The organism is Legionella birminghamensis (assembly GCF_900452515.1).
Lineage (GTDB): Bacteria > Pseudomonadota > Gammaproteobacteria > Legionellales > Legionellaceae > Legionella_C > Legionella_C birminghamensis.
The window spans coordinates 692,056-807,398 of the sequence record NZ_UGNW01000001.1 but is presented as its reverse complement, the minus strand read 5'-3'; the positions used below and the strand labels follow the sequence as shown (position 1 = coordinate 807,398).

Genomic DNA, 115,343 nt, shown 5'->3' with positions numbered 1-115,343 from the left:
TTAAAACATATAAAATACAGGCTTTACGTATTGATCACATTGATGGCCTGAGACAGCCTTTGGCTTATTTAAAGACATTAAAAGCTAAAATCGCCAGGGATTTTTATATAGTCGTTGAAAAAATTCTTGGCTTCGATGAAAACCTGCCGCTATCATGGCCCATAGCTGGAACCACCGGATATGATTGGCTTAATCAATTGAATCAAATTTATGTAGATCCCCAAGGATTGAAAAAATTAAAAACAGTTTACGGCAAAATTACCGGCCAATCTCAGTCAATGAAGTCAATCAGAATTCAATCCCTCTCCCTGGTAATAGAAAAACTGTTTTCAAAAGAATTTGACTATCTCCATTCAGAGCTGATTCCGCTGTTTTCTATGTTTAATCCGCAGCAACTAAGGGCTTTCCTGATTGAATTTTCATCACGGATGCCGGTTTACCGGCTTTATCATCAGGAAGACTCTCGCTGCTACTCAAAAAAAATCCTGGAAACTATTTTGACAGAACTGCCGGCAAAACAGCAGGAAATAGGTATTTTATTTAAAAATTTACTTATTGGTAATTACCCCGAATGGTTTGATGCCGCAAAAAAAACAAAATGGGAGCAATGGCGTAATCACTGGGAAGTATTTACCGGGCCACTGATGGCAAAAGGCTTTGAGGATACCGCTGGATATAATTATAGCCCCCTGCTTTCATTAAATGAAGTAGGCAGTTCCCCTGAATGGTTTGAGCATAGCGGCGATTTGGATGCTTTTCATGAATTTATTGCTGTAAGGCAAGCCCATTGGCCTTATAGCTTAAATGCCAGTTCAACCCATGATACCAAACGCAGCGAGGATGTTCGCGCACGTTTGAATGTCTTAAGCGAGCTGGCTGAAGAATGGAATTTATTATTAAAGCAATGGCATAGCCATAATCAGTCTAAAAAAATAAAGTCCGCCCCTGATGCAACCGATGAAATGACCATTTACCAATCTTTATTGGGAATCTGGCCTCTTCAATTTGACAATACTGATCTGGAAGACCGGTTTCAGCAATTTCTGATCAAAGCCATGCGTGAGCGAAAGCTGCAAAGCAGCTGGTATGAGCCTAATGAACACTATGAGCAAGCCTGTTTGAATTTTTTTAAGCAACTCTTGAACGATGATGTTTTTCTGGAGAGCTTTTCTTCTTTTGAACGAAAAACAGCTTTTTACGGAATGCATAACTCCCTGTCACAGATCCTGATCAAATTCACCACCCCTGGTATTCCGGATCTTTACCAGGGAAATGAAAGCTGGCGATTTGATTTGGTCGATCCGGATAATCGTCGTCCTGTTGATTATCAAAAATTAAGTGGCTTAGTCAGCAATGAAAGTTTGTCAAAATTACTGGGGCATTGGCAGGACGGGCGAATCAAATATAATTTAACCCGCCAGCTACTGGCTTTACGGGAGCAATATAAACCGTTAGTAGAAGGCAATTATAAGTCCTTAATGATTAAAGGACAGTTCAGCGATAATGTAATCGCATTTCAGCGAGCGCATGAGGACGCCACCCTGATTATTCTCGCCAACCGTTGGTTAAGCCGATTGATTAACCCTGGCGAGATCTGGAATAGCGAGCGATTAACCGAGAATAATTTGCATGGGATAGCGCAAGGGCAGTATATTTCTTTGTTGTCGCATGATACATGGGATTCAGTGGATAATCAGTTGGATTTAGGCAAGGTTCTCAGACACTTGCCTTTTGAAATTTTACTGAAGCGCTAGGGCGGCGTATAAGGCCAGGGCATCGTTAGACTCCACCGTGGCCGTAAAGCGTCCTGCTTTATCCACGGAAAAGCTGTTTCCATGAATCACATCCGTATAAACACCCTCAGGCAACGAGGTTTTAAAGGTTTCCGTGATAGTGTAATCTTCGTGATTGATCACTACGAAGCCTTTATTGCCGCGGCCAAAGGCAATGGCATTATTCTCATTCGACCACCAATCACTTAAAGGCTCGCCCTGCACCGCATTATAAAATTTAACCATATTGGCAATTGCCGGTATGCGGTGCTGACATACCCAATCCCTTGAACAGACTTTGGTCACGGGCGGTCCTGCATCAAAATGATTAAAGCGATAACCGGAATAGACATTCGGTGAGCCATAAGGATGGGCTAGCATAAAAATATTCGCCAGCAGATAATTATCACCATCCTTATAAGTCAGGCTGGAGCTGTTACGCTCTGTATCCCAGTTATCAATAAAACTTCGTGCAATATCACTTGGCAAATAGCCCCAGGATTCACCAAAGGATTTCAAATATGCCAGTTTTTCCCGCTCAAATATACGCTTGAGATCCCGCCCATAGCGGAACTCATCCAGATCTCCCAGATGACGGTATTCCTCCGGATGAACTGCTTCTCCTTCACTGTAAATAACCTCTTGCACCCAAAAAATATTTTTGCTCAGACGTGCACGGATAGCTCCCAAATCTTCAGCAGAAACGTGCTTTGCAGCATCAATACGAAATCCATCCACATTCAGTGCGATCAAATGATTCAAAAATTCTGCAATTTTACCGCGCACATAATCGCTTCCAGTATCCAGATCAGCCAGGGAATCCAATTCACAACTCTGCACATTATCCCGATTGGAGTAATCATTAATATTGCTTCGGCACCAATGAAAATCCTGTACCTGGTAGGTGCCGGGATAATCATATTTACTATAGCGCGTGCCGTTAGTACCCACACCATAACCCCGCGTCATGTGATTAACCACTACATCGGCAATCACTTTGACACCGGCCGCATGGCATTGGGCAACCATGTTCCTGAACGCTTCCTCGTCTCCTAAACGTCCTGCTATCTGGTAACTTACCGGTTGATAGGAGGTCCACCACTGCGGGCCCCGTATGTGCTCCTGAACCGGTGAGATTTCAACATAGCCATAACCTGCTTTGCCAAGTCGTGCGCACTCTTTTGCAACATCTGCCAGAGGCCATTGAAATAAAGTCACGGTTACTTTTTTATTACCGGGTGCTGATGCCCAGTTATAGTTTGAAGCCCCTAGAAAACTGCAGAAAATAATAAAACAATACATCCATTTATACATTTATCAGTCCTTTTATTACCGTTATGGTACCTCAGTAATATTCTCTATTAAGTGTATAAAGGAAATACGTGTATTCCTGATGAATATTAGTGTAAATCCTTATTGTGTATGCAAAATATCTAGGAAGCCAATCTCCGAATCCACGCGGTCAAGCCGCGGGAAGTCGAGTTGGTCAAAGCCGCGGCGATGCCGGGTTGGCCAAAGCCGCGCGAAGGCGGGTTGAGAATTCGCATAATCCAAACCTTCCAAAATCCGAATCCCCGCGGCACCGACCGCGGGGCCCATGCCTGGCTCCTGCTGGATCCCGCGAGAAGTCGCGGATTCTCCACCTCATTTTCCAGAAGCCTTTTTACGGGATCCCCCCTCCTTGTCCTTAGCCTTCTTACCCATACTCTTTTTCAAGAGGCTAATAAAATCGACCACATCTTCTTTTTGCTGCTTTCTTGCACCGGCTTTCCTGGGGCTTTTGGATAGTTCTTCTGTTTTGGAATCAATCCATTTTTGCAGTGCCTCATGATAATCATCGTGGTATTTTTCCGGCTCCCATTTACTGGTCATATCTTCAATTAAAGAAACAGCCATTTTTATCTCACGGTCGGTAATTTTATAATTTTTTAAACTATCCGCTGGAAAACCCAAATCCTCCTCGTCGCGAATTTCTTCCTTAAAATGAATTAAATTAAGAACCAGGGCATTATCGTGAGGAATAATCAAGCTGAGGTATTCCTTAGTGCGAATAATAACGCGTGCAACCCCCGCTTTATTCGTCTTTTTTAAGGCTTCACGCAGTAAAACATAGGCCTTTTTATTCTTACTTTCCGGGACAATATAATAAGCCTTGTCAAAATACAAAATATCTATTTCCTTAGCATCAATAAACTCTTCAATATCAATCGATTTAAACACATCCGGCCCTGCTTTTTCGAAAGCCTGTTCATCGACTACAAGGTATTGATCCTTTTCATATTCATAACCTTTAACCACATTATTCCAATCCACCACTTCACCGGTATTGCTATTAACACGCTGATAGCGAATTCGCGCATGATCCTTGGCATCAATTAAATGAAAACTTAAACTCTTCCTTTCTTCAACCGACACAATGCCGACAGGAATAGAAACCAGACCGAATGAAATGTCGCCTTTCCATATCGCTCTTGCCATGGTTTTTCTCCTGATTTTAATGTTTATTTTTTAATTATAGAAAACCCTGCTTTTTTTTAAAAAATTATGTAAACTGATTGTTAACTTTCATCTCAAAACTGCACATCATTTGACTACAAAAAACAAAATAAATACAATACACAAGCCACAGACTAACAGGGTTTGCAGAATATGGGTGATTTACTGATTGAAGCGGCACATGCGCTGGGATATCTTTTTTATAGTCTATTCAGCGGGTTAAAACGAATTGGCGAAATTTGCTTCTATTTCCTGCGCGATACATTTAGAGCCCACTTTAACCTCATCGCCCAGAAAACTGCTCCAATCGAGCAGGAAATATTCAAAAAAACACCCCCAAAACCCTCGGATTTAAATATTTTTGGACAAATTGCCCTGACTGTCTTTCCACTGACTATCTTTAGCTGGCTTTTGGCATTAACCCTTGCGCCTCTTATTTACAACTCGACATTGCTTCTAATCAGTTTCTACATTCGGGCAACCAATCTGGCCCTACTTGATATACCCAGCAAAAAACTGCGTTCCCCGGAAGGAAGCATGGCCTGGTACCGGATTATCTATGGATTGCCTGGACTGTTATTGGGAACTTCATTAGGATTAGTCTCAGCCGCCTTCATTGGCTTTATCCGTGTAATCACAAATAGCCTTAAAACAATTCCCTATGCTTTTGTCTCCACGATCAATCTTGCGCTTGATGAAGAAGATGAATTTAAAGAATGGGAATTCAAGCAGGATAAACGGCCTGTCGTACAAAAATATATCCTCGGTATTTTCGGCCTTATCCTTGGAGGAATTGCCGGGGCACTGGGATTTTGGATTATCGGAATTGGACGCATCATTTCCAACTCCTATAAAACTACAGCCTATCTGTTTGCAGTTGAAACCAATCTTGTTTTAGACGCAGAAGATCAAATTGATTCTAATGACAGGCGTCCATGGGCACAGAAATATCTGCTTGGTGTATTCGGTATCCTCCCTGGAATCCTTTTGGGGGCTTTGGGATTTACCGCTGCGGGCTTTGGCCGAATCCTAAGTAATTCATGGAAAACTGGCAAAGAGCTTACTATTTCCGGGGCCAATTTAACCCGGAGTGACTATGAGCCATTAGCAGGCGGATTAGCAAACGATCGCCGCCCCTTTCTGCAAAAATACATCTTGGGCTTTCCCGGCTTAGTCCTTGGAATGTTTACAGCCTTATTGGCAATTGGTCTTGGCAGTATCAGACGCATATTTATTGAGAGCGTCAAAACTACGAGAACGGTGTTTATTACTATCAGCAATCAAGCGCTGGCAGAGGAAGATCAGATTACCTACCCGTTGCAATTGCCGCGAAGCTTTGTCGATCGCTATGTTTTAGGCGTATTCGGTTTGGCGGCAGGTATCATTTCCGGAAGCCTGAGTTTCATGGCAATTATTGCCGCGCGAGTAGTCAGTAACTCGGTAAAAACCATCATCGGAATGAATAATGCGGCCTATAACCTGGCAGTTCATAAAGAAGATGCCCTTAAATATGATATCGTAAATGATTCAAGATCCCCTCTTGGGAAATTTCTTCTTGGGTTTCCTGGTCTGATTGTCGGCCTCTTTACTGGGGCTTTGGCTTTCACCCTGGGATGTCTAGGGCGCGTTATCTCTGAAAGCTTTATGTCCCTGCAGGAAGGGTTCGTCGCCATTACCAACCAGGCTTTACCTGAAAATGAAACCATGGAGTTGGAAAATAGAAATCGCAGTCCGCTTGATCGCTTCGTCTTCGGCATTCCGGGGTTAATCGGTGGAGTCATTGCCGGCTTCGCGGGTTTTCTACTTGTCGGAGCAGCACGTATTGTTATCAATTCGATTGAGAGCGCCGCCCACAGCTTTGCCTCGGTGACCAATCTGGCCCTGCATAAAGAAGACCGCTTTAAAAACCTGGGTCTCAATATCGATTCCCGACCGCCGCGCATCACTTATGGACTGGGTCTACCCGGCATTATTCTTGGCGGTATAGCCGGCGCTGTTGGTTTTATTGATGTGATTTTTGGACGAATTATTACCAATTCGTTTAAAACGGCAATCAGCCTCAGTGTTACGGGAATTAATGTTGCAGTCCATAAAGAGGAAGAACTCAAAGCAGGACTGCAGCATGAAAAAAGACCCCTGCTCCAGACCTATATACTCGGCTTCCCAGGACTCCTGCTTGGCATTATTCCCGCCGGCATCAGTTTCCTCATCGCTGTTTCCAGACGAATAATTATTGAAACAGCCAAAACCAGCAGGCAAGTGGCCATAATCCTTATCAATGAAGCCCTGCATGAAAACGATCAGATTAAAAAGTCTTCGGATAAACGCCGTTTTATTGATCAATATCTGTTTGGTGCGCCAGGGTTAATGGGCGGATTGGTCCTTGGAAGTATTGGTTTTCTGGCTGTTGGCGCGATGCGAATCTTCAGCAATTCACTCCTCAGTGCGGCTCATAGTTTTGCCGCCGTCACAAATCTTGTATTGGATAAGGAAGATAAGATTGAATTAAACGATGCACGCCGGCCAAGCCATCGATACGGTCTGGGCTTGCCTGGAATAATTATTGGAACACTGGCAGGAAGTCTGGGGCTGGCGACGGTGATTCTGGGGCGCAGTCTCGGTAACTCACTTAAAACCGCTTATAAGCTTACCGTCACTGCCATCAATGCCGTGAATTATGATGGGGAAACAATCCAGGGTGATCTGCAGCATGATCAACGCCCTAATATCCGTAAATACGGCTTTGGTTTTCCCGGCCTTTTATTAGGAAGTATCAGCGGGCTTGCAGCTATAGTATTCACTATTGGCAGACGCGCCCTGATTGAAAGCATCATCACTGGCACCACCTTGTTCAAAGGCATGGTTAATCAGGTACTGCCTGAAGATAGCCACCTGAAAACCGGAGGCAAAGCAAGGTCTTCACTTGATAAGATCCTCGGACTCCCGGGCATTTTATTGGGTTCAGTTGCCGGTGTATTAGGTTGTGTGGCGATTGGATTGGGCAGATCAATCAGTAACTCCTTTGCGACTGCAGCCAGTCTGAGCATTTCCGCTTATAATCTATTGCGTCATCAGAATGAACAGGCTGATGGCGGTCTGGATCAGGACTCACGTCCAGCCATCAAAAAATATGTATGGGGATTTCCCGGTCTGATTTTCGGAAGTATCACCGCAGGTTTTGCCCTCTTACTGGCTGCAGGACAGCGTATTGTCGTTGAAAGCTGGCAAACCAGCGTCGAGAGCTTCGTAACCATGGCAAACCTGACGGCTTCGCCAGAGGAAGAAATTCCCTTGTCGAAAAAACCTCGCTCATTTGCGGACCGTTTCCTCTTTGGTGCACCCGGCCTTCTGCTGGGAGGCATACCTGGAGCCTTTGCTCTGACTGTTTCCGGTATTGTGCAGGTACTTGTTAACAGCATTCAAAGCGGCCGATGGACTTTTATCGTACTCACGAACCTGGGTTTAAGTAAAGAAAATGAATTCGCCTATCCGGATCGCCAGGAGGAAGCCAAACGTTCTCTACTGGGTAAAAGTCTGCTCGGATTACCGGGAATCATTTTCGGCTCTATCCTGGGTGCGTTTGCCCTGTTTACAATTCTCAGTGCAAAATTCGTTTATCATAATGTTGTCAGCTGGCTGAGCCTTTCGGGTTCATTACTGAATGCTGCACTGGAATTACCGGTGTTTTCTGGTCTGGCAGGTGATAAACGCGATCAGCTGTCCAAAATTGCTGGACTTTGGGGTTACGGACTTGCCTTGGCAGTTACTCTACCGATTAGCGCCAGCATTTTATTTTTCAGAAAAGTAGTGCCCGTCCTGCTTGCCCTGGTACTTGGCTTCGTTTGCTCCCCCCTGATTGCAGCCCTCAAAGGCCTTGGTCAGGCAGTGAAAAAACCACGCTTTGAACCGGACGCGCCTGCTGCAGACATGAAGGAGCAAAAATTTAAAAATATCTACTCCTCACTCACAGCTTGGGGACAACTCCCGGAAAATGGGCAAATCTCAGAAGCGGGTAACGGACGTAAGGGCGCATTTTGCTTTACTCGCAAAGCCTTTACCTTTAACACCTCCACAATGACCGAATATTGCCTGGATCAGTTACTTGCCGCATACCGCGGTAGTACTGACAAAGAGAACTTTTTTGAAAAGGAATTTCCGGATGCAGTTGAAGCGATTAAAGAACATTACCGTGTATTTAGTTGCATTGAACTACAGCAGGAAACAGAAATGCGGGAAGAGCAAATTGATGATATTGCTCAATTTGTTAAGGATTATATTAAAAATGGTACATCGAAAGTGCCTGCAATCTATTCAAAACCTGAACATTCCTGGTCTTCGATTTTCTGGGGTAAGCCCGGGAAAGAGAAGGAGGAAGAGCCAGTGCCGCAACCTGGTCATTTTGCCTGATCGTCCAGATGCTGGGCTTTACAGCCCAGCCTACGATTTTCTATACTAAAAAATAAGAATAATGAGGGCAATTATGAATGATTTCTTTTTGGGAATGATGTATCTGCCTTTAGGCTTTCGTCATCTTTTTGCCAAAGGGCTGAAACGTTTCGTTGTATTGCCGATACTGTTTAATTTTTTATTGTTTTCTGGATTGTTCTATCTGATTTATCATTACCTTTTTCCCTATGCCTATGAATACCTGGATCGGCTTCCTTCCTGGCTCCACTTTCTGAATATTGTATTTTTAGTTTTTTTCTATATCAGTTTCTTTCTGCTTTTTTTATCCATGTTTACGGTTTTTTTCAATTTAATTGCAGCGCCCTTCAACGGCCTATTGGCAGAAAAAGCGCAGATGATGCTGTATAAAAGTACTATCCCTGGGCTGTCTTTCAAAGAAATCCTGTGGCGTACTATCAAACGCCAGGGGCAATTTCTGGTTTATTTCTTACCAAGGTTTGTGGGCATTTGCCTTTTATTTTTTATTCCGATTATTCATCCAATCTATCCAATTTTATGGTTCTGGTTTAATGCCTGGATGCTCAGTATTCAATATCAGGATTTTGCAATGGATAATAATCTGGTTGGTTTTAAAGAAATGCGGGAAATGATAAAAGAAAACCGCTTACTCAGCCTGGGTTTCGGTTTATCCATTAATTTCGCCAGTTTTATTCCCTTGCTAAATCTTTTTTCAATGCCTGCGGCAGTCATTGGCAGTGTTATGCTGTTTTGCGAAAGAAATAAACCGATTTTATCGGGAAATCAGCTGGGGACAACGAGATCTCAGGATTTACTTTCGTAACCCTAGCAACTTAGAATAGGCCCCGCGGTCGATGCCGCGGGGATTCGGTGATTGGAAACTCACGGTGCAGACCAGCGAATCCCCGCGGTGAAGAACAGCGAATCCCCGCGGCGAAGACCGCGGGGCCCATCTCCGAGTTTACTCTGCCCCCCCTAAGGGATTATTCCTAATCTCCTGCGCATCAGTGAGTTCAGGCTCTGTTTCAACTTCCTCTTTTTTCGCTGCTTTAAAAAAGGCCTGTCCCGCAGTCTGCCATGGCGCTCTTCCTTTCGCTAAAGCCATGATACCTAACACAGCCAGACCTGGCAGAATCCCTGTTGCAACCACGGCAAAGCCAACAGCTACTGCCTTGGCCACAAAATGATTCCAGTGCTCATCCCGATGCTTGCTTAAGGGCTCGTAGTGTTTATCCAGTAACTGATAGAACGCTGTTACCCGCTCACTATGCGCCGGGATAGAATGGTTATCACTTAATTTTTTCCACAGATGGACAGTTAATTCAAACTTGTCGCGCAATTTACCGTCAGCCGCGGCGAAATCTCGGGAGGAAAGAAATGCCTCGGCCTGCTTCCAATCCTGAGGCATTACTTCATTTGTTTTAGTTTGCTTCTGGATGTCTTTCCATAAATGCCTGAGATAAGTCTGAGTAATTGGAACCAGTTTATCCTCAATTAAAAGCAGGCTGCGAGCTTCTTCGACATCATTATATTGATTCAATAGCCGCTCATTAACTCCCTCCTCCTGCGCCAGGGCGGCTTCATGAACATCCAGTAACTGTTGCTGATTTTCAATAGTATGCCGTTGCCTTTCTATTTCTTCCTGTATCTGCCCTATATGCTGGTTTCTCTGGATGATCTGCTCTTCCTTATCCGCTATTATTTCATCTTTTTGAGCAAGCTGTGATAGCTGCTCAGTGATTATTTTTTCCAGAATCAGGACTTGTCCCTGATAATCTGTAACCAACTTCTGCACTTCCTTTTCTTTGGCCGCTAGCACAGGATCAACCGCCCCAAGGGCAATTGCCTGATGAGCAACACTATTATAGAAAACCTGATTGCTTTGTCCGCAAATACTTTCTACTCTTTCCAGAGGCAAGCCTTCTTTGAAAATGTATTCGGCTGTCGATTTTTCCAATAAAACCTGGCGCTCCATGAGCTCTTTTTTCATTCTCTCAATATCGAGAGTGAGATCAAATCCTTTAAAATCATCCAATCCGCGTATGTACTCGCTCAATGACCGATGGATTTCCAGGCTTTCATAAATCTTTGCCTCAACCGAGGTTCTTTCGGCCCTTTGATTTTCCAAAGTTTCCAGCATTAGCATGTTAATCTGGTTGACATAAGCCAAGGCCTCCTCAGGCAGGGCATTACTTGTCCGGAATGTTTCCAGTTTCAGATAATATTTTTCAGTCAGCAATGCCATTTTTTCTGCAGAAAATTGCTGCTCTTTTGCCAGAATAATGTCCTTCTGCATTTCCCGCAGAATAGCCTGAATCTCTTGTAAACCAGAGCCAGAATAATCAAGCACTGGTTCCAATTGCCTAAATAGCGCATCCACATGTTGAAATCGGTCAACCTTTCTAAATAAATTGGCAGTTTGCTCCACAAGCATTGTCTGTTTTGTTTCAAGCGTGTTTTGCAAACCCAACTGCAGCTCTTTTAAAATAGTCGCTGCAAGCGGGTAAGAAACAGCGGCTTCGCTAAAAGTCGCAAAAGCCTTACTGACCGCGTTAAATACCTGGCCTCTTTCCTCAGGACTTTGAAACTGGTTATTTAGATAGGCCTCACTGACCTGATGAATCAATAGCTTTAGGGCATCCGATAACATCTGCTGCCCCTGCTCTTCTTTCAAGATGGGTGCCAGATGATCTTCATGAAGTGATGCAGTAAGCGCTGATGGATCGGATAAGAGGTGAACATGCCTGGCAAGGGCGCTAAATTTAGAGGATGCATTGTCAATCATATCCGCCAGCGCAGTTCCCTGTCCCAACTCTAAAAGATTATTTAAAAAAAGACGGGCATGCTCGTGATTAAGAAAATTCTTACCTACAGTTGCAGACACAACAGTGTTCAGGAAAGTATCATTATGCGCCTGGTAATGAATCATCCGATCATTTTTCTTAAGCCCAAACAAAGCCCAGAAACCTTGCTCCTGGCCAAGCACAGCATAGCCGGTATTATCAAAATGCCGATAGGCCTCGCGATTCCTGAGAATTTCATCGTAAAGTCTTAAGTATTGCTCATCCAGCGCAATTTTGTATTTTTCTGGCTCTTCTTTTAAAGCAAGGAGAGGTAATACCAGTTCTTTTAACTCTGCACTGATTGAACTATCAGCAATTTCAGCAGCCGATTTGAATTCAGTGCCATTTCTTTTTAAAAAGTCCAGTAATTTAAAAGCGACCAGATCCTGCACATGCGTAGTGCTCCCTTTTTCTGCAGGCACTTCCCTGAATTGCTGATCCCTGGCATTACCGGAACCTGTTCCATGATGGCCAGGCAGTGAAGTCAGATTGAATACGGTAGCTGCTGAATCACAGGCAGGAACTATCGCTTTGAAGCAGCGGGTACGCTCATTCTGATATACATATTGCTCGTAATGGCTCACTATGGAGGGCACCCGATAGAACCGTTCATCGACCCAGGCCACCGGTGCGCCATGGTATCGGCCGCCTGGTACAGGGTCAATAGTGAACATCGCAACCTTCACATCAGCAATATGTTCACCTGTATTGTTCAAGCTAAGCTTATTCAGCCTTTCTGATAAGGCTGGCGTCTCCAGGGCAGCACGGGTATAAGGGCAAACGCTTTTTTTAATTTCGGCAACCATATCGGCTGGAGGAGGCGTTTGTTTAAACAGGTTTTGTATGCGTTCCAGTTCATGGGCGACCAGAATAGCCTCTACAGCACCCCGGCTGTGGGCACTGATATTAATCTGCTTTTCACCGCGGCTGATTGCATCAAGCGCTGCAATCATGGCCCGTGCAATGCGGTCTCCTACTTCTGTGCCCAGGGTGGTGGGCCCGTCAATAAGAATTTGACTTTTGCTGCTTAAATGCTCAACCTTGTCATCAAAAGGGGAGTCGAGCGCCTCCCCCTTGACCAGATTCGAAATAAAACTGAGCGTTTCCCCCCGTGGATAGTATTGATCTTTATCAGGGGTATGTTCTGTGTCGGTGCCCAGGAGGGTTATTGAATAGGCCATGATGTACCCGTATACTGCAGGTTGTACTTTTATTATAATAGATGAATTTGCGGAGAGTGTTTTAACCGCTTACTTACTGCCCCCTCTGCGCAGGTCATGGATATTTACACAAATGTTTTCCCGCGCCGCAGACTATTGAATCCCCCGCGGCGCAGCCTCTTCGAATCCCCGCGGCTTCGACCGCGGGGTCCAATAAATCTTATTCGGAGCCCCAGTTTACCAAGCAGTTCATTCAATCTTTATTCTGGATTGTAGTTGTTTTAGGCTATTGTTTAAGCCCAGACATGGGCCCCGCGGTCTAAGCCGCGGGGATTCGAATGGTCTAAGCCGCGGGGATTCGAATGGTCTAAGCCGCGGGGATTCGGATGGTCGATGCCGGGAGGATTCGGAGCGGGAAAAACATTTGTTGATGTAGAAGTCAAAATATTTATTTATACTGTTCAAGCCAGGCCAGAAAAAGCCTGTCTTTATCAACCTCACTGTCTTCGATATTTTCCCTCACCCAGCGCTCTAACTTCCCTTCACTCCAGCAATTAATAATATCCGGATGAATGTAATTTTTCTGACAAATTGTGGGGGTATGGCCTAATAATTCAGCGACCTCTTTAATGATTGATTTAACTGTGGTGGTTAATTCTACTTCTGCAAAGGGGGCTGAGAGGAAACGGTAAAAGGTTTCGCGGCTGGCTATCCAGGTGCGGAAATCCTTTGCGGTTAAGGGGAAATGAGTGAGTGACTGCAGATAATAGTTTATATCTTGAGAGCTAATGCAATTAATCGTGTTATTTTCATCATAGTATTTGAATATCTCATATCCGGGTATTTCCTCGCATTTTTTTAAAATCCTGATTACTTTTTTATTATCCAGAACAATCTCCCAGGGTTTGGAGTTTTTACCGGTAAAACTGAATACGGCCTTATTCCCATTAATTGAAAGATGCTTTTTCCTAAGCGTGGTAATCCCATATGTTTTATTCTCTTTTGCATATATTTTATTTCCAATCCTGACACCTGACTGGTCTAGCAAGAAAATAATGGCACAAATAATTTGTTTTTTATTTAAAGTAGGCGGTTTTGCCAACTCCTCAGCAATATGGGCCCGGATAGAAGCAATAGACCGTCCGAAATCAATCATGGCGGTGAACTTCTGTCTATCCCTCACTTCTCGCCATAAGGGATGGTAGTGATACTGCTTGCGGTTTCTCGTATCCCGCGCGGTGGCTTGAATATGACCATTGGCGAAGGGACATATCCATACCGAATGATAGGCCGGAGGAATCCTCATCGCCTTAATTCGCTGGAGCTCCTTTGCGTCTGTTACTTTGCTGCCATCGGGATAATAATAGGCAAACCCCTTCCCGTATTTGCGCCGCTTTATACCGGGGATGGAATCATTGACATAGCGAAGAGCGGCCAATCTGGCAATTTTTTCGCACTCTTCCATGGTGTAAATAGAGATATCGCTAATGGTACTCTCCTTCCAGTTCCATTTTAATTTTAGGCAATCAAATCTTTGGAGACAAATGAAAGGATTGCCTTGGAAGGAGCTTTTAAAACATTGCTAGCTTGAAGCTTCAGGAACCCAGCTAACCTTGCAATTGCTATAAACCGCTTCTGGTGCGGCAGGTGAATGATCCTTAATCGTTATATCCGCATCAATCACCAGCTTGCCATTCCCTTCTGGTGATCGGGTCGTCATATGGAACATAGAATAGCAACTGTCCAGATAAGTGGGGTGATAGTAATAGCTGTCACTGATTAAAAACCAGTTTTTAGGCCCATGTTTGTAGGAGTTACCCGCTTGTTTCTTATTTAATGTGGCGCAATGGGCCAGATCGAAAAAATCAGTGGTCGAAAAACAGGCACGCAAATAAGGGGGTCTGATAATCTCCGAAGTAGGATGAATGTTAAATTCAATGGTTTGTTTAAAATTGCCAGCAAATCCTGCTGTCGCAGCCATAAGTAAAACGAATGAGCTAAATTTCTTCATAATCCTTGAATACTGCCAGTGGTAGGGATTAAAAATATAACAGCTAAACGAATTGTTTAGCAAGTAGATTCAGTGCTGTGCTTAAAGTTCTATATCAGCCTGTCGAATTTTAGTATTATAATGAAAATGAATTATTTTTTCGCAAGGATAAGCAATGGAATATCAAAGACTTAATCCCCTGGCTCTGGCACTGACCACCTGCATACTCGCGGGAATGGCTGCTTTTTTTGCAGGCTTACTGGCATTCTGGCTCTATACGGGAAAGCCCTTTGTAACAATGTTCGGCAGCATGTATTTTACCGTTATACCCACACTAACCAATGTCTGCATTGGAACCGGTCTGGTTATTGTAGCGGGCTTTCTAGCCGCGTATATTTTTTCCTGTGTCTACAACCTGGTACTCGATTTCTTATAAAAAGTGTAGGTTGGGCTGTAAAGCCCAACACTCCTTTATCTAACCAATCTGCGGATCATGTCAACAGGATCAATAGCCGGGGTAATCGCCATAGCTACTGGCTGCCCCTGGCGGTTAGTGTATTCACAAAACCAGAGATCACTATCCTGCTGTGGGCCGCCATTCGATTTTAACGACTTGAGCATGCGGTTCCCTCTCTTGATCGCGATTTCTTTATCCTTCACATCACCCACGAAAATTCCAAAAGTCCATTGCTCCTGGGTATCGTAATAATTATTCCAGTTAAGGGCTACCCAGCCCAGATCGATATCTCTGGCATCATTTACACCGATAGCTTGGAGCGACTCAACGCCGGGGCATTGTGTTGGCGCATCACCGAAAGCAAATGCTGAAGAGGAAACAAGTAACGCAAGAGAACAGGATTGCAACAAACGTTTCATAAACCACTCCTTGTTAAAAAAACAAAAGTCACGGCCATCATACCTATCATTCCCTCCCGGTTCAACACTATTACAAAAAGGGATCTTCTTATTTTTTGCTGCGCAGAGAATAAATAACAGTGACCACAAAGGGCAAATATTATACAATAAAGTTTTATCCAGGATTCGTGTGCATGAAAATCAGAGTAATCATTAATGAGAAAGGCGTATTTAATTCCAAACATGTTTTACTCACTGCCTGGGCAGATTCCACAGCAGATTGCCCTCTTGATGATAAAAAAAGGGCAATCGCCAAAATAGAGTTAAACTTTTTCGTATATATCACCGAACATTCAGAAGGCGATCCCTGGCGCCTCAAAGCAGTTAGTTATCTCAAGAATAATAAATTTCACAATGTAGAGGAAAAAAGCGATAAGAATTCAGTCGTTTTACACAGTGAGGTGTCGTTTAAACAGTTTTATGAGGATTTGAAAAACTCTGAATATATCGATGGCAGAAATTTTGACATGAATAAAAATAACTGTGTTTCGGCCGTTTTATTTGCCCTGGACAAGGCTAATATCTCAGTCACAGAGCAAGCGGCAAGCTGCAGGTATTTACTCGCTTGCTTCTGGGGATACACCAATCGGATGACCCCGAGGATTTTAATTAAAGTTTTGAAAGAGCATGAGGCAGTTGTATCCGATAATCGCCCGAAACCAGCTGTTCCCCGGTTCTTTACCGAATCTAGGGCGGTTGAAGCCCAGCCCAACCCGCCGGGTCTTATGCCATAAGAAGAAAAATCTCTTTATTTTCATAGCAGTTTGTATAATTATTTCCATTATTTGGATTTATATGAGAAAATACACGCGGTTTATTGACAGGAAGGATATCGAACAATTTACCAATGTGTTGAGTAAAGGATCAATATTGAATTCATTTATGGTAGAAACAGGTGCAGACAATTGTAGATAATTTGACAATTTTTTCCAAATTTATTACTGCCTCCTGCGATCTTGAAGACGTAGAAAAGCATTTGAAAGCCTATGACAATAATTTTCTGGCCTTCGAACGTGATTTCTATGTAACGCCAATTGATTCAAATGATGAATGCATTGATGCCGCTATCAAATTATTACAGAATCTGAATATCAGCTTTAAACTATGGTCCAGTTATTTTGCCCAGAATCTTACTGTATATGAATTTTTAAAAAAAATAGTCCGCGATCATGAGTTATCCATTCAGCTTAATACACTGATTGATACGATTGAAAAGCGCAAACGTTATAACAATATTCTGTTCGCTTTAAAATTCCTGGTCCCTTTCTGTGTTTTACTTCTTATCCTGGCCGGTATTTTTTATGCCCAACTCGAAGAGATCGTTCGCTTTTTAATTTTTACTGCCGGCCTGCTGCCTGTTTTCGGTATTATTGTTTCAATCTTTACGATTATTTTTCAGGTCATTTTCACTCATTTGCTCAATGATCGCCGTCCCATTGAAAAAATTTATCGCGATGATGCGTTTATAGTGTTAACCAACTCCTTAAATATTGCCGCCAAAGCCGTTTTAATGGCCGCCAAATATACGTTTGTACCTTTGGCCGCTTTTTTCTTTATTGCTTCCGCAGTGATTGAGGTTTTGAAAGAACTGTTTTATTTGCTCGAACTTCATCAAACCCAGACACCAGAGCTTCTCCCTGAAGACAAACATAATTTTGCTTCCCTAACACTCTATCACCAGCAGCTTGCACGCTTAAATTATGATTTTATAAAACAGCGCAATGCCTTCATTATTAATATTGCTGCCGCCCTGACTTTGGCCGCCTCGGTTACCGCCTGTGCTTTTTTGCCGCCTGGTTTCATCCTGACCCTTGCTACCTGTTCGGTAGTGGCCATTGTATTTTGCATAAAAAAACTTGCCTTATATATCAATGACATTATGGTGGCAAGAAAGTTACAGCAGGAACTAAAATCCCTGGCTGAAGAATTTAGCAGCGAGGAGGTGGAATCGCCGGCTGAAATTGATAAATTAAAAGAGAGTATTCACGATATTAATAATCCGGATATTGTGGATAAAATGCGCCAGCTTGATGATGAGCATCCCGTTATCCATGTAAAGGCCAAGCCCCCCCGCCCTACAATTTTTACGCTTTTCAGACACCCGTCCCAGCAACAAATGCTTCATTCACACACGGCCCCCCCTGCAGCAGATGATTCAAATAAACCGCTGTCCGACCAGAAACGCCGCAGCTACTTCTTCCAGCCGAAAAAAGAAAGCACTTCGAGCGCCAGCGATTCCGATACGTCCTATACAGCTATCCCCCTTTTTGACAAGGCTAGTAAGTGATTTTAAATAATCTGCTTGCCTGAAAAAGCGCCGTATATTCTCTCGCTAAAATCTCGTTCTTTTAGAAAAAAATAAATACCCTTTTATGAGCAAAAATGATACAATGAGGCAATTTTAATACTAAAGAATACAACTTATGCCCTATTATGTAGCTACTGTATCCGCGAAATGGTTGAAAGAAAATACTGTCATTTATTCTTTTGCTCCTGTAGAGGATAAACCATTTTCTGACCAGGAAATGACCCATGCGAGCGTGTTAGACAAAAATGGCGAAAATGGGAACACTGGTTCTCCGCTTAAACAAGTCCAGGGCTTTTTTGATTTGTTTTGTATGTATAGCGCACCTATTTCCTTTCCTATTGCTTATCGTACTTTTAAAAAAGAGAATGCTTATTTAGAATTGAGTTTTGATCATCCTTTTTCAATGCGGCTAGGTGCTTATGGAGATGAAAATCAGCAATTTAAGGAACCCCTTCAATTAACACTTCGTGAAAATGACCATGTTGAACAGGTCGGTATTGAAGGTCAGGAAACAGTAACCTTACATTTACTTACGATTCGCGATCTTGGCGGCGATGGCATACTGAATTTAAGACGAGGCGCATTTTTTAATAACCAGCGTCAAGTGGATAGTTTTAACAATCAATTCGGAAATTTAAGGGCTTATTTTGGCTCGGAAATATTCAGAAACTACAAAATTCATATTTGCATAAGTGAAATCGGACAAGAAGAGTATTTCAAATTTGATAAAAATATGCTTGAACGCCTGGTAAAACGTTATAATGCCGAAGACCAGCACATAGAGAAGGTGTTTCAAGAAGTTGCAAGAATAACCCCAGCTGAGCAAAGACAAATGCTATTGGATTTGTCAGATCGGCTTCGCATTCCAGCAGACGAGCAGAATGTCTCACGGGAAAACCAGACAATCAACCAAATCCGTAATAGAATTGTTAATTACCGTACAAATCATGTTGGGAATATAGTTGGTAATTACCACCAGGATATTTTATCCGACACAGTAAGCTATGTATTTACAGGCCTTTCTGGTACCCATTCCCTGGCTCCAGATAACTCCCCCTGGCAGCTCATTGTATTTCCACCAGGCATAGGTATGTCATTAATTGAAAGGCATTTTAGACAAACATTAAATTATAGCCACCAGCTGATTGAACTAGCTGAGCAAGAGAGGATTATCCCTCTTGTATTACACATCCCTACACCAGTTTTTGAAAAAACCTTTATGGCAGAAATCCAAACCACGACTGATTTTAAAAACGTAAGATATGCAGAGAAAGGTGACACTTACAGAGTCCAATTCGCTGAGGGTATCCTTGCCAGCGCTATTGATAGAAATCTGCCAAAAACAATAGAGGCGATTAAGAACTACAAACCTAATCAGCCGCCATCACGATGGGGTGCTTTCTTTAAAGCTATGGTTGGCTGGAAAGATAATGAAGCAAGTCCTGAAAGAACCCCTTCGCTGAATAATAATAGATAATTTTGAAGGTTCATAGTGAACTGCATTAGGGACACATAGCTCCTTAAACCCGTTCAGCCTGGGGAGCTAAAGCGGCTCCTCAGGCCGAACGGCGATACGATTTTGGTATAGACGCTATGAAAGAAAAAATAAAACCAACCTGGACGGCTCTCAGCCTTCTTATTATTGAATTTTACGAGTGTATTAATTGATAAAAGATCCACTTAAGTCAAAGCAATTAATCAATTAAAAGTGGAAAGGGCAATAACACTGAAATCGCTTATGAATAAAACTGTTTATCCTTTATTAAGCGATTATGAGGAGTTTAGGCAATACATTGAAGAGTCCTCTACCTTAGTCGCTAAAGCAAGTGCTGCAGAAGTTAAAAAAATGCCCGCCTACTCGCTCAGGGAAAAAGAGACATAAGCAGCGGTTTTTTTTCAACACTTCCCGCTGAATTGCTAATAAAAATTGCATCTGCTACAAGAGCTGCTGATTTTCATGAGGAAGAAGCGGCAACCCAGATTGCTACGGAATATCTGGATAGGCCATAATTGTAATTTAACTGGTTCGAATAGAGATTTGATTGATTCCGTTGAGCCTTCTGAATTAAAATCCTGCCCGTAGATAATATTTTATTTTACTAATGCTTTTATTAATTATTTAATACAGAATAAAGATGTCCAGAGAAAGAAAAGATACAAGCAACTATTCTTTTTTCAGTCTACCAAGACATGATTCTCCTCAGCGAAAATTTATTGATTCCTTACCACGAAACGCTTGCCTGGCATTAGCTACAGTGCCAGCAGAAGGACTGACTCTTCGACGTATTTTTTTCTGTTTGGACAATCCAGGCAGAAAACCGCCCTCTTACTGGGAACTATAAATAATATAGGGTTTAGAGGACTTTTTGCAGGCCCTGGTTCCAGAATGTCATATTGCCTATTTGGTAATTTTACTACACTCCTAGGTGTTGACTTTTTTGGTTCTGATTATAAAGGCTTGTTCCTGACAACAGTGGCAAAAAATGCAATCTTGCCTCTTTTTCTAGTCAGTAATGCTCGGCAGATAAATCTTAATTGGGCACAAACCCATCAATTTGTAGTTAAAAGTATAAAAGATCCCGTAGTCCATTCATCCTTCTTTTTCAGAAATTTTATTGCCAATTCCTGCTTGTTACCAGGCTTTATGACGAGGGATTTTTTGTACCAAATAATGGGGGAATCAAACACATACGCCCCCGCCTTGGGAGGGTTACTTGTTTCTCTTACCGCGTCAACATTAATGAATTCTTTTTTAAAACCCATGTTTACGGGGAAATATACATTAGGAGTCAGATTAACAGTAGCTTTTCAATTACCCGCGAAACTCTCTCTTTCTGTCCGGGAATTAGCGTCTTTGGGATTGATATTTGGTAATACTTCTGCAAAAAAGAACTTAGCCAATGAACTGGAGGTTACAAAGGCTTCTGAAGTCAGTCCAAGTCCTGGATTTAAGTAACGGATTTTGCAGCTCTGAAGTCGGCTATTTGATTCCCGAGAGTAATAAAATAATAACTCATGCTGCCGGCCGTTGGGCTTTGGGATTTCCTTCATAGAAGTTATTTAAATAGGATTCTTTATCCTCAAGAAAATGAAGGTGTTCTGTTAATACATCCTCATATTGCAATTGACTTATATCAGACTCTATTTTTTTCGCAGGCTGTTGAAAAAAATCCTCCATTGCCTCCAAAGCTCTAACTCTAACTTCTGGATCCCCTTCATTTTTAATAAATTGATGGCCTCCAGATGAAAAATATAAGCCATGGGCTATGCAGCCGTTTTGCTGCATTTTTTGTTGCAGCGATAGTGAACCCTGGAAAAATACGTTTTGGTCATCGGTTGCGTGTAAAAATAATATTGGTGGAAAGCAAGTTGTATTTCCGTATAAAACGGAGAGCTGACCATTCATGTGTTGGTCCACACTAGGATTGCTATTCCTGTCAATTCTTGGGCCATCTTGATTTTCATTAGCACAAGATTTTACAAAACGGATGCTTTCTATTTCCAATCTGAGTTCAAATATTGATCTCGGTGTATTTTTCAAAGTATTGATGAATCGGTTAGCACCGATGTCCACAGTGCCAGCCACATTACAAATGCCGTTTATCTTTTGGCTTAAATCGGGATAGTGTTGCAAGCTGCGTAATAAGTGATGGCCTCCCAGGCTATGAGTTATGACATCAATCTTTTTATCAGGATGTCTTCTGGATATTTCATCAAGCACATCTTTAATATCATCCGCATAATTCCTGGTGAACTCATTTAAACCAGTCCCGCCAAGTTGTTGTAATTCGAGTAATTTTAAGCCTGGAGGAATTAATCCTGGCTCAAAACCTGTCGGAAGCATGCCAGCGCGGGCATACATGGCACTTCCTTCAATTTCGGGAATATAAAAAGTGTGGCCACGTTGCGTAAAATAAGACTGCATGATGCTGAATTGCTCCTGGTTAACAATTTCAGGACCACCATGAAAAAATACGACAGGATTTTGGTCTGAGCCATTCGATTCATAGCTTTTTATGTAAAGGGCATTCCTAAGCGCTTTGCTTTGATTAGAATTTTCGTATCGATGTTCGACTGAGGCAGGAATTATGATATGACTGACCACTGTCTGATTGTGAGTTCTGTGTTGAGATTGGAAAAATCCAAATTGTTCTCGTGTATCCAGCATTCTAATCTTACTTTCAAAATAGTACGAAGAGCGTGTATTATATTACAAATTATGCTCAATTAAAATGCCATTTGAATTAAATTTAAACAATAATCCTCTAACATCATCTAATAACGAAAATTTACCATTGGGTATATATATGGTTCAATTCCAAAGGCTTGGTATAAACTTAGCCAATCGCCGTAATCTCGATTCAGCTATTTTGCTGTAAGTTGCATGAAATAGCGCTTCCACATTGATGTAGTCAAACCAGGCATTTTGCATTCCGCTTAGCATTCGATAACCGAATTCCAGATTTTCTGCCAGCATCCTGTCGATAACTTTTGTAAAATTGGCATCTTGCGCCGCTTTTTCCGAGTCAAAGCCTAAATAATCAAGTAAAAGATTATCTGCGGCATTTTTGAAGTCAGAATATTTGCTCAGGCGTTTTCCATAAAGTTCAACGTCCTCTCCAAATACTCTTCTCATTTCCCTGAACACCGCCAATTTATTTTTATTAAGCAAATGGACCGTTATCTTGTCCCTGCCCAGAAGGCTCTCCTGCGCCGCCAGATCATTTGCAATTTTATCAATTCGTGTTTTATAGGCTTTGGCTTCCTTTGATTCTCTATCCAATAACGGATTAGCAATCTGTTCCTTCATCTGTTTTAAGGCCCGCCTGAAACCATCATCCAGAAGCTCAGGGATAGGCAGCAGGCCGTCAACGATTCGATTATCAACGCTAATCGACACGGGTAAAATATCTCTGGCTTCAAAGGATTTACTGGCATCATTCCAGACTGGTCGGCGCTCTACAGCTAATAACATCACATGCAGGCCGGTTTGTTTAAGTAAAGGCGACACCGCCTGGGTATAACCATAGGCGCCCAGATTACAGACATAGGCACCACAGCTTCCGGGAGCGGGACAGGGGTAAATATCGTGGGCATAACCGTATAATTCTGAATCCAGCTGCGTTTTTAATTCTGGATACTCTGCTTCAACCTGCTCACGCTTGGCAAAACAGTAAGTCATCAATTGCCGGGAGCGGTTGATTCTTTCCTGCAGTTCAAAAACCGTCATGTCATGACAGTCTTTAAAAAAGACAATCCCAAGCTGATCCTGGCGCTCAGCCTGTTTATCAAGAATTGCTACATAAGCACTTCGGCTTTGATGGAGTTTTTTGAAACTTAAAAAACTGCGCAACGATTCGCTCGACTCCAGCATAAAGCTGACAGCCTGCATCATCAAAACAGTCAGGCGCTCCTGTGGCTGATTATTTTCAAAAAAGCCAAACTCGCTGATATCGATATTAAACTGAAGTGTAAGTGTGGGATCGCCAGGATAATTGTACTGTGCCATTAATGCTTTCTGCACAGAACTCATCTCAATTTCTTTTATTTCCTGATGCATTTCATGATGCAGTTCTTCAGAATAAGGCTGAATCTGGGCATAGGCATCGGGACCAATCTCAAAAAGCAATTCGAACCGTTCACTCGGAACCATATTTACTTTTTTCAGCTGCCGCTTGTGTTTATCATGCAAATCCAGCATAAAAGAAGCTGTTCCCTCAGGGCCAAGCAAGGTGGTCAGTGAGGTGTTGTATTTCGGAAGACGGGTGAATACCGAGATAAGGAGATCTTCCATATTTTTTATAGTTTCAGCCAAAATTTCAGGCTCCGGTAAGCCTATTTCTCCATACAAATCCGCCTCGCAGACATGGCGGTGTTCATCGGCTAATATAATTCCAAATACTTCCGGGGCAACACCGTTATGATAAAAGCTGGAAAAAACCTCCTCGACTAATCCCTCGCAGATTAAATTCATTACCACCATGCCCACCTTAAGGCAATCAATGGATCGAATAAAATTACAGACTTTCTCCAGCTCTTCATTATAGGCAGGAGGCCGTCCATAAGGGGCAGCCAGCATGAAGACAATGCGTGTGAACACAATCGCGTGAAAGATTTCATCGACCAGCTGGGCGCGCATACGGGTTTTAAACTCAGGCTTACACATTTTATCTTCAAAACGCATCGGCAGCTGGATCCCGAGAACCTCCAGTTGCGCCATCAGGGAAAATATATATACGTATAATATTTTGTCGTGTTTTAATTCAAAGGGCAGGCCATTTTTGAAAAGCGCATCTACTCTGGCTTCAATACTCTTTCTTTCATCCTCGGTTATTTTATTCCAGCCCTCAAGGATCCATTTTTCCGAGCCCCACTCCGGGGTTAAGAGTTTATCAAGCTCTTTCATATTCTAAGCCTTAGTAATTGCGGTGTATCACATATTGCGCTAAATCCATCAACCCATTTTTATAAATTGAATCGGGCAGCACCTGCAATGCAGTGATAGCCTGATCCATTTCTTTTGCTGCCAGGCTGCGCGTGTATTCAATCGATTGGGTTTCTTTAAGCGTTTCAAGAATTTCTGGTAAATGATGGCGCGAACCTTCTTCAAGGCTTCGTCTGATAATCAATTGCTGTTCAGAATTACAGTATTTCAGCGCATGCAGTAAAGGCAGCGTTGCCTTGCCGCTTGCCAAATCATCACCAATATTTTTACCGAGAGTCTGCGCGTCTGAACAATAGTCCAGTGCATCATCAATCAATTGAAATGCATTTCCTAAATGCAAGCCGTAGGCATACATTGCTTTTTTTATCGACTCGCCGGTCTTGCTGATCATTGCCCCCATGGTGGAGGATGCAGCAAACAGCAGGGAGGTTTTCGCACGGATATGATCAAAATAATCCGTCACCGACATCTCTGTATTGCCAAGATTGTCAAACTGCTGAATTTCACCGCAACCCATTTGCGGGGCTATACCGATTAACAACTGAATAATTTCGATGTCCCCTACTTCCACCATCAGCTGCAGGTATTTTGTAAACAGGTAATCCCCTACCAGCACACTGGCCTTATTACCCCAGATTTGATTAGCAGTTTCCCTTCCGCGGCGCAGGGTTGATTCATCAACCACATCATCGTGAAGAAGTGTTGCAGTATGGAAAAATTCAACCATCGTCGCTAACATCACATGATCTTTACCCTGATATTGACAGGCACGGCTTGCTAGCAGCACGAGCAAAGGACGAAGGCGCTTGCCGCCGCTATGTATGACATGATTGCTTATTTCATTAATCAGCCGTGAAGGGGATTTCATGGTCTCGAGGATCAAAGCATTAACAGCCTCCAAATCGTCCTTCACTAATTCGCGTAAATGCTCAATATCCATCGTGTTTCCAGGCTAAAATCATTGCATGCTAAGTTGAGGTGTTGAGAATGTCAATACTGGATTGACTTTTACAGAGCACAGGCAGCAAGACTGCTGCCTAAGTCACTTTCAAAGAGGCACATTCTTCTTCAAACGCTTTGAAGAAGCGGCTGGACGCAGCATTAATCATTCCTTCCTTGCTGCGGGTCAGGGTTCTTAGCTGCTGCGATAAAGCGATCATTTGCTGGGCAAACTCCTCTGTAATCCTGTCTTTTAATGAGCCGGGAATTTCTGTAGGGATGCCAGTCTTGTACTCCTCGCCACTCTCTAAAATGCGCTGAACCAGGCCGGTAATATAATTCTGGCTAAATACCCCTGGCACCGGCCCTCTCTCATTTCTGATTGTTATTTTTATCTCATTATTCGGAATTTTTGCCAGAAGCCCGCCAATGTCATCAGCGTCCTGCACATTTAGCTGGCTTTCTTTTAACTCAGCAAATGAAATTTCATTCAGCATATAGTGGATGATGCTTGCGCCGCTAGCCACAACCTGGGTTCGGGAATAACTGGCGTTGTGGTAGAATAAATCAAAATCAATAGCGCTCCAATCGACGACCAGACAAGGCTCCATGAAGGGATCGATGGTCAGGGGGTGGTAATCTATTTTTAATTTTTCAAGGTTTGGGCTTGCGGGATTCGTTTGTAATTCAGCAATTTTTTGTTTTAACCTTGTATCGTATTTAAAATAAAATGTCAGTTTACTAAATGTCCTTTTTGTATTCCCCCTGCTTATATCAGCGGTATCTTTTAAATCGACTGCAATATGAATAACATCCTGCATTATCAATCTCCAGGCATTACTTACTATTCTCGGATTTAATTTTATAAATTACAGAATTGACCCTGAAACGAATATCTTTACTGAGACTGTTCGCCAGGCTAATAAAATTCTGCTTATCCCATTTAAAAAAATGAGCAGAAACAGCACCGAATCCAGGCAATCTCTCAATTAATTGCAGTTTCCCTTTTTTCCACTCATATAGCAGGGAGTCAAGATTAGTAACAGGTCTTTCCTGGCTGCCGGTGATGAAGCGCACCAGCAACAGGAAATGGCGGCCGTCTACAGTAAACCAGCTAAAACTTCTTCCGCCTGACTCGGCAAGATATTGATAGTCAGCGAATTGTTTACCGTTCCACTGCAGTAATTTTGATGGTTTATTGATGTTGGCAAACGCGAGATAATGCCTGTTCTCCATTCTGAAATGTTTGAGCGACCGCGCGCCGTGCCCTTCAATATGCTGCATTGCTTTGAATTGCTTGCCATTCCATTTAAAAATAGTCAGGCCATCCAAATGATCTGCAAAACCAAGATAATCGTGATTGTCCATTTTAAATGCAGTGAACGAATATCCCCAACGGCTGGGAATATCCTGGAACAATACAAATTCTTTGCCATTCCATTCATAGATTTTGGAATGATTGTCTGCAAGTTTTTTCCCTGGGGTTTCAACGCCGGTCGCCAGGGCCAGAAAATGCCGCTCGCCAATCGAAAAATAAGACCATTGCTTGGCTGCCCGGGCATAAAATTGCTGGAATGGAATGAAATACTTACCGTCCCAGCGGTATACCATGGAATAGGTATTCAGGTTATAAGGCGCCTTGGAACCTGAACGAACGCTGGGGATAGCAAGGTATGCCTGATTGTTCAGCCGGAAAAAAGTAGCACCCTCGTTACCATGCCCCGGAATTGTCTGATAAATTCGAAATTTCTCACCCCGCAGCTGATAAATCAGTACATCAACATCTGAATCCCCCCCATTCATATTGGCAGGTGTATTAGCAATATCTTTAGCCAGCTGGGCTGCGGCCAGATATTGATGACCATCCAGTTTAAACGGGGTAATTGCCCGTGCCCCCGAGGTTTCAAGTGTCTGAAACGCAGTGAGCGTGCCTGCCTGTATATTCAAACTGATTATACAAATGAAAATACACGCTGCAGACCAGCTTTTCATGAAGCACTGCCTATTTCCGGATTTTTCTCGGGATAAGCAGTGATGCCTTCAGGAAAACCGGTGGTGAAGCCAGGAATCTGGATCTTCTTCAAATCCCAGGATTTGGATTGCAATTCGCCAGCCATCCAGTATCCGACCGTATTGGAAAGCATTTCGCGGGGGTCTTGCAGGGAATGTTTGAGACGCACCATAAAATCGATAATATTATTGGCCGATGAATAATGGAAATCGCCAGGGATAGCAGCCCTTTCCGGTAAGTAAATGGTTTCCAGGTCAGTAAAGACCGCTTTAGCCATATCCCTGCGGTTATAAACGCTACCCCAAACCGCCTTTGTGTAATAGTTATAGGCTGATTCGGGTAGAAGGGTTTGCCCTACTTCGGGAATGACCTTGGCGTAAGGTGCTATAAACAGGCGGTCACGGGGTAGTGTGTTCTCGGAAAGCGCATTGATAAAAGCAACCATCCAGTTGCTGCCTTCTGTTAAACCCGAGGTCACATTATTGCCTGCCACATTGCGCACAATAACCATTGCATTGGGCCAGTCGAGCTTCAGTTTGGCAATTTCATCATGGACCACAGACATGCTTTCCAAAGCGGTCAACATGAAGGTTCCGACCATCACAGTATTGTAGGAAATGGGATAGTCCTTATTACCATTTAAAAAATTGGCCTGAACAGTTTGCAGGTCAAAAGGCGCGCCTTTCTGCACGGAAACAATATAATTACCCGCCATTGACAGGGCATAGTCAATCATGGCCCTGATTTGCGGGGTGTAGTCCTGCCAGGGTTTGATATTCGCCCGCTCAAGCCAATTATTCTTTGTACTGGCATTTAAAGCACGCACCTTTTTGATATGGGTCAATAATGCATTCATTGCCGGCTGCCACGAAGGATCGCCGTTTTCCTTAATTTTTGCCAGATAAGCGAGTGCCGGTCCAATATGGGATATAGCGGTCAGCTCATAAAAACCGCTGGAGCGATTGGTCCGCAGCAGTTTTTTAAAAAGGAGTTTCCGATTCTGATCGTAAATGTATATAGAGGAGTCCAGTACTAAAATCAATGGACCTGCAAAAGGGTTTGCCTTGTTTTTTGCTGTTTCTGACTGTAATAAATATTGGGAGATGGTCTTATGCTTTTTTGGAAAATCAGTTTCATTCGTGCCGGTAAAATCAAAATAAAGATCCATGAATGCTTTGGGTACTGTATAAGCACTGGCTAATCCGACATAAAACAAGGCTAACAATAAAATCGACGCACCCTTCTTAACAGAGATTGTATTCATCACTCAGATAGTCCTTGTTCCATGCAGGCGAAATGTGGAGCCATTATAACAGTACCCCCATCCGAAATGTAGCCTGCTCGCCTGGGCTAAAGCGAAAAAGAGAGCGCACCCGTGGGGGGGTGCAGACCGATGGCATTTAAACGTTCGCTCTCGCTTAACTCATCCAGGCAAAACAGGGGACACAGGCTCTCTTTTCCGGGAATAATAGTATTTAATATGATATGTATATTGGCCATTCCAATGGACTTGCCAAGTAATATCTGAGCAATATCGCGCATGAATTCTGTGGGGCCGCAGATAAAAACCTGGGTATCCTCAGTGACAGGCATTTCCAATAAATGCTCATTTAAACGGCCAGAATTGAAACCCTCCAGGTCGGTTTTTTCACGGGTCAGGGTTATGTAGTTTTTTTCTTGAGCTGCAAGCAACTTTACTTTTTTTGGCCACAGCACATCTGCGAATGTTTTAGCGCTATAGAGAATTCTGGTCTGTTCATCTTCTAGCAGACGAGGAAAAATTGAACGTACAGAGGCAAGCCCGGAACCGGCCATTATCAACAGCAAGGGACGGTCTTTAATTTTTTCCAGGGGATAGGCGCGGCCAAAAGGACCTTTTATTGGCATGTTTGCTTCTTCCTGGGCTTGAAAAAACAACCATTCTTTGGTTGAAACTCTATGCTGTGGCTTGCCCGCATTCACTTTAAAAAAACCGGTTTTTTTCCTGGTAAGTGTTGCTGCCAGATAAAGAGGTTTTTTCAGTTCAGGATCATCGTTTCTGTATACCTCAATATATTGACCCGGTTTTAGATCAAAGTGCTCTGAAGGGGATTGAAAGGTTATTTTTATACCATTTCCTTTATCTTGAACTCTGGCAATTCGCGCATAGAACGGACCGGGCATTGCGTACTCCAAATAGAATTGCTTAAATGTTATTTTTCAAGCATGAAGAGCAATTATAATCCAGTCAGGTAAATATTATCAATCAGCCTTGTTTCCAATTGGTTTGCGGCTGATTTTTGCTGGTATAAGGTTATTGGTGATACGGGAGACAATTCTATCGACACGCCGTTGCAGCATAATTTCAACCATTATGGTTTCATTCGGGTGAAGGATCTTGTTAATGTCGGCAAGCGAGGAATGAAAATCGAGCAAGCGGTAATAGGCAAGCGCCTGGTTACTGGCCTCTGGGTGTGCTTTGATACGGAACCCCAGCTTTCCCTGCATTTTTGGCGTATCAATCCCGGCCTCCATAATATCGTAATCAAGGAAGTAGGTTAATTTTCCCCGGCTATACTGGTTTCGCTGGCGGTCGGCAAAGAAGCCTGTCGGGAGCGCATTTTCGCAATATTGAGGCCCTGCGGTAAGATAAAGATCATAATCGTCAAGATGGTTGCCCCGATCATCAATCAGTCTGAATACAATCATCGAATAGCGGTTGGTAATATACTCCCGTTTATAAAAAGGGGTTCTTACGACTTCTATATGCTCACTTTTCTGAGTATCCCGCGTTAACTGATCAAGGGCTTTTGCCAAAGTATTGTAAGAGTCACGGCTTTTCACCTGAAGGCAGCGCAATACCCATAGGGCTGTAGGATGAGTAGATGCATTCGCCATGGTGATACTGCGGATAATTCCCATTTTCTTACCAGAATGCGAACAGCCAGGCAGCACTCCAAATGCCATGGGCTGGGTGCGCCTCATTTTAGCGACCACCAGATTCTCCCCATTACTGCCCTCCTGATGGACTCTTAACAGGCTGTAATTCATATTGGCAGCGGTTACCCGCACGATTCCATCCGATCCAGCTTCCCCTGTATAAGAATTAACGGCATCATAAAGCTGGCGATCAATGGCCTGGCCAGTCAGTACAAAGGAGTAAATGCCGTTTGCAGTGCAATCATAGTCAAGCCAGCTTTCATTAAGTTGCCAACTCATCTCGCTTCCAAGCTCAAGCCAATCCAGAATATGCCGCCCTGGTTCAATGCCCTCAAAAAAACTTTTTATACGGCCAAGACGGGATTTACCCAGTTGTGCAAGTGCAGATCCATGATTAGCGGGAGCCAGCATGATAAGATGACTTAATGGGCATTGTGAAAGCCTGTTCTTATAATATAAGTCCATCCATTTTCGCACTACAGGACCACCGGTTGAGTGGGTGATGCAGGCAAAACGCCCCCCACCCTGAAGCTTCCCGGCCACTTCATCACGCACGGCCTGATCAAAGGCGCGCGCTATATCGTCAACCGTCACCGTATCATCAAAGCTGATATACTGGCCCAGGTAAATATTTCCAACCTGAATGCCCAGTTTCCCCTCTTTACTTTGACTTTCAAGCCATTGAGGAAGTTCTCCATAGGTATTGGTATTGGTGACACTCCAGCCGTGGAGGAAAATAACGACCATTGCATTCCCTGATCTTATAAAACACACTCAGATTTTATGGCCGCCAATTATATAAACCATTTCTGGATGCAACAAGTTAATAATTTAATGCTGGCGGTGGATCAGATCTGCGTTCCTGGAAGATATTGAATTTAGCACACAATTGAGGCTCGTAATTGATAGTGCCTCATGCGATCAATTGTTACAAATGTTGGCCAAATTATGGTAATATAGCTCTTTTAATTAACGAGACATCCATGTATTACCGTGATTTTCTAAAAGAATTTAATCCTGCAATTGCCTATTCATTTGATCCTGAATCTTCCCCCAACTGTGATTTGCAGACCTTGCAAGAGACATATTTTCACGATGCAGGCCAATATCAGGATATGATGGCAGCCTATTTATATGCACAGGAAAATCTGCTTCCTTTAGTAAAAACAAAGTCTTTGACTAGCACCGATCTGCTTGAACACCTTAAAAAAATACATGGTTTTATAGCAAAAACCTTACTCGCGCCCTTTGAAATGCGTTCAGGAGAATATACTGATCAATTTGTTTTCCGCTGGCATCATGGAGCATCTATAGTGCAGGAATTTATTCTTTATATGGCAAACAAACATTCTCCAGGAAATACATCTAGAAAATTCGCCAACTTTCTGCTTAAAAACTATGGGGTGCCGGAACGTGACAGTTTAAAGTTTTTGAAACTACTCGAAAGAATTAAAAAAGATACATCAATCACTATTCCAGATTGCGCTCAAAAAATTGTTGATAGAGATCAAAATCCCGAAAGCGTGCGTACGCTGTCAAAACTGTATGTTGCTTATAATAGAAATTTGCTTTCTGCTGAAGACAAGGCCAGCGTTGAAAAGTTATGCAAGATATGCATTTTGCCAGAGCAAGTCATAGAAAAAATGAATGAATTTTCTGATAAACTCGTAAAACAATTAGTGCAATGCAATGCTGAAGATATTGATGAAGTAGCAAATTTTGCTGCAAATGTATTTTATGAACTGACAGAGATACATCCATTTGCCAATGGTAATGGAAGAACTGCCACTTGTTTAATGAATTGTATTTTAAAAGGATTGGGCTATCCTGATATTTTATTGCGCTATCCTGGAGATACAAGAAATCCTGGCAGCCAGTATTCGAAAGCAATCAGTCAAATTGCTGTTACAAGACAGCCATTAGCCGATTTGATTAAAGATCGCATCCTTGAGGCTCAAAAGGCACCCTACAAAAATGAGAAAAGAGAAGAGCGTATGCAACTTACAATTGCAATGACTACTCTTTTTAAGCGCATTGAACGTAAATACCCCTCCATCAATATCAATAACCTTGCAATAGAATCCATTGAAAAGTGGCAAAAACAATTTAATCCCAAATTAAAAAATGAAGTGGAATGCAACATCGGGTTCTGTCGGGATATGCTAACCGCCGGCAAAAATCTTGAAAAAGTGTATGATGCTAAAAAACCGAATATCCCTGCAGCACCTGACCTGTTGCAAAAACAGGTTTTACAGGCTGCTGAGTTTATTGAGAAATACTCCGGTGTAAGAGGCTGGAAATCAAGTACAACAAAAGGATTAACTTTCTGGATCACCCTGGCTAACCTGGATGAAGCAAAAATAATCGCTCAGAAATTGCAATACATAAGCAATGCAATGGACGTCAATACCGGAATGTCTCAAGGCAGAGCCACCGTCATATGTAATATTGGCAATAACCTGAATTATTTATTAGAAGCAGATCAAGGCCTTACTCACATTATCGGGAGAAGCGATAAGGAATCCGTTCAAAGCCAGGTTAACCTTTCGATTTAAATAGATAGCGGACATGGACCCCGCGGTCTTCGCCGCGGGGAGTCGGAAATCTGTCCGCGGGGAGTCGGAAATCTGCCCGCGGGAAGATCTCCCGTATCCCCGCAGCACCGACCCATAGCTATCTACACAAATGTTTTCCCGTCCGAATCCCCGCGGCAACGACCGCGGGGCCCATGCCTGTAGGAGTAGCATGGTTCTCAGACAAGTTTCAATGTTGCAAAAAAAAATATTTAACAGGTAGTCATAAACAAGTGTTGTTTATCGCCCAAAGAATCGCGTTATAGTTATCCGCTTGTATCGCTGCTTTAATTAGAAATAACCGCATTCCTGATTCTGATAATTGCAGGAGCCCGATGGATAACATCGGGGGACTACGATACATCGATATCGTGGGTAATAATAATATTGAGGGTAGGACGGGTAATAGGGATAGCTATTATAGTATTGATTGGGGACGGTATTGGGATTCACAATAATAACCTGCGTTCCCCACTGACGATTATAGCCATAGCCATAGCAAAGGGAAGTGCTAGCCAGGCTTAGAAATAAAGTCATGATACAACCCATCCGGCATCTCATTTCGCTTCCTGTAATCCTAAATCAGATACTTAGAGCAACTACTATAATTATAGCTCTTCCTGTCTGGTTATTATTCAGGCCGACTTCCCGCGGCATCAGATCCTGAGAGTCTCACAAAATATAAGGATTAGTATATGAAAAACTCTACGTACCGCGCTTTATGCGCGGTACGTAGGCACTGATGAGATAGTTAAATTTTGTGTGGATCCTCAAGGTCGACGCCGTGGGGATTCGAATTGGGTAAATAGTGAAGCTTTTTTTACTGACACGTGTTTGCCACACACACTTGTCCTGGCGCACAAGCTCCACAGGAAATAATGCCCCCGCAACCATCAGCTACAATACCGCAAGAGGCTCCCTGCTGGGCGCAAGTTTGCGGCACACAGGGATTGGTACCGCATTGAGAAGGACCGCCGCCGCCGCAGGTTTCTGGCAACACACAGTTGCCGCAAAAAATTGTACCGCCGCAACCATCGTTATTGGTGCCGCAATTGGCACCGATTTGGGCGCAGGTCTGGGGTATACACATGGCCACACAGCTGCCGCTTATGCAATTTTCACCATTGGGGCAGTCAGTGCTTGACAAGCAAATCTGCACCGGCGCATTACAGACACCCGCAACACACTGATTGCTCTGGCATGATGAATTATTAGTGCAAGGGGCACCGGTGTTAGGCTGCGCACAGGTTTGCGTTGAAGGCGAGCAATACCCGCTTTGGCACTGGACAGAGGTGGTGCAGGCTGCGCCATTATTGGGTGCCGTACACACAGCCGCCAGACAGAAATTACTCTGGCAATTGCCGTTCGTAATGCAAGGACTGCCATTGGTTAATCCCTGGCAACGACCCAGTACGCAAGCCCCGCTCTGACAGTTTGCATTCGTCTGGCATACCGCACCGTTCGGCCCGGCACATTGTCCTGACTGGCAGATACTGCCGGCTATGCAGCTTTGTGTACCGGAACAGGCAGCGCCATTTGTAGCAACGCAAACACCACTGTTATTGCAGGTACTTCCGACAGCACATTGGCTGCTGGCAGTACATGCACTACAGATATGAGTTTGCGGATTACAGAAATTGCTTTGACAGTCTGTATTGAGGCTACAGGGGATACCAGCCGGCGCCACGCATATGCCGGAGCTGTTGCAGGTACTACCCGGCGCACAATCACTGCTAGAACGGCATGAACGGCAAGTGTGGGTCATGGGATCGCAGAAATTTGTCTGGCATTGGGCATCCGTACTGCAAGGGGTATTCTTCGCTTCAATGCGCGTGACATTCAAACTGTCCTGAACACTTGGCTGCGAGCACAAAAACTGGTCGGGACTATTATCGCCAGGCCCGTTTGTTTTACAAACAATTGGCCCGCCTTTCACCACTGGGTCAATACTGTTACCATCAATTTGCAAATACAAAAAACAAAACTCGCCTCTACTCAAAAGAAAAGGCGAAGGACAGACGCCATTGCCCCCAGTAATTTGTCTGATGCCTTTGATGGGTTTGGTGGTTAATATCCGGGGCACCGCTGTATTATTGGTTACTTTATAAATAGCAACTCCGGTATTATTATTCGCAATTTCCAGTGGGGCCCGCTGAATAACATCAACTGAAAATTTAGGAATGGGCAGAGCATAGCTATTCGCAAACATTATTAATAAAGAAAACAAAGCGACCAAACGCTTAAATAAAAAGAGCTTCATTTGTCAATTCCATGACGTTAAAGGAAGCTAAGATAACTCATAACTATTGGAAAATAAACACAAAGAATCAGGGCTGTTTGTTATTAAACTGTCTATTCGGCTCTAAAGCCCCCTCCTGTTGTTTTAGCATCCCCAGTTGCTGTCTTAACACCTCAGTCTTTACTTTACCGGCTTGCAAATCAGGCGTCCTATCTTTACCGCTGCGAATCGGTTTATTGCCCTGAATCGGCATTGGCCTGAAAGGATCAGGGATTTGATCCGGATTATAACTGGCAGCTCCGACAGCCATCACATGGTTTTTACCGGGGTGACGGACTGAGGTGTAAATACCCAATTGGCGATCGCTTGGATAAATTTCACCGGGTTTAATTTCCTCACGGCTTAATCTTGCTTCAATCTCGATGAGGAGATTCTGATAATTTTCTTCCTCTCCGGGCGGGATATAAACGGTTATTTGCATACCCTTGCTTAGACGCTGGTTTTCTTCCACCTTGGCTGCCAGATCGTTAATATAATCCTGAAAACGTTTTTCAATATATTCCCGCAATTTCTTCGTGGTTGAGACCTTAGGAATTTGCGACGGGTCAGGTGATAATTGATAAGCTAAATCCAGCGTCTCGGAATGCCCCATCTGATTCGAGTGGTAGCTAGTAAGAAACCGCTGGTATTCCTGCCTCGCATAGTCCAGTTTTTTCTGATTGACATCAATCGCTTCACTTAGAAGTTCCTGATTAATTATTTTAAATTTACCGGCTTTATTATGGAGAAGCGGATAAAGTAAGTTCCAGGCTTCTGCTAATTGCCCACTGCTGACACTGATATGGGCCTTCCAGTTGTCTTCCAGAGTTTGAATCTGTTTTCCCTGCCAGTCCTTGCGGGTAAACAGCATAAATACACCGGCAGCTAGCTGAAAGCTTTCAGAGCTTGTATTGCGAAAGGTTTGTTCGTGCTGGCGCTTTAAATTGGCATCGATTAGATTTCTATAGTCCATGTTTGCAGTCCTTGCTTTCCCTAACCTGATTATAGACAAGGATTCTACGTCACTTAAGGCCGATATTTACAATGCAGTTGCTTTTGATATAGTGATGATCTTTTTAACAGCCATGCGAGTATAATCATGAAAGAGTTTTTCTCCTCACACAAAAATGCCAGACGCTCCCATAATGAACCAAACACGCCCCCCAGTCGTTCCGAAAAAAATAAAGATTTGCAAAGGGCCATAAAAGATCAGTTAAGCAATACTGTTTTGGAAACGCTAAGGGAAGAAGCCAGACAAGCAGAGGCTGAATTTGAGCAGCTTGATGAAGAATCCCGTTCATATGTGAAAATCTGAAGCAAGTTCGCAAGATGCAGCCGTCACTGCGAACCTGTGGCGAAGCAATCCAGAGCGGAGCCTATTGCGGCATTGTTCTGGATTGCTTCACTGCATTCGCAAAGACGGGGATTGGCAGCTATCATCCGGTGTGTCTTTAGCTGCTGTGTAACTGAAAAACGCGTCGCGCGCCAGTTTGTACCCATATCTGGCCGCCTGGCTTCCAGCAATGCTTCCTGCAACACTGCTGATAATAGTCGCCCCACTCTCCAGCAGCTCTGAAGAGTTTAATAAATTAAGTCCGACCAATACGCCCGTAGTTAAATAATTCGAGCTTTGCTGACTAAAACCAAAGCATTTATGCAATACATAACTGGCAAGAGGGGTAGCAATAGCAGCTGGCACTGAAGTGCCCAGCATCACTAAAAGTAAGGCGCGAAGCCCCTGATTGATAAGATAAATTTGATCAGGATGCAAATGCTTGGTTTTAAGAAAATCGGTACAGGCCTGCTGGGTTAATGTCAGCAGGCCTGAAACAAGAAAGCCTTGCTGGGCAGCTTCTGAGAGTAAATCAACCCATTCGGAAGGAATCAGATTAAACCATTGTTCTATTTGGGTTGAATTCCCTATTCCGCCTAACCAGGAAGGTACGGCGGGAATAACCACGGTTGAGGAGAATGTCTGGGGCTGTGCTGCAAAACATTGATCTGCGGTGCAATAAGGCTCTGAACCCAAACTAAGGATCCCAATGACGCCGCTATCGTCTGATTCTTTTTTTTCTTTGGTCATTTTTATTCTCTGTAGGCCTGATTAATTTTTCACTGGTTTTTTCACCTGCCTGGATGACTTTAGCGTAGAAGTCAGCCAGATGATTAAAAGGCCAAGTATTGCGCCTGTTAAAGTCCCTATGCCCGCGGATTTCAGACTTCCTATAATGGCTCCCAAATCCATACCGATAAGTATTTCAGCATTAATCCAGAGAGAGGCGGATATGATTTGCACAATATTATCTGGCGACAGTAAAGGATAGTTTTTAGTCCGTTTATATATTTTGAAAGAGGTTATGGCAATCGCAAGCCCCCCGCCCACAATCGCACCAATACCTAGCCCTAAAAGCGCGCCGACGATAACAGTCGGATTAAGGTTTAAAAAACAGTTATTACAGCTATTACAGAGTGAAAATGACTGGGCTATGAATCCACCAGAGAAGAAACCAATAATGCCGCCACTGCTGCCGCTAAGCAGTGCACTAATGACTCCCGAAACATAGAGCTGCGGATGGAGGATAAGCCGCTCAACCCAATTTTTTAATAAAAGAATTCTTCTTTCCTTGCTCATTAAACTTCCTTTAATTTTTATAGCTGGCAAAAAAATCCATTTTATAATGCTTTTCCGATGGAAGCTACGTTATTATATCCAATCACTTTTTTTTACGACCAAGGGAATATGTCGGCAAACAACACACTGCAATCAAATTCAATGATGTCTCACCTGGTTATCCTTTTGCTGCTGGGGACTCCTTTTTTTCTTGCGACCGATAGCCCCTGGGCTGCGCAGCATATCAGCTATGGGCAGGATATCTGCAATTTAATTGCTGTTATCACCTATAGTCTTTTCCTGTTGAATGCCCGCGGTAAATTATATTGGCTGATTTTATTAATGACGATATGCAGCCTGTTTGCTGAAATTTTAGGATCCTTCGTATTGGAACTTTACGCCTACCGCCTGAAAAACATACCCCTGTATATTCCGATCGGGCATGCCCTGATTTATGCCACTGTTTACTATCTCAGTAAGCATCCATGGTCTTTAGAAAATCATGAAAAAGTAAAGCAATGCCTGGCGCAGTTTGCTTTTCTGGCCGCATTCCTGTCTTTATTTATGATTCACGATGCCGCAGGCTTTATTGGCTATCTGGTATTCCTGATCGTTTTGCGTTTCCGAAAAAATACGCTTTTCTATTTGTATATGTTTACAATGGTTTATTACATCGAATTAATGGGTACCGTTTTCTATACCTGGTCCTGGTATGGTGTCACAGGCGCCCATCCTTATTTCCCCCCTATGGGATTTACACCTTCCGGAGCTGCAGGCTTTTATGTGCTTATGGATTTGACCTGCAATTCGATTTATTTCTACCATTTGAAAGTCTTGAGATATGTATACCGTATAGTACCGGAGTTAAGGGTAAAAGCGGAGTTTCACAGTATTTGATTGGGGTGTTTTTTCCGAGCTGGCGGAAATGAACGGGATAAATGAGTGGAATGGGTCCCGCGGTCTTGGCTCATAGCTATCTACACAAATGTTTTTCCCGCTCCGAATCCCCGCGGCTGCGACCGCGGGGCCCACACGAGGCCTATTTGGAATAGTCGTTTTGCTGATTTAGGATAATGTTTGAAAGACTTGTTCCAAACTGCTTTTGCTATTTACGGCAACATTGGATTCCTCTGAAGAGCTTGTTCGGACCAGACATGGGCCCCGCGGTCGCAGCCGCGGGGATTCGACTGTATTTGTGTGGATAGCTATGGGTCTTCGCCTCGGGAATTCGAGCTACCTTCGCGCGGAAGTTCGGGTTAATCGCCGACACAAGACACACTGGTCGGTAGGCTTGGCCTTCAAGCGGTAAGTGTCTATACTTGTTTAAAAGACAGACACTTATCATCGAAATGAAACAAAAAACAGATAATGTGATTCAGGAACCTTTTCTTTCCCGGGTAGCCAATAATGTGAAGGGAGTTAAAATAGGCCCTACTGCTATACAGGCTGCTGGCATTCAGACCGAATTTGCTACAGTCAACGTGCTTGCAGCGAGAAGTTTCAGCAGTACAGTGGTCCTGCGCTCAGGAACGCCACCAGTGTATAACAAGCCGCGCAGCCCCAAAAGCGGTTTGAATTTGTCAAAAACCAGTAACCAGGGCTTCTTCAAAGGCGCATTGGCGGCCGATTTACTTTTTACCCGCGTCGAAAACGGCGTCTTAAGGGGCTTTGATCCCAAAGATAAAGAACGCCTTCAACAACCCCTGAAAAGCCCGAAATATCAACATACCGTACAGCTGCCAGTAAACATGCTTGATATTTTGCGTGAAATCAAACCAGACGGTGATTTAAAAGTGTTAGGTTACGACGAAGAATCGGGACAATTAAGGCTCGCCTATAAAGCAGGAAAAGGGGCTCCCGAATTCAAGGGGCAATTTGTGATTAACTTAAAAAATGGCAGTCAGGAACAATTAATCTATTCACGTCCCTGGGATAATCCCGCCAATCAGCCGGAATGGGATCACACAAAACAGATACTTCCAAAGCCAAGGGAACTTTCTGAAGTTCCTGATGAGATTTACGAACGCTTTTTTCATTACAGCTTTCCTTTGTTCTATAGCCTCGAGCAATCCGAATCACCTGAGACTCTATTGCCCGCCAAAGTATTTGCGAATACAGCGCGTACGGGAGCAGAATTTTTAGCAGCCATGGATAAAGACAGCGCCGAATATTCCCTGGTAGAACAATACAACCGCAGCAGCAGCCATTCTCTCGAACAGATTCTCGCCATTCTTGATGAGGAAACCATAAAAAAGATTTACGATCAGACTGCTTTAATTGTGGCCGGTGATTGGGACGGCCTGTTGCTTAGCCATCCCAGGAATATGGCTCCCGAATTTCAGCAAGTGTATAACACCTTTGGCCTTCCTGGAGAAATGTTTGACAATATGTTTAAACTTTCGGAGCGGACAAAAAATTACCTTGCAGAGTTAAAAAAGCAAGTACAGGCGAAAGACCCTGCTCAATTATCCCCTTTTGACAAGCTAATATTAAACGTAAAAACGCATAAGCTGCTCACCCCCTATGCTGTTTCCAGAGCGGGTTGCATTACTCCTCACGAGTTTTTATTTCAACAGCTGATTAATTATGCCTATCGTGATCACGATAATGCCTTGGGAGAACCTTATAACCTGACTGCCTTACAGGCAACAATGGATGCAGTGCTGATCAATTTTAAAAATAATGGCCCGCGCCCGCCCAGCGCTGAGTTCGATGTGTTTTTGGAGCAGGAATTACAAAAAGCGCTGCAGTCCAGTCCAGAAACCAGTTTGTGGCGACGAGAAATTTATTTTGATCATTTAAAACACCATGCACAAATAGCTTGCCAAAAAGAGGCTTCTCACTATAAGATCCCGCACCCGCAACATGATCAAAATGTACATGATCTCTATCAACATGGCTTTGACATGCGCAATCCATATGGCTGCAATATTGCCGGTGCCTGGTTAATGATCACGCGAAACGGTGAGTTTATTTATGGGGACACGGAAGAACAATTGATTGAAGTCCTGTTGCTGGAGGAAGTGTTTTTCCATAATAACCAGATTGATGTTAACCCTCATGCGGATATGGAAAAAGGCTGGGGAAGAATTCTGGAGTTGCAGCAACCGCCTGAACCTCCCCTCAGACGCTCCTTATCGGAGGCGATGCTGACTGCTTCAATAACGGAGCAAACCGTGGAAGCACCCCTGCCCCCACCGAGAAAAGCGTATCAAAATACGGATAATGATGATCAAAATCGGGTGAGGACTCAGGATTATCGTCAGCAGATGGAGCAGTTACAACAGGAACAGGAATTTTCTGCTCAAGAAAAACAGGATTACTTCAACCCGCAAACTGGCCTCTAATGGCAGGAGATTGTATGTCCCAATTCGCTGAACTCGAGTCATTCATAAAAAAACTTAATCAGATGGCCATTGATTCCCGTATTAATTGCAATAATATGCAGGAATTAAAATTGTTTTTAGCCCATCTTAGTTTGATACAAATGGCCTGTGAGGATAATGACTTTGAAACTGTAGAAGAACTGATTGATAATGCCAGAAAACAGATTCCAAACGTGGAGCAAGAGTTTATTGCAGCTCTGGAGAGTAATTCCGAGGCTGTTTTTAATGAACTATTTTCTATCATTCAACAGATGAAAGACGAGCAGTCTTCTCTCCGCCCTTCTTAGCAACCGTCTGGTTTAATGAAGGAAAAATATCGAGGGGCAGGTTTTGAATCCAGTAAAAGTAGCAGATTACAGAGAGTTGGCTCAAAGCTTGCTCGCAGCAGAAGTCTTTGACTATATCGATTGCGGCGCCTGCGATGAGATTAGCAAACGCAATAACAGGAAGTCGCTGGATGAAATTAGTATACGCCCTTATTGTTTGCGGGATGTATCTTCTATAAATACATCTATTGAGCTATTGAATTCGAAGTTAAAATTTCCATTGCTTATTGCTCCCATGGCCTTTCACCAATTGGTTGACAAAGAAGGGGAGAAAAGTACCAGCATGGCGGCCAAAGCCTGCGGTATTAATTTGATTGTCAGTTGCATGTCGAACCGTTCACTGGAGGACATTGCAAGCTGCGCAGGCAGTTCCCATTTATGGGCGCAGCTTTATATTTTTAAAGACCGATCGCTAACGCAATTATTAATTGAACGAATAGAACAGGCCGGCTACAAGGCCATTGTTTTAACGGTTGGGGTACCGGTTGGCGGTAAAAGGGAACGTGATATCCGTAATCAATTCTCCCTTTCCAGTAAACTGAGCACCGGTAATTTCGAAAGCCAACTTGATAAGCAGGCTATTCACCACTTTATTTTGAATCACCTGGATCCTTCCTTAACCTGGAAAGATGTCGAGTGGGTACAATCCCTTACAAAGCTCCCAATCATCCTTAAAGGGATCCTGAACCCTCTGGATGCAGAAGAAGCCTGCCGCAGGAACATTGCCGGTATTGTAGTTTCTAACCATGGCGGCAGGCAACTGGATACAGCGGCCGCAGCTATGACAGCATTGCCAGATATTGTCCGGACAGTGGCTGGCCGCAGTCTGATTTTTGTAGATGGCTCCATGGAACGCGGCACTGATTTGTTTAAAGCGATTGCCCTAGGAGCCGATGCCGTACTAATTGGTAGACCTGTCCTTTGGGCCCTGGCAGTTGCCGGAAAAAAAGGACTTGAGGCAATGCTGGGTCTATTAGAAAACGAATTTATACTGGCAATGCAATTAACGGGCTGCAGAACGATACAGGAAATCAAAAATTATACGCCCTTTATGACTTATTCCGGATCGAGTGTGTAGAATGGGTAACGACTCTTTACACGCCAGCTTATACCAGCCTGGTTTGGATGAGAACAATGAGGCGGTTATCAGCGCTCATTTTATGGACAAAATTAATGCTAACACCCTATTAAACTTATATGGTTCCGAACAATTTTACGCGCGTGCCTTCTATGTTTCCTCCTCATGGGTTATCGAAAATTTACTCCCTGCATTAGAAAAAGCATCCGATCATTTTGTTTCAGAGCGGGTATCTGCAGCCAGGAAGCGGGCAATCCGTAACTATAAGGAGTATGGCAGACATAATCCGAAAGACATCGACACAGCTGAATTTATTACCGAAGTCATGTTTGATCGGCAATTCCTGAAGGGTCGGAAAGGCAACTGCTCACGCATGGCCTTAGCTAAGCGCGTTAAGGAATCATTGGAAAACAAATTACCTATCAGGATGGTGATCCCTGCCCTTCCTTATAAATCCACTTCCCCTCTTAAAAGCCGAGGCATTTTGCCCGATTTATCTGAAGTCAATTTTTTACTGGGTTTGGCAGAAGTCGCTAAAACCATCAGCCGTATATATTGTGAAGACAATCCAGCGCCAAATAGTTTTGCAAAATTCATAGTCATTTCAGACGGCAGCCGCTTTAACCGCTTTTTGAACGAGCCTATTGAAAATATTCAAGCTTATCAGCAACAGCTTAACTGGTGGATTAATACTTTGAATATTGCAGACTATGTTGAGATAGTCGACTACCAGGATGTGATTGGAAACTTATTACCAAAAGACCAATATTTACAAAAAAATGCCATCCGAAATGAAGTATTGCAATTGTATACAGACTTAATGCTTCCCCTTTTAAACCCCTGTGCAATGTCGAAAACGATGATTGATGCTATCGCCTGCGACCCTGATCCTGAAACGGATTATGCAGAAGGGCGCTTTGTTCCTCTGTTCAAATCCCTCGTATATACCATTTCCTATCAGTGCCTGCATGACTATGCTTCAATCCTTCAGACAGATTATAACCCGCTCTATATGGAGATTATCCGTCATATTTTTATACCCTGCACATTGCTGGAGTCAGCGGATATTGCGCAAGTGAAAGCATTTATCGCCAATCCCAGGCTTGAACCTCCCCAATGGGTGCAAATGAAGGAGTATTTTCGGCAGCAAATGCTGAAAGAAGCCTGGCGGGCGGCTATTCACTATATTGCTGAAATCAGAAGCGACAGGGAGTTAGCCAATGATCCTATACTAACCTGTTTTCCTGACGCTATCCGCTGGACCATCCATTCCAAACGCGGTCAATTAGCCTTATTGACGACAAGCGGCAAAGGGGATCCAGTTCAGCCCTGGCATGGCGCTGCGCTGTGCCAGTTGACAGGGACAAACAGGATAAAATTTTATACTCATCCAGCCCTTTTACTGGAAGGCAGCGGGGCAACTCCTGTCCTTATTAAAGAGAGGACAAATGTTTTTGGGCTGGACAATCAGCCTTTGTTTTATGTGGGATCGGATATTGTTTTTCAGAATAGTGATGGGCTTTTATGCCAGATCGAGCATTTGTTGACGAGGAAACGGAAATTGTAGGAGTGGGAAGATGGGCCCCGCGGTCTTCCGCCGCGGGGATACGTGCTAATCCGCGCGGAAAACGTCCGCTAACGAATCCCCGCGGCGCCCCCTAACGAATCCCCGCGGCTTCTACCGCGGGGCCCACCTAACTGCATCTCAAAAATCGACGCAGCTTCCCCGATGAAAGGTATTCAAATTCACTAACCTCTGAAAATGTAATTTTCGGATTTTCCAAACCTGCTTCCTTTAGAGAAGCGCATATAGCCTGACTGATTTGCTGCTGGTTGATAGGACCGGTAGTCATTACCCGGATATGCGCTCCGTTTGCGGTTTGTACGACCTGATATTCATGAATATTCTTTTCCAGCAAAAGGGGGGTAACAAAGGCCAGATGATGTACGAAAACATTTCCGGGATAGAAAAAATCATATTCCGGACGCCCCTGAGGTTCTGCAATTAATTGATGGTTTACCCCACAGGTACAGCGCTTATCCAGGAATGTTAACTGATCGAAAAATTCATAGCGTATGAGCGGCAGCGTATAGAGATATAAATTGCTTAAATAGAGTTTATGGGCAGTCATACCTGCTTCAAGCCGCTTCCCATTGACATCAACCGGCTCAAGTATACAGCCGTCATCATTTAAGTGCATTTCCCGCGTTTTTACACCACAATTCACTCCCGCCAGGCCTTCGGAACAGCCATAGACATTGTTAACCATGGCATTAGGCCAGGTCTTTTCGATAAGCCTGCGTATGGGAGTGAACAGGGGTTCGCCTGAAAGCGAAACGACCAGAGGATCAATGCTTAACCGTTTTACATAGGGCTCGTGGCATATTCTGGCAATGGTTGTCGGGGTTCCCAGCAAATAATCCGGTTGTATTTTATTTAATTCGCTAATAATTTGGTCGACAGGCTGCGTGATGGAAATAAAAAACTGCTCAACATGGTCCTGCTGAAAGGTCTGCACCATCGAATACATGGCATAGACTGTATTCGATATTAAAATCATCGCCAGTTTTAATTTACCAGCGTTTTTATTGGCCCTGACAGGTATTGGCTGGAGCGGTGCATAGCGGATGCTAAATAAATAATAGGTATTCCACTCCTCCCAGTTATAGATATAAATAGCCCGTTTACCACTTGAACCACTGGTTGCCAATACATGATATTCATCCAGGAAATACAAGGTATTCCCGTCATTCTTCATTTTATGGATATGATCTTCAACAAGCGCCAGGGACAATCTTCTGTCCGTGACTATTTCATCCCAGTTTTCCATCAGGATTTTTTTATTCATCACCGGAATTTCGGGCAGCTGTTCTTCTGTGAACCGCTCGAGATTGATATGCGCCAGTTGTTTTTGATACCAGGGCGAATGTACTTTGACGTATTGCAGAAGTTTTCTCAGCCGAAAACTCCGATGCTCGCTGATCCTGTTCTTGGACCAGCTCAAGGCATCATGCGATTGGGCAAACTGATTGACCATGTCTTGTGTCTGTCTGGTCTTCAACTCTTTTGTGTCTGGCATTTCAGTTCCGCTCTCCTATGTTCCGTGACTTAGTTCCTGACAGAATTTTAGCTTTATCTCAATCATTCGGCCTGAGGAGGAGCGGTTTTAATGCAATCCAATTCTGACCGAGCACTATTTTCGAGCCATCAAAACCGAGCAAGGAAAACGGTAACCTGCCTCTTCCTTATGAGGAAGGACGGTGAAATTAATACGCTCCAGCATAGTAATGTATTCCCGGGTATACTTCATGACATTCACGCCAAAATCATCCTGGAAAATATAACGGTATTCGCAGGCGAGGCAAAAGGATTTATTACGATCTTTAAAAATTTCGCAAATCGCAACATGGCCATTTTGTGGTAAGGCCTGATAAGCCATTCGCAAAAGTTTGCGATTAACTGATGCATCCCAATCAAAGAGTACACGCGCAAAAAGAATCAAATCAAAACCGACAGGAAACGCGTCGTCCTCCAGAAAATTTCCCTCAATCACTGAAATTCGATCGCTCAATCCTCGTGATTCGATGTTTTGTCTTGCGATTTCTGCTGAAGCAGGCAAATTATAGACAGTCGCTTTCAAATGGGGATACGCTTCAACAAAAGCGCAGGCCATTGTCCCATCACCGCCTCCAACATCGAGAAAATGCTTAACCTTTTTAAAATTAATCTGCTCCAAAATGCAGCGGATTGTGATATCAGCCGTACCTGCCATCCATTGCTCAAGCCAGGCGGCATGGGCCGGGGTCTTGGGAGGCCAGGGAGCATCGGTCTTCACCTTTCCAAAACGCAGGGCCTCCGTTAAGTTTTCAGCCCCTGACTCAGTCCATATATCGAAAAAAAACTGCATTCCCCACCAGCCGTTTTCAGCACTATACTGAAGCTGCCTGAACCCCTCTGGTAAACGATAGGCGATCTGCTCGCCCTTCATTATTTTTGTCAGGAAATGCTCGCTCGATAGCAGATGCAACCACTTTTTTCCCCTTTTAGGATGTAAGCCCAGACGGCTGATAATTTCCTGTTCCTCCACCAGGTTCTGCTCCTCAAACAAGGCAAACAAATTGAGTTTAAACATTGCTTCCACTAATTTTAATCGCGCGCCTGAGGCAATGAGCGAAAAATAATTCTCATAAAATCTGCTATTGCGTTTACGGTTTCCTGTTTGTAGGATTCGGGCGGGTACATTGTCGAATTTTTTAGTAGTGGTCTTCAACCATTTCAAGAATTTCATATTATAGATTCAGAGTAGTATTCAAATCGTTAATTAAAACTTCATGCAAGCCTTCTTTCATTTGGGTATCCAGCGTAAAGACAAACTCCTCTCCCATGTCATAAACCCTTAGAAAAATTAATTTCAAATTGCCATAGTTAATTTCATTGGACGACTGGGCCCAGTCAATATAATAGTTTTGTGTGTATCCATCGTTTGCCAATTGATTGATGTAAGTGTAAACCAGCAAATAGGGTTGCTGGGTGGCGTTCAGTATGTATTCTGGAATGATTTGATTTTCATATATCTCATTATAAAGATTATAGTTTGTCATTTTAAAATAAAGGGCCAGGGAATCCTTTAGATGAGCCGCTCTTGCTTGCAAGGGTAAATGGCTGCTTTCCAAAAAAACAGGCAGGCCAATTGCCAGGTTTGTTATCAGGCTCTTAATCCCCGGGATCGGTATATTCCGATTGGAAAAACTGATATAAAAAAATAGCTTGTCTGTTCCTGCCAGCACAGCAACCATCTGCTGAAGTAATAATGCAAACACTACGCTATAAGTTGAATCCTTAATGTGATGATTAATGGCAAAAGCATCCATTTTTCTTTTTTCAATCTTTATACAGGTATTTTGTTTTTGCAAAACACCTTTGAAAATTGCATCCAGATGGTTGTAAGCCTCAAACTTTAGGTTCAATAAACGGGTTCTTAATACCTCAATATTGTGACCAGAGGCCGCTACCAACTCATTAACCAGATTTAATTGCCGAATTTCCTCCGCTCTGTTCAGGCTTTCGACGGGCAGGCACTGATAACGACGGAAAATTTCCTCGCGGATTAATAGCGCCGACCAACCGTCAATCGCAATATGATGGTAGGCCATGGCCAAATAATACTGCCCTCTTTTTTTCAATATAAACAGGTTTACCAGCCGGTCTTGAAAAACAGAGGTTTTTAATCGTTTGAGCAGCTTTTTATCTGTAAAAAAAAGAGGGGATCGCAGCTTGTAAGTGGTTTGCTGAGCTGCAGGGACAAAATAATAATCATCGTCTATCCATTTTAACTGGCTTGAAAGGATAAAATGATTTGTCAAGGTCTGTGCTAGCGCTATTTCCAGTTTATCCATATCCATTTCTTGCTTAAGCAGCCAGAACGATATTTGATAAACGCCCTCTTTATCCAAACCATACAATTCACGATTATAAACTGCTTTTTGGATACTGTTTAATCTGACTTTATTACCAAAACCCGGGGTAGTTTGATTAGCATCCCTCAAACAGGACTCAATCGCCGAAATGGGCAGATCTTCATTAATCTTTGAAATATCCAGCCATTTTCCGGTGATTTTTTGCAAGGCTTCTGCCATTTCGAGATAATCAATAGATTCCAGTCCCAGATCCCCGATTCTGATTTCCAAACTAAACGCCTTATTCGCAGAAAATCGTTTAAAATAATCAGTCAAACTGTTCGCTGCAGAAGTATGCTCCTTGTGCAAGCTATAATAGTCCGTTTTACCGCTGGCAGTAAGGGGAAATTCCTTCACAAATAGAAATTCCTGAGGGTGCATGTAATCCGGAAGATGGGCCTGTAAATGATGCTTTATTTGCTTTAGGAGAGAATTATCCTGAATACGGCCATTAATCAGCAACACAATCCTGTTTCCATCATGCAATGTCTTGAAATTCAGATCGCTAAACCCTTTTTTTAAGACATACTCTATCTGATCCAGGCTTATCAACTGGCCATAGCGTTTAATCAGGCGCTGTGATCGCCCACTAAAGTATAATTGCTTATCACGCATTATTACAAAATCATTCGTTTTGACATAACGGCGATCATTGATAATGACATAATTCGCCTGATTTAATTCGGTCTCAAGATAAGCGGTCGATACATTGCCTGTCAGATATAATTCATACCCCTTTAAGGCATCAAATACCAGAGAATAATCACATCCTGTTCTTAGATTTCCCAGATGGCAGCCTTCATTTTCATCAAGCGGGGCATTAATTTTTTTATAGAAAGGAATGAGGCATTCGGTAGTACCATATAAATTATAAAAAACAGTGGTCTTGTTGATGTCTATGAGCCAGGTATTAATTGTTTCAACGTCAATGGCTTCCCCACTTAATAAGACCAGGCGGATCGAGTGCAGAGTATGCAGTAAAAGATTTTTTTTTAAATGCTTAATTAATTGCCCAAGCAAGCTGGGGGTCATATTTAAAACCGTAATCGTTTCATTACACAAGAGCTTGATGATCGATTGCAATTTGTTTGGCGAATCACTGGCAATAAAGCGAATGGCAGTGCCTGACATTAAAGGGACAAACAGGGAGCGGATTGAAGCAGCAAATGATAATTCGCTGGTAAATAAAAAACAGTCTTCTGATCCTAAATTAAACTCCGCGCTGCACCAACTGGCATAATCAAACAATGTATCGTACTGGTAATGGACTGCCTTTGGAAATCCGGTAGTGCCAGAGGTGAAAAGTATTTCGCCGGGCAGCAGACACTCTTGCCTGGGAATTTCAGGCAGATGGTAAAGGAAACTTTTCTCTTCTCTGAAGTTTACCGAAAAATTGGCAGCAAATTCTGGTTGCAGCAGAAATAAATCGACGGGATAGCGTTGCAAATAATTATTGATTAATTCGCTCGAGGTGGAGGGGTGCAAGGGGATAAAGGTTTTATTGCTGATAATCAGTGAATAACAAAGGCAAAGATAATCTATCGAAGGCGAAGCCAGCACCATGACTGAATGAACATTAAGGCTATTTATCCATTCACAGTATCCATTGATTTTTTCAAGGCACTGAGAGGCATTAAGCCTTCGCAAATCATCCTTAAAAGTGGCTGTTTTTTTTACATCTGTCAAAGCATTGAGAATGCTTTCTGCCAACTTGTTTTTTACCCTGATTGACTGCGTTTTCATTTTACCTATTTCTGGGTGGATACCGCGGACATGCCGCCGTAAGTAGTGTTGGGAAGTGGCGCAAGCCCCTCTGCCTACTTACCGCGGCTTGTGAGTCCGCGGTATCCAGCTACTTACGCGCTGTAATAATAGAATAATACATAACATCCGTTTTATTACTGGTAGGAAGCACAATTGTAAATCCTATTTTTTCCAACATCCTGTAATAATCTGCAGCAGCTTTCATTACATTCGGCGAAAAATCATCATGGAAGATATAGCGATACTCTGCTGACAAACAAAGATCATTATTATTTTCCTTAAATGTTTCGCAAATCGCCACCAAACCATTCGCGGGTAGAGCCTGATAAACCATTCTTAACAACTTTCTGTTTACAGCTTCATCCCAGTCATATAAAACCCGGGAAAAAAGGAAGAGATCAAAGCCGGTTGGAAACGCATCTTCTGCAATAAAATCGCCTTCCAGTACTTTAATCTGCCGAGTTAAACCCTGCGCTTCAATATTTTCCCTGGCTAAGGCAGCTGATTTCGGTAAGTTGTATACTGTAATATTTAAATGGGGATAGGCATTAACCAACTGGCAGGCAAGCGATCCATCACCGCCGCCTACATCAAACACATTTCGTACCTTGGTAAAATCAATCGACTCCAAAAATCGTTCCGCAGGTCTTTGGATGGTATTGCGCATCCAGTCTTCCAGCCACATAACCTCTCCGTCGGTTTGTGGAGGCCATGAGACACTGATTTTGATTTTGCCATAGCGCAGCACATCGCTTAAATTTTCATCCGCAGCAACTTGCCAGGTATTAAAAAAGAATTTCATTCCCCACCATTTATCGCTATTCATTATTTCGATAAACTCAGGGGGAAGCCGATAGGCAACCTGATAATCCCTCGATTGAGCTTTGATCAAGAAGTGCTCGCTACTTAAAAGATGCAGCCATTTTTTAGCACGCACCGGCATCAGCCCCAGTTTACTGATAATTTCGCTTTCCAGGACGTACTCTTTGCCTTCAAACAGCTCAAACAAGTTCAGACTGAACATTGCCTCCACCAATTTAAGCCGGGCTCCATCGGCTATCAGCGAAAAATAATTTTTATAAAAATCAGCATTGGGCGCCTTTTTCTTCGGCTTGCCTGCAACTAACTGCTCGAGAGGATAAGAATCGTCAGTTATTTTTTTCAATTTTGCATTAAGCCAGGATTTTATCGTTTTCATAAACTAATCTTAGAAGTAAATAAAGAAGAACTCTGTTTTAATAGAATTTATCACCAGTTTTTCCTATTATGAATACATTGTTGTTTCCGGGCAATCGCATCTTACGAATTACACATGTCCTTTCCACAGACGGGGGAGCGAGTGCAGTATTATGCCATTTTCTCGTCATTGCGAGCCTTGGCGAAGCAATCTAGAGCGGGGCTTGAATAGAGCACCGTGGCTGGATTGCCTCACTTCGTTCGCAAAGACGGGGAAAAATCCCGTTTTTTAGTGTAGCAAACAAAGCATTGTCTGAGTTTTGGAGCATAAATCAGTGGTACAAAAGGATAATCGTATTAATTTAAATGAGCCCCTGGCCATCATCGGGATGAACTGCCGTTTTCCCGGTATTGAAACGGATGTGGAGGATTGTGAAGCCTTGCATGCCATGCTAATGAATGGCCAGACTCCAATAAAAGAGGTACCCGCAAACCGCTGGGATATTAATGCCTATTATGATGCAGATCGCAGCAAAGCAGACAAAATCATTAGCCGCAAAGGGGGATTTTTAAATAATCCTTATCTTTTTGATGCCGATTTTTTTAAAATCTCCCCAGTCGAAGCCAAACAAATGGATCCCCAGCACCGCCTTTTTTTAGAAGTGGCGATTCGGGCCTTAAACCATGCCAATATCAGTACAGACTCGCTCAGCGGCAGCAATACGGGAGTTTATTGCGGACTCTCCACACACGAATACAGCCAGCTAAATTTCAAAGACCAGATTGAATTTAATGAGTACACACCCGTGGGCGTGGCTGCAAGCGCCGCAGCTGGCAGGCTGTCCCACTATTTAAACCTGAAAGGCCCCACGATGGCGGTAGATACAGCCTGCTCCTCTGCCCTGAGCGCCCTTTACCTGGCAGCCACCGCCTTGCGCACCGGCCAATGCGATACGGCAATTGTCGGCGGAATACATCTTAATCTTGCCCCGGAAAATTTTATCGGCGTGTCGAGGGCTAATATGCTTTCTGCCCGCGGCCAATGCAGCAGTTTCGACATTGAGGCAGACGGCTATGTACGAAGCGAGGGGGTTGCAGTCATTGTAGTTAAAAGGCTGGATGACGCCTTAAGGGATAAAGACACTGTCCATGCCGTTATTAAAACTATAGTGATGAATCAGGATGGCGGTGGTATCAGCATGGTTTCCCCAAATCAGGAAGCACAAATTGCCATGCACCGGGCGCTATTAGCTGAGGCCAATATTGCTGCAGGAGACATTGACTATATTGAAACGCATGGGACTGGAACTGTCGTTGGCGACACGGTGGAATTTAAAGCGATTGAAGCAGTCCATCAAGGGCGGCATTCGATTGAGAAGCCCCTGATTATTGGGGCCCTGAAAAGCAATCTTGGCCATAGCATTTCCTGCTCGGGGATGGCTTCCCTGCTTAAGGTTGTCTGTGCATTGGAAAATGAAGCCATCCCCCCTAATCTGCATTATTCCAATTCGAATAAATCCATCCATCCTGAAATAATCCCAGCTCTTTTACCGCTAACTGCCCTTCCTTTCAGGAGGCAGTTAAATAAAAAAAGAAGGGTGCAGATTACCAATTTTGGATTCACCGGCACAAATGTCAGCGTTTTAATCGAGGAAGCGCCAGAACAGCATTTACCGGCAAGTGCAAACACTGAACTGGAATGTTTTGTGCTTTCCGCGAACAGCGAAAAATCCTTGAAACAAATGCTGCAACAGTATGCTGCTTATTTAAAAACAACGGACGCAAGTCTGCATGATATTTGTTTAAGCCTGATTAATTGCCGCCATCATTACAAGTACCGCTGCGCCATTCTGGCAAAGGATAAAAAATCGCTGATTGCTGATATTGAATCCGCGAATTACGCATTGGAAAAGCTGTCGATTGGAAAAGACCAACGGATAGTCGCCACACCTCATGACATTTATGAGCAGTTTATGGCAGGCCACAATATCAAAACAGCGGACAATGCAGCCTACAATAAAGTTAATCTCCCCTTATACCCCTTTGATCGCAGACATTACTACCACGAGCCGCGCAATGCCGTAACCAGTCCGCCAATAGGCGGCGAGCCCATTGCCATCATTGGCATGAGTTGCCGCTTTCCCAAAGCCCCCAACCTCGATGAATTTTTAAAATTACTTGAGCAGGGTAACAGCGGAATGGATTTTATCCCCAAGGAGCGCTGGGATAATGACAAATTTTATGATGCCAATATCGATACACCAGGCAAACTCTATGTCAAACAGCTCGGACTGCTGGACAATATAAAAGACTTTGATGCCAATTTCTTTAATATCAGCCCGCGCGAAGCAAAATTCATGTCGCCGCAACTGCGCATTTTTATGGAGTGCAGTTATCATGCGCTGGAGCACGCCAATATTTCCTCCGATTTGATTAAAAGCAGTAAGACCGGGGTATTTGTTGGTATAGGGACCAACGAATACCCGCGGATCATGGAAAATCTCGGATTAGGCCTGGAGGATTTAAATATTTATTTTGCCACGGGCAATGTATTAAACGCCCTGGCTGGGCGAGTTGCCTACAGCTTTGATTTGCATGGACCCGTTCAGGTCATTGATACAGCCTGTTCATCTTCCATGACCGCCATTCATAATGCCTGCCTCAGTTTACAGGCAGGTGATTGCAGTATGGCAATTGCCGGCGGGGTCAATGTCATATTAACCCCCAACTCCAATATTACCCTGTCCAAAGCGAAAATGTTGTCGCCAGACAGCCGCTGTAAAACCTTTAGTGAGGATGCTGACGGCTATGCCCGAAGCGAGGGCTGCGGCGTGATTATCTTAAAGCCCTTGTCGGCTGCAATCAGGGATAATGACTCGGTTATTGCAGTGATAAAGGGAACTGCCACAAATAGCAGCGGGAAAAGCAGCGGGTTTACTGTTCCCAATGGCGTCGCCCAGGAAGATGTTATTCGCCGGGCATTGGCGAAAGCAAAACTCGAACCCGGTGCGATAGATTACGTTGAGGCGCATGGAACCGGAACACCTTTGGCCGATCCAATTGAGATGAATACCCTGACCAGGATCTTCAGTGCTTCCCACAGTCCTGAACGTCCCTTGTACGTTAGTTCGGTTAAAACCAATATCGGGCACAGCGAGAGCGCTTCGGGTGTTGCCGGCATCATTAAAGCAGTACTGAGTTTGCAAAATAGACGCTTGTTCAAGCATTTAAATTTCAAAAAACTGAATCCGGAAATTGAATTAAACAACACAGCTATCCCTTTGGAGACCATCACCTGGCCTGATACCGCAGAATTAAAACACGCAGGGGTCAGTTCATTTGGATTTAGCGGTGCGAACGCGCATGCCATTCTAGGTCAGGCGCCTTTTCAGCCCAAACCTGGTAATAGGTCATTTTCTCAGGAATTTCTATTGGTTTTGTCGGCAAAAAGCCAGGCTGCACTTGAGCTCTTACTGCGAAGTTACCAGCACTATTTATCCCAGACACAGGATGAATTTGCTGATATTTGTTACACGGCAGCGAATTGCCGCGGACATTATCTCTTCCGCACAGTGATTCGAGCCTGCTCTGCGGCAGAAGCGGCAGCGCTAATAGAACGGCAGTTATATCTGATTTATCCGCTTAAGAAAGAACAGGGCACAACTACCACATTCCATACGATTGATCATTTGCAAAGCGCTTATCAGGAAGGGTTTTCAATTGACTGGCAAGCGTATTACCAATCGCTAGGCATGCGATTTGAAAAAGTGAAGCTGCCGCTTTATACATTTGACAGACAGGAGTACTGGTTCGAAGATAAGAACAGCTCTGCTGATGTCTCCGCGCCAAACGATTGGAGTTTCCAATTACAATGGCAGCCGCAGGCAATTGATCAATCCACTCAGGCTCCCCCTGGCGGTCGATGGCTGCTCCTCGGTGCCAAGGAACTGGTTTCTGGTTTCAAAGCCAGGGGTTTAAATATTTCCCTGCCTGAAGAAGCGGGTGCACTGGAAAACTGGGATGGTATTATTTTCGCAGAAGGCCTTGTCAACACCTCAGGCGAGGAAATCAATTCCCTCATCGAATTTCAAAAGAACACCCTCAAAAGCCTGCTGGTCCTGGTCAAGGACCTCAATGCCCGGCAGATTAAACCAAGACTGATAATCCTTAACCATAAGGGGATTGCCGAATTAGACGCCGATCCTGATATGGGTAATAGTCCCCTGCCCGGTTTTTGCAAAACCCTGGCACTGGAGTTACCTCAATTTGAAAGCGTTCTCATCGATGTGGATCAAATCGCTGGTATTGAGCCGCTGGTAATTAATGAAATCACTTATAACCATAGTTCCGCTTATGAACATGCGGTTGCTTACCGCAAGGGAATCCGTCTGGTAAGCCGTTTAACAAAGTCGGCATTGCCTGAAGAAAATATAAGCCTTGATCCCAAAGCACGTTATCTCATCACCGGAGGGCTGGGCGGCCTGGGCAGGGTCAGTGCCCAGGCCTTACTGGCCGCCGGCGCCAGGCATTTAATTCTGCTCGCCAGAAATCTTGAAAAACCGGGTATCAAGGAAGCGCTTAGCACACTGCGCAGCGCCTATCCAGATAGCAGCATACAGGCAGTCAGCCTGGATATAACTGACCGGGAAAAATTGAAGCAATTATTCCTTGAAGTGAATGCAGATGGTTTATTAAAAGGTATTATTCATGCAGCAGGTGTTGCGGTTAAGGCTTCGCTGCTGGATCACCGAAATGAAGATGTCGATTATCAATTCTCTGCCAAAGTCAAAGGCGGATGGTATTTGCACGAATTAAGCAAGGATTTCAAGCTTGATTTTTTCCTTGCCTATTCCTCTATTTCTTCTGTTTTTGGCAGTAATAAAGAATCAGTATACAGCGCTACTAACAGTTTTATTGATGCCTTAATCAGCCATCGCCGGCATCTTGGACTCCCAGCCACCTCCATACAGTGGGGGCCTTGGGGAGAGGCCGGCATGTCGATCCAACGCGCCCGTGATCCGGGATTAAAACAAGCATTGATCAGCAATGCACAAGGCCAGGCATTCATCAGGGCCCTGCTTAAAAGCAGCCTGAAACAGATTGCAATCATTTCACCGGAATACCTCCAATTCATGCTGGATTTCGTTCCTCAGCCAGGCCCCCTCTTTTATCAATCACTGGCCGGCGAATTAAACAAAACCGGGGAAAAGCAGGAAATGGCTCAGGGCAGCCCAGTGCAGCCCTCCTGGGTACAGCAATATCTACAATACAACGAAGACAAACGCCTCCCTGCCTGCCGTAACATGTTGGCAGGAATCTGTAAGGAAATCCTCGAAGTCCCTTCCAGTGAAATACTGGATGAAGAAGAAGGATTTTTTGAGATTGGCTTTGATTCCCTGATGATGACTGAGCTGGCGACACTGTTAAGAAAAAAACTGGAACCTTCCTTAAAAATTCCTGCGACCATCGGCTTTGATTATCCATCGATTAACAAACTGGCACAGTACATTTACACCGAATTAAGCAGTCAAACCCTGAATAGCACAAGTGAATCAACAGAGGCCGCCGCGGGGGATGATGATATTGCAATCATTGGCATGAGCTGCTCCTTTCCCAAAGCGCCCGATCTCGCTGCCTTTGAAACGCTGCTTGAACAGGGGCTCAGCGGTATGCAGGATATTCCTGCTGAGCGCTGGGATAACCGGAAATATTATGATCCGGATAAGGATGCACCCGGCAAGTCCTATGTCAGTAAAATGGGATTAATCGAAGGGGTTAAAGGATTTGACGCCAATTTCTTTGGTATCAGCCCGCGTGAAGCCCGCCTGATGGATCCGCAGCAAAGGCTTTTTCTTGAATGCAGCTATAAAGCTTTAGAGCATGCCAATTATTCACCCGAGTCATTACGCGGCAGCCTGACTGGAGTCTTTGCCGGGGTGGGGCCAAATGAGTATTACGGCCGCCTGGAAAAATCAGGATTTTCCAATGAAGAACTCAGTGCATTTTCAATCACCGGTAACGTGTTGAATTTAATTCCCGGCCGGGTGGCCTACACCTTTGATTTTAAAGGCCCCTCGCTCAGCATCGATACCTCCTGTTCTTCTGCCCTTGTCGCTATCCACTATGCCTGTAACAGCCTGAAAACCCGGGAGGTGGACTATGCACTGGCGGGTGGTGTGAACATTTTATTAATGCCGGAATCCAATGTTACTTTATGCAGGGCCAAAGCCCTTTCACCAGACGGCCAGTGTAAAACCTTTGATGCCGATGCGGACGGTTATGCACGCGGTGAAGGTTGCGGGGTTATTTTTCTAAAACGCCTGGCGGATGCCCTGCGTGACAAGGATTCAATTTTAGCAGTTATTAAAGGATCTGCAGTCAATAATGACGGGAAGGCTGCAGGGCTGACCGTACCGAATGGCAAAAGTCAGGAGGCCGTGATGCGCAAGGCCCTCAGGCAAACCGGGCTGGCAACAAAGGATATCAGCTATATTGAAGCGCATGGAACCGGCACACCGCTAGGGGATCCCATTGAGGTTCATGCAATCCACAGTGTTTATGGTGAGAACCGCAGCGGCTCTCCTTTATATCTCGGCAGCGTCAAAACTAACATCGGCCATCTTGAGGCAGCATCGGGGGTCGCAGGTGTTATTAAAACGGTTATTAGCCTGAAAAATAAAAGGATTTACAAGCATCTGAATTTCAGACAATTAAATCCCAATATTAAAGTCAGGCACCCCGATATTGCCCTGCAAACCATGGATTGGCCAAGCACTTCGACAGTAAGGTATGCAGGGGTTAATTCCTTCGGGTTTAGCGGTACTAATGCGCATCTTATCCTTCAGGAATCTCCGCCACAGGAAAAACTGAAACCAGCACCCAGCACTTCGGTGCATGCCCTGCTGTTATCCGCCAAATCCCCCACTGCACTGGAGAAACTGAGAAACAGCTATCAGCACTATCTGGCAGAAAGCGGGGATGAGTTTGGTGATATCTGTTTTACAGCCGCCACTGGCCGCGATCATTATTCCCATCGTCTGGTTCTTACTGCTGAAAATACTAAAGAAGCCAGTGAAAAACTGCAGACAGGCCAGTTCATACTCACTGGGAAAGAGCATCTTCTTCAGGATGTTAATCCCGCATTGCAAGACTTGCTGCTTCTTTATCTTCAAGGACAATCAGTGGATTGGATCGCCTATTACCAGCAACAGGGCGGCAAATTCAACCGGGTTAAACTCCCCCATTATCCATTTGAGCGAATTGAATTCTGGACAGAAACAAAAAATGACCGCGTCCTGACTGGCGAGCAAATGCATCCCCTCCTTGGTCAGATGCTTTCTCTTCCCGATCAGGAATACCTGTTTAACCAAAAAATTACCCCAGGCTCCATCAATTATCTTGAAGATTATCGCTTGTTCAGCAAAATGATTCTTCCAGTTGCCGCCAGCATCGAATGCGGTCTTGCGGCAGCGCGGGCGCTTTTCAGGGATCAGGCATTTTGTATCAGGCAATTCCACATGAAATCCAATCTGAATATTGGAGGCCCGCTGGATTTGCAATTGCAGGCAAAACCCCTTGAGAAGGATGCCTTTCGCATTAAACAATTTGCAAAGCAGGATGAGCAGTGGCAGGAATTTTCCACTATGGAAATACAGGCATCTGAAACTGATCGTCTCGAGCAAGTGGATATAGGGCAACTAAAATTACAATTTAACCGCGAGATGCATGCCGCTCAGATTTATGAGAAATTCAAACAGCATGCCTTTGTTTATGGCGATACATTCCGGGTACTCAAAGAAGCCTATGTTAATGCGGATAGTCTGCTTGCGAAAATCAGCTTTGATAAAACCAATTATGGTCAGGGCTATTATTATCATCCCGCATTGCTTGACGGTATTATGCAATCGGCTCAACTTCTCTTCAGCGAAGAAGGCATTTATCTTACCTATACTTTTTCTCGCATGCAAAGTTTTCAGGAGGCTCCAAAAACTATCTGGGCGTATTTAAGCAAGCGGGAACAGGGTGATACCGTTGTCGATATTAAATTATACGATCCCTCCGGTTTGCTGTTCGCATCCATCGAAGGGCTGCGCTTGAAGAAGGTCTCACGAACTGAATTGAATCGCTATGAACCGATGCTGCAAAACCTTTATGAAACCCGGTGGCAAGCGTTTTCGCCCCAAGGGCAGCCCAATTTGGAATTACCGGAATTCTGGGTCATTGCAAGTGACCCGCAGAAAGCTGTAACGCTATTAGGTGATTTGAATTATCGGCTGGTTTCGGAATTTGATCAGCTAATGGGGATTGCCGATAAACACATTCTTTTTCTTTATGAACAGGGGCAATTTTACGAATTGCTTCATTGCTGTCAGAACCTGTTTCGGTTGAAACCGCAAAGTTTCCTGCTGATCACAGAAAATGCCCATGCAATTCACGATGGAGAACCAGTCAACCCTTACCACAGCATGGCTAATGCGTTCTGGAGAACGTTCAGAAATGAACTGGACTTCAATCGTAACTATACAATTGATTTGGCAGCCAATAGCGATTTACCCAAGGCTCTGATTTCTATTTTTAGCCAAAGCGAAGAAAATCAGTTTGCACTGAGAGAAATGCTTTATGTACCTCGAATTAAACGAAAAGAGTTAGACGTCCATACTCACGGCAACGAAATGCAATTTGACAGCAACAGCAGTTGTCTGATTACAGGCGGAACCGGTGCTCTGGCTGCAGCGCTCATTGACTATCTGATTGACCGGGGTGTCAAACATATAGTGATTACCAGCCGTTCGCCATGCCCCCCAGCAATGCAGAATTTAATTGAAGCGTCGCGCTTTAAACAGGTCAGCATCAGGCATGCTGCTGTAGACGCCAGTAATTATCAGCAAATGGAAACTTTAATCAAAGAGATAGAACGCAATGGGCCGCCTCTTTGCGCAGTTTTTCATCTTGCCGGCCTGATACGGGATAGTTTAATTGTTAATATAAACGATGAGGATTTACAGGCGGTGCTCAACTCCAAAATGGAAAGCGCATTAATTCTCCATCAGTTAACAAAATCCCTTCCGTTAAGATACTTTGTATTATTTTCTTCCACAGCTTCATTATTAGGTGCAAGAGGACAAGCGAGCTATGTAGCTGCCAATGGCTTTCTGGATGGTCTCGCATTTTTCCGAAAACAGCAGGGACTACCAGCACTCTCAATTAATTGGGGGCCTTTCAATGCCATAGGAATGACTTCCAAACTCACCCCTGGTTTACAACAGTTTGGCTTTATCCCGCTGGAAAAAGATAATCTCAATGTACTCGATTGTTTACTCGATAGTCAGTTGAGCCAGATTGCTGTTTGTCGTCTGCATTGGGATGTCTATTTAAAACATTCACCCCGACAAATTGAGCTATCCGGCTTTGTGAAAAACTATAGGCCGCCCACGCAATATTTTGTGAACGCCTTGCGGCAGCGCAGTCATGCCGAACGCCGGGGGATTCTAAGCCGTCTCCTATGTGAAATTACTGCTGATGTTCTGGCACTGGATAATGCGTCTGAGATTAAAACCCAGAATGGCCTGTTTTCCTTAGGCGTTGACTCACTGATGTCCATTGAAATCCGCAACCGCATACACGATAAACTGCAATGCCCCAATCTCAGCCTGTCGATTGAATATTTCATTAATGATCCCAGCATTGAAAAAATTGCAGACAATATTGCCAGGGAATTACAAATTGTCTATGAACAGACCGATGAAGTTCAAACCGGCATAAGAGAGGAGATTGAAGAAATCCCCCTATGCGATTTTCAATTCAGTTTCTGGGCAATTAACAAGCTCAATTACGGTTATAACACTGCAATGCAATTGCAGCTTCATGGCCAATTGAACAGGGATTATTTAATTAAGGCTTTTGATTATGTCATTAATCAGCATGAGGCATTCTGGCTTAACTTCAGCCCCTCTGTCCCTACGCAAACTCTGGCCAGGAAGGGACAATTTAAACTATTTTATAAAGACATTTCCTTAAGTGATGAACCCGGCAACCTTCACCAGGAATTTTATAACAATACTGCGCGGCTTATCCCTTTAAACAAAGCACCGCTAATCCGCGTGCATCTTTATAAAATGAATAATGATTTGCATGAGCTTCATTTGGTTTTCCCGCATATCATCGTCGACGATGCCTCCTGCGATATCGTTTTTGCCCAATTCCGGCAATGTTATGAGGCGCTGGCCGCCGGCCAATCATTACCGCCAATTGCGGAAAAAGAATCTTTTCTGCATTATGTCAAAGCCAATAATTTTCAATATCAGAGAGATCTGGACGAAAAAATTGCATTTTGGAAGGCTTACAACAAGGATTGCAGCTATCTGTATTTTGGCCCTCACCGCCATTTGCCAGACGCCGCGGTGTATCGGCCGCAGCATATGTTCCACTTCACAATCAATCCTCAGATCCAGCAGGTTATTCAATGGCATGCCCTGAATAATCTGAACATCAGTTCAGGGCTTATTGCAATATGCCAGGCGGTGTTTTACCAGATGAGTAATCAACAAAAAATACCGCTTATTTTAATCCATACAGGCCGGGAAGGAAGTCAATACAAATCTACAGTAGGTTTATTTGCGGAATATAAACGCATCAATCTTGATTATCAGGAAAATACATCGTTTCACCGACGCGTTAAAGCAGTGGAAGAATCACTTGCGGATACAGCTTCTTACCAGAAATGCCCCTATTTCATTAAAAATACAGGCATTGAAGGTTCCCGCTGGTCGCTGAGCAAAACAGTTTTGCGCTGGTGGAACCAATATTTCCTGAGTAAATCCTTTCAGGGGAAAGTCGATGAACGGATTGTCCCTTATTATCTGGATTATCTGAGTCAGATTATTGCGCTCAAAATTAGCAGTAAAACTAAATCAAAGTTGAATAACCGCTTTAAATGGCACCTGCCTTTGCAAAAACCAGATGGTTTAAAAGTGCTTATTAATATTACCGCCAGTTGGTTTATCAAAGAAGTGGAGGATACCCGATTTGCCGATTTGCATTATAGCTTTCCCAGCTACTTCGGTGGTCTTGATAAACCAATTGGCAATCAGAATCTATGGGTTTATTTTACCAGGAACGCCCAGGGGGATTATCAGTTATCCATTAATGGGCCATTGACGCAGGAGTGTATGGCACAAATCGCTTGCCGGTTTAACGAAGTGGTTGATGAACTGGCCAGGGAACTCAAGCCTTCGAGAAAACAGGCTTGAACAAGTGCTGATGGGCCCCGCGGTCGAAGCCGCGGGGATTCGATAGGGGAAATCCCCTCGATTCGATAGCATCGTATCCCCGCGCGAAACACTCGTATCCCCGCGGCAAACACTCGTATCCCCGCGGCAAACACTCGTATCCCCGCGGCAAACACTCGTATCCCCGCGGCAAACACTCGTATCCCCGCGGCAAACACTCGTATCCCCGCGGCAAACACTCGTATCCCCGCGGCAAACACTCGAATCCCCGCGGCAAACACTCGTATCCCCGCGGCTTCGACCGCGGGGTCCACAGGATCTATTGAATTGCTCCCCTCTTCCCACTATGATGAACTCATATCAATTGACAAAGAAGGTGAGCACTATTCTTCCCAACACAGAGCGTTTCTACCTTAGCGCTCAGGCTTTACACCTGCCTGTAAAATTGCTGGATGAAATTGATGGTTTTGAAATAGTATTGGGAAAACAGCACTACTATTTTTCCTATAATGAGCTCCCTTTTAACAACAGCTGCAGTGCAAGGATCGCCGTAAATAAATTTTACACCAATAAGTTACTGGAAAATGCCGGGATCCCCGTCCCTAAAGCTGCTTATTTAAATATCACAGATTTTGAAGAGAACCTGCTTGATGAGCGTATCGCTGATTTAAAATTTCCTCTGGTCATAAAACCCCTCACTGGCTCGCTGGGCATGGGCGTACTCTGTAATATCCAATCCCCTGAAGAATTAAACTATCACCTGAAACAAATTCTCAGCATCCATCAACATCTGCTGATTGAAGAATTTCATGCGAATTTAAAATCCTATCGTGTACTGGTTTTTAATAGAAAAGTCATTGGGGTGATTTTATGCCATCCTGCCCATGTGGTAGGCAATGGCCGCCATAATTTGAAAGAATTGATTGATTTAGCCAACATTAGCCGTGAAGCTTTGGATGACCCGGGTATAGGGCCAATCCTTGTCGATGAAGAATGTAAAATCCGGCTCAAAGAGCTTAAGCTTACGCTGGATTATATTCCGGCAAACGGTGAACGGGTTGTCCTGGCCTATACTTCTAATGGCAGCAGAGGAGGAAGTTATGAATCCCTGGGTAAGCAAATTTGCCGGGAAAACCGCCAGCTTATGATTCAGGTTGCTACACAACTCAATCTAAACCTGACAGGGATCGATATTGAATGCGAGGATATCAATAGGCCAATAAGAAAAACACGGGGGGTAATTTTGGAAGTCAACCACCGCCCTGATGTGCGCATTCATGAACAGCCATCCAACCAATATCCGCTTCCGGTGTCCAGAAAAATTTTGCGCTCCTTTATCTACCGCCACCCCCTCGCTTATTTATATGCTTTATTTTCTAAACAGTCTGCTAACGTTTACCTTCGCGTCCTTCTTGCAAGCAGCTTGATAATCCTGTTCTTTTGGTTCATCCGATCCTGACAGAAACAGCCTTTATTTGACAAGTATCCAAATCCCTGCGCATGGACCCATAGCTATCTACACAAATGTTTTGCCGCTCCGAATCCCCGCGGCAGCGCGGGCCCATGTCTGGTGCCGAACGTGTTCTTCAGAGGAATCCTATATTGCCGAAAATAGCAATTAATAGCAGTTAGGAACAAGTCTTTCAAACATTATCCTTAAATTAGCAAAACCAATATTCTCAATAGGCTTCGTGTGGGCCCCGCGGTCGTTGCCGCGCGGATTCGATAGAAATGCATTTTATATAGATAGCTATGGGTCTTGCCTCGGAATTCGGGTGAATGTTCCATGCTTGACACAGATGCAGAGATTCAGTACAAATAGTGCATCAAGGACTACAAGGAAGGATGATGCCAGACTCTAATCAGGAAATAATCGATAGTGTATCCAAGCCTGTTTCAGAGCGTTTTGAATACTATTGTAAGCAGATGATACATATCAAAGCGAAGCTCGATTCCTTTTTTTTTGATGAAAAGCGGGTAAAAAAGCTAACTGAAGTACCGCAGGGCGATCAGCTCGTGGTCAGCTTTAATCAGCTGGAAAGCTCCATGAGAAATTGTCTGGTTGATGAACAAATATTGTATGCAAGCGCCCAACAAATACGAAATGAAACCTCTTCTGCCTATCTGAGTTTCGTCACTGCCCTGGATCAAAACGTTGCTGCCAGCGGATTGCCTCTCGTTTTGAAGGAAGATGGTTCTTACCATTTTCTACCAGAAAAACCTTATACCCCTTTTGTACAGACTTTTATGGAACAGTTTGCTTTTGCTCTCGGGGTCTACCGCATGTGCCTCGGCATCTGTGAGAGCTATAATGCGATTTATCACCATGATTCTATTCAAAGCTACCCGCATAAAGACTATTCAGCCAGGGCAGAGCAGTACAAACAGCAGTTTGAACAGGGGATCGGTTGGTTTACGTTGGACAAACAGGCGGAGCCTCTTATAGAAGAAGGTTACTCTCTGCTTACAGCGGGAGAATCCTATAAAGGAATGGATCAATTCAAATCTGAATTTCCTCTTCTGCAAAGCCAATTAAATGGGTGGTTCGATACAGGGACGGCGCATTTAAAAAATGCCTATTCTCATTTCCCAAATAATGCCATATTATGGGTCCTCCGGCCACGCAGTTGGCATACGCTTATAGAAAATCTCTGCGATAGCTTATTTCCGAATTCCAAAGTTCGCTCCACTTATTACACGACACTGAACATTAATTCTGCCTATGCTGATACGCTTAAAACAGAAGTCGATAGTTTCGGCAAGACTTTAGCGGAGCATACTCCCAAACTCAGGATTGAATTACTGAAAGCAGCTTTGAAAACGATACAGGATACAAGAATTGATATCCGTGCGGAACTTGCTGAAAAAAGGATCCTACTGCCAAGAGCTTCAACCAATGGGTTTTTTTCAAACTCGGCTGCCTCCAATTTTTATCGCACAGGAGCAGAATTTATGCGCCAGTTTACTATTTCGTCTCTCAATCCGCAGGAAGAAGAGGAGAAATCGCATACCCTGGGGTGACAAGTAGCCAGGGATCTGGATTACTGTTAGACTACTGCAAATTTATAACAAGGATAAAAACGCCATGTCCAAGAAAAATCACAAACCAGCTGCCAAGGGTCAGGATTTTGAATATGTTGAGGAATATGACTTCAGCGATGAAGAGTTTATGGATGATGTAATGGATGTTGATGGTTTTATGGCTCACGCTGCTGAAACATTAAAATCAGCACAATCCACTGCCCTGGAACTCACGAGGCTTGCCCTGCAATACGCAAAAAATGTCGATGAAGACAAAGTCTTTGAATTATTCCGTCGCGCCGCAGAAGAAATTAACGAAATTTACGGTTAATATGCAGCCTGGATAAGGTCTACCAAACCAGGAAAGGGTTGCTCTTTCCCGCCCAGCTTAGGTGTATATTCTTTTGTATTGGTATATTGAATAATGCAATTCGAATCCCCGCGGCTACGACCGCGGGGCACATGGTGGGCTCAAGAAAGAGCTCAGAAAACTACAATCCTGCCAGAGTAACGGTTGAATGAACTGTTTAATAAATTGGGGCTCTGAATTAGATTCATTGGACCCCGCGGTCGTAGCCGCGGGGATTCGAAAGGGCCGCGCAGCGGGGATTCGAAGGGGCTGCGCCGCGGGGACTCGAAGGGGCTGCGCAGCGGGGATTCGAAGGGGCTGCGCCGCGGGGATTCGGAGTGGAAAAATATTTGGGTTGATACCAATTGGCTGCGACCGCGAGGTCCAGTCATTACTTCTGTCTCGCATGAAACAGGTAGTATAAACCCGGTAATACCAGCAAGGTCAGGAAAGTGGATGAAATAATGCCGCCAATCACCACAGTCGCCAGCGGTCTTTGTACTTCGGCGCCTGTTCCAGTGGCCAGTGCCATGGGCACGAAACCCAGGGAAGCGACAAGGGCAGTCATTAATACCGGTCGGAGCCGTGCCAGGGAGCCTTGCAAGATGGCATTGGTCAGGTCAAACTTTCTTTGCTCCCGCAATTTGTTAATAAATGTAATCATTACCAGGCCATTGAGAACCGCCACTCCGGATAGGGCAATGAAGCCCACTCCTGCTGAAATTGATAAGGGAATACCGCGCAGCCATAAGGCAAAAACCCCTCCTGTCAAAGCCAGCGGGATCCCTGTAAACACCAGTAATGCGTCGCTTATCCTGCCAAAACTCATAAAAAGCAATAGAAAAATGCCCAGCAAAGTGACAGGTACTACTAGTTCGAGCCGCTTTGATGCGGATTGTAACTGCTCAAACTGCCCTCCCCAGCTAATCCAGTAACCGCTCGGTATTTTTACATTTTTCTCAATACGCTCCCGGGCTTCATTGACAAAGGAGCTTAAATCCCGATCCCTGACATTGGCAGTAACCACCACGCGGCGCTTTCCACTTTCACGGCTAATCTGATTAGGCCCTTCGATCCGTCTTATCGAAGCCACTTCGCTTAAAGGAATAAAATGACGTTCATTGTCTTTGGCAAGCGGCAAAGGGATAAATATCTGCCGCAGCACTTTGGGATCTGAACGCAACGTTTCGGGTAAGCGCACAACAATGTCAAAACGTCTGTCCCCTTCAAAAAACTCCCCGCCTTTTTTCCCGCCTGCAGCAATAACAATCGCATCCTGCACCGCGCCAACCTGCAAACCATAACGGGCCAATGCATCCCGGTTAATATCGACAGTTAACAAGGGCAGGCCGCTTACCTGCTCGACCTTAACATCAGCAGCGCCAGGCACCTGTTTAAGTTGGGCACTGATTAACTCTCCCGTCTTTAACAGGGTTTTCATGTCATCCCCAAAGATTTTCACGGCAACATCACTGCGCACTCCAGAAATCAGCTCGTTAAAACGCATCTGAATAGGTTGCGTAAATTCATAATTGTTTCCCGGTATTTTTTTCAGTGCATCTTCCATTTCCTGCACCAGTGATGATTTACTTTTTTTAGGATTTGGCCAGTCCTTACGCGGTTTTAACATGATAAATGTATCCGCTACACTGGGCGGCATTGGGTCGGTTGCTATTTCTGCTGTACCCAGTTTGGAAAATACGGTTTTTACCTCTGGAAACTGCCTGATTCGTTTTTCAACCAGATTCTGCATAATGATTGCCTGGGTCAGGCTGGTACCCGGAATCCGCATGGCATGCATGGCGATATCGCCCTCATCAAGGCTTGGGATGAATTCTCCACCTAAATGAAAAGCAATCAAAAGACTGATAAGCACTAAGCCTGCGGCTGCGCCAACTACTTTTTTGCGCGACTTAAAACAATAATTAAGCGCCCTGGCATAGACCTTGGAAAGATGCTGTACCAGCCAGTTTTCTTTTTCCTGAATACGGCCACGCAGAAAAATGGCCACAGCAGCAGGAATAAAGGTTAAAGCAAAGAACATCGATCCCATTAACGCAATAATGACTGTTTCTGCCATCGGCAAGAACATTTTCCCTTCAACACCAGTCAGAGTTAGAATGGGAAGATAAACAACGGTTATAATCAAAACCCCAAAGATACTCGGCCTGATGACTTCAGCCGTGGCGTCGGCAATCACTTTCAAACGCTCTTCAAGCGTCAGGATACGGTCTAGGGCCTGTTGCTGCTCACCCAAATGTTTCATGCAGTTTTCTACGATAATAACAGCACCATCGACAATCAAACCAAAATCCAGCGCCCCAAGGCTCATTAAATTAGCACTGATGCGGTTGCTGACCATGCCCGTAATAGTAAGCAGCATTGATAAAGGAATAACCATGGCGGTGATAAGGGCGGCCCGTATATTTCCCAAAAATAAAAACAGGATGACGCACACCAGCAAAGCGCCTTCCAGAAGATTATTCCTCACAGTATCGATGGTGGCATTGACTAGTAAGGTTCGATTGTAAACCGTAACGGCCTGAACACCTTCAGGCAGTGATTTATTAATTTCTGCCATTTTGGCGGCTACACGCTCTGAGACGGTACGGCTATTTTCACCCATTAGCATAAAAACTGTGCCTAAAACAACTTCCTCGGTGTTTTCTGTCGCAGCACCGGTACGCAGCTCTTTCCCTACCGCAACATCGGCGACATCGCGGATGCGTACAGGTGTTCCTTCAAAACTGGCAATGACTATATTTTCTATATCGCTGATAGTCTGCACCTGACCTGGAACGCGAATTAAATTTTGCTCCCCATTGGTTTCAATATAACCTGCGCCAACATTTGCATTATTACGCTCTAAAGCGTCCACCAAATCGCTTAAACTCAGACGATAGCGCACCAGCTTCATTGGATCGGGGGTGACGTGGAATTGTTTTTCATACCCGCCGATGGTATTCACCTCGGCAACGCCTTCCACATTGCGCAGCTGCGGCTTGATAATCCAGTCCTGAATACTGCGAAGCTCTGTAGGCGTATGCTGCCGGGCTTCAGGAACATCCGGTTTATTGGTGACAGTATACATAAATATTTCGCCCAGCCCCGTCGAAATAGGCCCAAGAGCCGTCTCCGCCTCAGGCGGTAATTTATCTTTAACTTCCTGTAAACGTTCATTAATCAGTTGCCGTGCAAAATAAATATTGGTTCCCTCTTTGAACACAACGGTAACCTGCGATAAACCATAACGGGATAATGAGCGGGTATAATCGAGATTAGGCAAACCGCTCATTGCCAATTCAATCGGAAAAGTAATACGCTGCTCTACCTCATAGGGTGAATAGCCTGAAGCCTGGGTATTAATCTGAACCTGTACATTGGTGATATCAGGCACTGCATCGATTGGAAGGCGCTGAAAGTTATAAACACCAAGAACCGCAATGATGAGCGTAAATAATAAGACAAACCATCGATGGTTTAGTGAAAGGCGAATAATTTTTTCAAGCATCTGTATTCCTATTGTAGCCCGGAGCCAATGAATCTAATGGTCATGCTCCGCTCCTTCCTTACCCAACTCTGCTTTCAGGAAAAAACTGTTTTTGCTGACATAACGCTGGCCAGTATCCAGGCCAGAAATTACTTCCGCCCATCGATCATCCTTACTACCCAGCAAAACCGGCGTTGCTTCAAAATTATTCCCTTGTTGCACAAACACGACATCTTTTCCATTCATCTGCTGAATGGCAGTGAGCAAAATGGCGACCGGCACTTTTTTTTCATTAATTATAATATCCCCATTGACGTACATTCCGGGGAGCCAGACACGATTTTGATTAGGCAAAACAGCGCGAGCCAATGTTGTTTGACTGTCCTCTATCCCTAGCGGTGATATATAAGTGATGGTACTGACTGAGCTCGGCTTCCCCTCATCACCACTGACAATAACCTGCATACCCGCTTTTACCAGGGGCGCCTCCTTTCGGTACAGGGTAAAATCAGCCCACACATTCGCCAGGTTGGCAATTTCATAGATCGGTTTGGTATTCTGCGCCAACTCCCCATTTGTAGCATATTTCTGCACAACCGTGCCGGTAATAGGAGCTGTTATACTATATTCCTGTAGGCTTTCATTACTTTCTATAGTGGCCAGCACTTCCCCTTTCTGAACATCCTCCCCCAGATTTTTGCCAAGCGACTTGATAATACCGGGATAACGCGCATAAATAGGGGCGAGAGTATCGCGGTTGGGAACAATTTTCCCATACACTTTCAGGCGGGTTCTTATGGTTTCTTCTCCGGCAGCAGCCACTTCAATTTCGGCTGCTTTAAGCAGTTCAGGCTCAATTCTCGCCCTCCCTTCATAATCGGAATAATGCCAATTGTATTGCTTTCCCTGCCAGCTCAGCTTAATGGCCAGATCGAAGGAGTGAGGCTCCTTAATAACCTGCCTGCTTTGTAAAAAGTTGCCGATCGGAATAAAGCTTATCGATTCTTTTCTGTTATTAAAACGGGTTAACTCAATCGTTAATTCCATTTGATCTGCAGGGATGGATTTGCCGTTTTCGTAAAAATAAGCACGGAAATGAGGGGCCATTGCCCTCTCGAATAGTAAAAGCTCCATTTCCAGCTGCCCCTTTTTAAGCAGGCGTCCCCCCTGAGGGCCTTTTTCCTGGGCTGGGGCGCCTGCTAAGAAGGAATTAAACAAAATAAAAATTAATGCAATACAGATTTTTAGAAATCTCATTGGCTTTCCTTAACCGGATTTAATCCCAAAAGGCCAGTAAGCTGAATTAAGGCCTTGTGATACTCCGCATGAGCCTGCTGATAGTGCCGCTCTGCATCGTATAGGCTGGTGAGCGCAATCGACAATTCAGTGTAGGTGTATCGCCCCATTTGATAACCCTCCTGCGCCAGTTTGATGGATTTTTGCGCCAGCGGCAAGACAGAATCAGTTACCAACTCCGCTTCATATTGATTTTGCTGCGCCTGTAAAAATGCATTATAGGCATTTTGCCGAACGTTAAGGCAGCTTGCCTGATATTCATGGGCGGCCTGGGTGTATTGTGCTTCTGCGGCTATAATTTTTCCCTGATTGCGATTATAGACTGGCACTTCTGCCGAAACGGACATTACTGCCGCATTGCTTCCATCATCCGAAAAATGACGCCCTCCCAGTTGAAGGTTTAAATCCGGCCATACTGATTTTTGGGTCGCGGTAATTGCCTTCCGCTTTGCCTGCAGCTGTAATTTCATTTGTACTAATTGCGGGCTTTGCGGTACCTGTTTTATTAAGTGTGCCCAATTGAGTGTAACGCCGGGCAAGCCTTTATCTATCAATGGCTGCTCGACTCTTAATTGATTGCCCATTAAACGGGCAAGTTTGGCTCTCTGCATCAAGGCCTCCCTTCCCGCTTTCTTTTCCTGAATCCTTGCTTCGGCCAATCTTATTTGCGCTAAACGCAAGTCCAGCTCCGCTCCCGCCCCTGCTGTTACCCGGCGTTCAATCGAATTAACAATGTTTTCATTCAGACGAATTAATTTTTTGGTCACCTGATGCCACTGACCCGCATACAGCGCATCCACATAGGCAAGGCCCACAGCAATGTAAAGTACCGTTTGCTGCAGCTTGATTTGTGCGAGTGAAGCAAGATAATCCGCATAGCTGGCCTGCTGAAGATAAGCAAGCCTTCCGCCGAGGGGGATAGGTTGTGTTATGGCAAGGGTTGTTTCAGCAGCTTCATAGCTGGAATAACTGCCTGAGCCGCCAAAATTCTCGGCGGTCAGGCTAAGTTGCGGATTGGGGTAAAGACCGCTCTGAATAAAATAGCCCTTTAAAGCATTGGATTTATCTATTTCAGCCTGAAGTTCCGGATTATTTCGACAGGCGATCGCCAAGGCCTGCTTGAAGGTGAGGGGCGATGCGGACATAACCTGGTTGAATACCATCAATAATAAAATGGCCAAGCTGAAAAGATAACGCATCCCTTCCCTTATAAATTCTCTATTCCTGTAATCTATGCCAATATCAAATCCGGTGCAAGCAGCCTTGGGACGAATCAGGGCCTGCTCCTCTCAATAACAGCTTCTAACTTATGACCTACTGATTGCGTGATCGCCGATTCTGACCATGCCTACTTATTGCGTCATCGCCGCAGTATCCAGAAATGGTTCTAATCACTTTAGATTGACAGCCAGCATCGCCTGGATACTGCGAACAAGTCGCAGCAGGTAGGCTAAGGCATGAGCGCAGCAGGTAGGCTAAGGCATGATTGCCATAGTTAGGTGAGCAGATCTCTGTCCAAGCTTGGTAAGAGTAAAGCTGCTACTCCATATAATCAACCGGTTGTGGGAAGCTTATAAAATTTTTGGTTAATTGTTTTTCCCTTTGCTGATTGGGATTGGCATTCTGGCACCATGCATCGGATTTAGGATGTTTTTGCCCCCTGCTATCGGTAACGCTGCAGGATTTTTTGTTAACGATATCGGACTTGTTTGTCGGACATTGCGACGGATCCATCTCTTCTGTACAGGCTGCAAACTTGTTGTCCACCGTGAAGGTATAAATGTTATTATTCAGGTCAGTAAAGCGAACCGTGATCGGATAATCAGGAACCGTACCTACTCTGAACCCTGCAATCTGGCTATTGACCGGCATGGTAACATCCTGCTTGTTCTTTTTGCAGTCCAGATCATTGGGATCCTGATTTAAAACACAGACACCGTATTTTTTAATCAAAGGCGTGTTGACCTTTTCCAGCATGGATTGCGGAACACCTATCGCAACAGAGAAACCATCGCGGTAATTAAATTGCTGCTTATTTTCCAAGCCATTTGTTCCACCCACTGTGAAGATCAATCCATCGCCCAACTCACTCATAAATCCCACCGCATCATCAACAGAAAAGCCATAGGCATCCATGGAAAGATAGCTGTCATCATGGATCAGTTTGACATAGGGATTAAACAAAAAGTCTGAACTGGTACCTGGTTTTTGATAGTTATACTGCAAATCATGAATATACATGGATTGGATTTTGGCATGATCCCAACCCGGGATTTTGGTATCAGCCAAAGGATTAGCCGCCGCGCCACAGCCTTCATTAAACGGTACCCAACCATAAATGTGCTTAATCGCTTCCCAATAATTAAACTGTACGGGATCTGCTTTAGGCGTCAGGGTACACTTTCCAGCTGAATACATTTGCAGATAGGATGCATGATTCTGTTTGAAAAATTGCTGTACTGCCAGCAAATCTTTTTTCAAATCGGGGGGGCAGCTAACCGTCTCGGTGACATATTGGCTGACATCTTCGTCCCAGGGGACGCAGGATCCCCATAGATTCTGCATATTCTGCACGGCTTCACCAAAGTGGAGTGATTTTTTCTCCTCATCAGTACAACCGCCCTGGATACATTTCATGACGGTTAAAACCGGAGGAAAACCTTCCTGAGGTTTAACTGGTACATTATCACTTGGGGGCAAAGTTCCCGAACGCTGAGCAAAAATATTGTATCCACCCGGCAGCTTTAATTCGCTCAGATTATAAACAGGCCAGCCTTTCCCAATTGTACTCTGCAAAAAGGCTCTAAGGTGATCACGAAAGCTATCCAGCGATTCTGCAGAACCACTGTAGCCAATATAGGGATTATTTTTAGGTCCAATCGCAATAGGCATGTACACATGGTCGACATAGGAAATGTTGTAACCCACGTTTTCCGGTTTTAACAGGCGAAGCGTTTGTTTGGCCGGTACAATCGAATCTCCAAAGGTATATTCTGATAACTGGGCATAGACATTTTCGGGAAACTGGACATTACTGGAATACAGATCCAAATTACATTGTACATTTTGCCCTTCGCAGGTTACCTCAGCAGGAACCCCAAGTGAACTATCCTCTTCATTATGCAGCCGGTCATTTTTATCGGCCAGGACAACACGGCCGCCATTCCACCAGGTAATATAGCGTCCCTTTGATAATTCACTGTACAAGGGAAACGTGATCGTCACTGAGGAGTTCGGCGATATACCTGTGTTTTCGTTCACGTATAATTTGTAAACATAATTGGTAGGATAGGGATCCGTACTGCGAAAACAACCTTGAATCCATTCATTCACAGCATTTTTGCTGGTTGCGATTACAGGGTAGATTGTCTCATCAGTATTATTATAAATGGTGATGGTCTTGGGCTTAACCGGCATTGGCTTGCCGTCATAATCCTTGCATTCGATATCCCCGGCAATGAGTAGTTCTGCTCCAAGCATTAAGAACACACTTCCTGAAGCAACAAGAAACTTTTTCAGCATGATAGTATCCTTCCGCCGCCTTTGTATAAATTTAGCACATACAAAAGCTTTAGTATCCTTTTGCATACAAACAGGCAGCATGGTAACTATTCGCACACCACTGTTTGAACCAGTATTTATAGTATCCAACACAGACTATACACACAGTTATCCACAGATTTTGTGAATAAATCAGTAAGATAAGGAATTAAAAAGATAGCGTTCAAACCTTATAAATCAAGGGGATGAAGTTAAATGAGTGGAATAGAAAAGTATTTGTAAAGAAAGTGGGGATAAAGTTATCCACAAGCCAGAAGGAACAGATAACTTTTTAGCGGACGAGCATTTTAACCAATTTTTTTATGAAACGACAGTCTTGACATTTAAATATTTTTTCAGTTGATTTCAGCAGCAAGGATTAGGAGCCTCAAAAAGAGATGAAATAAATTGTTTGGTAGTATGAGAAACAAAGCTGTAATCCTAATCAAACTCAGCAAACAACATAGTGCATTCCTTATATAAAAGAGCTATATTTTACACAGTTAGTAATAAAAGTACAGAAACGGGTGGTTGCCCACTGCACCGAACAATATAAAGAGTATCTTCAGGTCTTAATGATGCAGTATTTCCAACTTCAGGAGAGAGATAGATGAGAAAATCTGATATTCAGAAATTAATAAATAGCTATGATGGAAAAGATCCTGAAAGCACTTTCTTTCAAAAGGGATTTCGCAAAAAGATGTTTGGTTTACGGACTAAAGGAATGAATGAACTAAATAGCTTTTTAAATTCCGCTGAAATGCAGCAATTGAAGCCTGAAGATGAAATAACCGGTAAAAATCTGGAAGAATTACTAAAAATTATGAAGGCTCGTGAAGAGAGAATTTTCGAAACGAATAGAAGTTATGAAAATAATTTCAACAAGAGCACTAATCGAGTTTTTCAAGAATTATATGACTTATTGTGGAAAGATGCAGTAAAAGCTCATGATAATGGAACTTTAGAAAGCCCTGAAAATACAAAGTGCTTGGAAATATTATTTAAAAGAGAAAGTAACAAAAATGTGGTTAAACAATTAGAGGATATAAAATCCACTGCAACACTCCTTGAAAAAGGAAGACAATTATTCACATTAGGTTTTTCAATGTGTAAAGAAAGAATTATCGAATTATGCACAAGAAAAGAACTTCAAAAAGAAGTTAGAGGAACTGATGATCGTTTATTAGAGTTTAAGTTAAATGATCAAACAATATTTGTAATTCGTAATACTGATCCTGATGCGGAAAAGCTTCCTCATGAAATTATTCCTGGGAAACTTTTACTCGGAAACCAAGAAAAGGGACTTCAGTTACTGCATGAAGGCTCCAAAGCTGGATCCAAAACATGCTCCTTTACATTAGCGCATTTTTATGCAGATATAAAAGACGAGGCTAATCCTTTGCCTAATGTTTCTTCCCCGGATCCTGATAAGGCCATCCATTACCTTCAGCTTGCAGCCCAACAAGGCAGCACTACAGCAGACGTTTTATTGGGAGAGGAGTATTTTGGAAGTATTAAGCTTTCTCCTAACAAAAGCCCGTCAATATAAGCTACATATTGCCCCACTAAATCTAGGTACTGAGACAATCAGGCAAGCATTGGAGTGCATTAATGGATAACAAGATTGCAGTAATTACCGGATGTTCAAAAATATCTGGCGTAGGTTACAACCTGACTTGTGCACTACTTGAAAGAGGGTTCACAGTGATTGCCACTGTCAGAAATAGAGAAAGATCGGAATTGAATAAGCAAAACGTTCCTAATCCAGAAAACTTAGACATCCAGGTTTTAGATCTTTGCCAAAAGGACTCTATTGATGCGTTTATCAAAAGGGTGTTATCCCAATATCACTATATTGACGTCCTGATAAATAATGCAGCTAATGTTGCAATCGGACCTGTGGAATCAGCAACAGACGAAGATGTATTAATGACCTATCAGACCAAAGTATTTGGCCCCTTGGCTTTAATTCGAGGGTTTGTTCCAGTGATGCGACAACGCCGACGGGGTTTACTAACGACTACCTCCTCTATCTTTACTTCGTTGCCAATCAGTATGCCTGGCGTGGGAGTCTATTTTTCAGCCCTGGCGGCTTTTGAACGACTTCAGGAATCACTGGCTATCGAGCTGGCACCGTGGAACATTAAGGTAATTAATTTTCAGGCAGGCCCCATTGCCACAGAATTGACCCGATTTGAAGGGTCAAGAACTGATATTATTGATGAACATTATAAAAATTTTACACAACAGGCTTATCAGTGGTATGACCCCTCTTCGTTTCAAACAGGAACAGAAGTTGCACAAGTTTTTGCAGAGGCTATTGAAGCTAAGGAGCCAAATTTATGTTATCAAAGTAGCGCATTTGGGAAGAAATTAGTAGAAACCTATAGAAATGATGCCACTGGGAATAAGCCTTTTAATGCATTAGTTAAACATTTTGAAAATCTAGATCACGAGGATGAAAGCGACTGGAAAATTCAAGGACCGACAAATGGCTAAGTCCCCTTCTTCCAGTCTTAATATTGCCCATCATGCTGTTCGCGAAATTACTGTCGCTTTATCAACCATGCCCAGGTTGTTGTAAAGCAGTTTCTTGAGTTTCTGTGCCTTCTTCCCGCAGGTTATCTTTAGCCCAGAGTAACAGCTTTTCTATTTTAGCTTTTGGCTGGATTCTTCCATTGACCATTTCCTCGAATTTTCTCGGTGTAACATTGGCTTTTTTAATTTCCCTTTGTACTTCTTCCGCAAAGCTGCAATTATTAGTCTCGGCATTTGTCTTTATGGTTGTAAAGAAACGCAAAGCTGATCGATAGCCAAACAGGCTTCTTTGCTCTGGTAATCGCATAATATTTCTCCAAATACAAAAAAATTCGCAATAATAGCAGAGCAAATGTAACAAATAAATAGCTAATTGGCTTAGTGATCGACAGTTACAGGGATAACCCGGCTGTGAGCAGCCGGGCATATTGATTTAAAACTGGTCTTTTTCGGTGCTGCCGTCCAAAGCGGTGGTAGAGCTTTGGTTTTGCATGATGGTGTTTTGAACCGCATCAAAATATCCAGTACCCACAAAGGACTGGTGTTTGGTGGCCCTGAAACCATATTCTTCCTGAGCTATTTCCCGCTGCTGCATTTGAGAATAGGCATACATTCCATCTTTAGCATAGGCTCTGGCGATTTCAAACATGCCTAGATTCAGGCTATGCCATCCGGCCAGCGTAATAAATTGGTATTTATAGCCCATTTCAAAAAGCTGCTCACGGAAGGTGCGTAAATCATGCTCGCTTAAATTGGCTTGCCAGTTAAATGATGGCGAACAATTGTAGCAGAGCAATTTACCAGGAAATTTTTCATGGATAGCCTGTGCGAACTCTCTGGCTTCACCAATATTAGGTTTAGAGGTTTCACACCAGACCACATCCGCATAGGGCGCATAGGTTAAACCGCGGCTGATTGCCTGCTCAATACCGCTTTTAACATAGAAAAACCCTTCGCTGGAGCGTTTGCCAGTTAAAAAGACCATATCGCGCTCGTCATGATCACTCGTCAGCAATGACGCAGCATCTGCATCGGTACGCGCAATAATAAGCGTTGGCACCCCTTTTACATCTGTAGCAAGGCGTGCGGCAATTAACTTGCTAACCGCTTCGCTGCTTGGAACCAGTACTTTACCGCCCATATGGCCGCATTTTTTCGCAGAAGATAACTGGTCTTCAAAATGAACCGCTGAAGCGCCTGCCCTGATCATGTGCTTCATCAACTCAAAAGCATTCAGGTTACCGCCAAAACCTGCCTCTGCGTCAGCAACGATAGGCGCATACCAATCGATGGAAGAATCATTATTCAGGCAATGGATCTCATCAGTACGTTTCAATGCATTATTAATTGTTTCAACAAGACGAGGGACAGAATCCACGGGATAGAGGCTTTGATCAGGATACATTCGCCCTGAACTGTTATTATCGCCAGCCACTTGCCAGCCTGAACAATAAATGACTTGCAGCCCCGCCTGAACCGCTTGTACTGCCTGATTACCCGTTAAACAGCCTAAACCGGTAACCGGTTTATTGCCATTTAATAATTCCCATAATTTGTTCGCCCCATGTTTCGCAAGCGTATATTCAATTTGCAGCGATGGACGCAGTTGCACAACGTCTTTGGCGCTATAGGGACGTGTAATTCCTTTCCACCGAGAATTATTCTTCCAATCAGTTTCGAGTTCGACAATTTGATCTTGCTTATTCATAAGTGGATTCCTTCTGTGCGGTCAACATTTCATAGGCTGGCAGGGTTAAAAATTCATCAAAATAAGGCTTGCATACCATGTCGGTAAATAACTTTGTTGCCTTATCCAAGGCTTCTGAGGGTAAACCGGTTTGTTGCAGGGTTTTATGTTCCTCATCAGCCATTTCTAAAAACAGGTTTTTCTCAAAGGTGCTTCCATTATCAATTGAGGCGTTAAATTTCAACCACTGCCATAATTGTGCGCGACAAATCTCCGCTGTGGCAGCATCTTCCATTAAATTGTTGATTGGTACACAGCCGTTACCCGTTAGCCAGGCGGTCAGATATTGAATACCAACACTAATATTGTTCCTGATTCCATTGAGCGTAATACTTCCCTTGGGTATGGTCAATAAATCCTGCTGGCTTACATGCACTGTGGGTCGGGCGGTTTCTATCTGATTGGCTGTATTCATATGGGCATTAAACGCTTCCAATGCCACGGGAATTAAGCCTGGATGTGCAACCCATGTTCCATCATGTCCTGCCATGACCTCCCGTTTCTTATCAGCAAAGACTTTTTTCATTGCCTCTTCATTGGCTTTTTCATTATTTCTGATTGGAATTTGTGCAGCCATCCCCCCCATGGCGTGAACGCCGCGTTTATGGCAGGTTGCAATTAATAAATCCACATAGGATTTAAGAAAATGCTGGGTCATGGTGACTTCCTGTCTGTCCGGTAAAACATAATCAGGCCGATTTCTAAACTTTTTAATAAAGCTGAAAATATAGTCCCAGCGCCCGCAATTCAAACCCGCCGAATGTTCCCTTAATTCATAAATTATTTCATCCATTTCAAAAGCAGCACTAATCGTCTCAATTAAAACGGTTGCGCGGATGCTGCCCTGGGGAATGCCAATATAATTCTGGGCAAACACAAAAACCTGATTCCATAATCTGGCTTCCAGGTGGGATTCCATTTTGGGCAGATAGAAATAAGGGCCGCTTCCCTGGGATAAGAGTTTTTTCGCGTTGTGATAGAAGAACAGGCCAAAATCAAACAAGGAGGCCGAAATCGCCTGGCCATTCACCAGCACATGGGCTTCTTCCAGGTGCCAGCCGCGCGGCCTTACCATTAAGGTGGCTGTTTTTTCTCTGAGCTGATATTGCTTTCCACTTGCGGCATCTTTGTAACTGATGGATTTATTAACAGCATCTATTAAATTCAGCTGGCCCCGCATGCAATTATCCCAAGTCGGCGAATTGGAATCTTCAAAATCTGCCATGAATACATTTGCACCGCTGTTTAATGCATTAATAATCATTTTTCGATCGACAGGACCGGTTATCTCCACGCGCCTATCCAGTAAATCCTCTGGAATTCTGGCTGCCTTCCATGAACCGTCACGAATTGATTGGGTTTCTTTCAGAAAGTCGGGAAGAACACCCTGATCATAAGCAGACTGTTTTTTGTGTCGGGCAGCTAGAAGATTAATTCGTTGCGGGCCAAATTCTGTTTCTAATAAAAAAAGGAATTTTTTAACATCATCGTTTAAAATCGTTTCATATTCTTGAGCACAGTCAGGAATTATTTTTATAGTTGTTATTTCCATGCTAGGGGTGCCTTAAAAAATTAAGTGTGCAAAACATATAAATTCCACAGCGTTTTTATAAAAAGCTAGTTTATGAGTCTTATAAAATCAAGCCTGCTGCTAAATTATTCCAGTAGTTTTGGGCTACATTTAATAGTTGTGTCCTTAAAAAATATCGGCTGATTTAAGTATACGCAGACCCGTTTACTCCCTCTTTGAGGACCCTAGTTATCTAGCAAGTTCTTTCCCGCTCCGAATCCCCGCGGCTATGATCTTCCGAATCCCCGCGGCTGCGACCGCGGGGCCCAATTATCTTATTCAAAGCCCTAATTTAATAAGTAACTCATTCAATCTTTACTCTGGCAGGATTGTAATTTTTCTGATCTTGTTTGTGCCCACCATGGGCCCCGCGGTCGCAGCCGCGGGGATTCGGAAGGTCGCAGCCGCGGGGATTCGGAAGGTCGCGCCGCGGGGGATTCGGAAGGTCGCTGCCGCAGGGATTCGGAGTGGGAAAACATTGGTGTAGATACCGATGCCTTTGGGGCAGAACAAAATAAAATAATTTATACTAAGATTTGACAATAAGTCTCTCAGATAACAAGGCCATAAGAATGATTAATTTCGGCGCAGGTCCAGCAAAACTTCCGGAGCCAGTTCTTCATCATATTCAGAATAATTTCTTTAACTGGCAAAACACTGGGGTATCTATCCTGGAGTTGGGGCATCGCACTGTTGAATTTGCTTCCCTCGGTGAACGTCTGGAAGCCCTCGTGCGCCGCTTGTTAAAAGTTCCCAATGATTTTTCCATTCTGTTCCTGCCAGGAGGGGCGCAAATACAATTTGCCATGGTTGCTATGAATCTACTGGGCCATGCCAAAACGGTGAATTATCTCGAAACTGGCCACTGGTCGGCTTCCGCTATAAAAGAAGCAAAGAAATATGCCGAGGTCCATATTGCTGCATCGAGCCGCGAGCAGCAGTTTCGAACGATTCCCGACCGTGAAACCTGGGATATTAACCCGCAAGGCGCTTATTTGCATTTTACCGATAATGAAACGATCGGGGGTCTTGAATTTAATAATATTCCTGCCGTCAATGAAATGATGCTAGTCAGTGATATGAGTTCCAATTTATTTTCCAGACCCATTGATTTTGCACGAATTGGTGCAGTGTATGCCTGTGCCCAGAAAAATCTCGGCATTGCCGGCATGAGTGTAGTGATTGTCCGTAATGATTTATTAGATCAGGCGCTTCCATCCACGCCTGATGTCTTCAATTATAGAGTACAACGAAAAAACAATTCCATGCTTTGTACACCGACTACCTTTGCCTGGTATGTGGCCGTCCTGGTTCTGGAATGGCTAGAACAACAGGGTGGCGTAGAAGCAATTGCCAGGGTAAATAATGAAAAAGCCAGGAGGTTATACGATTACCTCGATAACAATGGCTTCTATGAAAACTTTATTGATCCCAGATACCGCTCCCGGATGAATGTGCCTTTCATTTTAAAAAATGCCGAACTGGAGAAAGCCTTTTTCAAAGCAGCAGAAGAAAATGGCCTGCTTTATTTACAAGGGCATCGCAGTGTCGGAGGCGCCCGGGCCAGTATTTATAATGCAATGACTTTGGAAGAGGTGAATCAGCTCATACAATTTTTAAAACAATTTGCCAGGGACAATGCCTAAGAGAGGACTTATGCCGCAGCACCCGCTTGAGCCCATTCAGAAAATATTTTTTGATTGCGATGGTACATTATCCCTGATCGAGGGAATCAATGTTATCGCCGAATTCAATGGTGTTGGCAAAGAGGTCAGTGACATCACCCTGAAATGCATGTCAGAAACCGGCATGCTGCCTGAAGCTTACCGCCAACGTCTGCATCTGGTAAAACCGCAGCTTCAGCAAATCCAGGATTTGGGAGGCCTCTATATTCAACATGTAGCTCCAGGCGCAAAGGAACTCATTGAATGCTTTAATTATTTAAAAAAGGATATTTACATTATCTCCGCAGGTATTAAAGCCGCTATTACCCTTTTTGCAAAGTATTTGGAAATTCCTGAAGCGCATATTTTGGCAGTTGATGTATTTTTTGATGAAAATGATCAGTATAAGGCCTTTGATGAGCAGTGCTATATGGTTTATCCCGATGGCAAAAGCCGGCAGATTAAAGCGGTTAACCAGATGAACCCAGGACTCAGTGCCCTCATCGGCGACGGGGTGAGTGATCTGGAAGCCAAGCCAGTCGTCAACCGTTTTATTGGCTATGGCGGTTTCAGCATAAAGCAACGGGTTAGGGATGAGGCTGATTTTTACCTGGCCTCAAAGCATTTCATGCCATTATTAAGCCTCTGCCTCACTCAGGAAGAGCATCAGCAAATCAGGAATTTTAAAGAAGCCTATTACCATGAAAGCCTTTACCAGCAAGAGCTGGGCGAGATTTTAATTAAGGAGTTCTGACATGTATAGCATACAGGTTATTGATAACATTTCCCCCAAAGGTCTGGAGTTGTTTGACAAGTCTGTTTATGAAGTAGGCAAGGATTTCAATAATCCGGATGCTATGCTGGTCCGCTCAAGCAAATTGCATGACTATAAATTTTCGGATCATTTAAAAGCCGTCGGAAGGGCCGGTATAGGAACTGATAACATACCCGTTGAACAGCTCACTAAACAGGGAATTCCAGTGTTTTTTGCCCCTGGCGCCAATTCAAATGCAGTAAAAGAGCTGGTGCTTGCCGCGCTTTTAATCAGCTATCGCAATCTTGAGCAGAGCCATTCTTTTCTCAGCAGCCTTAGCCATAATAATCAAACTGATATGCACCATGAAATCGAGACGCGTAAAAAGCAATTTGTCGGCCGTGAAATCCATGGTAAAACCTTGGGCGTGGTCGGCCTCGGCAATATCGGTGTTAAGGTGGCTAATGCAGCCCTTGCCCTGGGGATGCAGGTCAATGCTTATGATCCCTTCATCTCCGTTAGCAATGCCCTTGCCTTAATGCCTGGCGTACACATCGTCAAAAGCCTTCCCGAGTTATTAAGCAATGCCGATATTGTGACATTACATGTGCCCCTGATGAGCAATACAACCAACCTGATTAATGACAGCAATATTCACTTATTGAAAAAAAGTGCCATGCTAATGAACTTTTCCCGGGAAAAGGTCGTTTCCGAACAGGCAATCCTTAAACAATTGAATGATGATTTACTGATGAGTTATGTGACCGATTTTCCCACCGTTAATTTGGCCCACCACGCTCGCGTACTTTGCTTTCCCCACCTGGGTGCAAGCACTGTTGAGGCGGAAGAAAACTCAGCCAGCATGGTGGTTCATAGTGTTAAAAATTATCTTGAGCATGGCATTATTGAAAACGCTGTAAATTTCCCGCCGACCGTCATGCCCCTCCTGGATCGCAGTGAGATAAAGCGCATTCTGATTATTAACCGCAATACCAAAGGAATAATCGCAGAAGTCACTAATATATTGTCAAATGACGGCTATAACATTGAGCAAATGGTCAATACCTCCCTCGATAAAATTGCCGTTAATTTAATTGATATATCCTGTCAGAATGTCCTGGACAGCGATTTAGACAGGCGAATCAAAGCCATTAACGATGTAATTAAAGTCAGAGTTATATAAAAAAATTGCGCAAACATATGCAATTGGAAATCATAATGTGCTATATTTAAGCACTACCATTCTATATGCTGTATCTATGACTCAAAGCGATCATGAGCTCTTCAGGCAAATCGAGAATGCATTATCGCCCGATAAACTCACTTGTACAAACCGGGTCGATTTAATTTTCTCTTCTCTTTTTGAACTTGATAATAAGCTAAGAGCACAATCCTCCCTAAGCGAGGATGAAAAGGCAAATTGGCAGACCTCCATTGAAAGCCTGAAAAAACAGCTCGCTGCAACGGCTAAAACAAATGATAAAGATATCAAATGGGTCAGAAAACTATTCATGCAGGTCTTAAAAAACCCGGAGCTATTTGGATTGAGCAAAAGCATGAATACATTGCTTAATCCTCTCTTTGATCCCGATGCAAAAACTCTGGATTCTGACAAGGTATTATTCGAACAAAAAAAATGGATGCTTGCAAATGTATTCGGTGTTCAGGATTTAACCACTGAAACAACAAATGCCCAGGTATTCATTGACGCGCTAAGAAAAGGCAACTACACCATTGCCCTTCAGTTCTCCCACTGGGTTGTCAATAAGTATATGGATATCAAATTAAATCCAAAACAAATCGCACTCGGTGCCGATAATATTTTGCCACTGATTGCCTATGAGTTAGCGCTGACTGATATTCGCCGGGAGGACATGGCGGCCATCATGCATCTGCATGACCATAGCCAAGGGAGTAGTAATCAATATACTGCTACGCTATTCTTTTCAGGATTGACAATTCTTCAAAATCATCAATCAGCGCTTAAAAGACAGCATCCTCATGAAAATGAATTACAAATTTTGGCAAGAATGCAAAATGATTACCAGGCTTTTCTGAAAAGCGATAATCCTGTTAAACACATTGTAAAATCAGGGGCGCTCTTTGACGAAGAGGATGAGGCAGAGCTAAATGAATACTATACTCAAGAAAAAATTGCTTCCTTTGCTTCAACTAACCGGGAAAGGCTGACTCACAATTTAATACTATTAAACACTGAGAATGCAAGCCCAGCGGATATTCTTGGTTTGCTGGAACTCAAACAAAAAGTCATCCAGTATGTTAATTACCTGCAGGCCAATACGCCAGCAAATCCGCAGGAAACTTTCAATAATCGGGTTATAGCCGCAAATAATATGCTTCAAATTCTGCAGAAAGGCGGCAGCATCAAGAAAGATATTATTCCAGGAATAAAAGTTCAGGCTGCCATTATCGCAAAAAATCAACCCGGCCTGCAGGAACTAGGCCTGCTGGGCTGGTTGAAAAGTTTTTTTGACAGATTTAAACCCCGAGTGATCAAGGAAACCAGCTCTACCCTGAATGCCATTTCTGATATCGTTAAATCAAGGGAAAATCAGGATTTGAAAAAACCGGATGATGGGATGAATACAGAACCCCCATCCTGTTTTCGAATCGGCTAGCGCAACGGAATCGTTGCGAGCCCCTGACGAAACAATCCAGATCGGAGCCCTATCGGGCACTGCTCTGGGTGGCTTCACTGCATTCGCAAAGACAGATAAATCAACTTAAATCACTTCAAATGCAATTATAAAAAGTATAACTGCACCGAAAATATTGAAAACAGCCGATAATCGTTCTGGTGCTTGTTTAGCTATCGACATACCGACTAGGGTCATGATAAATGCCCATGCACAGATAGAAACGAGAAAAGGGGCTAACGGCTTGTTGGAAACACCCAGGCTGACACCAACAGCAAGCGCATCCAGACTGGTTGCAAATGCGACAATCAGTAGTTTAAAAAACCCATGGAATTTAACAGCTGCCGGATTGCCCTTATCTCTGTCTTTCCATTCAATAAAACCTTCGTATAACATATGCCCTGCCACCATGGCCAGTAATAAAAAACCAATCCACTGTGCGAGATAACCAAGCTTTGCAATGATTGTTCCCCCGGCAATTGCACCTGCAAAACTGGCAATGAGTTCCGCCCCTGCTGATAAAGACGCAAACTTCAAGGCATCGCTGTGGCGATGGGGCTTCAGTCCCATGGCAATGGCTGCGGAAAATGAATCCACGCTTAATATCAGTCCCAGCAATACAATTTCAAACAACTCTTTCATTAGGCAACACGCCGCTTTTTACCGTTCATTAAGCTTACCTTACTCAGGCAGCCAGGTTAAGGCAACAACAGTTCAAATTTAATACAATTTTTGTGATATAGTTAATTGTGAGCCTCTCTATAAGATAAAGGATTCCAGTGCCGCCAGAGAACCCCAGGAATTTATTTCGCAAAGAAGCGCTGATACATCTCACTGTCCCAGAGCAATTGAACCACGCGATTGTAATTACCGGCAGCAAATCCTGGATTTTATTAAGTAGTCTCAGCCTGCTTGCACTGGGCATAGTACTATGGTCTCTTTTTGGGGCTATCAGTACTCGTGTTGATGGACAAGGTATTATTCTGGCAAACAATGAAGGGATTTATAATGCAGCCGCTCCAGCCGGGGAAGGCTATATCAGCTCACTGCAGGTCAAACTGGGCGATTCGGTTCAACAAGGCCAGCTGCTGGCCAAACTGAATAACCCTTCTTTAAAAGAGCAAATCGAAACACAGCAGAAAATGCTGACACTCATCGAGCAAAAGTATCAGAATTTACTAAAAGAATCTGAAATTGCAATCAGAAACCGGCATCTTCAGGTCATTAAGCAAAATGATTATTTACGCAATGTTATCAAGCAGCAGAGCGAAAATCTGATTTATGCCAAGGATTTACTGGAAATTCGCAAGGAAGCTTTTAAAAAAGGTTTGATCACCAAACAGGAGGTTGTCGCCAGCTGGCAGCAATTCTACGATACTAAAAAGAACATTGAGACTACTAAAAAGGAATTACTTCAGAATGATATTTACGAAAAATCCTATCATGAAGAATGGGAAGAAAAACTTCGCAACCTTGATCTGAAAATCAAAGATCAAAAACAGGAACTTGATGTGCTGAAAGGGCAATATAATACTGGCCAGTATGTGTATAGCCCGGTCAATGGCACAATTACTAACATTCAGGTCCAACTGGGGGATATGGTCAAGGACGGCATGCCGATCATGAGTATCGCCCCCGCACCAGATAACCTGGAAGTAATTGCTTATGTTCCCGCCGAGCAGGGAAAAAAAATCACTGCTGGAATGAAAGCCCTGATTGTACCCAGTGTTATCAAGAAGGAAGAATATGGCAGTATGCTGGGTAAAGTCAGTTATGTTTCTCCTTACCCCAGTAACTCAGACAGCATGAAAGCTGTTTTAAAGAATACTGAGCTGGTCCAGCATCTTAGTGAAAAAAATCTGCCCATTGAAATCAGGATTTTATTGCAAAAAGATGCCAGCACCGCAAGTGGCTTTCAATGGACGTCAGCTTCAGGCCCCCCCCAGGCAATTACCGCAGGTACGATGGTGGAAATTAATATCATTGTCCGTAAACAAGCCCCGGTCACTTTATTGCTGCCCGGCTTGAAAAAATTGTTTGGAAGCGATTGACATGAAACGAACAAGAACCCCCACAATTCTTCAAATGGAAGCGACCGAATGCGGTGCTGCAGCCTTGTCCATTATACTGGCCTATTATGGGCGGTACATTCCCCTTGAAAAAATGCGGGTGGATTGCGGTGTCTCCAGAGACGGCTGCAATGCGGTGATGATGCTGAATGCTGCCCGGCAGCATGGCTTGACTGCCCAGGCGGCTAAAGTGGATTCGATTGCCAGCCTGAAGGAACTTAAACCTCCGGTCATTTTATTCTGGGAGTTCAACCACTTCGTGGTGTTCGAGGGAATAGGCAAGGAGAAGATTTATATCAATGATCCGGCCTGCGGTCCGCGTACAGTCGATTATAAACAGTTTGACAAAGGGTTCACCGGCGTAATCCTGTTAATGTCCCCCAATGCTGATTTTGTTCCTCAGGGTAAACCATCATCGCTCTACTCTTCTTTACGCAGCCGCCTTAGCGGCCTGGAAAAGGAAATGTATTTTGTATTGATTGCCAGCCTTACCCTGGTGGTTCCTAATTTGATGATCATGGCTCTGACGAAAGTGTTCATTGATAATATTCTCATTGAAAAAATAAATCACTGGATCCTGCCTTTTATCAGTATTTTTTTAATCATGATTCTAGCCATTGGGGTACTTAGCTGGCTGCAGAATTATTTTTTGTTACTCATAAAAATCAAGCTGATTTTGATTAATACCATTGGCTTGCTATGGCGGATTATGTATCTCCCTATTCAGTTTTTCCAACAGCGGCTTGCGGGTGATATCACCGAGCGGGTATCAGCCAATGATCGAATCGCAAACCTTCTATCAACTGAATTAATGGCTTCCCTGCTTAGCCTGATAACAATCGGTTTATACGGCCTGGTGATGTGCTTTATCAGTTGGCAACTGGCCATTCTGGCATTTGTATCGATTGGCTTCAATCTCGCGGTTTATAACCATATCCGCCGCCGATTCGCTGATGTCAGCCGGGATTTTCTGCAAAAAAATGGCAGGATGCTTGGTCTTCAAATGCAGGGGCTTGCTCTAATTGAAGATTTAAAAGCCAATGGCCGGGAAAATGATTTTTTCCAACGCTGGGCTTCAGCCCATGCAGAAATCATTTCCCTGCAGCAAAAACAGGCTATTTACAGCCAGATATTAATTGTGATTCCCAGTTGTACCCAACTATTAACCCTTTCCCTCATCATCGGTTTGGGCAGCTGGCAAATAATCAACGGCCAATTAACCATCGGCAGCCTGATTGCCTTCCAGCTCCTCTGGCATCAGTTCAGTGCCCCTTTCCAGTCCCTGTTTAATCTAGGCAGCGAACTGCAGAAAATAAAGGGGGATCTGGCGCGGCTGGATGATATTAATAATCATGCCCCCGATCCACGCTTTAAAATAGTATCGACAGAACAGCAGCCGGAAGCATCCATTAGCCTGGATTCGATTAGCTTTAGCTATTCTGCCGCCAGCCCCATACTCAAAGGGCTTGATTTATATATTCCACAAGGACAGATGGTCGCCATCCTGGGTAAATCGGGAGAAGGCAAATCCACCATTGCCAGGCTGATTACCGGGCTTTATCAGCCTACAGGAGGCAGTATCCATATAGGCAGCATCCCTCTGAATCAAATAAGTCCGGAAGCATTAGCCCGCTTAATTGCTTATGTTGAACAGGATGTGTTTCTCTTTCCAGGAACAGTCCGGGAAAACATTTCATTCTGGAATCCTGCAGTGACGGATGCCTCAATAGAAAGAGCATTGCAGGATGCCTGTGTCTATGAGGACATTATGCAGCGCGGCGGCCTGGATGCCTCTATACACGAAAACGGCCTTAATTTCAGCGGCGGCCAGCGCCATCGAATTGAAATTGCAAGAGCCCTGGCTCAAAACAGTCCAATCCTCATTTTAGATGAAGCAACCTCTAATCTTGAGGCTGAAACGGAAGACAGAATTCTGAAACACATTAGGGAGAGGGGATTGACCGCACTGGTCATTACTCATCGCCCCAGTGCTTTGACCTATTGTGAGCAAATTTTTAAACTTGATAATGGGATTTTGATCCCCGTAAATAAAGAGTCTCCATGACAGACAATCATCGGCTTGTAATATCCCCAGAATCAATTACCGACATTCTGGGAATGCTCGAAGAGCAAAATGGCGAATCTGCCAATTATAGTTTTCTGGCTGCCTGCACGTTGGTTGCCAAAGCAGCCGATATTACACTTATTAATCCTGAAACAGCCCGTTGTGAAGACCAAAGCTGTATTCATTTGCTTACTGGTATTGCCAATCGCTCCCAATTTCGCTTTCGCGAAATTCATTTGGCCGATCATTGGTGGGACTATGACAATGGTCCCCTACTGGCATTTACATCGGAGGGCAACCATCCCTGTGCATTGATCCCTTCTAAAGGGGGCTACAAATTACATATTCCTGGCCTGGAAGAGCCCATCGCTATTGGCAAAATAAATGCCCATTTAGTAATTAATGAGGCATTTTATTTTTATAAACCTTTTCCAGCGGGAAAAATCAGCGTTAAAGAGGTTCTACAATACGTTTATCAACAAACCAGCGGCGATATCAAGCGCTTACTTGCCATACAGGTTTTATTGGCCATGCTGGCATTAGTCATTCCCATTGGTACGGGTTACCTTTTCTCTGTCGCGATTCCCTTTGCTGATCAATCTGCATTACTGCAAGTGGTTATTGCCTTTATACTTAATGCTTTCGTTACTGCCAGCCTGCAATTTGTGCAGATTATGAGCTTATTTCGAATTAAATTGAAGGCGAATGGCAATGCGCAGGCGGCGATATGGGATCGTGTTTTAAAATTCCCTGCTCGTTTTTTCAGCCGCTTTCAAATTGGCGATCTGACTAATCGAATTGCCTCTATTGATGCCATCCAGCAGGAATTAACCCTTAACCTGCTTATATCCTCTTCAAATGGCCTGATTTTCATTTTCAGTTTGATACTGCTTGGCTATCTCCTGCCAGTATTTAGCTTTGTACTCCTCTTATTTATTATTCTGGCGGGCTTTGTCTCCTTGCTTATAACCTTTAAACAGCTGCGTTTCCTTCGCCGTTACTTTCATGTGAATGGTGAGAATCAATCCTTATTGCTGCAGATTTTCAGCAGTATCAACAAAATACGATGCGCCCATCGTGAGGAATTTATTCTCAATCTGTGGTTACGGAAATTCATTGAAAAAATGGTTCTTTTTCACAAGAGCAGCAAGCTGGCCATCATTGATAAGGTGTTTAACACCCTCTTCAGTCTGTTTTCTACCTTTTTCCTTTATCTTTTTGTTGTAAACATGGATAGCTCTTTAAACCTGGGCATGTTTATTTTATATAATACTGCCTTTTCCCAACTGTTTATTTCCTTTATTGGCCTATGGAATAGTATCAACCAGATGGTGCGGGTCATTCCAATTTTTGAGCGCAGCAAACCTGTTTTGCAAACAGAAAGTGAAAATTATCAAAAAGAAAATTATAAGCTGGCTGTTAAAGGGGTTATTGAATTTCGCGAACTTCAATTCAAATATAGTAAAAACGAAGCGCCTATATGTGCAGGCTTATCGCTTAAAATCGCCCAAGGGGAATACATTGGCATTTTAGGTAAATCCGGTGTGGGAAAATCAACACTGCTTCGCTTGCTTCTTGGTTTTGAAAAACCACAGAAAGGGCAAATTTTTTTTGATGATATTGAATTATCACGTTTAAACCTGCAGCATTTGCGCAGCCAGTTAGGCGTTATCCTGCAGACCAGCGCTTTAATGCCTGGCAGTATTCTTAGCAATATCATTGGTATTAATTCCGGTCTGACTGAGGAAGATGCCTGGCAAGCGGCGCATCTGGCAAGAGTTGCCAGTGATATCGAAAAAATGCCGATGGGGATGCGCAGCGTAATCACCGATCGGTACGGGGCTGTTTCTTTAGGGCAGCGGCAGCGAATTCTGATCGCCAGGGCATTAGCTAAAAAGCCGCGTATCCTGATTCTTGATGAAGCCATGAGCGGCATGGATAATGAAACACTGGATTTACTAAAAATATGTATTGAATCTTTGGCAATGACGCGTGTAGTAATAACCCACCGGCCCGAATTTTTAAGCGGTGCAGACGCTATTTATATTTTTGAAAATGGATTGCTTAATCATGCAGGAAAATATGAGGAACTATGCCGTTCTAGGGTGTTTGAGAAATTCAGTATTTTAAAGGCCGGCTAACCAGCCGGCCTTTATGCTATTTTCAACTTATGGGTTAACACCCACAGGGACAATATCAACCCCCGGGATATCATTGCCAGGAATTTGGGCAATTACTTTTGCAAAAACTGTAGCAGTTTGAAGCGAAGCCGTGACATTGTGCGTGTTCCCATTGCTTGATAGTTGCCAAATAATGCCAGGACTTGGATCTCCACCACAAATTGATTCAACTTCCTTGTCTTCCAAGAGAGAAATACTCATTTTGTTCTCCAAAAAAAGACAAATCGCATTTTAAGTATAGGTATACAAAAATTAATTGTATTCTTCCGTAACAAATTGTTACAAAAATTACCATAGAGTCACTAATTAGCGAGTATATGACGTATGGTCTTCAAGGCCTGAAGGCCATACGGTTGAGAGAAATATACTTCTTCCTGATCAAATCCCCAGTTTCTAGGCAAACTGCCAGGAAAATCTGGCAGCTACGCCCTGATCGCGAAGAGCCGATGCAAACTGGCCAAAATAGCCCAGGCTCAATTTCGCAGACTTACCGATATGCTGCACTTGTAAACTCGCATCTAAAACCAGGGCATTCCTGGCCAATGGCGCTCCATAGATAGTGAAAGGAAGAACACCTGTGTTAAAGGCAAAATTGCTGCTTGGGGTCAGTGAATTAAAGGCATGACGCCAACCGAGGAACAGACGCTGGTTAAACTCATAATTGGGAGTGCTGTACAGCAACCCTTTCTCCCGAGCTCCCAAGGTCGAATAAGTCATGTCTTCATCCATTTTTCGAGCGTTCAGCCCTGCAAAACCCCCAGTCTCGTAAAAAGAATCGGTTTTAACATTTACATAAGCCAGATTGGCAAGCGGCTTGATAGATAATTGATTAAAATCAAAATGATAACCCAATTCGCCAAATACCTGTCTGGTTCTCGCATCGTTGCCAGCACTCAAATCGTTATAGAAATTGGGAAACTGAACTATGCGCGAGCTATCGCTATCATTCCAGGAATAGGCAGCCCCGGCATTGAAACTTATATTGTTGAAGCGGGTATAACCGTATAGGCCCAGGTGATAGTTATCAACATCTGCTGTTGACTGTCTGCTGTAAACATCAAAGTCAGACTGGCTGTAACCTCCGACTACACCAACACCCGTTTGTGCATTCAAGCGGGTATCGCCGCCGATAAACACACCCTCGGTATGACGCTTCAGACTGGCAGCATTACTATTGCCATCCAGCTTGCCCCAGGCGCCAAAGCCATGCCCCCAGAAATTGACGCCACGCCCCTGTTGAACCGTCAACTCCTGTGGATTATCAAGGTAGGTCCACACGGCATCCCGTATATAACGGCTTTCATCTATCAAGGCATTCACACTGGATGCATAGAACTCCCCGCTTAAATGGTTTAAAGCATCGTTAATGCTGGCCACGTTCGGCAGATTAACCAGCGCGTCATAAACAGGATTTCCGGCGCCCAGACTTTCCACAGCAATAGCGGTATTGAACTGATTTCTTGTCTGGCCAAAAAAGGCAATCGGTGTCTGGTTACGCGAGATGTCCAGATACACATTGTTGGCATCATAACTTAACACCAGATCAAGAAGCGGCATATTTTGCGTGAAATTGCTGTAGGTTCCTGTCAAGCCGCCATCTGCAGTTAACAAGGTATAGCGTGCTCCTGTATAGATTCCGGGTTCTTTAAGTACGAAGAGGCCCGCACCAGGCTCTAAAGTAGCGGTTCCCAATACATGGATAAAATCCGATTGGCCAAAAGGATTGATTTCCGCTTCATAAACCGAGCCTGCTGTCTGCGTATAATTTCCTGCAACGGTAATCGTTCCTATTGAGTTTCCGGGCGCTATCGTTCCCTGTAGGACAGTAGACCCTGTTGTCATATTACCGCTCAGACGGCTATTGGGGCCTACCTGGAGATTACCACTGAGCTGGCCATTGACGATCAATTGGCCATCCTGAACCTCGGTATCACCGGTATATAATTGATTGCCATTTAAAATCACCACACCTGTACCGAGTTTGGTCAATCCTCCCACACCGGAAAAAACACTGTTGGCCACAACAGTATAAGCCTGAGAATCCATAAAAAGACCGCCCGCACCAATGACGAGTTCACCCGGATTAAAACCCGCTATAAAATTAGCCTGGTCACTGGCCGCCTGCAGTATCCCCCCATCGAATAGTACGCTGTGGGTTCCATCTCCCCCTTGAAGGTTTGGAGTAGTCAGGACACCGCGATTACCAGCTGTACCGAGCAGATTCAGCTGCCCGCTTGCAGTCGGGCCAAGTCCCAACCTGGTTTCGGTGTTTACAATAACGTGGCCGCTGTTGGAAATAGTTACTGCACCCGTGCCGCTCATCCCGATATAGAGGGCCAGTGCATTCCATACTGAACCGGAATCGGTGATATTCACAGAGCCATTGCCATTGGGTAGGTCAAAAACGTTGGCACCGCCAAGCAGGGAAATTTGACTGTTAAGAACGCCTCCATTTACAATATTGATAGTCCCTAACCCCTGCTCACCTACGTGTAACAATGCGACATTGAGCTCGCCATTATTCAGATTAACCGTCCCGGTGCCAAAAACCCCAACTGACGTTAAAAAATTGGAAAGCACATTGACTTGACCATGATTTAAGATATTCAGGGTTCCATTACTGGTGCCAACTCCTCCCAAGGCTAGAATATCAGCCGATACCATAGAACCAGGGCCAGCCACAGTCATGCTACCACTACTTCCTGCCTGATTCCCAATTCCTATAGAACGGGCAGTAAGCGTTCCACCATTCTCGATAACGGCTGTCCCGCCGCTAGAGTCCCCGACAACCAGGCTGCCAAGATTGCCCAAGGTTAGGGAACCGCCATTTCCGATGATTAAATTGCCTCCGCCATCCAGGATGACATTATTAGCTTGGGCTGCATAATTATTGATTAAAACATCGACCGGGGTCAGTATGCTCGCATCATCATTTATGGTAGGCTCTGTATCTCCTGTCCAGTTTATATCATCCTGCCAATTTCCGTTGGCACCATCCCAGACAATCAAAGCAAAAGAAGGCTTTAGCAATGAAAGATAGGACTGGTTATTTTTCTCTATCAGATTGGATAGAGGGAAGGCCGAGGCATTCATGGACAATGAAGTACATCCCAGCGCCAAACTCAGTAAGCGATAACAAATACGGTTATTCTGAAAAAACATCCCAGCTCCTTTTGTGATTTTTCCAAGATTAAACAAAACTTTAAGTTTACTATATACACTACCACAATGCAGAGTAAACGCATCTAATTGAAAAACGCTACGTGCCGCGCTTTATGCGCAGCATCCATGAAATGTTTCTGATGAATAAAAGTTTTACAATACACCATCCTATATGGTTACCGCGCATAAAGCGCGGTACGTAGGCACTGATAGGAGGGTTTATTCCATTACTTGTTGAATTGTTCGAATAGCCTCAGGGTATCCTCCCTTGAAATCAGTCCCACCGAACTTAAATTGCCAAGCAATTGCCCCTGCTCATCGTAAAATAGCAGTGTAGGAGTGCCGTAAATTTGAAAAGCCTCCCGAATTTTAGCCACTTCTTCTGATTTCTCGCCAATCTCAACCCGCAAATTGACAAGTCCTTGCATAGCTGCGATGACATCGGCCTGGTTAAATACCTTCTTATCCATTTCCTGGCAATCGCTGCACCAGTCCGCAGAAAAATCAATGAACACTTTAGTTTGGCTTGCCTTGGCCTCTGCCAATCTGGCATTAATTGCATCCAGTGTGGACACCCGAATGAAGGGAGACTGGACAATCGGCTTCACAGCAGTATCTGGCACAAACAGTTGATAAGCCAAAGCCCCTGCCCCCATCATCGCCAGAAGGGCAAAACCTTGCAAAACGCGCCCACCCAGCTTAGTTTCCTGGCGAAAGGCACCTAAAACCCAGGCAGCAATTAACAAAACAAGAAGTCCAAGCAAATCGACCCAGAAAATCGGTGCAACACGACCTAACAGCCATACCGCCATGGCAAACATCATCAAGGCGAACAGTTGTTTAATGCGAACCATCCACGGGCCTGAAGCTGGTAGAAAACGTCCATACCCGGCACCGACAAGCAATAAAGGCAAGCCCATTCCCAAGGCCAGTACAAAGAGTAAGAGACCTCCCTGAACAACCTGCCTGCTTTGGGCGATATAGGTTAAAATTCCGATTAGAGGCGCTGTCACACAAGGCGACACAACCAGGGTTGACAACGAACCCATCAAAGTAGAAGACATCATCCCTCTGCCGCCCGCTCCCTTGGGAGAAAAGCGCATAAATGCCGGGAACCGGAACTCAAATAAGCCCAGAAGCCACAGTCCCATGAGTGTCAGTAAAACACTGAAACTGCCAATCACTAAAGGCTGTTGCATTAGCGTTTGCACGGTTGCACCAAACCAGGCCGCCAACATTCCAGCCAGGGCATAAGTGAGCGCCATGCCCAGAACATAGGCAAAGGATAATTTGAACGCCTGGCGTCCGCTGCTAGCGCCCTGCCCCGTAATAATCCCGGATAATATTGGCACCATTGGCAAAACACAGGGCGTGAACGCCAGCAGGACGCCCAAACCAAAAAACACGCTTAAATAAAGCACAGGATTATTGTTTTGAATAAAGCTTGCCGCAGCCATGGGATTTCCATCAAACCCTGTGGCAAAAGCAGAATAGGAAAGCAATGTCATACAGAATGACAAAATCAGTTTTTTCATTTTGATTCCTTGAATTAATTAATTGAGTTGTTTAAATAAATCAGGAATCAGATGGGCGGACGGTAAATTTCATCCAGGGGAGAACGATAGCTTGAAAAAATCAGCAGGAAACTTAATAAGCCAATAAAGCTTTGTAGTAGCAGTGGCGATAAGGATTGCAGGTCTTCTTCAAACCAATAAGAAGCCGGGCTGCAACCGCTGCTTAACACCTGCTGCACTGAACAAGGGGTTACGGCAAGGGAAACAGGCTGGGATGAATCCGCAGTTCGAGGGCAAGACGGTTGCTTAAGTGGTGTAAGAATGACAGCACTCAAAAGCAGCAGCATGATTAGGGAACGAAATTTGTTCATTTACTGAACCTATCATAGTTCAAAGGAAAAAATCAATGCATCAGGGCTGCCCATTTTTTTAATTCTTTTCTGTTAATCTTGCCAGTAACGCCATAGGGTAATGCATTCACAATCCGAATGGAGTCCACATGCTTGTCCCTGCTTAATGATTGATTGGCAAAAGCGATTAGCGACTCAGTAGTTTGCGGCGCTTTTAGTATTAGAAAAACAATAATTTGATCATTGATCTCACCCGGCCTTGATAAGGCCACTGCAGCCGCTTCTCTCACAGCAGGATGCTGATAGAACCGATTTTCAATTTCCAGCGGCGAAATTAATAAATCAGCCCGTTTGATAATGTCCGCTTTTCGACTCACAAACCAATAGCAGCCCTCCGCATCGCGATAGGCCAAATCGCCGGTATGAAACCATCCATTTATAATAGTTTCCCTGCTCAAAGCCTCATTATGCCAATATCCTGCAGTCATACTGGCAGTATGAACAATGATTTCGCCAATTGTATTCGGAGTATCTACAGGTTTTCCCCTTTCATCCAGCAATTTCATTTCTACATTCGTAATTGGAAAACCAATTGATCCTAATCTTTTCTCGCCATAGGGAGGATTCATGCAATAAATCTGCAATTCAGACATGCCGCAACCCTCTGTGATTTCCTTGTTGAAAATTCCTTTAAACTTTTCCTGCAAGGCTGGAGCGATTGCCTCCCCTCCTGAAAAGCAAAAGTTCAATGCATTCTCTCTGCACTGTTCGGGCTGCGCATGGTTGACTAATTCCAGGTAAAGTTTGGGGAAGCCATAAAGTTTGGTAATCCGCTGTTCTATGATTTTTTGCAGTGCGGCTCGTGGTTCAAACTCAGGCAGCAGAACAACGCTGCCTCCGGCACGATGAAAGGGCAAAATCTGCGAACCAAGCCCAATGAGATAACACAGGGGAAACATCAGCAAAGTACTATCTTCAGCACTTATCTGAATCTGATCAATCTGGTTTCTGGTTCCTTGCATTAGTGTCTGATGCGTGTGCAATACCGCTTTGGGTAAACCGGTAGTACCCGATGTGTAATAAATAAGCGCAGGCTTTTCCTCGGATATTGGTTGAAACTCAACAAGGGGTGCCTGGATTAATAAATTTTTAAAATCCTTGGTTTCAGGATAATTTTCCGAGCCATCAATCAGGTAGCATTGCTCTATATTATTTAGCAAATCCTTTTGTGCTAATAGTTTTTGATAAAATTCTGCATTGGTGATTAAGACGCGTGCTTTACAATAAGCCAGCACCTCCGCAACCATCGATTCATCAAAACGAATATTCACAGGCAGGGCTATGGCGCCGCTGATAAAGCAGGCGTAATAACATAAAACAAATTCCAGGCAATTAGGCAATAAAAAGGCGACACAATCACCCTCTTTAATATTGTTGTTTAAAAATGAAGCCGCGAGATTGTTTGATAACTGAAGTAACTCCGCATAGCAGATTTTTTGCTCATCAACCATTAAAGCAAGTTTGTCAGGAAATGCCGCGGCTGATTCATTTAATAAGGTGCTTAGCATATTTATTCTATAAACAAAGTCCATTTGTATGTAATAGTAGCAGAATCCTGCTGCAGGCAATAAAGTAGCGGTCCCCAACCGAATCCCCGCGGCACCGACCGCGGGCCCATGCCTGTTGGAGCAGTACGGTCCTCAGACAAGATTCAATGTTGCCAAAAAATAGGATTTAACAGGTAGTCGTAAACAGGTGTTCTTAACATTAAATTGGCTTCGTGTGGGCCCCGCGGTCGCAGCCGCGGGGATTCGGATTGTCGCAGAGCGGCGGGGTTTCGGATGGTCGCAGCTGCGGGGTTTCGGATGGCCGCAGAGCGGCGGGGATTCGGATGGTCGCAGAGCCGCGGGGATAGGCTGGAGTTCCGCGGAGCCTTTTGATTAGCCTACCAGGGTTTAAACGCAGTTGAGAAAGGAGAGGGGTTAAAAATTTCCTCCTCATCGGCTTCATCCGCCTTCACCTCTTCATTCAAGCGCAAGCTTGGTGCAGGCACTAAATTATTGGCCAGGCGCTTAATAAATTCATCGTATAACTTCAAGGTAGGCAAGCTAATACGGAGGGAAAATACATTATTTTTCTCTAAACAGTCATATAAATGATGATCTTTTTTAAAGGCATTAAATTCTTTCGCAATAGCGGCAATAAATTTCTTTAGTGCTTCCCTTTGCTTCTCTGATAATGCCTCAGGTTTGCACTGTAAACTTATCGTTAAAGTCATTGATTTACGGTCATTATCAACCAGCAATAACCCATCCTCAATCATTTCGGTTATCAACTCCGGATCAAAGCTCTCATTACTCAATTGATTCTCTGAGTGGAAACCCAAATCTTCTTCCAAGTCTTCGTCAGTATCAACCAAAGCCTTTATTTTAATTAGCTCAATCTCACCGGAAACTGCCTCTTTTGCCTCAGGATCCGCCTCAGCCCCGCCTGCGCCACCACCACCGCCATGACCAAAACAACGCGGTATAGGTGCGATCTCTTTAAAACACGTCCGGCAACGGACTTTTACTGCTTCTTCAGCGGCTTCTTTTTCTTCTGCTTTTTTTAATTGTTGTAAAGACAATGCTGTGGAGGAAGTGCTTGCCGCACTGATTAATTCGAAGGTTCCCTGCTGTGTTTCTTTTGTCATAGAAATTCCGGAATCAGTTTAAAAAGGATGCTTGAATTTTACTTAAAAACACAGCCAGGATTTTAAGAGCCGCAAATTTTTTACGATATTTTTACGAGAAGAAGCAACCTCAAATCATGCTTAATTTCAATCCTATCGCTCATTTATTTATCATGAAGATTTTTTTAAAATTTTCTGTTAATATATTAGCAAAATTATTCTATGTAATATGTGAAAAAATGCCTTCCGAATACAATAAAACATTATATTCAAGCTTAAAACAACAAGCGATTAAAGCCATTGAGGAAGAAAATGTTGAGGGCTTAAAGGAGCTCCTCAAGCAATCCTACGGGGGTCTGCTGCCCAATATTAAGCGAAAGGCCAGTTATATTTCTGTCCACTCCCCTCAACAGGGCAGAGTTCCCTATTTGAACAATTGCAAGGATAAGAAGTTTCTCAGAGATTTAGCTATTGAAAAAGATAGCCTGGCTATCGTCGATTTTTTATTTAATGATGGGATGGGAGTGGAGACTGATTTAAGAACTGCTCATGCCAGATCGCTTGATACTCTCGAAAAATCCTATAAGGATCGATTTTTAGCTATTGCAGTGCAGCACAATAGCCGAAAAGTCATTAATTACCTGGTTAGAAAAGGATACACCTTAACGCCTGAGCAGCTTAGGGACTATGCGAAGAATAACAAGGCGGAAAAGCCCTTAAAAGCAATTACGCCTGTTTTAGATAAACTTCCCTTATTAAGCCAAAAAGTTAAAGACCTGGCGGACCGAGGATATATCCGGGAGTCGCAGCTTGTAGCCGGGCTGGAAGGTTATCTCAAAACTGAACTCAAGACTTACATTGATGCATGCATTGCCGAGCCTGAAAAAAGCGGCCAGTTTCTTGAAAAAAACCTTAAGCCCATCTGTATCGCCTCTACAAGCTTTGTTCAGGGCAAGCTTAAAAACCATCGGGGATGTAAAGAACTCCTGGGAAATGTCTTGATAACCCTCGCCTCTCTTACAATCGCAAATTTTTGCAATTTAATTGCCACAAGAGGGAGAGCTTTTTTCTTTGAATTTAATACTGATTCTGTTAATAAAATAAATGAGGTAGAGACTGGGCTTATCCATTGCAGTTTATGAAGGCCTGATAGTCCTAGTCCTCTGGTATATAGTATTTACGATAAATCGATGCATAAGTTCCATCGTTTTCGATAGAGAGGATAGCCCTGTTGATTTTTTCAATGAGCGCTTTCTTGTTTGGAAGCCCGATAATGCCGTAGCCCTCCCCCAGAGGAATGCTATGCCCGACAGGCTTAATGCTGTAGGTACTGTTATACATTAAAGTATAAGCAACTACATTATTCATCGCGATTAGATCGACTTTATGCTGCGTCAAATCGGAAATGAGCTCATCGTTTGTATTATAGGCAATTATCTCGTTTTTACTGCCGTAGGGGCTTTCAACTAATAAACTGTAAAAGGTATTTTTAAGCGCCCCGATTTTTTTATTTTTTATATCGCTTAAATGATTAAGCGGGCTATTCTGCAAAGCCATAAACTGCATTTTACTCACCGCGTAAGGGACACTGGCCGCGTATTCACTGAGTTCGTAAGGGGTGTAAGGGCTCGATAAAATAAGCAGATCGACTTTTCCCTGGTCAAGAAGCTCAAACTGATTATCAAGGGTTGTGTCTTTATAAGTGCATGATTCACCAATGGCTTTACATATGTCATTCATCAAATCGATACAAAAACCGAAATAATAAGGTCCTTTAACCGAATATATTTTCTGGGCAATGGGAAGGCCGGAAACCCCTACCCCAACCACCAGGGGAGCACTGAAGCAATTCGAACTAATGATCGATAAAATGCAGAAGAGTTTTAAGCAAAATGCCCTGATTTTTTTGAAGTCCATATCATTATTTGGCTGTTTTCTTAAATAATAGCATGAAGGGTATTACAATCCACCCATGTACGCAGTAAGAACTTAATTTGTGTTAGGACAAGCCACCTGCTGTCATTCCCGCGCAGCATTGTTGCGTGGATCATTCCTCTGGGACGAATTCCTGCGTTCGCAGCCCTTTGAATCCCCGCGGCTCCGACCCATAGCTATCTACACATCTCTGACAACACAGTCTGCTCCTAGCTTCTACATCCCTCGGCTTGCTCCTAGCTTCTACATCCCTCGGCCTGTGTCCGAGGGATCCAGAAGACTCTTAGAGAAACACTGGACCCTGCGTACAAGCCGCAGGGAGTAGTAGTGAGGTGTAGATACCTATGGGCTTCGACCGCGGGGAGTCGATAGCTAATGCATTTGTGTAAATACTGATGGGTCTTCCCCGTGGGGAAGACAACTGCTGCTGTGAATGTATTCGATCAGAATGGAATTAAACAGCTCTCATTTCTGTTAAGCTGTTATTTTCATCTTCCTGTTGGCGAGCAGGAGCTTCCACTTTTTTGGCTTTACGACCCCAAAATGGTAAGCAGCTTGAAGAAGATGATTTTTCATTCTTCATTTCAGGCGGTAAATCCAGTTTACCAAAGGCTTTCTGATCGGATTTTTCTAGTAACAGATTATGAATGAAATGAGATTTTGGGAAAGTTGCTTTTGCGTCAACACCCTTCTTGAGTGCTACCATAACCCATCGGGAACCATCCGGTGAAGTCAACTGGTTAAAAGAGCCGGCTGCGGTTAAATGATACTCACCCATAGCCAAACTTTTTTGTTTTGAAGTTTTTAATTCATTCCGAAATATAGCAAGGGTGTTTTCACTTAATAACAGGTAGTTTAGACCCTCTTCAGAAGGAGCCTGCTTGTGCAATTTAGAGTTAAAGTAATCGTCTAAGGATTTATAGCGCTCACTAAATGCATGAGCTGCTTCGAGCGTAGTAAATAATACACCACGGTTAGTATCTGATTTTTCATCAGTGCACAAACCAAGCATGGTTCTTGGCTCATCAAGAGATTCTTCCTCGATTATTGGTGTTTTGAATTGACCGTTCTTTCCAGTGCCAACGATAATCTCTGACTCAGCTGCTGATGTTAAACGATCAAACCTATTTACACTTTCAAAGACGTAGGGAAGGGTAAAAAATAATGCGCCAGTCGTTAATATAGAGGCACCACGCTCTTTAGTCTCAACTTGTGGCAGGGCCAGTCGACGTTTAGTATTGTCCTGAAGCCATTGATTAGATACATAAACAGGTCTTATAAACATATAATTTTCCAAAAAATAAAAAGGATGCCTATTATATCACTTAATAGGTCAAATTGGATCCATTATGATGCTTATATGCCCTTTTTTTTGATTTTGCTTTCTATCAAGGTGAAATCGATTGATCTTGCCCTTCTTCCAATACCTGCATTTTTCCGGGGTGATACAGCGACACAACCTCAAGTGCTTTAGTAAATAAATTATCCACGTTGAATCCAGTCTTCGCACTGGCTTGCATATAAATCAAATTATTCTCACTGACAAACTCTTCTACCTGGGCAATATCCAGCCGAGGATCCGGTGTTGCATCGCATTTGAGGCCCACCAGGATAATTTGTCCCAGGTCTTCTATATCGATTACCCTGTTAATTTCGCTCAACCACATTTTAGCGCCATCAAAGGTTTGCTTTCGGGTTAAATCGAATGCAATGATGGCAATATCAGAATCCTCACAATGCCTCATGATATTACCGGCAAACCGTTCCTGCCCGGAGATATCCCAAATGTCAAGGCGGGTCTGAATATTATCAAGCGATACACATTTCTGATAAAACTCTACCCCGATGGTAGCCACTGTTGAATGAGGATATTGGCCGGAAACCAGTGTTTTTAAAAGTGCTGTTCGGCCACAACCGATGTCGCCCACAAAAATAAGCTTGCAGGCCCTCTCATTAATTATTTTTTCTGATTTATTAAAAAACATAATGCTTTCCTTTTCTCAACCGTCCTTGTTAATCAATGATATAAGAAATAGGTCTCGCGGTCGACGCTGAGAGATCCTCGCAAAATTTGAACGAATAGAAACAATCAACCCCAATTGTATTAGCACCGTTCCTCCTCAGGACGAACGGTTTGATAAAAGCTGAAGTTTGGCTGTTTAAAATTTGCGAGGAACTCTCAGCCATGAAGCGCGGTACGTAGCATTTTTATTCACCCCATCCAAAACTACCGTTGAGAACTCTACACGCATCATCCACAGGTTCTCTCATGCCTTGGAAGAACGTTCCAGCCATCTCACGGAAGCTCATGTGCTGATAAGCACCAGCAAGCAGGCTTTTGGCAAATGTGCGGTGAATACCGGGTATAATCCGGTAAAATATTGTTTTTATGTGCTTTTCAAACAGGGTATTCACCGATTGACCTGTTTTTACAAAGAGCGGGAGTTCTTTAACTAACGCGGGGCAATGTTTCAATTGTTGCCCAAAAATAAGATTTAAGAGGTAGTCATAATCATGTGTTCTTAACATTAAATTGGCTTCATGTGGCCCCCGCGGTCGCAGCCGCGGGGATTCGGAGCGGGAAAACATTGGTGTAGATACCTATGAGGCGCAGCCACGGGGATTCGGAGTGGGAAACATTTGCGTAAATACCTATGCCCATAGCAGAAGAAGAGCAGCTTTTCAAAATGTGAGGCAACAATTGGGATTAGGCTCCCTAAATAATCAAAACCTTGGTTCCAGGATTCGCTTTAACCCAGTTAGCAACATATTCAATATAGTTGTTGCTGCCTACAGCAATACATCCACGCGTCGCATAAGGCAAGTTATTTAACCAGCCAAATACACCCGACCCAGATGGCTGATTTGGACCGTGGATCCCTACATCCCTTCCCGTATAGCCTGCAGCTGCCTGTTTTGAAGTGGGATAAAGGATAGGAATAAATACTTTAAATTTATTCGATTTTCTGGGATAGGCGAGGCCATATAAACCAACCGGCGTTTTATTATCGCCCGCTTTCTTTTTTCCAACCCCTTTGAATCCCAGAGCCACTTTGAAAGTTTTGACTACAGAACCGTGCTTGCAAATATTCAAAACTCGCTTACTGGTGTTTACATTAATCCCATCTATCAGGGGACAGGCTGATGTTGCAAATAAAACAGCGGGACATAAAAGAGAGGCCAATAAAAAAATTGCTTTTATTTTCATAATTAAAGTCAAATATTACCGAGATTGGGCAATAATTATTCCATAATATCGGTTTTATGCCTAGGCTTTAATAGATCAAATTTTCTACAGACAATCAGCAAGAGGAATCCGCAATATCAATTCTTGATTTAGCAAGCCCTGCAACTGGAGCATTTGCCTCTTCAGGCCCCTTTCTTTGCCCGCATCAGGCTGGCTTTAAGTAAATTAGAATATAACCTCTATTTTCACATGATCGAATGAATACTATTAAAAACACAGTTAAAATTAATAAAATAACATTATTTTCACTCGTTCGAGTGAAAATAATATGCAAGATACTCACACGCTACTACTGGGGCAGGCTATAGAAACCGAGAGAAAGCGGAGAAGACTTTCACAAACCCGCTTGGCCGAACTATCAAATACCAGCATTAATTTTATCATCCAGATAGAAAGAGGAAAAGAAACAGCCCAAATTGGCAAGGTTATTAATGTCCAACAGATTCTTGGGCTGCAACTTGCACTATAAATACAAGTGCAAGGGGATTCAATATTAGAATCCCCGCTAATTATCGCTGATGTTGAAAAAACAAATAATTGTCGCCGTATTGTGAGGCTAATAACTCGCTTTCCAGCATAATGGTTCCGATATGGTATTCATTTCCATGATATAAACCATAGAGTTCGTAGAGAGGTCCGACAGAAACCAGCAGCAAGGAAGACCTGAAATCATCGCGTGAATCGGCTGCGATTAGATTTTGCACATTACTGGCAGGTTTAAAATAAATTCGCTCGGGATAAATCGGTATGCCGGCAGGCTGGCCGTCTCTATTCCATGCCGCTAAACGCCATAATCCCAATTCATTGGCTGGATCATGTGTCCACTCGAATATTAACTCAATGGCCCGCAGGATTTTACCGCTGGGATGTTCAATTTTATTTGAAAAATCCATAGCAAAAAAATTCCAGTCAGCGCCCTGCCCTTCCAAAGAGTTAATGGCATGTATATTCACTGAAGGGCGATTATCAATCAAAAATTTGACGGCCATTCCTGGAACGAAACTGGTATCACTGGAAGGCATGGCCAGGGACAGCCTTGCTATACCAACAGCCCCCGTTTTATAGATACCGGTGAAGGGATGATCATTCCTTGCAAGAAATGTAATTCTACCCACTGAACCATTTGAATGGAGTATCTTTGCCCTTCCCTGAGGTAATTCATCCGCTTCGTGATCAAACGAGGGTTTTAAATTGAAAAACCCTTTAATGGTTATCAGCAGTTGCTTAAAACTATTTTCAGTCAGTTTTGGCAATGGATCCAGCTTGTGACTTTGGGTCACCTCGCTCCATAACAGGCTTTGCTTCTCTTCAGCGGATAAGGACTGATAGTTATCAGGTAATTGAGCAAACGCTAGTGAATTGATGAGCAAAAGAGCCGCAAAAAGATATTTCCAACGACCACGCATGAACTTCTCCCTGGAACAAGATCCTGCGTTTAAGAGTAACCGAAGGAGGCGGATAAATAAACAAAAAAATGTCTATCCCTATCTTGATTAATCGAAATTAATGGTATAGGAATGGGAACCAGAACCATCATAACTGGTATCGATGTAGCGGATATCCTTGCAGGATGCATGGACAGTTGGATGATTCATTAAGGGTCCGTCTTTAATGTCTAAAATACACCAGCTATTCTCATCATAGGCGACCGTAACATGGGCAAAGCCACTCCGGCATTGAGTTCCATCCTGAATCTCGAAACTTCGAGGCCCCACGGGGATGAAAACAATCTCGGAATCATGATAAGCGTTAACAATCTGAATGTCGGAATGTGTTACACCGCTTAGACGAAAATAATCTTTATAGTTGCACCAGGTCCTATCCGCAGCATGTACATTAACCATCAAACTGGCTGCAGCAAGCATTAAGCATTTTTTCATTGTAAACATCCTTATTAATAAGCACAGCCTGGATTATATTAGAACCATAAATTGAAACAAGATAATTAAATCCAATGGCTTAGTCATTATCACAGCAAGGTACAAGAAACCCGGCTCTGCTTATTTTCAATGCGAGCAATTGCGGCTTCCGCTTTTACATAACCCCGTTCGTATGCGCGTTGATAGCATTCTAATGCCTGATCTAAATCCTGCTTGGTTCCTTTTCCTGACTCATAACAACGCCCTAAATTATAAGCGGCTCGAGCGCTGCCTAGCTCGTCTGCTTTTAAATATTGCTTATAGGCTTCACTAAAATTCTGGATAACAGGGTATATTCCATTTTCAGCATACCATCCAAGTTGACACACAGACTCACTATCTTTTAGCCTGGCAGCTTGAATATAGTAACTCAGTGCTTTTGCTGTATTAATTGCTCCATCATACCAGCCTTCTTCATAAGCCATGCCTAAATTATAAAGCGCTTGCGGGTTATTTTTGTCGGCAGCTAATTCAAAACAAAGTACAGCTGCTTCATCATCTTTTTCTATACCTTGTGCCCAATGATAACACACCCCTAAATTGACTAAGGCTTGCTCTTGTCCTGCTAAAGCAGCTAATTGAAAATAAGGTACTGCCTTTTCATAAGATGCTCTTTGATAAAAATACCAGCCACAATCATTTAATTCTTCTGCCGTTAAACCTTCGATGTTCTCTGGTTGTTCGGAAAAGAAGAGCATGCCTTGAGTCACAATTCTGCTTCTAAAAAAACTGAATATTAAAGACTCGTTGTAATTCTACTGCCGTCATTCGGGTAAAATCTATTTGTGCATTTGCATCTCGATGTAAAAGAACAAAGTAGTCAATAATTCGTTTAATTTTATTTGCCCTATCCCTATCAGTCGTCAATGCGTTCATATACATATCACGCAGCTCTGTTAAAGCCTCTCGGGCTTCTGTTTCAAGAGAAGTTAACTGCTCATTAAAATAGTCTGGTGAGCAATCAAGAGAAACTGTCAATGGAAGCAAGTTCATAGCTTCATGATTAACTATGAGTATGGTTTTTACAAATAAATAATTTAACAATTGCGATTCAGGTACAGCTTGATTTCGAGACATAAATATTAAACATTAAACTAAGTGGTGCATATTATATCTTGTTTCAAATGACTTGTGCAATTATATTGCAATACTAATGAATTAGAAATAAAGCTATCGAATCCCCGCGGCATTCGACCGCGGGGCCCACACGAGGCCTATTTAGAATATTGATTTTGCTAATTTAGGGTTAATATTTGAAAGACTTGTTCCTAACTGCTTTTGCTATTTACGGCAACATTGGATTCATCTGAAGAGCATATTCGGTACCAGAGATGGGCCCCGCGGTCGCAGCCGCGGGGATTCGTATGGCCGCAGCCGCGGGGATTCGTATGGTCGCAGCCGCGGGGATTTGACTGCATTTGTGTAGATAGCTATGGGACAAACCGCAGGACATAGTGGAGATGTGTGGATAGATGAATTTCAATAAATTTCCAGACCAATTGATAAATAATTAAACAGACCCTATTCTTATAATTAATTTCATGCTGTCTGGAGAAACTCATGTCTAAAAAGAATCACTCTGATAATTCCCACAAGGTTACGGATACGGAGTTAGAAAAAATATCCGGTGGTAGAGTGCCCTGGCGGATCCCCGAGCCTGATACTGGGCCAAGCTATTATATAAGTCCGAAGGTTGAGAAAAGTAATAGTAAGAATAAAAAGGGTAAAAAATAAGCATTCCTCGTTTTACAGTTAGAATATAAACCTGTAGGGGCACGCCTACAGGTTATTAAAGCGGGTCAGCGCCAATCCCAGGCTTTAGCGCCCAGGCAGAGATAAAGCGGGCTGTGTACTCAATTGATGCTCGAGAATCGCTTCACGGCATTGGGCCACTTCAACCCGATTTGAAAAACCTTCCAGCTCGGCAGCAGTTTTGCCATTATTATTCTTAATGCTGATATCCACCCGTCCATCATTTAATAAACGCTTAACACATTCCAGATGGCCACGTTCCACTGCATCATGGAGGGCGGTGTAGCCCACATTGTCCTGTTGATTTGGATCCAGTTCCTCCTCAGCCAGGAATAGCTCAAGCACCTTAGGCTCATTGACGGAGGTTGCCCAAAATAAATGGGGTTCGCTGGAGGATGTGACAGCGTTCATATTTATACCTGGTGTTTTTAACAGCGTCTTTATAAGCTCAAACGCCTGATCATATTCAGATTGCTTATTTCTTTTGCGTGGCAGGGCGCGTATCGCTTCTTGCAGGGGGCTTGTGCAATACAGGGAACTCGATCGAAATACATTTTCTTTTGGAAAAGCAAGCAAAGCACCGCGGAGCGCGGGGTATTTATCCAAGCGAATGGCTAAAATCAGGTAGTCTATGTCTTCTTCAATGCGACCCGGTTCACTTTTTTTAAAAAGATCAAACGATTTCTTATATTCTTCTTCTTCTTTTCCTTTGGCTATAATGGCCTGTTTTAACTCCTCATCATCTTTCACTTTCTCGACAAGCGAGTCGCCCCTATGAGTTCTTGGAAACATGATTCCAGGGTATTCCAGCAAGTGTCTGGCAGTGCCAATATGACCTTCCTGCAGGGCCAGATAGAGAGGTGTAATACCATTTACATCAACGGCAGCTGGATGGGCACCTCCGTAATAAATCAGGGAGTGCAGGTTTTCAGTATGACCGCCATTGGCCGCCGCGTGGACCGCAGCCCGATAGCTATGTGTCGTTTTTGGTATTGCCGTGGGATGATGCTTTATTAGAGCCTTTAAAATCCTGGGATTTCTTGTTGCAGCATAATAGGCAGTGTATTCGCTGGGCTTAGCCCCTTTTTGAAGCAAGTGAAGAACCAAATCCGGCCTGTTTTTCTGAGTGGCGTTATCCAGGGCATTATCCTGATTGGCCTTGTCAACGGTTGCCCCCGCCTTGAGGAGCAGATCGATCATGGCAACCGATTGAACCAGGCACAAAGGTTTATCACTAAACCAGTTTTTCAGGTTTACTGCGTTTGGAAACAGTGTGAGCACTGATGAGGCAAGCGATAGATTGTCATTCACTACCGCAATGTGCAATAAATGATAGCCTTGAAAGGTTTGCAGCTCCACTGGCCAGGATTTGATTTCATCCAGATCGTCCGCAGTGACTTTATCATTAAGAAAGCGATCCAGTATTTGCAGGCGCTTATTCTCGCCAGGCTCAAGGACAACATTGAGGGCTTTCAGTTGGCGGTCCAGTTTTTCTGTCGATTTACCCCTTGCAATCAAGAGCCAGCGCTTTAGCATGAACTCTGCCTTCAGGATAGTCTGATTATCCTCGGAGGTAAAATGCTCATTGATCAGTTTTGCCGCTATATCAAGCTTATCTTCAACTAATAATTTTTGCTGGATTAAGCGCATTAAAAGATGGGGTAAGGTTGGACTTTTGGCATAACGTGCAATGTATTCGTCCAGATAGAACTGCTCAAAAAAATTGATGCTATCCTCATAAATCCGATCTGCTGTTTCCTGGGGTAAAAACAAACGGTATTTGGTTCTCAAAGCAATTAGCTGACTGAAAAGCCCGCAATTCCCAACCGTTTGGAAATGGTCACCGCTTTTTTCGCTAAGCTCCAAACCAAGAATGTTATGCAACTCCTGCTGGATATAGATTTTATTTTCTTCTGAGCTACTGCATTTAAAGAGTCTGTTTAATACTGATTCGGTTAATTGTTCCGGTCTGGTGATACGATAGACCTCAGTGGTCGAATCCGTACTGCATCCTCCGCCATTATTGCGGTAATAATTATCCTGTTTAAAAATAAGATCTACTGCATGTTGTGCCCATCCAGTGATTATCTCAACGCCTGTACTTCTGCTGTCTGCGAGTATGGCCTCCATAACATCGTCTGTTTTTGCAGAATATCCCAGCCAGGAATGGGTAAGAAAAAAATAACGCATCGCTTTGACAGTCATATTTCTTACCTGCCTGAGCGCCTCCAGCTCTTCGCTATTTGTTCCACTGCGCTCGCAATGCGACACGTAGGCATTTATCAAATGAACCATAAACGGGGCAGTATCATAAGACAATGAACTTGTCAGCTTTTGAAGTTTGTTGTTGACGGGTACATAGCCGCTCAATGAAAATAAATGGCCGAACATCGAAGAGTCTGTTACAAGAGAAAATCCTCTTTTCTTACGAAGGAACTCTTCCTCCCAGGCAAGCACATTTGAATCGAAACAGTCAAGTGGTACACCGATGGTGTTAATATAGCCCGCTGCTTTTTTACGCTCTGCCGATCCTTCAGTTGTCAGGCTATTGATATGATCTAACACTTTGTTTAGATCAACATCTGGTTTAATTTTTTTTAAGTTCTTAATAGCCTCTTCAGTGCGAAAAGTCGAAGAAGCCGTCACCGTCAGGGCAATAAAATATTCAACATCAATATCGATTTTTGCACTGATTAGCCCTTGAATCAGCACTTCAAATTCCTCAGAAGAACTATTGAATGCCTCAAAATCCGCAAGGCACTCCGTCATCAGTTTTTTAATAAACTCATTGGCTGTGGGCAAGCTTTTGCACAGTTGTAGCAAACCAGGGAATTCAGAACTGATTGACCTGTCCGGATTTCTAAATATTGTTGATAAAAGGGATATACCATGACCAGAGGTTTCCAGGATTGCCGAGGGTTGCAGCTTAATGATATCGATCATTAAGCGATGACTTGAGTCATCGATGAGACCGTATTTCTTGACAAGAATTAAATCAAAAATGGATTGGCCATTATTATTTTTATGTGAAAGATTTATTCCTTTTGGAATCAATACCTTCGCTATTTCAGAGACATTAGCCTTGCTACGAATGGCAAGCTGTAAGTAATTATTTCCTTCGCTATCCAGAGCATTGACATCAAATTCCTCCTGATTACTGGCAAGCTGCAGCAACGTTGTCAATTCAGATTGAATTGTATAATCCTTACTCTTTATGAGCGCTGATAATATGGAATTACCATTCGCATAGTTTCCCAGAAGTGAGGCAGGATGGAGTTTTAAAATCTCAAGCAGTATTACATTATTGGCATATTCTGAACGTCTGGCCTTGTTTTCAAGAATTAAATCAAATACTGATTGACCTTTGTAATTTCTGTGAGCAACATCAATGCCATTTTGAACCAAAAGTTTTGCGATCTCATCTGCCTGAACACTGCAATGAAGCACTGCCAGCTGTAAATAATTATTCCCTTCATTATCGCTAATATTAATATCAAATTGCGGGTGGCTAAAAAAATTGCTGATAAAAGTTGTATTTTTATAGGTATCAGTCGACAGAATGTAGCCCAGGGCTGTTTTTCCATTTGTATCCTGGACATTGATATCAGCCTTGGGATTTGTAATTATACTTCCAATCTGGTGTCCATCTGATAAATTCATCTCGCATATAAGATGGAGTAATACTGAGTTATGTGTAGATGTCTTTTGATTAACATCAAACCCCGGATGTCTTAACAAGTCCTGGTACAAATCCTTTATAGAATATGAATGTGAACTACACAAATATTCAAAAAGTGAGAGGCCATCACTGCCTATTTTTTGCTGAACATCAACGCAATTATTTCTAAAAAATTGTTTAAGGTTACTATCAAGATAATAGGAGGCTGCCTCCATATAGTAACCAAGAAATGAACGGCCTTGCTTATCCAAGGCATTCGGATTTCCACCGAGAGCTATTAAGGCATTCAGGTAACTGTAGAAATTGATTTCTTTTGCATGCCGCGTCCGCGCCAATATATGAAAGACAGACTCCCCTTCTTCAGTAAAATCGTTTACGGCAAAACCTGCTTCAGAAAGCTTTGCAGCGATTTCCGATGTATAGTGTACCGAGTTTAGAATTTCTAGGAGATCTGCACTTTTCATATATTGTTCCCTTCAATTTAATCGCAGGGAATATAACATAGGAATGTTAAGTAAAAATTAAGCCGAACGCCCTTTGGATGGACTTGAAGATAACAGGCCGCTCATCTATTCTTAAATGAGCAATATCTGTTCAAATGGAGATTGAAATGTCTAAGAAAGGCCTCATTATTGCCACTGCAGCAGCAGCCCTTTTTGCATCTGGTTTAAATGCCAGCCCCAGTTCAGGTTACGGTGGATCTAATAACACGCAGGGAGGCTACGGCGGAGACTCAAAAAATAGCGGTTCCAGTGGTGGTTATGGGGGCTCAGGCGATTCAGGATATGGTGGATCTAATAACTCCTGCAAGAGCCATAACAACTGCAAAAGCTATGACAAGTGCAAGAGTTACAACAAGTGCAAAAGCTACGACAAATGCAAGAGTTACAATAAGTGCAAAAGTTACGGCAAATGCAAGAGTTACAATAAGTGCAAAAGCTACGGCAAATGCAAGAGTTACAATAAGTGCAAAAGCTACGACAAATGCAAGAGTTACAACAAATGTAAGAGCTATAACAACTGCAAGAGCTACGACAAGTGCAAAAGCTACAACAAATGCAAGAGTTACAACAATTGCAAGAGCTATAACAATTGCAAAAGTTACAATTCATGCAAATATAAACACTCTTGCAAATATAAAAATAACTGCAAAAGTTACTGATGCAGTTTAAACATTCAAGGAATGAATCATCAATGGAAAATCTTAACTCAGCCCAGCCTTTAGGCATGGGCTTAGGTTTGCGTCCCGATCACTATCAATCTATTTTAGAAGAGCTTCCTGGCATAGACTGGTTTGAAATTCTTACAGAAAATTATCTGGTTGATGGAGGACGGCCACTATATTACCTCGATAAAATCCGTGAAAATTACCCCATGTGTATGCATGGTGTTTCTTTATCTATTGGCAATTTGGATCCTCTCAATGAAAACTACTTAAAACGAGTCAAGCAACTGGCTGATCGTATCCAGGCTAAATGGATTTCTGATCATCTCTGCTGGACAGGGGTGCACCAGCGCAATATGCATGACTTACTCCCCCTACCCTATACCGAAGAAGTGATTTCACATGTGGTTGAACGGGTAAAATACGTGCAGGATTTTTATCAAAGACAACTCTTATTAGAAAACGTCTCCAGTTACATTAGTTATCAGGCATCCGAAATGACTGAATGGGAGTTCCTGACGGAAATTGCAACACGTGCAGATTGCCTGATTTTGTTGGACATTAATAATATTTATGTGAGTGCTTTTAACCATGGCTTTGATCCGCTCACCTATATTCATTCCATTCCTGTCAGCCGGGTTCAGCAATTTCATTTGGCAGGTCATTTGAATTGTAAAGATTATATTATTGATACGCATGATCACCCTATCATCCCTGAAGTTTGGGAACTTTACGCCGCTGCAGTAAAGCGCTTTGGCAATATTTCAACGATGATCGAACGCGATGACCGTATACCCCCTTTTGAGGAAATGATGCAGGAATTAGACTACGCGAGAACCATTAAGCAACATTCTTTAGTAACAACAATGGCGAGCCTTGAACATGAAATTTGAGGAACTCTCGATATTACTCCAGGACTCTATGTTAGGCTTAGAGCCTATTATCAAATCCCAACTCTGCCAGCCACCCCGGGGCTCTATTGAAGACCGTGTCTCAATCTATGCGCATGGATATTACAACCGGCTCCAAGAAGCACTGATGAATGACTATCCCGTACTGGTTAAAATAATGGGGGAATCGGATTTTCATAAAATGAGCCGAAAATATATTGATGCTTATCCTTCCACCCACTATTCGCTTGATGCATTCGGGCAGCATCTAAGTCTATTTCTTTGTGAAATGACACCCTATAGAAAAAGACCCTATTTAAGTGAGATTGCTGCAGTTGAATGGGCGCAGTCAGCAGCCATTACCAGCCCTGATGCGCCTCTTCTTTGTGAGGATGATTTAAAGAAACTATCTCCCGAAGAGTGGCCTTCTCTGAAATTCTATCTTCACCCCTCGCTCCAAGTTATTGGCCTCCATTGGAACAGTCTGTTACTGATTGAAACGGCTGGACGCAAGCGTTCAAGACCCCGGCCTGAAAAACTTAAAAACCCACAGTCCCTCCTCATCTGGAGGCGTCAGCTTGAGGTATGCCGCTTTAAACCAGATCATCTTGGATTGCTTTTGATAAATGCAATCCAGTCCGGAGCGGCATTTCTTGAAATCTGCGACCAACTTTCCAATAAAATGGCAGAAAAAGAAGCTGCACCCTACCTCGTTCAAAATCTACATTTCTGGTTAAACAATCAATTGCTTGTAAAACCAGAGTAGCGTTGAAAAGCCCTAAATGCTGAAGCCAGTTAGGGGAAGACAGCTCTCAGCTTAGCTAGTGTTACGCAAGTCAACTAAGAACGTATAGATTTAGACAGAGAAAAGCAGTATAAGTAAGGGGCTAAACTCACCCAATGTGCAACAAATTCCTGCGCAAAACACCATGGGCGAGAACTGCAATTGAAACGCTTTACCGTGATTCCTTAAAAAGCAAAAATTGCGATAACTCGTCCTTATTGGAGTAAAAATAATATGAAATATATTCTCATTAATAAAGAGCCAGTAGAACTCTTTAAAATTCTCAAGTTTGAAGGTATCGCCGCTAGTGGAGCAGAAGCCAAACACCTGATAGCTGCTGGCAATGTATCGGTTAACGGCATAATAGAAAAACAGAAAAGAAAAAAAATGCTTGCAGGAGATACGATTGAACTGAATGGTGAGATTTTTCGGTTAAAGCTGGATGCTCATCAAGAGTAGGGTCAGCAATCACCTGTTACCGGTAAAAAGGACTATCTGTGGATGTGTTCTTTCCTCTGACTAATTGCCTCTTCAGCGTTGGACTTTAATTCTGATACTGCTTGTTGCAACTGCGAGGTTTGATTAAAAACATTATTCAAAAAGGATTGACATACTGCTTACGTCTATAGCTCCTCCCTATAAGCATGCAAAGTATCCAGCATCCTTTCAGGATGGCTAAGGATGATTTTCTTTATGCCTAAAGAAGCGGCTTTTTCTGCGATCCGCTGGCTAATCACCATACAAGGCTTTTGCTGAAGCCAATGCTGGGCTTCCATGCCAAGCATTTTGAAAAGGTTATGCATGGACTGCTCGCTTGTGAGCAATATAATGTCGACTAAATCATCGCGCCATAAAGCCTTCATAAATTGCTCATCTACTTGTGGCATAACCCGTCGATACACGGGTACACTGAATAAATTCGCTTCTTTTTGCAATAAGCTTTCTTCAATTAACGTTCTGCCTTCTTCGCCCTTAAATAATAATACAGTTTGATCTTTTAAGACTTGTAATGACTGAAGCGCCAATAAATGCTCACTGTCCGGAACAGTTGGAACCGCGTTTACCTGTATATTGAATTCTTTTAAAGTGTTGGCTGTGCCGTGACCAACGGCTATTACATTAATATCAGAGGGCCAGCGCAGCTGTTTTTCCTTCAGGTGCTGCATGCTGATATGGGCGGCATTCGGGCTGACAAAAATAGCATGCTGCACTTGATCCAAACCAGGTAATGAACG

At 43.6% G+C, this 115,343-nt stretch carries 85 protein-coding genes (2 of these 85 only partly in view); 37 read left to right on the top strand and 48 right to left on the bottom strand.

Features of this window, described 5'->3' with window-relative positions; genetic code table 11:
* A protein-coding gene (gene treY, locus DYH42_RS03495; protein WP_058524921.1) for a malto-oligosyltrehalose synthase crosses the window boundary here: on the top strand, positions 1-1,754 show its 3' portion. It extends 487 nt beyond the left edge of the window; 1,754 of the gene's 2,241 nt are visible here — the last part of the coding sequence; its start codon lies beyond the left edge, outside the window; the stop codon is at positions 1,752-1,754.
* On the opposite strand, the gene DYH42_RS03490 is transcribed toward treY, so the two are convergent.
* Both DYH42_RS03490 and ku read right to left on the bottom strand, forming a co-directional pair.
* Positions 1,740-3,086, bottom strand: coding sequence for an alpha-amylase (locus tag DYH42_RS03490; RefSeq protein ID WP_083503197.1), 1,347 nt, complete (start codon positions 3,084-3,086; stop codon positions 1,740-1,742). The two genes, treY and DYH42_RS03490, sit on opposite strands and share 15 nt — an antisense overlap.
* A gap of 330 nt (positions 3,087-3,416) precedes the next feature.
* On the bottom strand, positions 3,417-4,250 hold the full coding sequence (gene ku / locus DYH42_RS03480) for a non-homologous end joining protein Ku (protein WP_058524923.1): 834 nt from the start codon (positions 4,248-4,250) through the stop codon (positions 3,417-3,419).
* Between the two features lie 171 nt (positions 4,251-4,421).
* Between ku and DYH42_RS03475 the strand changes: the two genes are divergently transcribed.
* Both DYH42_RS03475 and cysZ read left to right on the top strand, forming a co-directional pair.
* On the top strand, positions 4,422-8,675 hold the full coding sequence (locus tag DYH42_RS03475; protein ID WP_058524924.1) for a hypothetical protein: 4,254 nt from the start codon (positions 4,422-4,424) through the stop codon (positions 8,673-8,675).
* Between the two features lie 73 nt (positions 8,676-8,748).
* The gene (gene cysZ, locus DYH42_RS03470) at positions 8,749-9,516 is read left to right on the top strand and encodes a sulfate transporter CysZ (protein WP_083503198.1); all 768 of its coding nucleotides are present in this window, start codon (positions 8,749-8,751) and stop codon (positions 9,514-9,516) included.
* Positions 9,517-9,654: 138 nt separating this feature from the next.
* On the opposite strand, the gene DYH42_RS03465 is transcribed toward cysZ, so the two are convergent.
* From DYH42_RS03465 to DYH42_RS03455, 3 genes are all read right to left on the bottom strand, one after another.
* The gene (locus tag DYH42_RS03465; protein ID WP_058524925.1) at positions 9,655-12,717 is read right to left on the bottom strand and encodes a hypothetical protein; all 3,063 of its coding nucleotides are present in this window, start codon (positions 12,715-12,717) and stop codon (positions 9,655-9,657) included.
* A gap of 427 nt (positions 12,718-13,144) precedes the next feature.
* Positions 13,145-14,161, bottom strand: a complete 1,017-nt coding sequence (locus tag DYH42_RS03460; RefSeq protein ID WP_058524926.1) for a DNA topoisomerase IB — start codon at positions 14,159-14,161, stop codon at positions 13,145-13,147.
* A 117-nt stretch (positions 14,162-14,278) separates the two neighbouring features.
* Entirely contained in the window at positions 14,279-14,707 is a 429-nt protein-coding gene (locus tag DYH42_RS03455; RefSeq protein WP_115316945.1) for a hypothetical protein, read from the bottom strand.
* A gap of 154 nt (positions 14,708-14,861) precedes the next feature.
* On the opposite strand from DYH42_RS03455, the gene DYH42_RS03450 reads away from it, so the two are divergent.
* Positions 14,862-15,122, top strand: a complete 261-nt coding sequence (locus DYH42_RS03450; protein WP_058524928.1) for a hypothetical protein — start codon at positions 14,862-14,864, stop codon at positions 15,120-15,122.
* 35 nt (positions 15,123-15,157) lie between these two features.
* On the opposite strand, the gene DYH42_RS03445 is transcribed toward DYH42_RS03450, so the two are convergent.
* Positions 15,158-15,562: a DUF4949 domain-containing protein gene (locus DYH42_RS03445; protein ID WP_058524929.1), complete on the bottom strand. Its 405-nt coding sequence runs from the start codon at positions 15,560-15,562 to the stop codon at positions 15,158-15,160.
* Between the two features lie 173 nt (positions 15,563-15,735).
* Between DYH42_RS03445 and DYH42_RS03440 the strand changes: the two genes are divergently transcribed.
* From DYH42_RS03440 to DYH42_RS03425, 5 genes are all read left to right on the top strand, one after another.
* Positions 15,736-16,335: a hypothetical protein gene (locus tag DYH42_RS03440; RefSeq protein WP_058524930.1), complete on the top strand. Its 600-nt coding sequence runs from the start codon at positions 15,736-15,738 to the stop codon at positions 16,333-16,335.
* A gap of 161 nt (positions 16,336-16,496) precedes the next feature.
* Positions 16,497-17,888 carry a hypothetical protein gene (locus tag DYH42_RS03435; RefSeq protein WP_058524931.1) on the top strand — a complete coding sequence of 464 codons (1,392 nt, stop codon included), beginning with the start codon at positions 16,497-16,499 and terminating at the stop codon, positions 17,886-17,888.
* Between the two features lie 136 nt (positions 17,889-18,024).
* Positions 18,025-19,386: a hypothetical protein gene (locus tag DYH42_RS03430; RefSeq protein ID WP_058524932.1), complete on the top strand. Its 1,362-nt coding sequence runs from the start codon at positions 18,025-18,027 to the stop codon at positions 19,384-19,386.
* Between the two features lie 261 nt (positions 19,387-19,647).
* Positions 19,648-19,791 carry a hypothetical protein gene (locus DYH42_RS16525; protein WP_157062414.1) on the top strand — a complete coding sequence of 48 codons (144 nt, stop codon included), beginning with the start codon at positions 19,648-19,650 and terminating at the stop codon, positions 19,789-19,791.
* A gap of 591 nt (positions 19,792-20,382) precedes the next feature.
* On the top strand, positions 20,383-20,865 hold the full coding sequence (locus DYH42_RS03425) for a hypothetical protein (RefSeq protein WP_131793002.1): 483 nt from the start codon (positions 20,383-20,385) through the stop codon (positions 20,863-20,865).
* Between the two features lie 57 nt (positions 20,866-20,922).
* Here the strand turns inward: DYH42_RS03425 and DYH42_RS03420 are convergent, their stop codons facing one another.
* The 8 genes from DYH42_RS03420 to plaB all read right to left on the bottom strand — a co-directional run bounded on the left by DYH42_RS03420 (position 20,923) and on the right by plaB (position 30,970).
* A complete protein-coding gene (locus DYH42_RS03420) occupies positions 20,923-22,077 on the bottom strand; it encodes an alpha/beta hydrolase family protein (RefSeq protein ID WP_058524934.1) in 1,155 nt (384 codons plus the stop codon).
* A gap of 144 nt (positions 22,078-22,221) precedes the next feature.
* Positions 22,222-24,315: a 2-oxo acid dehydrogenase subunit E2 gene (locus DYH42_RS03415; RefSeq protein WP_058524935.1), complete on the bottom strand. Its 2,094-nt coding sequence runs from the start codon at positions 24,313-24,315 to the stop codon at positions 22,222-22,224.
* Positions 24,316-24,325: 10 nt separating this feature from the next.
* A complete protein-coding gene (locus DYH42_RS03410; RefSeq protein ID WP_058524936.1) occupies positions 24,326-25,294 on the bottom strand; it encodes a polyprenyl synthetase family protein in 969 nt (322 codons plus the stop codon).
* A 97-nt stretch (positions 25,295-25,391) separates the two neighbouring features.
* On the bottom strand, positions 25,392-26,114 hold the full coding sequence (locus tag DYH42_RS03405) for a hypothetical protein (protein WP_058524937.1): 723 nt from the start codon (positions 26,112-26,114) through the stop codon (positions 25,392-25,394).
* 16 nt (positions 26,115-26,130) lie between these two features.
* Positions 26,131-27,285 carry a hypothetical protein gene (locus tag DYH42_RS03400; RefSeq protein WP_058524938.1) on the bottom strand — a complete coding sequence of 385 codons (1,155 nt, stop codon included), beginning with the start codon at positions 27,283-27,285 and terminating at the stop codon, positions 26,131-26,133.
* Positions 27,282-28,568, bottom strand: coding sequence for a DUF5624 domain-containing protein (locus tag DYH42_RS03395; protein WP_058524939.1), 1,287 nt, complete (start codon positions 28,566-28,568; stop codon positions 27,282-27,284). Before DYH42_RS03395 ends, DYH42_RS03400 begins: the two co-directional genes overlap by 4 nt.
* Positions 28,569-28,654: 86 nt before the next feature.
* Positions 28,655-29,467, bottom strand: coding sequence for a ferredoxin--NADP reductase (locus DYH42_RS03390; protein ID WP_058524940.1), 813 nt, complete (start codon positions 29,465-29,467; stop codon positions 28,655-28,657).
* Between the two features lie 78 nt (positions 29,468-29,545).
* Complete coding sequence (gene plaB, locus DYH42_RS03385) at positions 29,546-30,970, bottom strand: phospholipase PlaB (protein WP_058524941.1); 1,425 nt, start codon at positions 30,968-30,970, stop codon at positions 29,546-29,548.
* 236 nt (positions 30,971-31,206) lie between these two features.
* Here plaB and DYH42_RS03380 point away from each other — a divergent pair, with 236 nt between their 5' ends.
* Positions 31,207-32,778, top strand: a complete 1,572-nt coding sequence (locus DYH42_RS03380; protein ID WP_058524942.1) for a Fic family protein — start codon at positions 31,207-31,209, stop codon at positions 32,776-32,778.
* A gap of 309 nt (positions 32,779-33,087) precedes the next feature.
* On the opposite strand, the gene DYH42_RS16440 is transcribed toward DYH42_RS03380, so the two are convergent.
* The 3 genes from DYH42_RS16440 to DYH42_RS03370 all read right to left on the bottom strand — a co-directional run bounded on the left by DYH42_RS16440 (position 33,088) and on the right by DYH42_RS03370 (position 36,047).
* Positions 33,088-33,357 (bottom strand): hypothetical protein, encoded by a 270-nt coding sequence (locus DYH42_RS16440; RefSeq protein ID WP_131793001.1) that lies wholly within the window; start codon positions 33,355-33,357, stop codon positions 33,088-33,090.
* Positions 33,358-33,616: 259 nt separating this feature from the next.
* Complete coding sequence (locus DYH42_RS16520) at positions 33,617-35,056, bottom strand: hypothetical protein (RefSeq protein WP_058524943.1); 1,440 nt, start codon at positions 35,054-35,056, stop codon at positions 33,617-33,619.
* Between the two features lie 67 nt (positions 35,057-35,123).
* Complete coding sequence (locus DYH42_RS03370) at positions 35,124-36,047, bottom strand: hypothetical protein (RefSeq protein ID WP_058524944.1); 924 nt, start codon at positions 36,045-36,047, stop codon at positions 35,124-35,126.
* 126 nt (positions 36,048-36,173) lie between these two features.
* Between DYH42_RS03370 and DYH42_RS03365 the strand changes: the two genes are divergently transcribed.
* Positions 36,174-36,389, top strand: coding sequence for a hypothetical protein (locus tag DYH42_RS03365; RefSeq protein WP_058524945.1), 216 nt, complete (start codon positions 36,174-36,176; stop codon positions 36,387-36,389).
* Positions 36,390-36,476: 87 nt separating this feature from the next.
* Here DYH42_RS03365 and DYH42_RS03360 read toward each other — a convergent pair whose 3' ends face one another.
* Positions 36,477-37,157, bottom strand: a complete 681-nt coding sequence (locus tag DYH42_RS03360) for a hypothetical protein (RefSeq protein ID WP_058524946.1) — start codon at positions 37,155-37,157, stop codon at positions 36,477-36,479.
* A gap of 21 nt (positions 37,158-37,178) precedes the next feature.
* A complete protein-coding gene (locus DYH42_RS03355) occupies positions 37,179-37,706 on the bottom strand; it encodes a hypothetical protein (protein ID WP_058524947.1) in 528 nt (175 codons plus the stop codon).
* A gap of 141 nt (positions 37,707-37,847) precedes the next feature.
* On the opposite strand from DYH42_RS03355, the gene DYH42_RS03350 reads away from it, so the two are divergent.
* The 5 genes from DYH42_RS03350 (at position 37,848) to DYH42_RS03320 (ending at position 44,042) form a co-directional block, all read left to right on the top strand.
* Complete coding sequence (locus DYH42_RS03350; RefSeq protein WP_131793000.1) at positions 37,848-38,582, top strand: hypothetical protein; 735 nt, start codon at positions 37,848-37,850, stop codon at positions 38,580-38,582.
* A gap of 452 nt (positions 38,583-39,034) precedes the next feature.
* Positions 39,035-41,032, top strand: coding sequence for a hypothetical protein (locus DYH42_RS03335; protein ID WP_058524949.1), 1,998 nt, complete (start codon positions 39,035-39,037; stop codon positions 41,030-41,032).
* Positions 41,033-41,046: 14 nt separating this feature from the next.
* Positions 41,047-41,358: a hypothetical protein gene (locus DYH42_RS03330; protein ID WP_058524950.1), complete on the top strand. Its 312-nt coding sequence runs from the start codon at positions 41,047-41,049 to the stop codon at positions 41,356-41,358.
* A 43-nt stretch (positions 41,359-41,401) separates the two neighbouring features.
* Positions 41,402-42,475, top strand: a complete 1,074-nt coding sequence (locus DYH42_RS03325) for an alpha-hydroxy acid oxidase (protein WP_058524951.1) — start codon at positions 41,402-41,404, stop codon at positions 42,473-42,475.
* A gap of 1 nt (position 42,476) precedes the next feature.
* The gene (locus DYH42_RS03320) at positions 42,477-44,042 is read left to right on the top strand and encodes an L-tyrosine/L-tryptophan isonitrile synthase family protein (protein ID WP_058524952.1); all 1,566 of its coding nucleotides are present in this window, start codon (positions 42,477-42,479) and stop codon (positions 44,040-44,042) included.
* 127 nt (positions 44,043-44,169) lie between these two features.
* On the opposite strand, the gene DYH42_RS03315 is transcribed toward DYH42_RS03320, so the two are convergent.
* The 4 genes from DYH42_RS03315 to DYH42_RS03300 form a co-directional block, all read right to left on the bottom strand.
* Complete coding sequence (locus DYH42_RS03315; protein WP_058524953.1) at positions 44,170-45,555, bottom strand: phenylacetate--CoA ligase family protein; 1,386 nt, start codon at positions 45,553-45,555, stop codon at positions 44,170-44,172.
* 114 nt (positions 45,556-45,669) lie between these two features.
* A complete protein-coding gene (locus DYH42_RS03310) occupies positions 45,670-46,764 on the bottom strand; it encodes a methyltransferase (protein ID WP_058524954.1) in 1,095 nt (364 codons plus the stop codon).
* A 1-nt stretch (position 46,765) separates the two neighbouring features.
* Complete coding sequence (locus DYH42_RS03305) at positions 46,766-49,675, bottom strand: AMP-binding protein (protein WP_058524955.1); 2,910 nt, start codon at positions 49,673-49,675, stop codon at positions 46,766-46,768.
* A gap of 109 nt (positions 49,676-49,784) precedes the next feature.
* On the bottom strand, positions 49,785-50,894 hold the full coding sequence (locus DYH42_RS03300) for a methyltransferase (RefSeq protein ID WP_058524956.1): 1,110 nt from the start codon (positions 50,892-50,894) through the stop codon (positions 49,785-49,787).
* A 313-nt stretch (positions 50,895-51,207) separates the two neighbouring features.
* Here DYH42_RS03300 and DYH42_RS03295 point away from each other — a divergent pair, with 313 nt between their 5' ends.
* From DYH42_RS03295 to DYH42_RS03280, 4 genes are all read left to right on the top strand, one after another.
* Positions 51,208-62,121 (top strand): SDR family NAD(P)-dependent oxidoreductase, encoded by a 10,914-nt coding sequence (locus DYH42_RS03295; protein WP_058524957.1) that lies wholly within the window; start codon positions 51,208-51,210, stop codon positions 62,119-62,121.
* Positions 62,122-62,464: 343 nt separating this feature from the next.
* The gene (locus tag DYH42_RS03290; RefSeq protein ID WP_244923629.1) at positions 62,465-63,559 is read left to right on the top strand and encodes a UDP-N-acetylmuramyl peptide synthase; all 1,095 of its coding nucleotides are present in this window, start codon (positions 62,465-62,467) and stop codon (positions 63,557-63,559) included.
* A 386-nt stretch (positions 63,560-63,945) separates the two neighbouring features.
* Entirely contained in the window at positions 63,946-65,121 is a 1,176-nt protein-coding gene (locus DYH42_RS03285) for a hypothetical protein (RefSeq protein ID WP_065232818.1), read from the top strand.
* 64 nt (positions 65,122-65,185) lie between these two features.
* The gene (locus tag DYH42_RS03280) at positions 65,186-65,452 is read left to right on the top strand and encodes a hypothetical protein (protein ID WP_058523711.1); all 267 of its coding nucleotides are present in this window, start codon (positions 65,186-65,188) and stop codon (positions 65,450-65,452) included.
* A gap of 409 nt (positions 65,453-65,861) precedes the next feature.
* Here DYH42_RS03280 and DYH42_RS03275 read toward each other — a convergent pair whose 3' ends face one another.
* The 4 genes from DYH42_RS03275 to DYH42_RS03260 all read right to left on the bottom strand — a co-directional run bounded on the left by DYH42_RS03275 (position 65,862) and on the right by DYH42_RS03260 (position 73,778).
* The gene (locus tag DYH42_RS03275) at positions 65,862-68,981 is read right to left on the bottom strand and encodes a CusA/CzcA family heavy metal efflux RND transporter (protein WP_115316937.1); all 3,120 of its coding nucleotides are present in this window, start codon (positions 68,979-68,981) and stop codon (positions 65,862-65,864) included.
* 33 nt (positions 68,982-69,014) lie between these two features.
* Positions 69,015-70,217, bottom strand: coding sequence for an efflux RND transporter periplasmic adaptor subunit (locus DYH42_RS03270; protein WP_083503122.1), 1,203 nt, complete (start codon positions 70,215-70,217; stop codon positions 69,015-69,017).
* Positions 70,214-71,455 carry a TolC family protein gene (locus tag DYH42_RS03265; RefSeq protein WP_058523714.1) on the bottom strand — a complete coding sequence of 414 codons (1,242 nt, stop codon included), beginning with the start codon at positions 71,453-71,455 and terminating at the stop codon, positions 70,214-70,216. Before DYH42_RS03265 ends, DYH42_RS03270 begins: the two co-directional genes overlap by 4 nt.
* Before the next feature lie 340 nt (positions 71,456-71,795).
* Complete coding sequence (locus tag DYH42_RS03260; protein ID WP_058523715.1) at positions 71,796-73,778, bottom strand: hypothetical protein; 1,983 nt, start codon at positions 73,776-73,778, stop codon at positions 71,796-71,798.
* Between the two features lie 628 nt (positions 73,779-74,406).
* Here DYH42_RS03260 and DYH42_RS03255 point away from each other — a divergent pair.
* Positions 74,407-75,345, top strand: a complete 939-nt coding sequence (locus DYH42_RS03255; RefSeq protein WP_058523716.1) for an SEL1-like repeat protein — start codon at positions 74,407-74,409, stop codon at positions 75,343-75,345.
* 62 nt (positions 75,346-75,407) lie between these two features.
* Positions 75,408-76,295, top strand: coding sequence for an SDR family oxidoreductase (locus tag DYH42_RS03250; protein ID WP_058523717.1), 888 nt, complete (start codon positions 75,408-75,410; stop codon positions 76,293-76,295).
* Between the two features lie 61 nt (positions 76,296-76,356).
* On the opposite strand, the gene DYH42_RS03245 is transcribed toward DYH42_RS03250, so the two are convergent.
* From DYH42_RS03245 to aceB, 3 genes are all read right to left on the bottom strand, one after another.
* Entirely contained in the window at positions 76,357-76,641 is a 285-nt protein-coding gene (locus DYH42_RS03245; protein WP_058523718.1) for a hypothetical protein, read from the bottom strand.
* A 126-nt stretch (positions 76,642-76,767) separates the two neighbouring features.
* On the bottom strand, positions 76,768-78,042 hold the full coding sequence (gene aceA / locus DYH42_RS03240) for an isocitrate lyase (RefSeq protein WP_058523719.1): 1,275 nt from the start codon (positions 78,040-78,042) through the stop codon (positions 76,768-76,770).
* Positions 78,035-79,633: a malate synthase A gene (gene aceB / locus DYH42_RS03235; RefSeq protein ID WP_058523720.1), complete on the bottom strand. Its 1,599-nt coding sequence runs from the start codon at positions 79,631-79,633 to the stop codon at positions 78,035-78,037. Before aceB ends, aceA begins: the two co-directional genes overlap by 8 nt.
* 590 nt (positions 79,634-80,223) lie before the next feature.
* Here aceB and serC point away from each other — a divergent pair.
* From serC to DYH42_RS03210, 4 genes are all read left to right on the top strand, one after another.
* Positions 80,224-81,297 carry a 3-phosphoserine/phosphohydroxythreonine transaminase gene (gene serC, locus DYH42_RS03225; protein WP_058523722.1) on the top strand — a complete coding sequence of 358 codons (1,074 nt, stop codon included), beginning with the start codon at positions 80,224-80,226 and terminating at the stop codon, positions 81,295-81,297.
* Positions 81,298-81,307: 10 nt separating this feature from the next.
* Positions 81,308-82,069 carry an HAD-IB family phosphatase gene (locus tag DYH42_RS03220; RefSeq protein ID WP_058523723.1) on the top strand — a complete coding sequence of 254 codons (762 nt, stop codon included), beginning with the start codon at positions 81,308-81,310 and terminating at the stop codon, positions 82,067-82,069.
* 1 nt (position 82,070) lies between these two features.
* Complete coding sequence (locus DYH42_RS03215) at positions 82,071-83,252, top strand: 3-phosphoglycerate dehydrogenase family protein (protein ID WP_058523724.1); 1,182 nt, start codon at positions 82,071-82,073, stop codon at positions 83,250-83,252.
* Between the two features lie 76 nt (positions 83,253-83,328).
* Positions 83,329-84,708: a hypothetical protein gene (locus DYH42_RS03210; RefSeq protein ID WP_058523725.1), complete on the top strand. Its 1,380-nt coding sequence runs from the start codon at positions 83,329-83,331 to the stop codon at positions 84,706-84,708.
* 105 nt (positions 84,709-84,813) lie between these two features.
* Here DYH42_RS03210 and DYH42_RS03205 read toward each other — a convergent pair whose 3' ends face one another.
* Positions 84,814-85,368 (bottom strand): manganese efflux pump MntP, encoded by a 555-nt coding sequence (locus DYH42_RS03205; RefSeq protein WP_058523726.1) that lies wholly within the window; start codon positions 85,366-85,368, stop codon positions 84,814-84,816.
* 137 nt (positions 85,369-85,505) lie between these two features.
* Between DYH42_RS03205 and DYH42_RS03200 the strand changes: the two genes are divergently transcribed.
* From DYH42_RS03200 to DYH42_RS03190, 3 genes are read left to right on the top strand one after another with little or no spacing between them, the layout of a single operon-like run.
* On the top strand, positions 85,506-86,777 hold the full coding sequence (locus tag DYH42_RS03200) for an NHLP bacteriocin system secretion protein (protein WP_058523727.1): 1,272 nt from the start codon (positions 85,506-85,508) through the stop codon (positions 86,775-86,777).
* Position 86,778: 1 nt separating this feature from the next.
* Positions 86,779-88,860, top strand: coding sequence for a cysteine peptidase family C39 domain-containing protein (locus DYH42_RS03195; RefSeq protein WP_058523728.1), 2,082 nt, complete (start codon positions 86,779-86,781; stop codon positions 88,858-88,860).
* On the top strand, positions 88,857-91,001 hold the full coding sequence (locus DYH42_RS03190; protein ID WP_058523729.1) for an ATP-binding cassette domain-containing protein: 2,145 nt from the start codon (positions 88,857-88,859) through the stop codon (positions 90,999-91,001). The genes DYH42_RS03195 and DYH42_RS03190 overlap by 4 nt, the downstream gene beginning before the upstream one ends.
* Before the next feature lie 27 nt (positions 91,002-91,028).
* Here DYH42_RS03190 and DYH42_RS03185 read toward each other — a convergent pair whose 3' ends face one another.
* The 6 genes from DYH42_RS03185 to DYH42_RS03155 all read right to left on the bottom strand — a co-directional run bounded on the left by DYH42_RS03185 (position 91,029) and on the right by DYH42_RS03155 (position 98,758).
* Positions 91,029-91,241: a hypothetical protein gene (locus DYH42_RS03185; RefSeq protein ID WP_058523730.1), complete on the bottom strand. Its 213-nt coding sequence runs from the start codon at positions 91,239-91,241 to the stop codon at positions 91,029-91,031.
* Between the two features lie 192 nt (positions 91,242-91,433).
* Entirely contained in the window at positions 91,434-94,202 is a 2,769-nt protein-coding gene (locus DYH42_RS03180; protein WP_058523731.1) for an autotransporter outer membrane beta-barrel domain-containing protein, read from the bottom strand.
* A gap of 227 nt (positions 94,203-94,429) precedes the next feature.
* Positions 94,430-95,737 (bottom strand): protein-disulfide reductase DsbD, encoded by a 1,308-nt coding sequence (dsbD, locus tag DYH42_RS03175; RefSeq protein ID WP_058523732.1) that lies wholly within the window; start codon positions 95,735-95,737, stop codon positions 94,430-94,432.
* Positions 95,738-95,784: 47 nt separating this feature from the next.
* Positions 95,785-96,087 (bottom strand): hypothetical protein, encoded by a 303-nt coding sequence (locus DYH42_RS03170; RefSeq protein ID WP_058523733.1) that lies wholly within the window; start codon positions 96,085-96,087, stop codon positions 95,785-95,787.
* Between the two features lie 32 nt (positions 96,088-96,119).
* Entirely contained in the window at positions 96,120-97,634 is a 1,515-nt protein-coding gene (locus DYH42_RS03165) for a class I adenylate-forming enzyme family protein (protein ID WP_058523772.1), read from the bottom strand.
* A 377-nt stretch (positions 97,635-98,011) separates the two neighbouring features.
* Positions 98,012-98,758 (bottom strand): hypothetical protein, encoded by a 747-nt coding sequence (locus tag DYH42_RS03155; RefSeq protein ID WP_058523735.1) that lies wholly within the window; start codon positions 98,756-98,758, stop codon positions 98,012-98,014.
* Between the two features lie 116 nt (positions 98,759-98,874).
* Between DYH42_RS03155 and DYH42_RS03150 the strand changes: the two genes are divergently transcribed.
* Positions 98,875-99,879 (top strand): hypothetical protein, encoded by a 1,005-nt coding sequence (locus tag DYH42_RS03150; RefSeq protein ID WP_058523736.1) that lies wholly within the window; start codon positions 98,875-98,877, stop codon positions 99,877-99,879.
* Between the two features lie 13 nt (positions 99,880-99,892).
* On the opposite strand, the gene DYH42_RS03145 is transcribed toward DYH42_RS03150, so the two are convergent.
* The 5 genes from DYH42_RS03145 to DYH42_RS03125 form a co-directional block, all read right to left on the bottom strand.
* Complete coding sequence (locus DYH42_RS03145; RefSeq protein ID WP_058523737.1) at positions 99,893-100,654, bottom strand: transporter substrate-binding domain-containing protein; 762 nt, start codon at positions 100,652-100,654, stop codon at positions 99,893-99,895.
* A gap of 472 nt (positions 100,655-101,126) precedes the next feature.
* Positions 101,127-101,957 (bottom strand): hypothetical protein, encoded by an 831-nt coding sequence (locus DYH42_RS03140; protein WP_058523738.1) that lies wholly within the window; start codon positions 101,955-101,957, stop codon positions 101,127-101,129.
* 103 nt (positions 101,958-102,060) lie between these two features.
* The gene (locus tag DYH42_RS03135; RefSeq protein WP_058523739.1) at positions 102,061-102,657 is read right to left on the bottom strand and encodes a Rab family GTPase; all 597 of its coding nucleotides are present in this window, start codon (positions 102,655-102,657) and stop codon (positions 102,061-102,063) included.
* Positions 102,658-102,880: 223 nt separating this feature from the next.
* Positions 102,881-103,201, bottom strand: a complete 321-nt coding sequence (locus DYH42_RS03130; protein WP_058523740.1) for a hypothetical protein — start codon at positions 103,199-103,201, stop codon at positions 102,881-102,883.
* Between the two features lie 187 nt (positions 103,202-103,388).
* Positions 103,389-103,880, bottom strand: a complete 492-nt coding sequence (locus DYH42_RS03125; RefSeq protein ID WP_058523773.1) for a L,D-transpeptidase family protein — start codon at positions 103,878-103,880, stop codon at positions 103,389-103,391.
* A 307-nt stretch (positions 103,881-104,187) separates the two neighbouring features.
* On the opposite strand from DYH42_RS03125, the gene DYH42_RS03120 reads away from it, so the two are divergent.
* Entirely contained in the window at positions 104,188-104,388 is a 201-nt protein-coding gene (locus tag DYH42_RS03120; RefSeq protein ID WP_058523741.1) for a helix-turn-helix domain-containing protein, read from the top strand.
* A gap of 40 nt (positions 104,389-104,428) precedes the next feature.
* Here the strand turns inward: DYH42_RS03120 and DYH42_RS03115 are convergent, their stop codons facing one another.
* The 4 genes from DYH42_RS03115 to DYH42_RS03100 all read right to left on the bottom strand — a co-directional run bounded on the left by DYH42_RS03115 (position 104,429) and on the right by DYH42_RS03100 (position 106,915).
* Positions 104,429-105,325 (bottom strand): hypothetical protein, encoded by an 897-nt coding sequence (locus DYH42_RS03115; RefSeq protein WP_058523742.1) that lies wholly within the window; start codon positions 105,323-105,325, stop codon positions 104,429-104,431.
* A gap of 87 nt (positions 105,326-105,412) precedes the next feature.
* The gene (locus DYH42_RS03110) at positions 105,413-105,799 is read right to left on the bottom strand and encodes a hypothetical protein (RefSeq protein WP_058523743.1); all 387 of its coding nucleotides are present in this window, start codon (positions 105,797-105,799) and stop codon (positions 105,413-105,415) included.
* A gap of 89 nt (positions 105,800-105,888) precedes the next feature.
* Positions 105,889-106,548 (bottom strand): tetratricopeptide repeat protein, encoded by a 660-nt coding sequence (locus DYH42_RS03105; protein WP_131793022.1) that lies wholly within the window; start codon positions 106,546-106,548, stop codon positions 105,889-105,891.
* Positions 106,549-106,558: 10 nt separating this feature from the next.
* On the bottom strand, positions 106,559-106,915 hold the full coding sequence (locus tag DYH42_RS03100; RefSeq protein WP_058523745.1) for a hypothetical protein: 357 nt from the start codon (positions 106,913-106,915) through the stop codon (positions 106,559-106,561).
* 483 nt (positions 106,916-107,398) lie between these two features.
* Between DYH42_RS03100 and DYH42_RS16515 the strand changes: the two genes are divergently transcribed.
* The gene (locus DYH42_RS16515; RefSeq protein ID WP_157062392.1) at positions 107,399-107,572 is read left to right on the top strand and encodes a hypothetical protein; all 174 of its coding nucleotides are present in this window, start codon (positions 107,399-107,401) and stop codon (positions 107,570-107,572) included.
* Between the two features lie 84 nt (positions 107,573-107,656).
* Here the strand turns inward: DYH42_RS16515 and DYH42_RS03095 are convergent, their stop codons facing one another.
* A complete protein-coding gene (locus DYH42_RS03095; RefSeq protein WP_058523746.1) occupies positions 107,657-111,733 on the bottom strand; it encodes an ankyrin repeat domain-containing protein in 4,077 nt (1,358 codons plus the stop codon).
* 207 nt (positions 111,734-111,940) lie between these two features.
* Here DYH42_RS03095 and DYH42_RS03090 point away from each other — a divergent pair, with 207 nt between their 5' ends.
* The 5 genes from DYH42_RS03090 to DYH42_RS03070 all read left to right on the top strand — a co-directional run bounded on the left by DYH42_RS03090 (position 111,941) and on the right by DYH42_RS03070 (position 114,567).
* A complete protein-coding gene (locus DYH42_RS03090; RefSeq protein WP_058523747.1) occupies positions 111,941-112,441 on the top strand; it encodes a hypothetical protein in 501 nt (166 codons plus the stop codon).
* Between the two features lie 22 nt (positions 112,442-112,463).
* Positions 112,464-113,327 carry an MNIO family bufferin maturase gene (bufB, locus tag DYH42_RS03085; RefSeq protein WP_083503124.1) on the top strand — a complete coding sequence of 288 codons (864 nt, stop codon included), beginning with the start codon at positions 112,464-112,466 and terminating at the stop codon, positions 113,325-113,327.
* Positions 113,317-114,090 (top strand): HvfC/BufC N-terminal domain-containing protein, encoded by a 774-nt coding sequence (locus DYH42_RS03080; RefSeq protein WP_058523749.1) that lies wholly within the window; start codon positions 113,317-113,319, stop codon positions 114,088-114,090. The genes bufB and DYH42_RS03080 overlap by 11 nt, the downstream gene beginning before the upstream one ends.
* A 134-nt stretch (positions 114,091-114,224) precedes the next feature.
* Positions 114,225-114,335, top strand: coding sequence for a VF530 family DNA-binding protein (locus DYH42_RS16910; RefSeq protein WP_115316935.1), 111 nt, complete (start codon positions 114,225-114,227; stop codon positions 114,333-114,335).
* 7 nt (positions 114,336-114,342) lie between these two features.
* The gene (locus DYH42_RS03070; RefSeq protein ID WP_058523750.1) at positions 114,343-114,567 is read left to right on the top strand and encodes an RNA-binding S4 domain-containing protein; all 225 of its coding nucleotides are present in this window, start codon (positions 114,343-114,345) and stop codon (positions 114,565-114,567) included.
* Between the two features lie 164 nt (positions 114,568-114,731).
* Here DYH42_RS03070 and DYH42_RS03065 read toward each other — a convergent pair whose 3' ends face one another.
* Positions 114,732-115,343, bottom strand: partial view of a uroporphyrinogen-III synthase gene (locus DYH42_RS03065; protein ID WP_058523751.1) — the 3' portion only. Its footprint extends 147 nt past the window's final position; only the last 612 of its 759 coding nucleotides appear in the window; its start codon lies beyond the right edge, outside the window — the gene reads right to left on this strand; the stop codon is at positions 114,732-114,734.

Excerpts from the sequence above, each read along its gene's own strand:
- DYH42_RS03490 (WP_083503197.1), bottom strand. The coding sequence starts at position 3,086 with ATGTATAAATGGATGTATTGTTTTATTATTTTCTGCAGTTTTCTAGGG.
- ku (WP_058524923.1), bottom strand. The coding sequence starts at position 4,250 with ATGGCAAGAGCGATATGGAAAGGCGACATTTCATTCGGTCTGGTTTCT.
- DYH42_RS03475 (WP_058524924.1), top strand. The coding sequence starts at position 4,422 with ATGGGTGATTTACTGATTGAAGCGGCACATGCGCTGGGATATCTTTTT.
- cysZ (WP_083503198.1), top strand. The coding sequence starts at position 8,749 with ATGAATGATTTCTTTTTGGGAATGATGTATCTGCCTTTAGGCTTTCGT.
- DYH42_RS03465 (WP_058524925.1), bottom strand. The coding sequence starts at position 12,717 with ATGGCCTATTCAATAACCCTCCTGGGCACCGACACAGAACATACCCCT.
- DYH42_RS03460 (WP_058524926.1), bottom strand. The coding sequence starts at position 14,161 with ATGGAAGAGTGCGAAAAAATTGCCAGATTGGCCGCTCTTCGCTATGTC.
- DYH42_RS03455 (WP_115316945.1), bottom strand. The coding sequence starts at position 14,707 with ATGAAGAAATTTAGCTCATTCGTTTTACTTATGGCTGCGACAGCAGGA.
- DYH42_RS03450 (WP_058524928.1), top strand. The coding sequence starts at position 14,862 with ATGGAATATCAAAGACTTAATCCCCTGGCTCTGGCACTGACCACCTGC.
- DYH42_RS03445 (WP_058524929.1), bottom strand. The coding sequence starts at position 15,562 with ATGAAACGTTTGTTGCAATCCTGTTCTCTTGCGTTACTTGTTTCCTCT.
- DYH42_RS03440 (WP_058524930.1), top strand. The coding sequence starts at position 15,736 with ATGAAAATCAGAGTAATCATTAATGAGAAAGGCGTATTTAATTCCAAA.
- DYH42_RS03430 (WP_058524932.1), top strand. The coding sequence starts at position 18,025 with ATGCCCTATTATGTAGCTACTGTATCCGCGAAATGGTTGAAAGAAAAT.
- DYH42_RS16525 (WP_157062414.1), top strand. The coding sequence starts at position 19,648 with ATGAATAAAACTGTTTATCCTTTATTAAGCGATTATGAGGAGTTTAGG.
- DYH42_RS03420 (WP_058524934.1), bottom strand. The coding sequence starts at position 22,077 with ATGCTGGATACACGAGAACAATTTGGATTTTTCCAATCTCAACACAGA.
- DYH42_RS03415 (WP_058524935.1), bottom strand. The coding sequence starts at position 24,315 with ATGAAAGAGCTTGATAAACTCTTAACCCCGGAGTGGGGCTCGGAAAAA.
- DYH42_RS03410 (WP_058524936.1), bottom strand. The coding sequence starts at position 25,294 with ATGGATATTGAGCATTTACGCGAATTAGTGAAGGACGATTTGGAGGCT.
- DYH42_RS03405 (WP_058524937.1), bottom strand. The coding sequence starts at position 26,114 with ATGCAGGATGTTATTCATATTGCAGTCGATTTAAAAGATACCGCTGAT.
- DYH42_RS03400 (WP_058524938.1), bottom strand. The coding sequence starts at position 27,285 with ATGAAAAGCTGGTCTGCAGCGTGTATTTTCATTTGTATAATCAGTTTG.
- DYH42_RS03395 (WP_058524939.1), bottom strand. The coding sequence starts at position 28,568 with ATGAATACAATCTCTGTTAAGAAGGGTGCGTCGATTTTATTGTTAGCC.
- DYH42_RS03390 (WP_058524940.1), bottom strand. The coding sequence starts at position 29,467 with ATGCCCGGTCCGTTCTATGCGCGAATTGCCAGAGTTCAAGATAAAGGA.
- plaB (WP_058524941.1), bottom strand. The coding sequence starts at position 30,970 with ATGGTCGTTATTTTCCTCCACGGCTGGAGTGTCACCAATACCAATACC.
- DYH42_RS03380 (WP_058524942.1), top strand. The coding sequence starts at position 31,207 with ATGTATTACCGTGATTTTCTAAAAGAATTTAATCCTGCAATTGCCTAT.
- DYH42_RS16440 (WP_131793001.1), bottom strand. The coding sequence starts at position 33,357 with ATGAGATGCCGGATGGGTTGTATCATGACTTTATTTCTAAGCCTGGCT.
- DYH42_RS16520 (WP_058524943.1), bottom strand. The coding sequence starts at position 35,056 with ATGAAGCTCTTTTTATTTAAGCGTTTGGTCGCTTTGTTTTCTTTATTA.
- DYH42_RS03370 (WP_058524944.1), bottom strand. The coding sequence starts at position 36,047 with ATGGACTATAGAAATCTAATCGATGCCAATTTAAAGCGCCAGCACGAA.
- DYH42_RS03365 (WP_058524945.1), top strand. The coding sequence starts at position 36,174 with ATGAAAGAGTTTTTCTCCTCACACAAAAATGCCAGACGCTCCCATAAT.
- DYH42_RS03360 (WP_058524946.1), bottom strand. The coding sequence starts at position 37,157 with ATGACCAAAGAAAAAAAAGAATCAGACGATAGCGGCGTCATTGGGATC.
- DYH42_RS03355 (WP_058524947.1), bottom strand. The coding sequence starts at position 37,706 with ATGAGCAAGGAAAGAAGAATTCTTTTATTAAAAAATTGGGTTGAGCGG.
- DYH42_RS03350 (WP_131793000.1), top strand. The coding sequence starts at position 37,848 with ATGATGTCTCACCTGGTTATCCTTTTGCTGCTGGGGACTCCTTTTTTT.
- DYH42_RS03335 (WP_058524949.1), top strand. The coding sequence starts at position 39,035 with ATGAAACAAAAAACAGATAATGTGATTCAGGAACCTTTTCTTTCCCGG.
- DYH42_RS03330 (WP_058524950.1), top strand. The coding sequence starts at position 41,047 with ATGTCCCAATTCGCTGAACTCGAGTCATTCATAAAAAAACTTAATCAG.
- DYH42_RS03320 (WP_058524952.1), top strand. The coding sequence starts at position 42,477 with ATGGGTAACGACTCTTTACACGCCAGCTTATACCAGCCTGGTTTGGAT.
- DYH42_RS03315 (WP_058524953.1), bottom strand. The coding sequence starts at position 45,555 with ATGCCAGACACAAAAGAGTTGAAGACCAGACAGACACAAGACATGGTC.
- DYH42_RS03310 (WP_058524954.1), bottom strand. The coding sequence starts at position 46,764 with ATGAAATTCTTGAAATGGTTGAAGACCACTACTAAAAAATTCGACAAT.
- DYH42_RS03305 (WP_058524955.1), bottom strand. The coding sequence starts at position 49,675 with ATGAAAACGCAGTCAATCAGGGTAAAAAACAAGTTGGCAGAAAGCATT.
- DYH42_RS03300 (WP_058524956.1), bottom strand. The coding sequence starts at position 50,894 with ATGAAAACGATAAAATCCTGGCTTAATGCAAAATTGAAAAAAATAACT.
- DYH42_RS03285 (WP_065232818.1), top strand. The coding sequence starts at position 63,946 with ATGATGCCAGACTCTAATCAGGAAATAATCGATAGTGTATCCAAGCCT.
- DYH42_RS03280 (WP_058523711.1), top strand. The coding sequence starts at position 65,186 with ATGTCCAAGAAAAATCACAAACCAGCTGCCAAGGGTCAGGATTTTGAA.
- DYH42_RS03275 (WP_115316937.1), bottom strand. The coding sequence starts at position 68,981 with ATGCTTGAAAAAATTATTCGCCTTTCACTAAACCATCGATGGTTTGTC.
- DYH42_RS03270 (WP_083503122.1), bottom strand. The coding sequence starts at position 70,217 with ATGAGATTTCTAAAAATCTGTATTGCATTAATTTTTATTTTGTTTAAT.
- DYH42_RS03265 (WP_058523714.1), bottom strand. The coding sequence starts at position 71,455 with ATGCGTTATCTTTTCAGCTTGGCCATTTTATTATTGATGGTATTCAAC.
- DYH42_RS03260 (WP_058523715.1), bottom strand. The coding sequence starts at position 73,778 with ATGCTGAAAAAGTTTCTTGTTGCTTCAGGAAGTGTGTTCTTAATGCTT.
- DYH42_RS03255 (WP_058523716.1), top strand. The coding sequence starts at position 74,407 with ATGAGAAAATCTGATATTCAGAAATTAATAAATAGCTATGATGGAAAA.
- DYH42_RS03250 (WP_058523717.1), top strand. The coding sequence starts at position 75,408 with ATGGATAACAAGATTGCAGTAATTACCGGATGTTCAAAAATATCTGGC.
- DYH42_RS03245 (WP_058523718.1), bottom strand. The coding sequence starts at position 76,641 with ATGCGATTACCAGAGCAAAGAAGCCTGTTTGGCTATCGATCAGCTTTG.
- aceA (WP_058523719.1), bottom strand. The coding sequence starts at position 78,042 with ATGAATAAGCAAGATCAAATTGTCGAACTCGAAACTGATTGGAAGAAT.
- aceB (WP_058523720.1), bottom strand. The coding sequence starts at position 79,633 with ATGGAAATAACAACTATAAAAATAATTCCTGACTGTGCTCAAGAATAT.
- serC (WP_058523722.1), top strand. The coding sequence starts at position 80,224 with ATGATTAATTTCGGCGCAGGTCCAGCAAAACTTCCGGAGCCAGTTCTT.
- DYH42_RS03220 (WP_058523723.1), top strand. The coding sequence starts at position 81,308 with ATGCCGCAGCACCCGCTTGAGCCCATTCAGAAAATATTTTTTGATTGC.
- DYH42_RS03215 (WP_058523724.1), top strand. The coding sequence starts at position 82,071 with ATGTATAGCATACAGGTTATTGATAACATTTCCCCCAAAGGTCTGGAG.
- DYH42_RS03210 (WP_058523725.1), top strand. The coding sequence starts at position 83,329 with ATGACTCAAAGCGATCATGAGCTCTTCAGGCAAATCGAGAATGCATTA.
- DYH42_RS03205 (WP_058523726.1), bottom strand. The coding sequence starts at position 85,368 with ATGAAAGAGTTGTTTGAAATTGTATTGCTGGGACTGATATTAAGCGTG.
- DYH42_RS03195 (WP_058523728.1), top strand. The coding sequence starts at position 86,779 with ATGAAACGAACAAGAACCCCCACAATTCTTCAAATGGAAGCGACCGAA.
- DYH42_RS03190 (WP_058523729.1), top strand. The coding sequence starts at position 88,857 with ATGACAGACAATCATCGGCTTGTAATATCCCCAGAATCAATTACCGAC.
- DYH42_RS03185 (WP_058523730.1), bottom strand. The coding sequence starts at position 91,241 with ATGAGTATTTCTCTCTTGGAAGACAAGGAAGTTGAATCAATTTGTGGT.
- DYH42_RS03180 (WP_058523731.1), bottom strand. The coding sequence starts at position 94,202 with ATGTTTTTTCAGAATAACCGTATTTGTTATCGCTTACTGAGTTTGGCG.
- dsbD (WP_058523732.1), bottom strand. The coding sequence starts at position 95,737 with ATGAAAAAACTGATTTTGTCATTCTGTATGACATTGCTTTCCTATTCT.
- DYH42_RS03170 (WP_058523733.1), bottom strand. The coding sequence starts at position 96,087 with ATGAACAAATTTCGTTCCCTAATCATGCTGCTGCTTTTGAGTGCTGTC.
- DYH42_RS03165 (WP_058523772.1), bottom strand. The coding sequence starts at position 97,634 with ATGCTAAGCACCTTATTAAATGAATCAGCCGCGGCATTTCCTGACAAA.
- DYH42_RS03155 (WP_058523735.1), bottom strand. The coding sequence starts at position 98,758 with ATGACAAAAGAAACACAGCAGGGAACCTTCGAATTAATCAGTGCGGCA.
- DYH42_RS03150 (WP_058523736.1), top strand. The coding sequence starts at position 98,875 with ATGCTTAATTTCAATCCTATCGCTCATTTATTTATCATGAAGATTTTT.
- DYH42_RS03145 (WP_058523737.1), bottom strand. The coding sequence starts at position 100,654 with ATGGACTTCAAAAAAATCAGGGCATTTTGCTTAAAACTCTTCTGCATT.
- DYH42_RS03140 (WP_058523738.1), bottom strand. The coding sequence starts at position 101,957 with ATGTTTATAAGACCTGTTTATGTATCTAATCAATGGCTTCAGGACAAT.
- DYH42_RS03135 (WP_058523739.1), bottom strand. The coding sequence starts at position 102,657 with ATGTTTTTTAATAAATCAGAAAAAATAATTAATGAGAGGGCCTGCAAG.
- DYH42_RS03130 (WP_058523740.1), bottom strand. The coding sequence starts at position 103,201 with ATGTTAAGAACACATGATTATGACTACCTCTTAAATCTTATTTTTGGG.
- DYH42_RS03125 (WP_058523773.1), bottom strand. The coding sequence starts at position 103,880 with ATGAAAATAAAAGCAATTTTTTTATTGGCCTCTCTTTTATGTCCCGCT.
- DYH42_RS03120 (WP_058523741.1), top strand. The coding sequence starts at position 104,188 with ATGCAAGATACTCACACGCTACTACTGGGGCAGGCTATAGAAACCGAG.
- DYH42_RS03115 (WP_058523742.1), bottom strand. The coding sequence starts at position 105,325 with ATGCGTGGTCGTTGGAAATATCTTTTTGCGGCTCTTTTGCTCATCAAT.
- DYH42_RS03110 (WP_058523743.1), bottom strand. The coding sequence starts at position 105,799 with ATGAAAAAATGCTTAATGCTTGCTGCAGCCAGTTTGATGGTTAATGTA.
- DYH42_RS03100 (WP_058523745.1), bottom strand. The coding sequence starts at position 106,915 with ATGTCTCGAAATCAAGCTGTACCTGAATCGCAATTGTTAAATTATTTA.
- DYH42_RS16515 (WP_157062392.1), top strand. The coding sequence starts at position 107,399 with ATGTCTAAAAAGAATCACTCTGATAATTCCCACAAGGTTACGGATACG.
- DYH42_RS03095 (WP_058523746.1), bottom strand. The coding sequence starts at position 111,733 with ATGAAAAGTGCAGATCTCCTAGAAATTCTAAACTCGGTACACTATACA.
- DYH42_RS03090 (WP_058523747.1), top strand. The coding sequence starts at position 111,941 with ATGCCAGCCCCAGTTCAGGTTACGGTGGATCTAATAACACGCAGGGAG.
- bufB (WP_083503124.1), top strand. The coding sequence starts at position 112,464 with ATGGAAAATCTTAACTCAGCCCAGCCTTTAGGCATGGGCTTAGGTTTG.
- DYH42_RS03080 (WP_058523749.1), top strand. The coding sequence starts at position 113,317 with ATGAAATTTGAGGAACTCTCGATATTACTCCAGGACTCTATGTTAGGC.
- DYH42_RS16910 (WP_115316935.1), top strand. The coding sequence starts at position 114,225 with ATGTGCAACAAATTCCTGCGCAAAACACCATGGGCGAGAACTGCAATT.
- DYH42_RS03070 (WP_058523750.1), top strand. The coding sequence starts at position 114,343 with ATGAAATATATTCTCATTAATAAAGAGCCAGTAGAACTCTTTAAAATT.